This window comes from Mycobacterium colombiense (assembly GCF_001953985.1).
In the GTDB taxonomy this organism is placed as follows: Bacteria; Actinomycetota; Actinomycetes; order Mycobacteriales; family Mycobacteriaceae; genus Mycobacterium; species Mycobacterium colombiense_B.
The window spans coordinates 1-115343 of sequence record NZ_MBEI01000006.1 but is presented as its reverse complement, the minus strand read 5'-3'; the positions used below and the strand labels follow the sequence as shown (position 1 = coordinate 115343).

The 115343-nt window shown below is 65.2% G+C and carries 101 protein-coding genes, 2 tRNA genes and 2 pseudogenes (1 of these 105 running past the window's edge); 56 read left to right on the top strand and 49 right to left on the bottom strand.

The features are described from left to right. Positions 1-1215 carry the 5' portion of an acetyl-CoA carboxylase biotin carboxylase subunit gene (locus tag A5732_RS01580; protein WP_076050997.1) on the bottom strand. 801 nt of this gene lie to the left of the window's left edge, so only the first 1215 of its 2016 coding nucleotides appear in the window; it begins with the start codon at positions 1213-1215; the stop codon falls past the left edge of the window. 5 nt (positions 1216-1220) lie between these two features. Further along, a complete protein-coding gene (locus A5732_RS01575; RefSeq protein ID WP_076051086.1) occupies positions 1221-2807 on the bottom strand; it encodes a carboxyl transferase domain-containing protein in 1587 nt (528 codons plus the stop codon). Positions 2808-3003: 196 nt separating this feature from the next. Here A5732_RS01575 and A5732_RS01570 point away from each other — a divergent pair, with 196 nt between their 5' ends. Together A5732_RS01570 and A5732_RS01565 are read left to right on the top strand one after the other, a co-directional pair. Continuing rightward, on the top strand, positions 3004-3675 hold the full coding sequence (locus A5732_RS01570; RefSeq protein ID WP_076050998.1) for an SACE_7040 family transcriptional regulator: 672 nt from the start codon (positions 3004-3006) through the stop codon (positions 3673-3675). 49 nt (positions 3676-3724) lie between these two features. Further along, the gene (locus tag A5732_RS01565; protein WP_081395967.1) at positions 3725-4504 is read left to right on the top strand and encodes an MmpS family transport accessory protein; all 780 of its coding nucleotides are present in this window, start codon (positions 3725-3727) and stop codon (positions 4502-4504) included. Between the two features lie 17 nt (positions 4505-4521). Here the strand turns inward: A5732_RS01565 and A5732_RS01560 are convergent, their stop codons facing one another. Next, positions 4522-5874, bottom strand: coding sequence for an MFS transporter (locus A5732_RS01560; protein WP_076100220.1), 1353 nt, complete (start codon positions 5872-5874; stop codon positions 4522-4524). A 68-nt stretch (positions 5875-5942) separates the two neighbouring features. On the opposite strand from A5732_RS01560, the gene cmrA reads away from it, so the two are divergent. After that, on the top strand, positions 5943-6749 hold the full coding sequence (gene cmrA / locus A5732_RS01555) for a mycolate reductase (protein ID WP_076100218.1): 807 nt from the start codon (positions 5943-5945) through the stop codon (positions 6747-6749). 2 nt (positions 6750-6751) lie between these two features. On the opposite strand, the gene A5732_RS01550 is transcribed toward cmrA, so the two are convergent. Next, positions 6752-8332 carry a helicase HerA-like domain-containing protein gene (locus tag A5732_RS01550; RefSeq protein WP_076100215.1) on the bottom strand — a complete coding sequence of 527 codons (1581 nt, stop codon included), beginning with the start codon at positions 8330-8332 and terminating at the stop codon, positions 6752-6754. 176 nt (positions 8333-8508) lie between these two features. Between A5732_RS01550 and orn the strand changes: the two genes are divergently transcribed. The 3 genes from orn (at position 8509) to A5732_RS01535 (ending at position 9790) form a co-directional block, all read left to right on the top strand. Beyond that, complete coding sequence (gene orn / locus A5732_RS01545) at positions 8509-9156, top strand: oligoribonuclease (RefSeq protein ID WP_076051002.1); 648 nt, start codon at positions 8509-8511, stop codon at positions 9154-9156. Positions 9157-9211: 55 nt separating this feature from the next. Next, positions 9212-9287: transfer RNA gene (locus A5732_RS01540), tRNA-His, on the top strand. A 119-nt stretch (positions 9288-9406) separates the two neighbouring features. Beyond that, positions 9407-9790 carry a hypothetical protein gene (locus A5732_RS01535; protein ID WP_076051003.1) on the top strand — a complete coding sequence of 128 codons (384 nt, stop codon included), beginning with the start codon at positions 9407-9409 and terminating at the stop codon, positions 9788-9790. 6 nt (positions 9791-9796) lie between these two features. Here A5732_RS01535 and A5732_RS01530 read toward each other — a convergent pair whose 3' ends face one another. The 3 genes from A5732_RS01530 to A5732_RS01520 form a co-directional block, all read right to left on the bottom strand. Next, positions 9797-10993, bottom strand: a complete 1197-nt coding sequence (locus A5732_RS01530; RefSeq protein WP_076051004.1) for a L,D-transpeptidase — start codon at positions 10991-10993, stop codon at positions 9797-9799. A gap of 175 nt (positions 10994-11168) precedes the next feature. Then, positions 11169-12071: a DMT family transporter gene (locus A5732_RS01525; protein ID WP_076100212.1), complete on the bottom strand. Its 903-nt coding sequence runs from the start codon at positions 12069-12071 to the stop codon at positions 11169-11171. Between the two features lie 13 nt (positions 12072-12084). Further along, positions 12085-14472, bottom strand: coding sequence for an MMPL family transporter (locus tag A5732_RS01520; RefSeq protein WP_076100210.1), 2388 nt, complete (start codon positions 14470-14472; stop codon positions 12085-12087). A gap of 198 nt (positions 14473-14670) precedes the next feature. Here A5732_RS01520 and A5732_RS01515 point away from each other — a divergent pair, with 198 nt between their 5' ends. From A5732_RS01515 to A5732_RS01500, 4 genes are all read left to right on the top strand, one after another. Continuing rightward, positions 14671-15909: a GNAT family N-acetyltransferase gene (locus tag A5732_RS01515; RefSeq protein WP_076100208.1), complete on the top strand. Its 1239-nt coding sequence runs from the start codon at positions 14671-14673 to the stop codon at positions 15907-15909. Between the two features lie 209 nt (positions 15910-16118). Further along, positions 16119-16194, top strand: a tRNA-Lys gene (locus A5732_RS01510). Positions 16195-16326: 132 nt separating this feature from the next. Further along, positions 16327-16593 carry a hypothetical protein gene (locus tag A5732_RS01505; RefSeq protein WP_065055636.1) on the top strand — a complete coding sequence of 89 codons (267 nt, stop codon included), beginning with the start codon at positions 16327-16329 and terminating at the stop codon, positions 16591-16593. 157 nt (positions 16594-16750) lie between these two features. Continuing rightward, entirely contained in the window at positions 16751-18490 is a 1740-nt protein-coding gene (locus tag A5732_RS01500) for a DUF3556 domain-containing protein (RefSeq protein WP_076100205.1), read from the top strand. Here the strand turns inward: A5732_RS01500 and A5732_RS01495 are convergent. Beyond that, complete coding sequence (locus A5732_RS01495; RefSeq protein ID WP_065055665.1) at positions 18477-18704, bottom strand: DUF3618 domain-containing protein; 228 nt, start codon at positions 18702-18704, stop codon at positions 18477-18479. The two genes, A5732_RS01500 and A5732_RS01495, sit on opposite strands and share 14 nt — an antisense overlap. 104 nt (positions 18705-18808) lie before the next feature. On the opposite strand from A5732_RS01495, the gene bcp reads away from it, so the two are divergent. Next, positions 18809-19282, top strand: a complete 474-nt coding sequence (bcp, locus tag A5732_RS01490; protein ID WP_076100247.1) for a thioredoxin-dependent thiol peroxidase — start codon at positions 18809-18811, stop codon at positions 19280-19282. A 281-nt stretch (positions 19283-19563) separates the two neighbouring features. Here bcp and fadD4 read toward each other — a convergent pair whose 3' ends face one another. The 3 genes from fadD4 to A5732_RS01475 are packed head-to-tail and all read right to left on the bottom strand — an operon-like array spanning position 19564 to position 22831. Beyond that, positions 19564-21084: a fatty-acid--CoA ligase FadD4 gene (gene fadD4 / locus A5732_RS01485; protein WP_076100245.1), complete on the bottom strand. Its 1521-nt coding sequence runs from the start codon at positions 21082-21084 to the stop codon at positions 19564-19566. An 11-nt stretch (positions 21085-21095) separates the two neighbouring features. Continuing rightward, a complete protein-coding gene (locus A5732_RS01480; protein ID WP_171974936.1) occupies positions 21096-21749 on the bottom strand; it encodes a nitroreductase family protein in 654 nt (217 codons plus the stop codon). Beyond that, positions 21746-22831 (bottom strand): NAD(P)H-dependent amine dehydrogenase family protein, encoded by a 1086-nt coding sequence (locus tag A5732_RS01475; RefSeq protein ID WP_076100201.1) that lies wholly within the window; start codon positions 22829-22831, stop codon positions 21746-21748. The genes A5732_RS01480 and A5732_RS01475 overlap by 4 nt, the downstream gene beginning before the upstream one ends. Positions 22832-22956: 125 nt before the next feature. On the opposite strand from A5732_RS01475, the gene A5732_RS01470 reads away from it, so the two are divergent. Beyond that, on the top strand, positions 22957-23868 hold the full coding sequence (locus A5732_RS01470; protein ID WP_076100198.1) for an enoyl-CoA hydratase: 912 nt from the start codon (positions 22957-22959) through the stop codon (positions 23866-23868). Positions 23869-23872: 4 nt separating this feature from the next. Here the strand turns inward: A5732_RS01470 and A5732_RS01465 are convergent, their stop codons facing one another. Beyond that, on the bottom strand, positions 23873-24892 hold the full coding sequence (locus tag A5732_RS01465; RefSeq protein WP_076100195.1) for an acyl-CoA dehydrogenase: 1020 nt from the start codon (positions 24890-24892) through the stop codon (positions 23873-23875). Positions 24893-24996: 104 nt separating this feature from the next. Between A5732_RS01465 and A5732_RS01460 the strand changes: the two genes are divergently transcribed. After that, positions 24997-26157: an acyl-CoA dehydrogenase family protein gene (locus A5732_RS01460; RefSeq protein ID WP_076100193.1), complete on the top strand. Its 1161-nt coding sequence runs from the start codon at positions 24997-24999 to the stop codon at positions 26155-26157. On the opposite strand, the gene A5732_RS01455 is transcribed toward A5732_RS01460, so the two are convergent. After that, complete coding sequence (locus A5732_RS01455) at positions 26146-26946, bottom strand: TetR/AcrR family transcriptional regulator (RefSeq protein WP_076100190.1); 801 nt, start codon at positions 26944-26946, stop codon at positions 26146-26148. The two genes, A5732_RS01460 and A5732_RS01455, sit on opposite strands and share 12 nt — an antisense overlap. A 191-nt stretch (positions 26947-27137) precedes the next feature. On the opposite strand from A5732_RS01455, the gene A5732_RS01450 reads away from it, so the two are divergent. Further along, a complete protein-coding gene (locus A5732_RS01450) occupies positions 27138-28325 on the top strand; it encodes an amidohydrolase family protein (RefSeq protein WP_076100188.1) in 1188 nt (395 codons plus the stop codon). An 18-nt stretch (positions 28326-28343) separates the two neighbouring features. Here the strand turns inward: A5732_RS01450 and A5732_RS01445 are convergent, their stop codons facing one another. From A5732_RS01445 to A5732_RS01430, 4 genes are read right to left on the bottom strand one after another with little or no spacing between them, the layout of a single operon-like run. Continuing rightward, entirely contained in the window at positions 28344-29138 is a 795-nt protein-coding gene (locus A5732_RS01445) for an enoyl-CoA hydratase/isomerase family protein (protein ID WP_171974939.1), read from the bottom strand. 26 nt (positions 29139-29164) lie between these two features. Then, positions 29165-30256: a hydroxyacid dehydrogenase gene (locus A5732_RS01440; protein WP_076100183.1), complete on the bottom strand. Its 1092-nt coding sequence runs from the start codon at positions 30254-30256 to the stop codon at positions 29165-29167. Then, entirely contained in the window at positions 30253-31368 is a 1116-nt protein-coding gene (locus A5732_RS01435; protein ID WP_076100180.1) for a TauD/TfdA family dioxygenase, read from the bottom strand. The genes A5732_RS01440 and A5732_RS01435 overlap by 4 nt, the downstream gene beginning before the upstream one ends. Before the next feature lie 32 nt (positions 31369-31400). Continuing rightward, positions 31401-32210 (bottom strand): HpcH/HpaI aldolase family protein, encoded by an 810-nt coding sequence (locus A5732_RS01430; RefSeq protein WP_142256527.1) that lies wholly within the window; start codon positions 32208-32210, stop codon positions 31401-31403. A 76-nt stretch (positions 32211-32286) separates the two neighbouring features. Between A5732_RS01430 and A5732_RS01425 the strand changes: the two genes are divergently transcribed. The 3 genes from A5732_RS01425 to A5732_RS01415 are packed head-to-tail and all read left to right on the top strand — an operon-like array spanning position 32287 to position 35167. Continuing rightward, the gene (locus A5732_RS01425; RefSeq protein ID WP_076100174.1) at positions 32287-33432 is read left to right on the top strand and encodes an acetyl-CoA acetyltransferase; all 1146 of its coding nucleotides are present in this window, start codon (positions 32287-32289) and stop codon (positions 33430-33432) included. Further along, positions 33432-33860, top strand: coding sequence for a Zn-ribbon domain-containing OB-fold protein (locus A5732_RS01420; protein WP_076051022.1), 429 nt, complete (start codon positions 33432-33434; stop codon positions 33858-33860). The genes A5732_RS01425 and A5732_RS01420 overlap by 1 nt, the downstream gene beginning before the upstream one ends. A gap of 2 nt (positions 33861-33862) precedes the next feature. Beyond that, positions 33863-35167 (top strand): amidohydrolase family protein, encoded by a 1305-nt coding sequence (locus tag A5732_RS01415; RefSeq protein ID WP_076100171.1) that lies wholly within the window; start codon positions 33863-33865, stop codon positions 35165-35167. A 3-nt stretch (positions 35168-35170) separates the two neighbouring features. Here A5732_RS01415 and A5732_RS01410 read toward each other — a convergent pair whose 3' ends face one another. Then, positions 35171-36739 carry a class I adenylate-forming enzyme family protein gene (locus tag A5732_RS01410; RefSeq protein WP_076100168.1) on the bottom strand — a complete coding sequence of 523 codons (1569 nt, stop codon included), beginning with the start codon at positions 36737-36739 and terminating at the stop codon, positions 35171-35173. A gap of 56 nt (positions 36740-36795) precedes the next feature. Here A5732_RS01410 and A5732_RS01405 point away from each other — a divergent pair, with 56 nt between their 5' ends. Next, a complete protein-coding gene (locus A5732_RS01405) occupies positions 36796-37662 on the top strand; it encodes an SDR family NAD(P)-dependent oxidoreductase (RefSeq protein ID WP_076051025.1) in 867 nt (288 codons plus the stop codon). Between the two features lie 3 nt (positions 37663-37665). On the opposite strand, the gene A5732_RS01400 is transcribed toward A5732_RS01405, so the two are convergent. Next, positions 37666-38403, bottom strand: a complete 738-nt coding sequence (locus A5732_RS01400) for an enoyl-CoA hydratase/isomerase family protein (protein ID WP_249266669.1) — start codon at positions 38401-38403, stop codon at positions 37666-37668. 178 nt (positions 38404-38581) lie between these two features. On the opposite strand from A5732_RS01400, the gene A5732_RS01395 reads away from it, so the two are divergent. From A5732_RS01395 to A5732_RS01355, 9 genes are read left to right on the top strand one after another with little or no spacing between them, the layout of a single operon-like run. Then, positions 38582-39841: a hypothetical protein gene (locus A5732_RS01395; RefSeq protein WP_076051027.1), complete on the top strand. Its 1260-nt coding sequence runs from the start codon at positions 38582-38584 to the stop codon at positions 39839-39841. Between the two features lie 7 nt (positions 39842-39848). Then, complete coding sequence (locus A5732_RS01390; RefSeq protein WP_076051028.1) at positions 39849-40655, top strand: enoyl-CoA hydratase/isomerase family protein; 807 nt, start codon at positions 39849-39851, stop codon at positions 40653-40655. Positions 40656-40662: 7 nt separating this feature from the next. Further along, complete coding sequence (locus A5732_RS01385) at positions 40663-41910, top strand: acyl-CoA dehydrogenase family protein (RefSeq protein ID WP_076100166.1); 1248 nt, start codon at positions 40663-40665, stop codon at positions 41908-41910. Continuing rightward, on the top strand, positions 41907-42719 hold the full coding sequence (locus A5732_RS01380) for an enoyl-CoA hydratase/isomerase family protein (protein ID WP_076100164.1): 813 nt from the start codon (positions 41907-41909) through the stop codon (positions 42717-42719). The genes A5732_RS01385 and A5732_RS01380 overlap by 4 nt, the downstream gene beginning before the upstream one ends. Beyond that, positions 42716-43516 carry an enoyl-CoA hydratase/isomerase family protein gene (locus A5732_RS01375; RefSeq protein WP_076100161.1) on the top strand — a complete coding sequence of 267 codons (801 nt, stop codon included), beginning with the start codon at positions 42716-42718 and terminating at the stop codon, positions 43514-43516. The genes A5732_RS01380 and A5732_RS01375 overlap by 4 nt, the downstream gene beginning before the upstream one ends. Further along, positions 43513-44964 (top strand): class I adenylate-forming enzyme family protein, encoded by a 1452-nt coding sequence (locus A5732_RS01370; protein WP_076100159.1) that lies wholly within the window; start codon positions 43513-43515, stop codon positions 44962-44964. The genes A5732_RS01375 and A5732_RS01370 overlap by 4 nt, the downstream gene beginning before the upstream one ends. Continuing rightward, positions 44961-45452 carry an SDR family oxidoreductase gene (locus tag A5732_RS01365; RefSeq protein ID WP_076100156.1) on the top strand — a complete coding sequence of 164 codons (492 nt, stop codon included), beginning with the start codon at positions 44961-44963 and terminating at the stop codon, positions 45450-45452. The genes A5732_RS01370 and A5732_RS01365 overlap by 4 nt, the downstream gene beginning before the upstream one ends. After that, a complete protein-coding gene (locus A5732_RS01360; protein ID WP_076100154.1) occupies positions 45449-46201 on the top strand; it encodes an SDR family NAD(P)-dependent oxidoreductase in 753 nt (250 codons plus the stop codon). The genes A5732_RS01365 and A5732_RS01360 overlap by 4 nt, the downstream gene beginning before the upstream one ends. A gap of 30 nt (positions 46202-46231) precedes the next feature. Next, positions 46232-47449, top strand: coding sequence for an amidohydrolase family protein (locus A5732_RS01355; protein WP_076100151.1), 1218 nt, complete (start codon positions 46232-46234; stop codon positions 47447-47449). A gap of 40 nt (positions 47450-47489) precedes the next feature. On the opposite strand, the gene A5732_RS01350 is transcribed toward A5732_RS01355, so the two are convergent. From A5732_RS01350 to A5732_RS01330, 5 genes are read right to left on the bottom strand one after another with little or no spacing between them, the layout of a single operon-like run. Then, entirely contained in the window at positions 47490-48041 is a 552-nt protein-coding gene (locus tag A5732_RS01350) for a hypothetical protein (RefSeq protein WP_076051036.1), read from the bottom strand. Between the two features lie 13 nt (positions 48042-48054). Next, the gene (locus A5732_RS01345; protein WP_076051037.1) at positions 48055-49011 is read right to left on the bottom strand and encodes an LLM class flavin-dependent oxidoreductase; all 957 of its coding nucleotides are present in this window, start codon (positions 49009-49011) and stop codon (positions 48055-48057) included. 8 nt (positions 49012-49019) lie between these two features. Then, positions 49020-49853: an SDR family NAD(P)-dependent oxidoreductase gene (locus tag A5732_RS01340; protein ID WP_076100148.1), complete on the bottom strand. Its 834-nt coding sequence runs from the start codon at positions 49851-49853 to the stop codon at positions 49020-49022. Continuing rightward, positions 49850-50251: a nuclear transport factor 2 family protein gene (locus tag A5732_RS01335; protein WP_076100145.1), complete on the bottom strand. Its 402-nt coding sequence runs from the start codon at positions 50249-50251 to the stop codon at positions 49850-49852. Before A5732_RS01335 ends, A5732_RS01340 begins: the two co-directional genes overlap by 4 nt. After that, the gene (locus A5732_RS01330) at positions 50248-51291 is read right to left on the bottom strand and encodes a zinc-binding dehydrogenase (RefSeq protein ID WP_076100142.1); all 1044 of its coding nucleotides are present in this window, start codon (positions 51289-51291) and stop codon (positions 50248-50250) included. Before A5732_RS01330 ends, A5732_RS01335 begins: the two co-directional genes overlap by 4 nt. Positions 51292-51382: 91 nt before the next feature. Between A5732_RS01330 and A5732_RS01325 the strand changes: the two genes are divergently transcribed. Then, entirely contained in the window at positions 51383-52249 is an 867-nt protein-coding gene (locus A5732_RS01325; protein WP_076051041.1) for a helix-turn-helix domain-containing protein, read from the top strand. Here A5732_RS01325 and A5732_RS01320 read toward each other — a convergent pair. The 4 genes from A5732_RS01320 to A5732_RS01305 are packed head-to-tail and all read right to left on the bottom strand — an operon-like array spanning position 52239 to position 57144. After that, positions 52239-53777 carry a class I adenylate-forming enzyme family protein gene (locus tag A5732_RS01320; RefSeq protein ID WP_076051042.1) on the bottom strand — a complete coding sequence of 513 codons (1539 nt, stop codon included), beginning with the start codon at positions 53775-53777 and terminating at the stop codon, positions 52239-52241. The genes A5732_RS01325 and A5732_RS01320 overlap by 11 nt on opposite strands. Further along, positions 53777-54976, bottom strand: coding sequence for an acyl-CoA dehydrogenase family protein (locus A5732_RS01315; protein WP_076100140.1), 1200 nt, complete (start codon positions 54974-54976; stop codon positions 53777-53779). The genes A5732_RS01320 and A5732_RS01315 overlap by 1 nt, the downstream gene beginning before the upstream one ends. Beyond that, entirely contained in the window at positions 54973-55941 is a 969-nt protein-coding gene (locus A5732_RS01310; protein ID WP_076100137.1) for an acyl-CoA dehydrogenase family protein, read from the bottom strand. The genes A5732_RS01315 and A5732_RS01310 overlap by 4 nt, the downstream gene beginning before the upstream one ends. 6 nt (positions 55942-55947) lie before the next feature. After that, a complete protein-coding gene (locus A5732_RS01305) occupies positions 55948-57144 on the bottom strand; it encodes an amidohydrolase family protein (protein ID WP_076051045.1) in 1197 nt (398 codons plus the stop codon). A 116-nt stretch (positions 57145-57260) separates the two neighbouring features. Between A5732_RS01305 and A5732_RS01300 the strand changes: the two genes are divergently transcribed. Beyond that, entirely contained in the window at positions 57261-58364 is a 1104-nt protein-coding gene (locus A5732_RS01300; protein WP_076100134.1) for an acyl-CoA dehydrogenase family protein, read from the top strand. After that, on the top strand, positions 58361-59260 hold the full coding sequence (locus tag A5732_RS01295) for a TIGR03619 family F420-dependent LLM class oxidoreductase (RefSeq protein WP_076100131.1): 900 nt from the start codon (positions 58361-58363) through the stop codon (positions 59258-59260). The genes A5732_RS01300 and A5732_RS01295 overlap by 4 nt, the downstream gene beginning before the upstream one ends. Here A5732_RS01295 and A5732_RS01290 read toward each other — a convergent pair. Further along, on the bottom strand, positions 59250-59687 hold the full coding sequence (locus tag A5732_RS01290; protein WP_076100128.1) for a nuclear transport factor 2 family protein: 438 nt from the start codon (positions 59685-59687) through the stop codon (positions 59250-59252). The genes A5732_RS01295 and A5732_RS01290 overlap by 11 nt on opposite strands. A gap of 61 nt (positions 59688-59748) precedes the next feature. Between A5732_RS01290 and A5732_RS01285 the strand changes: the two genes are divergently transcribed. The 3 genes from A5732_RS01285 to A5732_RS01275 all read left to right on the top strand — a co-directional run bounded on the left by A5732_RS01285 (position 59749) and on the right by A5732_RS01275 (position 62133). Beyond that, positions 59749-60378 carry a cysteine hydrolase gene (locus A5732_RS01285; protein WP_076051049.1) on the top strand — a complete coding sequence of 210 codons (630 nt, stop codon included), beginning with the start codon at positions 59749-59751 and terminating at the stop codon, positions 60376-60378. A gap of 94 nt (positions 60379-60472) precedes the next feature. After that, entirely contained in the window at positions 60473-61666 is a 1194-nt protein-coding gene (locus A5732_RS01280) for an amidohydrolase family protein (RefSeq protein ID WP_076051050.1), read from the top strand. Then, the gene (locus tag A5732_RS01275) at positions 61663-62133 is read left to right on the top strand and encodes a MaoC family dehydratase (protein WP_065056731.1); all 471 of its coding nucleotides are present in this window, start codon (positions 61663-61665) and stop codon (positions 62131-62133) included. The genes A5732_RS01280 and A5732_RS01275 overlap by 4 nt, the downstream gene beginning before the upstream one ends. Positions 62134-62135: 2 nt before the next feature. Here A5732_RS01275 and A5732_RS01270 read toward each other — a convergent pair whose 3' ends face one another. After that, a complete protein-coding gene (locus A5732_RS01270) occupies positions 62136-64499 on the bottom strand; it encodes a CaiB/BaiF CoA transferase family protein (protein ID WP_076100125.1) in 2364 nt (787 codons plus the stop codon). Beyond that, complete coding sequence (locus A5732_RS01265; RefSeq protein ID WP_076100243.1) at positions 64496-65953, bottom strand: aldehyde dehydrogenase family protein; 1458 nt, start codon at positions 65951-65953, stop codon at positions 64496-64498. Before A5732_RS01265 ends, A5732_RS01270 begins: the two co-directional genes overlap by 4 nt. Before the next feature lie 278 nt (positions 65954-66231). Here A5732_RS01265 and A5732_RS01260 point away from each other — a divergent pair, with 278 nt between their 5' ends. The 8 genes from A5732_RS01260 to A5732_RS01225 are packed head-to-tail and all read left to right on the top strand — an operon-like array spanning position 66232 to position 72963. After that, positions 66232-67404: a cytochrome P450 gene (locus A5732_RS01260; protein ID WP_076051052.1), complete on the top strand. Its 1173-nt coding sequence runs from the start codon at positions 66232-66234 to the stop codon at positions 67402-67404. Beyond that, positions 67404-68585 carry an acyl-CoA dehydrogenase family protein gene (locus tag A5732_RS01255; RefSeq protein ID WP_076100122.1) on the top strand — a complete coding sequence of 394 codons (1182 nt, stop codon included), beginning with the start codon at positions 67404-67406 and terminating at the stop codon, positions 68583-68585. Before A5732_RS01260 ends, A5732_RS01255 begins: the two co-directional genes overlap by 1 nt. Positions 68586-68602: 17 nt before the next feature. Then, positions 68603-69154, top strand: coding sequence for an FAS1-like dehydratase domain-containing protein (locus tag A5732_RS01250; RefSeq protein ID WP_065056735.1), 552 nt, complete (start codon positions 68603-68605; stop codon positions 69152-69154). Next, positions 69154-69567, top strand: a complete 414-nt coding sequence (locus A5732_RS01245) for a Zn-ribbon domain-containing OB-fold protein (RefSeq protein WP_065056736.1) — start codon at positions 69154-69156, stop codon at positions 69565-69567. Before A5732_RS01250 ends, A5732_RS01245 begins: the two co-directional genes overlap by 1 nt. A 21-nt stretch (positions 69568-69588) precedes the next feature. Then, positions 69589-70755: an acyl-CoA dehydrogenase family protein gene (locus A5732_RS01240; protein ID WP_081395966.1), complete on the top strand. Its 1167-nt coding sequence runs from the start codon at positions 69589-69591 to the stop codon at positions 70753-70755. Continuing rightward, entirely contained in the window at positions 70697-71149 is a 453-nt protein-coding gene (locus A5732_RS01235) for a MaoC family dehydratase (RefSeq protein WP_065056738.1), read from the top strand. The genes A5732_RS01240 and A5732_RS01235 overlap by 59 nt, the downstream gene beginning before the upstream one ends. Next, entirely contained in the window at positions 71146-72315 is a 1170-nt protein-coding gene (locus A5732_RS01230; protein ID WP_076051055.1) for a lipid-transfer protein, read from the top strand. Before A5732_RS01235 ends, A5732_RS01230 begins: the two co-directional genes overlap by 4 nt. A 45-nt stretch (positions 72316-72360) precedes the next feature. After that, positions 72361-72963 (top strand): TetR/AcrR family transcriptional regulator, encoded by a 603-nt coding sequence (locus A5732_RS01225; protein WP_065056740.1) that lies wholly within the window; start codon positions 72361-72363, stop codon positions 72961-72963. Here A5732_RS01225 and A5732_RS01220 read toward each other — a convergent pair. From A5732_RS01220 to A5732_RS01210, 3 genes are all read right to left on the bottom strand, one after another. After that, complete coding sequence (locus tag A5732_RS01220; protein WP_253188977.1) at positions 72960-74186, bottom strand: cytochrome P450; 1227 nt, start codon at positions 74184-74186, stop codon at positions 72960-72962. The genes A5732_RS01225 and A5732_RS01220 overlap by 4 nt on opposite strands. Further along, entirely contained in the window at positions 74183-75403 is a 1221-nt protein-coding gene (locus A5732_RS01215; RefSeq protein WP_076100117.1) for a CaiB/BaiF CoA transferase family protein, read from the bottom strand. The genes A5732_RS01220 and A5732_RS01215 overlap by 4 nt, the downstream gene beginning before the upstream one ends. Before the next feature lie 75 nt (positions 75404-75478). After that, positions 75479-76009, bottom strand: a complete 531-nt coding sequence (locus tag A5732_RS01210) for a nuclear transport factor 2 family protein (RefSeq protein WP_076100241.1) — start codon at positions 76007-76009, stop codon at positions 75479-75481. A gap of 124 nt (positions 76010-76133) precedes the next feature. On the opposite strand from A5732_RS01210, the gene A5732_RS01205 reads away from it, so the two are divergent. The 5 genes and pseudogenes from A5732_RS01205 (at position 76134) to A5732_RS01190 (ending at position 80185) form a co-directional block, all read left to right on the top strand. After that, the gene (locus A5732_RS01205) at positions 76134-77747 is read left to right on the top strand and encodes a class I adenylate-forming enzyme family protein (RefSeq protein WP_076051059.1); all 1614 of its coding nucleotides are present in this window, start codon (positions 76134-76136) and stop codon (positions 77745-77747) included. A gap of 88 nt (positions 77748-77835) precedes the next feature. Then, the gene (locus A5732_RS01200; protein ID WP_076051060.1) at positions 77836-78612 is read left to right on the top strand and encodes an SDR family oxidoreductase; all 777 of its coding nucleotides are present in this window, start codon (positions 77836-77838) and stop codon (positions 78610-78612) included. Between the two features lie 127 nt (positions 78613-78739). After that, a pseudogene (locus A5732_RS27215) lies at positions 78740-78850 on the top strand (SDR family NAD(P)-dependent oxidoreductase); the annotation flags it as partial. Between the two features lie 5 nt (positions 78851-78855). Continuing rightward, positions 78856-79080, top strand: a pseudogene (locus A5732_RS27210) (SDR family NAD(P)-dependent oxidoreductase); the annotation flags it as partial. Between the two features lie 70 nt (positions 79081-79150). Continuing rightward, positions 79151-80185 carry an NAD(P)H-dependent amine dehydrogenase family protein gene (locus A5732_RS01190; RefSeq protein WP_081395968.1) on the top strand — a complete coding sequence of 345 codons (1035 nt, stop codon included), beginning with the start codon at positions 79151-79153 and terminating at the stop codon, positions 80183-80185. On the opposite strand, the gene A5732_RS01185 is transcribed toward A5732_RS01190, so the two are convergent. Beyond that, entirely contained in the window at positions 80182-80964 is a 783-nt protein-coding gene (locus A5732_RS01185) for an SDR family NAD(P)-dependent oxidoreductase (protein ID WP_076100109.1), read from the bottom strand. The genes A5732_RS01190 and A5732_RS01185 overlap by 4 nt on opposite strands. An 80-nt stretch (positions 80965-81044) precedes the next feature. Between A5732_RS01185 and A5732_RS01180 the strand changes: the two genes are divergently transcribed. Next, complete coding sequence (locus A5732_RS01180) at positions 81045-81866, top strand: mycofactocin-coupled SDR family oxidoreductase (protein WP_076100106.1); 822 nt, start codon at positions 81045-81047, stop codon at positions 81864-81866. On the opposite strand, the gene A5732_RS01175 is transcribed toward A5732_RS01180, so the two are convergent. From A5732_RS01175 to A5732_RS01165, 3 genes are all read right to left on the bottom strand, one after another. After that, positions 81863-82780 carry a dihydrodipicolinate reductase gene (locus A5732_RS01175; protein ID WP_076100239.1) on the bottom strand — a complete coding sequence of 306 codons (918 nt, stop codon included), beginning with the start codon at positions 82778-82780 and terminating at the stop codon, positions 81863-81865. The genes A5732_RS01180 and A5732_RS01175 overlap by 4 nt on opposite strands. 187 nt (positions 82781-82967) lie before the next feature. Further along, positions 82968-83783 carry a spirocyclase AveC family protein gene (locus tag A5732_RS01170; RefSeq protein WP_253188974.1) on the bottom strand — a complete coding sequence of 272 codons (816 nt, stop codon included), beginning with the start codon at positions 83781-83783 and terminating at the stop codon, positions 82968-82970. 262 nt (positions 83784-84045) lie between these two features. Continuing rightward, positions 84046-85242: a cytochrome P450 gene (locus A5732_RS01165; protein WP_076100101.1), complete on the bottom strand. Its 1197-nt coding sequence runs from the start codon at positions 85240-85242 to the stop codon at positions 84046-84048. Between the two features lie 149 nt (positions 85243-85391). Between A5732_RS01165 and A5732_RS01160 the strand changes: the two genes are divergently transcribed. Then, the gene (locus A5732_RS01160; protein WP_076100237.1) at positions 85392-86426 is read left to right on the top strand and encodes an NAD(P)H-dependent amine dehydrogenase family protein; all 1035 of its coding nucleotides are present in this window, start codon (positions 85392-85394) and stop codon (positions 86424-86426) included. On the opposite strand, the gene A5732_RS01155 is transcribed toward A5732_RS01160, so the two are convergent. Both A5732_RS01155 and A5732_RS01150 read right to left on the bottom strand, forming a co-directional pair. Further along, entirely contained in the window at positions 86423-87469 is a 1047-nt protein-coding gene (locus tag A5732_RS01155) for an NAD(P)H-dependent amine dehydrogenase family protein (RefSeq protein WP_076051067.1), read from the bottom strand. The genes A5732_RS01160 and A5732_RS01155 overlap by 4 nt on opposite strands. A 12-nt stretch (positions 87470-87481) precedes the next feature. Continuing rightward, complete coding sequence (locus A5732_RS01150; protein WP_076051068.1) at positions 87482-88717, bottom strand: cytochrome P450; 1236 nt, start codon at positions 88715-88717, stop codon at positions 87482-87484. 139 nt (positions 88718-88856) lie between these two features. Between A5732_RS01150 and A5732_RS01145 the strand changes: the two genes are divergently transcribed. Next, entirely contained in the window at positions 88857-89945 is a 1089-nt protein-coding gene (locus tag A5732_RS01145; RefSeq protein ID WP_076051069.1) for an NAD(P)H-dependent amine dehydrogenase family protein, read from the top strand. Here the strand turns inward: A5732_RS01145 and A5732_RS01140 are convergent. After that, a complete protein-coding gene (locus A5732_RS01140) occupies positions 89907-91061 on the bottom strand; it encodes an ABC transporter substrate-binding protein (protein WP_076100098.1) in 1155 nt (384 codons plus the stop codon). The two genes, A5732_RS01145 and A5732_RS01140, sit on opposite strands and share 39 nt — an antisense overlap. A 99-nt stretch (positions 91062-91160) precedes the next feature. Between A5732_RS01140 and A5732_RS01135 the strand changes: the two genes are divergently transcribed. The 5 genes from A5732_RS01135 (at position 91161) to A5732_RS01115 (ending at position 95495) form a co-directional block, all read left to right on the top strand. Then, complete coding sequence (locus tag A5732_RS01135) at positions 91161-92264, top strand: NAD(P)H-dependent amine dehydrogenase family protein (RefSeq protein WP_076100095.1); 1104 nt, start codon at positions 91161-91163, stop codon at positions 92262-92264. Between the two features lie 40 nt (positions 92265-92304). After that, complete coding sequence (locus tag A5732_RS01130; RefSeq protein ID WP_065056755.1) at positions 92305-92937, top strand: TetR/AcrR family transcriptional regulator; 633 nt, start codon at positions 92305-92307, stop codon at positions 92935-92937. A gap of 119 nt (positions 92938-93056) precedes the next feature. Beyond that, complete coding sequence (locus A5732_RS01125) at positions 93057-93845, top strand: SDR family oxidoreductase (protein WP_076051073.1); 789 nt, start codon at positions 93057-93059, stop codon at positions 93843-93845. A gap of 22 nt (positions 93846-93867) precedes the next feature. After that, a complete protein-coding gene (locus tag A5732_RS01120; protein WP_076100092.1) occupies positions 93868-95031 on the top strand; it encodes an NDMA-dependent alcohol dehydrogenase in 1164 nt (387 codons plus the stop codon). Positions 95032-95078: 47 nt separating this feature from the next. After that, positions 95079-95495, top strand: coding sequence for a hypothetical protein (locus A5732_RS01115; RefSeq protein WP_076051075.1), 417 nt, complete (start codon positions 95079-95081; stop codon positions 95493-95495). 703 nt (positions 95496-96198) lie between these two features. Here A5732_RS01115 and A5732_RS01110 read toward each other — a convergent pair. From A5732_RS01110 to A5732_RS01080, 6 genes are all read right to left on the bottom strand, one after another. Beyond that, entirely contained in the window at positions 96199-97566 is a 1368-nt protein-coding gene (locus A5732_RS01110; RefSeq protein ID WP_076100090.1) for a cytochrome P450, read from the bottom strand. Between the two features lie 65 nt (positions 97567-97631). Further along, positions 97632-98984: a dipeptidase gene (locus A5732_RS01105; protein WP_076100087.1), complete on the bottom strand. Its 1353-nt coding sequence runs from the start codon at positions 98982-98984 to the stop codon at positions 97632-97634. Between the two features lie 10 nt (positions 98985-98994). Then, positions 98995-99393 (bottom strand): holo-ACP synthase AcpS, encoded by a 399-nt coding sequence (acpS, locus tag A5732_RS01100; protein ID WP_007774057.1) that lies wholly within the window; start codon positions 99391-99393, stop codon positions 98995-98997. A gap of 25 nt (positions 99394-99418) precedes the next feature. Beyond that, a complete protein-coding gene (locus A5732_RS01095) occupies positions 99419-108682 on the bottom strand; it encodes a type I polyketide synthase (protein ID WP_076100084.1) in 9264 nt (3087 codons plus the stop codon). A 538-nt stretch (positions 108683-109220) separates the two neighbouring features. Continuing rightward, complete coding sequence (locus A5732_RS01085; protein ID WP_065054112.1) at positions 109221-109943, bottom strand: DUF1906 domain-containing protein; 723 nt, start codon at positions 109941-109943, stop codon at positions 109221-109223. Positions 109944-110003: 60 nt separating this feature from the next. Next, on the bottom strand, positions 110004-110897 hold the full coding sequence (locus A5732_RS01080) for a MerR family transcriptional regulator (RefSeq protein ID WP_076100081.1): 894 nt from the start codon (positions 110895-110897) through the stop codon (positions 110004-110006). A 40-nt stretch (positions 110898-110937) separates the two neighbouring features. Here A5732_RS01080 and A5732_RS01075 point away from each other — a divergent pair, with 40 nt between their 5' ends. Then, entirely contained in the window at positions 110938-112089 is a 1152-nt protein-coding gene (locus A5732_RS01075) for an aromatic ring-hydroxylating oxygenase subunit alpha (RefSeq protein ID WP_076100079.1), read from the top strand. Here the strand turns inward: A5732_RS01075 and A5732_RS01070 are convergent. Continuing rightward, positions 112072-113421: a secreted hydrolase gene (locus A5732_RS01070; protein WP_076100076.1), complete on the bottom strand. Its 1350-nt coding sequence runs from the start codon at positions 113419-113421 to the stop codon at positions 112072-112074. The genes A5732_RS01075 and A5732_RS01070 overlap by 18 nt on opposite strands. A gap of 82 nt (positions 113422-113503) precedes the next feature. Here A5732_RS01070 and A5732_RS01065 point away from each other — a divergent pair, with 82 nt between their 5' ends. Beyond that, on the top strand, positions 113504-114970 hold the full coding sequence (locus tag A5732_RS01065; RefSeq protein WP_076051082.1) for an aldehyde dehydrogenase: 1467 nt from the start codon (positions 113504-113506) through the stop codon (positions 114968-114970). Between the two features lie 73 nt (positions 114971-115043). Here A5732_RS01065 and A5732_RS01060 read toward each other — a convergent pair. Further along, the coding region (locus tag A5732_RS01060) for an HNH endonuclease signature motif containing protein (RefSeq protein ID WP_142256525.1) at positions 115044-115343 on the bottom strand (300 nt) is incomplete at its 5' end.

Here is a 115343-nt window from a genome sequence, read left to right as displayed (position 1 = left end):
GAGTTTCGCCAGCGCCTCGGCGCGGTCGCTCCCGTGGGCGATCACCTTGCTCAGCATCGGGTCGTAGTCGCTGCCGACCAGCGTCCCCGGCAGCAGCGACGAGTCGACCCGCACACCGTCACCGGACGGCTCGGACACGTGCAGCACCCGCCCACCGGTCGGCAGGAAGCCCCGCGCCGGATCCTCGGCGTACACCCGGGCCTCGATGGCGTGGCCGCGCAGTTCGATGTCGTCCTGGGCGAACCCCAGCTTCTCGCCGGCGGCCACCCGCAGCTGCCACTCGACCAGGTCCAGCCCGGTGACCGCCTCGGTGACCGGATGCTCAACCTGGAGGCGGGTGTTCATCTCCATGAAGAAGAATTCGTCGGGCCGGTCCGCGGAGACGATGAACTCGACGGTGCCCGCGCCGACATAGTCGACGCTGCGCGCGGTGTTGCAGGCGGCCGCGCCGATGCGCGCCCGCGTCACCTCGTCGAGCAGCGGCGACGGCGCCTCCTCAATGACCTTCTGGTGACGGCGCTGCAGGCTGCACTCGCGCTCGCCGAGGTGCACGATGTTGCCGTGTGTGTCGGCGAGCACCTGAACCTCGATGTGCCTGGGCCGCAACACGAATCGCTCCAGAAAAAGGGTGTCGTCGCCGAACGACGAGGCCGCCTCGCGCCGCGCGCCCACCAGCGCTTCGCGCAGCTTGCCCGGTTCTTCCACCAACCGCATGCCCTTGCCGCCGCCGCCCGCCGACGGCTTGATCAGCACCGGGTATCCGACCTCCTCCGCGGCCGCGACCAGCTCGTCATCGCGTAGCCCGGGCTTGGCGACACCGGGCACCACGGGGACGTCGAAGGCGGCCACGGCGTTCTTGGCGGTGATCTTGTCGCCCATCACCTGGATCGCCTGGGCCGGCGGGCCCAGGAACACGATCCCGGCACGCTCGCAGGCCACGGCGAAATAGGCGTTCTCGGAAAGGAATCCGTAGCCGGGGTGGATCGCTTGAGCTCCGGTGCGCGTGGCCGCCTGGACAACCTTGTCGATGTTCAGGTAGCTCTCGCGCGCCGCGGCCGGCCCCAGGCGCACCGCTTCGTCGGCCTCGAGCACGTGGCGCGCGCCGTAGTCGGGGTCGCTGTAGACGGCGACCGAGCGGATGCCGAGCCGGCGCAGGGTCCGGATCACGCGCACCGCGATCTCGCCGCGGTTGGCCACTAGTACGGTTTCGAACACTGCACTCACATCCGAAAGACGCCGTAGGAGACGGGTTCCAGTGGTGCTTGGGCGCACACCGAAAGAGCCAGCCCGACAAAGGTTCTGGTGTCAGCGGGGTCGATGATCCCGTCGTCCCACAGCCGGGCCGTGGAATAGTAGGGGTTGCCCTGACTTTCGTACTGGTCGCGAATGGGCGCCTTGAACGCCTCTTCCTCGTCGGCCGACCACGGTTTGCCCGCGCCGGCGAGCTGCTCGCCGCGCACGGTGGCCAGCACCGACGCGGCCTGTTCGCCGCCCATCACCGAGATGCGGGCGTTGGGCCACATCCACAGGAAGCGCGGCGAATACGCCCGGCCGCACATCGAATAGTTGCCCGCCCCATAGGATCCACCGATCACGACGGTCAGCTTCGGCACCCGCGCGCAGGCGACGGCCGTGACCATCTTGGCGCCGTGCTTGGCGATACCGCCGGCCTCGTAGTCGCGGCCGACCATGAAGCCCGCGATGTTCTGCAGGAAAAGCAGCGGGATCTTGCGCTTGTCACACAGCTCGATGAAATGCGCACCCTTCAAAGCGGATTCGCTGAACAGCACGCCGTTGTTGGCCACGATGCCCACCGGGTGGCCGTGAATGTGGGCGAACGCCGTCACCAGCGTCTTGCCGTAATTGGCCTTGAACTCGCTGAATTCGCCGCCGTCGACCAGCCGCACGATCACCTCGTGCACGTCGTAGGGCACCCGTGGGTCGGGCGGCACCACGTCGTAGAGCTCGGTCTGGGCGCAGGTGGGCGCGACCGGAGATCGCACCTCCCACGGGCTGGGCGCGCGCGGGCCGAACGTGGCCGTGATCGCGCGGACGATCCGCAGGGCGTGCTCGTCGTCTTCGGCGAGGTGGTCGGTGACACCCGAGACCCGGGAATGCAGGTCGCCGCCGCCGAGGTCTTCGGCCGACACGATCTCCCCGGTCGCGGCCTTGACCAGGGGCGGGCCTCCCAAAAAGATCGTGCCCTGCTCGCGCACGATGACGGCCTCGTCGCTCATGGCGGGCACGTAGGCGCCGCCGGCCGTGCATGAACCGAGCACGGCGGCCACTTGCGGAATCTCCTTGGCGCTCATGGTCGCCTGGTTGTAGAAGATGCGCCCGAAGTGCTCGCGGTCGGGGAAGACCTCGTCCTGGCGGGGCAGGAACGCACCGCCGGAGTCCACCAGGTAGATGCACGGCAGCCGATTCTGCAGTGCCACCTCTTGGGCGCGCAGATGCTTTTTGACCGTCATCGGGTAGTAGGTGCCGCCCTTGACCGTCGCGTCGTTGGCGACGATTACGCACTCGCGATCCGACACGCGCCCGATGCCGGTGATGATCCCGGCTCCGGGAGATTCGTCGCCGTACATGCCGTCCGCGGCCAGCGGGGAGAGCTCCAGAAACGGGCTGCCCGGGTCGAGCAGGCGGTCCACCCGTTCGCGGGGCAGCAGCTTGCCGCGGCTGACGTGACGTTCCCGTGCGCGTTCGTTTCCGCCCAACGCCGCCGCCGCGAGCTTGGCGTTCAACTCGCCCACCAGCCGGCGGTGCTCATCGGAGAACGACGCCTCGGCCTTGGCGGGTGAGGTCACCACGTTGTCCATCGCCGCAGCAGCCTCCTTGCCGTCGTGCGGTCGGGCTTTTTGAGTTAATGCTCATTAACTCAAGGGCCGAGAATACCATTGCCGTCGTTGCCGGTCCAGGGAGGACCACAGTCGGCGCGAAGCGCGAGTTAATCGCGAATAACTCGTGCTACGTTAGGGCCAGTTGACCAGACGGAGGTCCGTCATGACAGCGTCCGCCTCCGAGGGCCAGGCCGGTCCCGCCGACGCTCCAAATCGCCGGAGCCAGTTGAAGTCCGACCGCCGGCTACAACTGCTGTCCGCCGCCGAGCGGTTGTTCGCCGAGCGCGGGTTCCTCGCGGTGCGGCTGGAGGACATCGGTGCGGCCGCCGGGGTCAGCGGTCCGGCCATCTACCGGCATTTTCCGAACAAGGAGTCGCTGCTGGTCGAGTTGCTGGTGGGCATCAGCACCCGGCTGCTCGCCGGCGCCCGGCAGGTGCAGGCCGACGGCGCCGACGCGGCCGCAACGCTGGACGGGCTGATCGACTTCCATCTGGACTTCGTGTTCAACGAGCCCGACCTGATTCGCATCCAGGACCGCGACCTCGCGTACCTGCCCCCGGCCGCCGAAAAGCAGGTGCGCAAGTCCCAGCGTCAATACGTCGAGGTCTGGGTGGGGGTGCTGCGGGAGCTGAACCCCGAGCTGGCCGAGGCCGATGCCCGGCTGGCCGCGCACGCCGTGTTCGGTCTGCTGAATTCGACACCGCACAGCATGAAGTCCCCCGATACTTCGCGCACCAAGACCGTCCGCGCGGCGAGGTCGCGAGCCGTCATGCGCGCAATGACGGTGGCCGCGCTCGCGGCCGGAAATTCAGTGCCGCTGAGCAGTCCGTCGTAAGGTGACTCAGGGTTTTAACACCGAGCCCAGGTACCCTGCAAGCCATGAGGTGGACATGAACGATTCACGTCCCACCGAGCGGTTTCCTACATCGCGGCCGGGGCCACAGCAACCGAGGTATGCGCCGCCCGCTGATCCCGCGTACGCCGACCAGATGCCGTACGCGCAGAGCTATGGCGGGGCGGCGTCGCCCTGGGCGCCCACCCCGAACGAGGCGAACACCACCAAGGAGCTGCCGGCGTACTGGCAGCAGGACCAGCCCCCGTCGGGCGACCTACCGACGGGCATGGCTCCCCCGCCGCCCGAGGGCCCGAAATCGTCGCGATGGTTGTGGCTCGGCGCCGGCGCGGCGGTATTGCTGGTCGTCGCATTGGTGATTGCCCTGGTGCTGGCGAACGACGCGATCAAGACCCAGACCGCCGTCCCGCCGCTGCCGGCGATGCCGGAGACGACCCCGGAAACGACGACGACAACATCGCCCCACCGGTCGCCGTCGCTCATCCCGGCCCCGATACCGCCGACCAGCGGCCCCGAGCTGCCCCCCGAGACGACCGGGCCGGCCACGATGCAAGATGTCGTCTACACCGTCTCGGGTGAGGGACGCGCGATCAGCATCATGTACATCGACACCGGCGGCCTCGTCCAGACCGAATTCAACGTCGCGCTGCCGTGGAGCAAGGAGGTCAGCCTGTCGAAGTCGGCTAACCACCCGCCCAACGTCACGATCGTCAACATCGGCCACAGCGTCACCTGCACGCTCACCGTCGACGGGGTTCAGGTCAGCAAGCGCGTCGGCGGCGGCCTGACGATCTGCGACGCCCGCGGCTAGCCGCTACCCCCGGCCGGCTAGGACGGCTCGGCCGCCGGTTCGGCCAGCGCGGCGCCGCGCGCCGGAACCCGCACCACCAGCATCGCCAGCAGTCCGGCGATCAGCACGAGCGAAATTCCGCCCAGGCCGGCCCGCACGGCACCGAAGACGTCGACGAACACCGAGAACAGCCACGGCGCCACGAACGCCACCGCCCGCCCGGTCATGGTGTAGAGGCCGAACGCGACGCCTTCCCGGCCGTGCTTGGCCATCTGCAGCAGCAAGGCACGCGACGACGACTGCGACGGCCCGATGAACATGCACAGCAGCAGCCCGCACACCCAGAACGCCACCGGCCCGGACAGCGCCATCAGGGTCAGCCCCAGGACGACGATCGCGAACAGCGACGCCACGATGACGGGCTTCGATCCGACGCGGTGGTCGACGAACCCACCCAGCACCGCACCCACCGCGGCGACCACGCTGGCCGCCACCCCGAAGATCAGCACGTTGGCCTGTGAGATGCCGTACACGTTGACGCCGAGCACCGCGCCGAACGCGAAGATCGCCGCCAGCCCATCCCGGAAGAGCGCGCTGGCGAACAGGAAGTACACCAGGTTGCGGTCGCGCCGCCATTCCGCGGCGACCTCGGTCCACAGCTTGCGGTACCCGCCCAGCATGCTCGTCGGGCGGTAGCCGTCCGACGACTCGGTCAACCGGTGCGCGACGAACAGGAGGGGAAGCGCCAGCACCGCGAACCAGATCGCTGCCACCACCATCGCCTCGCGGACATAAAGCCCGTCCCGCAAGGGAATTCGCAGCAGGCCACGTGTCGCGTCGGGCCCTTTGCCGGATCCGGAGATGAAGCCGGTGTAGATCACCAGTAGGAGCAGAACGCTTCCGACATAACCGGCCGCCCAGCCGAATCCGGATATCCGCCCGGCCGTCTGCGGCGTCGAGAGCTGACGCAGCATGGCGTTGTACGGGACGCTGGCCAAATCGCCGCAGGCCGCCGTCGCCCCGAGCAGCACCAGACCGGCCCACAGGTAGCCGGGGCTGTCGCGGATGAAGAACATCAAGCAGGTCAGCGTCACCGCTGTGGCGGTCAGCACACTCAGCGCCACCCGCCTGCGGTGCGGCGACTCCACCCACACGCCGACGGCGGGCGCGAGCACGGCGACGGTCAGCCCGGCGACGGCCGCGGCGCGGCCCAACCAGCTCGCCGGCGTGGTGGCGCCGGATATCCCCACCCCGACGCTGCTGGTCAGGTAGACGGCGAAGACGAAGGTCGCCACGATCGCGTTCAGACCGGTCGAGCCGCAGTCCCAGAGCGCCCACGCCACCACCCGCGATCGCGCGGGGCTGGCGTAACGCGACTCCGGCTGGCTCATTCCCGGCACTCTATAGGCGCTCGCGATCGGCTGCGGGCGCCATTTCGACCGCTGTCTACGATTGGCGCATGCCGCTACCCGCTCCAAGCCCCGAGGCGCGCGCCGTTGTGACCGGAGCTTCGCAGAACATCGGTGAAGCGCTGGCCACCGAACTCGCCGCACGCGGACACCACCTGATCGTCACCGCGCGCCGCGAAGACCTGCTCAAGGACCTGGCCGCCCGCCTGACCGGCAAGTACGGCGTCATCGTCGACGTCCGCCCCGCCGACCTGGCCGACCCCGGCCAACGCGCGAAGCTGTGCGACGAGCTGGCCGCCCGCCCGATCTCGATCCTGTGCGCCAACGCGGGCACCGCGACCTTCGGTCCGGTCGCCACGCTCGATCCGGCCGGCGAAAAAGCCCAACTACAGCTGAATGTCCTTGGGGTGCACGACCTTACATTGGCGGTGCTGCCGGGAATGGTCGAGCGCAAATCCGGCGGGATCCTGATTTCCGGTTCGGCGGCGGGCAATTCGCCGATTCCCTACAACGCCACCTACGCGGCCACCAAGGCGTTCGCGAACACCTTTAGCGAATCGCTGCGCGGCGAGCTGCGCGGATCCGGTGTCAACGTGACGCTGCTGGCCCCCGGCCCGGTGCGGACCGACCTGCCCGACGACACCGAGGCCTCGATCGTCGAGCGGCTGGTTCCGGACTTCCTGTGGATCTCTACCGAGCACACCGCGCGGGTGTCGCTGGATGCGTTGGCGCGCAACAAGATGCGCGTCGTTCCGGGCCTGACGTCGAAGGCCATGTCGGTGGCCAGCGGGTACGGCCCGCGCGCCATCGTGGCGCCCATCGTCGGCGCGTTCTACAAGAAGCTGGGCGGCGGGTAGGGCTACTTCCGGCGCCGGCCGGTACCGAAGATGCTTTTGACCGCTTCGCGTATCGCGGTGTTGATCCCGCTTTTCACCGTCGGGTTCTGCAGCACTTCCTCCCACATGGCGGGCCCCTTCGGGCCCTTCGGCTCCGCCGGCTGCGGCATCGGCGGTACCGGCTCGTTCGCCGGGACGGGCGGGTAGCCGGACTGGGTCTGCGGCGGCTGCGGCGCGGGTCGGGTCTGCGGCGGCTGCGGCGCGGCCTGGGGCTGCGCGGGCTGGGGAGCCGTCTGGCCATACTTCGCCTGCAGCGGACTCTTTTTCGCCGCCGCCTCGATGTCCCCGGTGCCGATCGACGCCATCAGCGAGCGCGGCACCCGCATCCGGGTCCACGCGACCGGCGTCGGCGCGCCCCTCTCGGACAGCACGGTGACCACCGCCTCGCCGATGCCCAGCGACGTCAACGCCGACTCCAGGTCGTAGACATCGGTTTTCGGGTAGGTGCGGACGGTCTTGCTGAGCGCCTTCTGGTCGTCGGGCGTGAACGCCCGCAACGCGTGCTGAACGCGGGCGCCCAACTGGGAGAGGATGTCGTTGGGGATGTCCGTGGGCAGCTGGGTGCAGAAGAACACCCCGACGCCCTTCGACCGGATCAGCTTGACGGTCTGCTCGACCTGTTCGAGGAAGGCCTTGGACGCGTCGGCGAACAACAGGTGCGCCTCGTCGAAGAAGAAGACCAGCTTCGGCCTGTCCACGTCGCCGACCTCGGGCAGTTGGGTGTACAGGTCGGCGAGCAGCCACATCAGGAAGGTGGAGAAGATGACGGGACGCACGGACTGACCGGTGAACTCCAGCAGCGAGATGATGCCCTGGCCTTGGTCGTTGGCGCGCAGCAGATCGTTCGGGTCGAGCTTGGGCTCACCGAAGAAGGTGTCGCCGCCCTCGGCATCGAGGTTCACCAGCGCGCGCAGGATGACGCCCGCCGTCGTCGCCGACACGCCGCCCAGGGATTTCAGGTCTTCCTTGCCCGCGTCGCTGGTGAGGTAGCCGATGGCACCGCGAAGATCGTCCGTGGTGACCAGCCGGCGGTTTTGATCCTTGGCCCAATGGAAGATTAGCCCCAGCGTCGACTCTTGAGTAGCGTTGAGTCCCAGAACTTTTGACAGCAGCACGGGGCCGAAGCTGTCGACGGTCGCGCGTATCGGCACACCGATTCCCTTGGTGCCCAACGACAAGAACTCGACCGGAAACCCGGTCGGCTGCCAGTCGTCGCCGGTGTCCTTGGCCCGCGCGGCGGTCTTGTCGTTGCCCTCTCCGGGCCGGGCCAGCCCGGACAGGTCGCCCTTCACGTCGGCCATCAGCACGGGAACGCCCGCGGCGCTGAGTTGCTCGGCGATCAGTTGCAGCGTCTTGGTCTTGCCCGTTCCGGTGGCCCCGGCCACCAGGCCGTGCCTGTTGATGGTGGCCAACGGGATACGGATCTGCGCCGTCGGATCGGCCGCGCCGTCGATGACTACCGTGCCCAATTCCAGTGCCTGGCCGTCGACGGCGTAGCCGTCCGCGATCCGCGTCGCGGCCGTGGCCGCTGAATCAGTGCTCATCGTGCTGCGCCCCTCTTCCGGCGATGATTCGGCATGCAGTTCGACAACGCTCACCCTACTTCTCCAGCTCATCCGGGGGCGAGGTCCGGCGCGGGCGTCAGCTGGGCCTAGTCCGATGGTGGCGCCCCGCGGCGCCCGGCTCCGCCGCACTTGCGATCGCCACTAGTCTGAGCGCTGTGCGAGACGAATTGGTGTGGATCGACTGCGAGATGACCGGGCTTGATCTGGGCTCGGACAAGCTGATTGAGATCGCGGCGCTGGTGACCGACGCCGACTTGAACATTCTCGGCGAGGGAGTCGACGTGGTGATCCACGCCGACGATGCCGCGCTCGCCGCGATGGGCGACGTGGTCAGCGAAATGCACTCGCGCTCCGGGCTGACCGACGAGGTGCGGACATCGACCGTCGACCTGGCGACCGCCGAGGCGATGGTGCTGGACTACATCGGCGAACACGTCAAGCAGCCCAAGACGGCGCCGCTGGCCGGCAACTCCATCGCCACCGACCGCGCCTTCCTCATGCGCGACATGCCCGCCCTGGACTCGTTCCTGCACTACCGCATGATCGATGTGAGCTCGATCAAAGAGCTGTGCCGGCGCTGGTATCCGCGGATTTACTTCGGTCAGCCCGTCAAGGGGCTGGCCCACCGGGCCCTGGCCGACATCCACGAATCCATCCGCGAGCTGCAGTTCTACCGGCGAACCGCGTTCGTCGTGCCGCCGGGGCCGTCTACCAGCGAAATCGAGGCCGTAGCCACCGCCCTCGGCGACGGAAAAGACGCACCGGGGCCAAGCGATTCGGCCAGCGCGCCGCCAACCGGCTAGTATCGACGTCGCCGCTCGTTGACCGTCATCGTGCGAGGGTCGGCTTGCGGCCGTGGTGGGTGTAGTTCAGTTGGTAGAGCGTCAGGTTGTGATCCTGAATGTCGCGGGTTCGAGTCCCGTCACTCACCCCACAGGTCAGGGAGCATCACCGCTCCCTGACCTTTTTATGGTGCTAACGTCTCCGCGCAAACGCACCCGTGAGTGGAAAGCAGTGAACAGCCAACGTCCCGCCCTGTCCCAACCCCGGCGCATGCGCCCGGGGGCAGCGGCTGTCGCGGCGGTCGCGCTATCCCTCGCGGGTTGCGGCGGGTCGACTCAGACCACGATGACCGTCACGTCGACGGTGCCGGCCGAGACCAAAACGGTGACGAAGACCGTCGCCCCGCCACCCCCGCCGGGGCCCAAGACCTCGATCGAGAACAACGGCACCTTCATCGTCAACAAGGACATCGCCGCGGGCACCTACCGCACCGATGGCGGCAAGTCGGGGTGCTACTGGGCCAGGCTGCGCAGTTTCAACACCAACGACGTCATCGACAACAACGTCGGCGACGGCCAGCAGGTGGTCCGGATCTTGCCGACCGACGCCGCGTTCATGACGCGCAGTTGCGGGACCTGGCAGAAGATCGACTGACGCGCCTCAGGTGTTGGCGTTACCCGCTTTCCACTGCGACCACGGGATGTTCCAGTCGCCCAGCCCCTCGATACCCGGCAGCGTCGGCCCGACCGTGTGCACCACCTCGACGATGTCGCCACTCTTGCTGTGGTCGTAGAACCACTCGGCGTTGCTCGGGCTCACGTTCAGGCACCCGTGGCTGGTATTGGTGTGGCCCTGGGCGCCCACCGACCACGGCGCGGAGTGCACAAAGACGCCGCTGTAGGACATCTGGGTGGCCCAGTCGACTTCGGTGCGATATCCGTTGGGCGAGTTGACCGGAACACCGTAGGTCGAGGAATCCATGATGATGTGCTTGAACCGCCCACCAATGATGTAGACGCCGTTGGCCGTTGGGGTGCTGTCCTTGCCCATCGACGTCGGCATGGTCTTGACGACATCACCGTTGACCCGCACCGTCACCGTCTTCGTGGTGTCGTCGGCCGTCGAGATCACCTCGTCACCAATGGTGAAGTGCGTCTTGACGTTGTCCTCGCCGAACATCCCGTCGCCCAGGTCCACCCCGTACGTGTTGACCGCCACATCGATCGCTGTTCCCGATTTCCAGAAACGCTCTGGGCGCCAACGCACTTCGCGGTTGTTGAGCCAATAGAACGCGCCCTCGACCGGAGGGTTGGTGGTGATGTTGATGGCCTTCTGGGCGGCCGCGCGGTTCGCGATGTTCTCGTCGAAGCGGATGGCCACCGGCTCACCGATGCCCACCACGTCGCCGTCGGCCGGGCTGATGTAGGGCATGGTCAGGTGCGCCGGTGAACTGGTCTCGAAGGTCATCTGCTTGCTGGCCGCGCCGCCCAGGCCGGTCGCCTTCGCGTTCAGCGTGTAGCGCCGGTTGTAGCCGAGCTGTTCGGTGGTCGACCAGCGCAGCCCGTCGGGACTGAGCTGCCCACTGATCGACTTTCCGTTCTCGTTGACCATGGTGACCGACGCGAGCACGCCGTCGGCGACGGTCACCGTGACCGGCGCGTCCACGGTCACACCGACGGCGCCGTCGGTCACCGAGGCGGCGAGCTTGGGGACCAGCAGGTCGGCCAGCGGGGTGCCCTTGTCGAAGATGACCTTCACCGGTGCAGCCGCGTGGTTGCCATTGCAGGCGGCGGCAAAGACAGCAATCGGAACCATCGCGGCTACCAGCCACGATCGTCGTCTCCGCAAATGCGCCATCCAGTGACCTTCCGTATGAATCTCCAGTTGGTCACCGCTGACCAGCGAGGTAGCTGCAGGCATTCTAATGGCTTTTGCCGACACTCCTACGCGTATGCGAGGCGGGACTGCCGATCGGTGTCACCACCGCAATGAATTCGTCATTCGGACCGCGTCAGGGCCTGCCGCGGCCCGATCAGGCCGGCGAGCCGACCTCGTCGTGCAGCTCTGCGTCGACCATGTCGCGGGTGCTGACGGCCTCGACGCGCGCGAGTTTGACGATGGCCGCCGTCATCACCAACGCGGCCGCCGCCAGGCCGATCATCCCGGCGCGCCCCGTGTTCAGCGTCTCGCCGAGCACGACGACGCCTAGCACCGCCGCCACCACGGGCTGCGACATCTGCAGGGTCGGCATCGACGCGGTCAGCGGACCCGCCCGAAACGCCGACTGGCTCCACGCGACGCCTCCCACCGCGACCAGAATGCACGCGTACAGCTCCGGGGTCCGGGCCACCGCGCCCGCACCGTCGCCCAGCCGGGCGACGACCTCCTTGGCGAGCACCGCGAAGACGCCCCACAGCGACCCCGACGCGAAGGCGAACAGCGCCGCGGCCGCCGAGCCGCCCCAGATCCGGCCGGCCACCACGCAGCCGACGAGCAGCGGCCCGAGGACGACGGCCACGACGGCCCAGGTTCGCAGCGAGGCGCCCGCATGACCGGCCTCCGGGTTGCCCACCACCACGACCACGACCACCGCCGCCGTCAGCAGAGCCGCCCACACCCATTCGCCGCCGGTCACGGTGCGGTGCGAACACCAGGCGTTGATGGGCAGCGCGAACAGCACCGAGGACATCAACAGCGCCTGCACCATCAGCACCGAGCCCTCACCCAGCGCCGCGGCCTGTAGCGCGATGCTCGCCACCAAAAGCAGTGCGCCCCACCACCACCGCGCATTGCGCAGCAGGCCGGCGAACAGTTCGACGGTGCCGACCGACCGGTCGGCGATGCAGTGCGCGGCGCGCTGCTGCAGCACGTCGCCGCTCGCCACGCACAGCGCGGAGCTCAATGCCAGCAGTGCGGCGATATTCGCATGAGCCATCAGGGTTTCCGTATCAACTTCGACCGGGTGCGGCTCTGGTGGGCCACCTTCTGGTCATGGGCACCCTTGGCGCGTCGGCGGCCCAGCGACGCCGGCCCACCGCGACGGCCTCGCCCTCCCCCGTCGCGGACCGGTCCCGCAACAACGCCGACCAACGTGGAGCCCACCACGTCCAGCGGCCAAGCAGGTGAATGAAGGCCGGCACCAACACCATTCGCACCAAGGTGGCGTCGACGAGCACACCGAGCGTGAGGCCCAGACCCAGCATTCGCATGAACGACACGTGCGCGGGGATCAACGCGGCGAAGGAAATCGACATCACCACCGCGGCGGTGGTGACCACCCGGCCGATGCCGGCGATGCCCAGCGCGGTGCTCTCGTCGGTGGCCGCGCGCGCCTCCGCGTCGGTCGGCGTCTTCTCCCGACCGGCTTGCGAGGCCAGCCAGTACTCGTGGATGCGCGAGACCAGGAACACCTCGTAGTCCATGGCAAGCCCAAAAGCGATGCAGAACAACAACACTGGGATGTTGGCGTTCAGTGTTCCGTTGGGCGTGGTACCCAGCGCACCCAGGTTGCCGTCCTGGAAGATCCACACCATCGCCCCGAATGCCGCCGTCAGTGACAGCACGTTGCACACCAGCGCCTGCAGCGGCAGCACCGCGCTGCCGGTGAGCAAGAACAGCAGCGCGAAGGTGATCAGGGCGATCAGGCCGAACACGAGCGGCAGTCGCGTGGTGATCGCATCGACGCTGTCGCGGTTGATCTGGGCCAGGCCGGTCATCTGCACCGACCGTCCCGCCGGCCCGCCGACCTGATGCAGTCGATCCAGCTGGGTGTTCGAGGCCGGCGAATACAGCGGCGCCGTGCTGTCCACGGTGAGGAACGCGCCGCCGTTGGCCATGCCGGTGGCCGCTGCGGGCGGCCCCACCCGGTTTCCGGCCACGAACGTCCCGGTCGGTGCGCTGACCCCGGAGACGTCGGGCACCCGGGACAGCTCGGCGGCGTAGCGCTGCAGGTCACCGGGGGTCACGCCGTGGGCGTCGGGGACGACGACCGACACCGCGTTCCCCAACCCGCTGGCGAAATCGGTGTCCAGCATGTCGGCCACCTGGCGCGCCGACGCCGATCGAGGAAGCACGCGCTCGTCGGGAAAGCCCCACTTCACGCCCAGAAACGGCACCCCCAGCAACAACAGCAGCGCGACGACGCTCAGGCCGGTCGGCAGGGCGCGGCGCAGCACGAACTTGGTCGAGCGGTACCAGAACTGCGCCACGAGCGGCTGGTGCGCGTGATCGCGGAACGGCCGCTGCCCGTGCAGGATGCGGTGCAGCACTCGGCGGGCGTCCATCGTGTCCAAACGCGGCCCCAGCAGCACGATTGCGGCCGGGGTGACGACCACGGTCGCAATCGCGACGATGGCCGCGGTGGCCACGATGGTGTAGGCGGACGACTTCAGAAAATTCGTCGGGAACAGCGCCATCACCGCCATCGACAACCCGACCGTGGTGGCAGAGAACAACACCGTCCTGCCCGCGGTGGCCATGGTCCGCATCAGTGCCTGGTTTCGGGCCATCTGCCGCATCAGCTCCTGGTTGCGGTTGCGGTCCTCGGTGCGGGCCAGTTCCTCGCGGTAGCGGGTGATGATCAGCAGGTTGTAGTCGATCGCCAGGGCGAGGCCCATCGCGATGCTGAGGTCCAGGGCGTACGTCGACACGTCGGTGGCGAAACTGATCAGCCGCAACACCGACATGGTGCACACGATGGCCAATGCGCCCAAGACGATCGGCATTACCGCGGCCACCAAACCACCGAGCACCCACACCAGCACCGCGAAGCTCAGCGGAATCGCGATCGACTCCATCAGCAGCAGGTCACGCTGGTTCTGGTCGTTGATCTGCGCATACGCCACCGCCATCCCGCCGGCGCGCACGGTGACGCCGTCGCGGTCATGCACCAGGTCCTTGGTCAGCGTGCTGGCGTATCGCTGCGCGTCGTTCTCCCCGCCCTTCAGGCCGGCCACGATCATTCCGGACTTGTCGTCCTTGCTGATCAGCTGGGCGGCGGCCGCCGGCGGCGACGTCCACGCCGACGACACGTTCAGCACCCACGGCGAACGTTTCAGCTGGTCGACGATCTCGGTGCCGACCCGGTGGGCCTGCTCGCCGCGGGCGCCCGTCGGGGCGGTGACGACGATCAGCATCTGCTGATCCGTCTGGTTGAACTTGTCCCGAAGGGTGCCGGTCGCCCGCGATGACTCCGACGTCGGGTCCTGAAAACCACCGCCGGAAAGGCCGTTGACCACCGGAAGCCCGAAGATCGCGGCGCCCAAAAACACCAGCACCGCGATCGCGATGAGGCGGCGCGGCGCAGCGATGGCAAGCCGGGTGATTACTTGCAGCATGGCCTACCGCCTACCCGAAACCGCGCCATTTGATCCGTCCGGTATTGAATTGCTCACATCAGCGCCTATTCGTGGCGCGCGCTCCCGATGTTCGGATCGAGGTTTGACGCTCGGGCACTCGGGTATCGAACGTAGAAGCGCACTCGGTACTTGCGCGCAGTGCCGGTTTGCCTGGGCTACAACCAGATTGGATGCGCAATGGACGACACGGACGACGGCACGAATATCCGGCATCCCACCGAAGACGACTGGCAGGCGGTTTTTGAGAACCAGGCCCGGACATTCGGCGACCCCGTGGGGCCCGAAGACTTCGAGGCGTGGAAACGCCGAGTCAGCCTCGAGGACATTCTCATTGCCGAGGACGTCTCCGATCCGGACCATCCCAATCTGGTGGGAACGTCCATCATCTACCGTTCGCGGCTCACCGTGCCGGGTGGTGAAAATCTGCGGGCCGCGTGGCTGACGATGATCGCCGTCGCGTCAACGCATCAGGGCGAGGGACTTTGGGCGCAGCTCAGCGCCAAGGGACTTGGAATACTGCTGGACCGCGGCTATCCGATCGTGTGTGGCGTTCCGACGCAGACCGCGATGTACGACGGCTTCGGTGCCGGCGTCTCGAGCTACAGCCACACCTATGCGATCGACCGCCGCTTCGCGAAGTTGCGCGACAAGCCCAGCCGGATTCGGGCGCGCGAGGTCAACGCAGCCGAGGCACGACGGCATCTGCCCGGGCTCTACGAACGATGGTGTGCCGCAACCAATGGCGCGATATCCCGGGACGACGCGTGGTGGGCGGACTCGCTGGACGACCGACCGACCCAGCGCGGCAACGGATCTGCGCTGCATTACACGATCCACCCCGACGGCTTCTTGACCTACCGGGTCGTCGGCTCGCACCAGCACGCGTTCCGCCCGCCGCTGGGCACCGTGGTCGTCGAGGACTTCTGCCCCATCACCGATGAAGCGCACACCGAGCTGTTGCAGACTCTCCTGGTCTTGGAGATGTTCTATCGCATCGAGATCGACGTGCCCCCCGACGATCCGCTGCCGCTCAAACTCGTCGACCAGCGCGCCGCCGAAACCAAGGGCGTGAGCGACTTCCTATGGGTGCGCATCAACGACGTCCCCGAAGCGCTCGGGGCCCGAACCTACGGCGCCGACGCTGACATCGTGCTGGAAGTCACAGACCCGCTCGAGCTGGCGGGCGGGCGCTTCCAGCTACAGATCCGCGGCGGCGCCGGGAAGTGCACGCCCCACGACGGGTCCCCCCACATCGAGATCGGGCTGGCCGACTTGGCCACCATCTACATGGGGGCTCATCGGGCTTCCCAACTGGCCCGCGCCAACCGCATCACCGAAGTTCGCCAGGGAGCGCTGGGCGAGCTTGACGCGGCCTTCAGCACCGACCGGGCACCGTACACCGGCACGGTGTTGTAGACGTAATTCGTTACACGACAGTGTCTTTCACCACAACAGGGGATTTGGCGGCGACAAGTCGACGGCGGCCGGGGCCACGGCTGGCGAGCGCGAGCCCGGACGTTTCCCGGCTTGCCCACCCCCGGGCAGCTATCCTGGAACGAGGTCGGGATTTCACTCCGTGGCGCAACGCCTGTTATTGTCGCCTACGCGGTCTCGGCCGACCACATGCGCCGTTAGCTCAGTTGGTAGAGCAGCTGACTCTTAATCAGCGGGTCCGGGGTTCGAAACCCTGACGGCGCACCAGCCCACCACATATTGGGGGCTTCTTTACCTCTATCGGGGCTGGCCCGTTGGGTAACAATCTCCGAGAAATCCTTTTCCCAGCTCCCCTGCGAGCCCTACCATCTCTGCGACGGGGTTTTTCAGAGGGGACTTGTGAAAACTGAGTTGAAGTGGGTCGAACCCTACGACGGCCACTTCCATGCCAACATCGACGACCGCAGCGAATATCGAGTCCATGCGGTCTCGACCGGCGGCTTCCGCGCCGAGCGCGTCGACGACGGCTTTGTGCACCACGACCTGGGCCGGGCCATCACCGCCGCCGAGGCGCAGGCGATCTGCCAGGACTTGCACACCCGGACCCTGCGGCGCGCCGCATGGGAGGCCTACATGGCCGAGAACGACCCGCCAGGCTGGGAGTAGGCCGAACCACCGTCGCCACGGCGACGCCGGGCCCCTACCCGTTTGCCGTCGTATCGCATCGCAAAAGCCCCTCCTGCAGGTAATTTCTTGCTGGCACCGATTGGCGCCAGAAGCGCCGATAGGCCCCCTTGAGACACGCTGCGCCGAAGGAGCTGCAATGGGGTTCATCCGGCCCAACCTGCCCGTCGTCGACATGACCGAGTGGAGCGCCCGCCCGCGCGCCGAGCGGATTGTGCCGATGGCGCGCCACATCGCCGAGCACGGCTTCGGCACCCCACTGGTGATGCATGTGATGTACGGCGTGAAGATCGCGCTGTACATCCTCGGCGCATGGCTGTTCGCCTGGTCGACGTCCGGCATCGGCGGCTTCACACAGGTCGGCGCGTGGTGGTCGGAGCCGATCGTGTTTCAGAAGGCCGTGCTCTACACGATGCTGTTCGAAGTCATCGGCCTCGGTTGCTGCTTCGGCCCGTTGGCCGGGCGCTACTTCCCCCCGATGGGGTCGATCCTGTACTGGCTGCGGCCCGGCACTATCCGGTTGCCGCCCTGGCCGACGCGGGTGCCGTTGACCAACGGCAGCAACCGGACTCCGTTGGACGCGTTGCTGTACGGCATGCTGCTGGTGCTGCTCGTGTCCGCGCTGCTGGCCGACGGCAGCGGGCCAATTCCCGCTCTGCACACGGAGATCGGCGTGCTGCCGGGGTGGCGGACCGTTGCGATTCTGGCGGTGCTGGCCGTGCTCAGCCTGCGCGACAAGGTGATCTTTCTGGCCGCGCGGGGCGAGGTCTACGCGCCGCTGGCGCTGACGTTTCTGTTCGCCGGGTCCGACATCGTCGTCGGCGCCAAGGTCGTGTTCATGGTCATCTGGCTGGGCGCGGCGACCTCGAAGCTGAACAAGCACTTCCCGTTCGTGATCTCGACCATGCTGGCGAACAATCCGTTCATCCCCTCGGGCCCGCTCAAGCGGTCGATGTTCAAGCACCATCCGGACGACCTGCGGCCCAGCGCATTGGCGGGCTTCATCGCGCACTTCTCGACCGCGGTGGAGGGTCTGGTACCGCTGGTGCTGCTCTTCTCACACGGCGGGTGGCCGACGACGCTGGCAGCCTTCGTGATGATCGTGTTCCACCTCAACATCCTGCTGGCCTTCCCGATGGGCGTCCCGCTGGAGTGGAACGTGTTCATGATCTTCGGGGTGCTGTGGCTGTTCGTCGCGCACGCGCCCCTGGGGCTGTCGGACATCGCCCACCCGCTGCCGATCGCCGTCCTGTTCGCGGTCATCGCCGGCACCGTCGCCCTCGGCAACCTCTACCCGCGCAAGGTCTCGTTCCTGCCCGGCATGCGGTACTACGCCGGCAACTGGGACACCACACTGTGGTGCGTGCGGCCGTCGGCCGACGAGAAGTTCCGCGTCGGCTCCCGCGCCCTGGGCCCGATGCAGCACCTGCAGCTCGAGCGGTTGTACGGCAGCAAAGAGGAGACCCTGATCCCGCTGCACCTCGCCCTGGCGTTCCGCGGCATGAACACGCACGGACGCGCGCTGCTCACCCTGGCGCACCGGGCCATGGCCGACTACGACGAGGACGATTACAACCTGTGTGAGGGCGAGGTCCTGTGCTCAATGGTTCTCGGCTGGAACTTCGGCGACGGGCACATGCACAACGAGTGCCTGATCGAGGCGCTGCAGCAGCGGTGCGGGTTCGAGCCGGGCGAGGTGCGGGTCGTCATCCTGGACGCCCAGCCCATCCACCACCAGCGGCAGGAATACCGCCTGGTCGACGCGGCGACGGGCGAATTCGAGCGCGGCTACTGCCACGTCAACGACATGGCCACCAATCAGCCCTGGGCCGACGACATTCCGGTGTACGTTCAGGCCGGCCGCGTCACCGATTCCTGACACGGCGCACAACCACCACCACGACGATGGCCCCGACCCCGGCCAGCGACGCCAGCACCGCCGGCTTCTGCACGAATCCGATCACCCGGATCTTGAGGTCGTCGGCGAGCCGCCGAGGATTGGCCCGCTCGGCAAGCGAGTCGACGGTGGCCGCCAGCTGGTCACGGGCGACGTCGATGTCCTGCTTGATGGCTTCGGGATCCCGGTCCGCCACTGTGTCCTCCAAGTCGCCCACTATCCGGCACATGCACCTGCCCGAACTACCCTAGATCAGCTGGCGGTAACCCCAACGCTCCGGTGAACAGAAAGGGACCCACCTTGACCGAGACCACGCGGCTTGCACCGGGCGACAAAGCGCCCCCCTTCAGCCTGCCCGACGCCGACGGCAACAAGGTATCCCTGGCCGACTACAAGGGGCGTCGCGTCGTCGTGTACTTCTACCCGGCCGCGTCGACGCCCGGCTGCACCAAGCAGGCGTGCGACTTTCGGGACAGTCTGGCCGAGCTCAACGGGGCCGGCCTCGCGGTCATCGGGATCTCCCCCGACCAGCCGGAGAAGCTCGCCAAGTTCCGCGACGCCGAGAAACTGACGTTCCCGCTGCTGTCCGACCCCGAGCGCAAGGTCCTGACCAACTATGGCGCGTACGGCGAAAAGCAGATGTACGGCAAGACGGTCACCGGCGTCATCCGTTCGACGTTCGTGGTCGACGAGAAGGGCAAGATCGCCGTCGCGCAGTACAACGTCAAGGCCACCGGCCACGTCGCCAAGCTGCGGCGAGAATTGTCGATCTAACCGCTCCACGTTCTCCCTTGTGCAAATAACAACTGTGTAATTATCTTGGGTAGCACTTACCCATTGCTCACGGGCGGGTCTGCTACAGCCCTCGGCTGAACACCCCAGCGAGCCAACTCGGCAGCGCGCAGCGATAACGAACCACCAATTTCGTTGTCGTTATGGCTGAAAGGCGTTGTGCTACATGCCCAAACATCACTACCCAGGGCGGTGCTAGAGCCGGCCGTCGAACAAATCTGTGACGAGGCCTTTCCGCTCGCCGAAGTCAGGCCAGGCCGAGCTCAGCGCCGCGAGTACTTGCTGATCAGGTTTTGTTTGTACAACTTTCCGGCGTCGCTGCGTGGCAACCGCGGTTCGAAGTACAGCGATCGCGGGCACTTGTAGTGAGCTAGCCGATTTCGCAGCCACCCCACCAACTCGTCGGCGAGCTGCGGCGTGGCCTGCGCCGGATCGACTAGTTGAACTACCGCCGTGACTGACTGCCCCATCACCTCGTCCGATACGCCGAACACCGCGGCGTCGACCACCAGCGGATGGCACACCAGGGCATCCTCGGTCTCCTGCGGATAGATGTTGACGCCTCCCGAGATGATCATGTGATGACGACGGTCAGTGAGGTACAGGTAGCCGTCGTCGTCCAGGTAGCCGACGTCGCCGACGGTCGCCCAGCCTTTTGAATTGCGTGCCGCAGCGGTCTTTTCTGCATCGTTGAGGTATTCGAATGGATAGCCGCCTTCGTAATAGATGTCGCCGACCTGTCCCGCTGCGAGCTCGTTGCCGTCCTCGTCGAGGATGTGCGGCACTCCCAGCATTGGCTTGCCCACCGAACCCGGGTGGCGCAGCCAGTCTTCGGCGCGGATGAATGAGATACCCGCGCCTTCTGAGGAGCCGTAGTACTCATCGACGATCGGACCCCACCACTCGATCATCTGCCGCTTGATCTCGGGTGGACACGGCGCGGCGGCATGAACCACACGCTCAAGCGTCGACAGGTCGAACCGCATTCGCGTCGCCTTGGGAAGCCGGAGCATCCTGACGAACATCGTCGGGACGAACTGCGCATGGGTGATGCCGTACCGCTCGATGCAGTCCAGCGCGCCCTCGGCATCGAACGCTTCCATCATGACGGTGGTGGCGCCAACGGCCTGGGCAGCCATCGTCCACATCGCCGGTGCGGTGTGATACGTCGGCGCTGGACTCATGTACACGGAATCGCTTGTCACACCGAGTGCTTCGAAGACGGGCGTCGACAAACTCGTTCGAACAGAGCTGGCGGCCTCCAATGCGCGGCGAATCCCCTTCGGACGTCCGGTACTTCCGGCCGAGTACTGGAGAAGCCGCCCGTCGCATTCACCCGCAAGGGATGTCGCTGGCATGGCGGCCACGCAGTCCGGATAGCGTCGCCACCCTTCAAGTTCACCGTCGGCGATAAGCGCCACGGATGGCAATCCACGCGGGAGTGATTCCGACAGCTGTTGGCACACAGCGCGCATCGCCACTGACGAAATGATCGCCTTCGCTCCGCTGTCACCCACAATGTAGGAGATTTCGGCGGCGCTCAGTTGCGTATTGATCAACGTGTAGTACAGACCGCTTCTCCTCGCAGCCCACATCACCGCATGGATGTGCTCGTTGTTCTCCATCGCGACGGCAATCGTGTCTCCCGCCGCAAGACCTTGCCGGCGCAAATAATGGGCCAGCCGATTCGCGCTGGCCTCGAGTTCGTCGAAACTCACCGTCACCCCAGAAGGGTGAAGTATTACAGCGGGTTTCGTCGACGCGGCGTGATCGCGGAGGTCCATCCGTGCGTCATTCACCCGGTCTGCCAGGGCGAGTCCCAGCGATCTATCGTCGCCACCTCGGATAGCGGCTTGCGGCGCACGGCGTGGTGCCGGCCGCGCGGCCAGCCCACCGTCAGCAGGGTCGCGATCTTCCAGTCGTCAGGAATTCCGACCATCGACCGCAGCTCGTTCTCGCAGGACCCGTGCCACAGGGTGATCGCCGCGCCAAGTCCTTGCGCGCGGGCGGCCAGAAGGAAGTTCTGCACCGCCGGAAAGATCGAGCCGCCCTGCTGTAGTTCGGTGGTGCCTCGTTGCGGCTGGACGCAGAACAGCACCAGGACGGGCGCCGCGCCACCAACTCTCATGTGTTCGGCCATTGTTCGCAGTACGCGCGATTTGGGGTCGTCAGTGTCGTTGTCAGGCAGCGAGATCGAGTAGAACTCGGTCATCACGTCCCATGTCTTGTGGGCCGCGGCCGTGATCACGTCGCGCAAGTTCGCCGATCGCAGGACCACGAACTTCCATGGCTGCTGATTGCCTCCGGACGGAGCCCAGCTCGCCGCACGGAGACATGTGTCGATGAGCTCGTCGGAGACGGGTTCGTCGCGATACCGCCGCACGCTGGACGCGGTGTGCATGACCTCCCACAGGTCGGCCGATGTCCGGGGGACAGCTTGCTCGCTCATGACTTCGCCGTCGCGGGCAGCACGCCCTGCCAAGTCCCGCCGCGGACCGGGCCGGTGATAAGCGGTAGATCCAGCGTCGACAGGAGACCCGGTGGCGCTGCGATGACTGCCGGAATCGCATTGAGTTCCCGCATCACAGTCGCATACGTCAGCCCCCGCATATTGTTTCCCCGTCCGTGCATTTCAACGTCAACCGTGTATGTGGGTAGGCCGTCGACAATTACGCGGTAACCACCGTGCGGCGACGGATGCCGCGGCCACTCCGGAGCCGACCCTTCGCCCATGCGGGTGATGTGCTCTAGCACCACCCGCTCCTCATCGTCGACCGTTCCTGCGAGCTTGAATCGCATCCCGCCCATCGTGCCTGGCTCGACCCATCCCGACGCCACTTCGTACCGCTCTGTCGCCAGCCACTTTTCGATGGTGGTGTCGACGCGGTCGAGCGGCAAGCCGACGCCGTCGGCTACCAGATGTACGATCGGCGCCCACAACGCGGCGAGGCGCGCGGTGTCGAACAACGGCGCCGGATGGTCTGGCGGGTGGCCGAATCCCATGAAGTCGAACATGATGTCGGGTTGGTTGATGGGGCCGTAATCGAGTATCTCGAGCATGGTGATGGTGTCGACTCGGCTGCTGAATCCCGTCATCGTCAACGCGATAACATCGTTGGCCCAGCCGGGATCAACGCCACTGTTGAAGAAACTCGTGCCGCCCTCCTCGCACGCCGCCGAAATGAGATCGACGGTCTGCTTGTCGGCGGCGGGTGGATAACACATCGGCACCAGCGACGTACATACGACGTTCTTCCCTGCGCGCAGGCAGCGGGCGATGTCCTGCGCAGCCTCGTGATACCGGTAGTCCCCAGACGCAAAGTAGGCGACCACGTCGGCGTCGAGAGCCAGTGCGGCATCGACCTCACGGGTGGCGATGACGCCGGTCACCGGCATTCCGCACAGATCGCCCGCATCCTTGCCCTCTTTGGCCTTGGCGTGCACGACGACGCCCACGAGGTCCAACCCCGGATGGGCGATCAGCGCGCGCAAAGCGCCTACCCCGACTTGACCGGGACCCCAGAGAATCACCCGCGGTCTACGTTGGCAGTCCGTCATCCACGCCCTTCCCGATTGACCCACCCTGATCTGTGAGAACATACCTTCTCAGATATTGATAACACCATTGCCGCATCAGAAGAACCTTGGAGGAGACAATGAGCGATTACGAGTTCTTGAAGTGGGAGACGTTCGACGACGGCCAGATCGTCCGAATCTCGTTGAACCGACCGGAGCAACGCAACGCGCAAAACCGCGGCATGTTGGTCGAACTCGACGATGCCTTCACCCGCGCTGAGGCCGACGACACCGTCCGCGTCGTCATCCTCGCCGGCGAGGGTCCCATGTTCTCCTCTGGCCATGACATCGGCTCCAAGCAGGCCCGCGCCGAGTTCACCCCCGGACCGGGCCAGCACCCGACAGCGGCCATCAACGGCGGGACCCGCGAGGGCGCGGAGAAGATCATGCTGCAGGAGTGGCACTACTTCTTCCAGAACAACCTGCGCTGGCGAAACCTGCGCAAGATCACGATCGCGCAGGTCCACGGAGATGTGTTCTCTGCAGGCCTGATGCTGATCTGGGCATGCGACTTGATCGTGGGAAGTGAAGAGGTGCGCTTCGCCGACGTCGTCGGCACCCGGCTCGGAATGTGTGGCATGGAGTACTTCGGGCACCCATGGGAGTTCGGCCCCCGTCGCACCAAGGAACTGATGCTGACCGGCGATGCGATCGACATCGAGGAGGCTTACCGACTCGGCATGGTCAGCAAGATCTTCAAAAGAGAGGAGTTATCCGACCGCACACTCGAAATGGCGCGGCGCATCGCCACGGTGCCGACGATGGCCGCTCTGCTCATCAAGGAGTCGGTCAACCAGTCCGTGGACAACATGGGTTTCTACAACGCCCTGCAGTCCTGCTTCACCCTGCACCAGCTGAACCACTCACACTGGGTCGGCGTACGGGATGACAAGCGTGCCACCGCCGGCGAGGAGCAGGGAGTGCCGAATTGGCGAGCCGCTCCCCCGATAGTCCTTTCGGTCAAAGACCGAGTGCGTGCCGAGGCGCAATAGCCGTTCAATTCGCCACGGCTCCGTAGCGCGCGTCCGCGAGGCGGTCGAGGGCAACGGCCGATTCGCCATACACCATCGCCCACCCCCGGACCCGGCGGTAGTACAGCTGGATGTCACCTTCCATGGAGAATCCGTAGCCACCATGGATATGCAGGCTGCGCTGTGTCGCGTCGCGCGCCGTCTCGTATGCGAACGCAAATGCCATGGCTGCCAACTCAGTGACGCGCTGGGGCTCGTCGGCGAACGCGCACGCCGCCTCGAACGCCAGCAACAGCGCGCCGTCGGCCGCAGTGGCGCTGTCCGCCAACGGATGAGACACCGCCTGAAAAGATCCGATCGGGTTCCCGAACGCATGTCGTTGCTTGGCGTAGTCCACACCCAGTTCGACGGCCTTCTTCGCCGCGCCCGCGAGAGCCGAAGCGGTCAGCGTGAGCCACAGATCCAGTGCATCGGAGAACATCCGCCTCGCATCGTCTCCCTCGGCAAGAACCACGACGTCGTCGTCGACCGTGATGTCGGCCAGCGGAAGCGACCCGAGATTCTGCACAAGGCGACGGTTCTCGCCGAGCGGCACCGCGATCAGCCGCTCGCCCAACAGCGCCACCACCGCATCCGCCACGGCCCCGGCGGGTACGAGCCCGAGTACGCGGTCACGCGCGACGCGCGGCGCAAAGCTGACGAGCTTGTAACCCGCCATCGCATCGGCCAGCAGACCCGCGCCGGTGTTACCAGACCCGGCGAGCAGCCTGGCTGCGACTTGGGCCTCGATGACGGGGGCGGAGGCGACCGCCCGACCGTACTGCTCAGCGATCAAGGCCAATTCGAGCTCGGTTGCACCCCATCCGTCGGCGGCTTCGCCGACGGCCATCTGCACCACACCGGTCTCCAGCAGTGCCTTCCACAGCCGGGAATCGAAACCCAAGGGCTCCGCGGCCCGCACCCGCTCAGACGTCGACTCGCGCGCATACATCGCGGCAAAGGAGTCGACGAGCTGACCCTGTTCGCCCGAAAGGCTCAAGTCCACACTCAGGTCCTATCACATGCGGATATGGTTACTCTCACAAATGAGAGTAGCATTATCGCGCATGCCGCCCCCGGCCCCGCTGTGAGACAGATTGGTTCTGATCCATGCACTTTCAGCTCGACGCCAACACCGCGGCATACCGCGACGGAGTACGCGGCTACCTTGCGAAAGTGATCACGTCCGAGTCCGAGGAGCGGATCTACCGCAGCGGCGTTTCCCACGACGACGATTTCGCCAAGGGGCTGGTGGACGAAGGTTATTTCGCCCCGAGCTGGCCTACCGAATTCGGCGGCCAGAACCGCGATGCATGGGACGAGCAGGTCCTTCGAGAGGAACTCATGCGAGCGGAAGCGCCCATGTACCTGTCGGAGACCACTCGAATGGTGGCGTCGATCATCCGAGCCGTTGGCACGCCGAAGATGAAGGACCGCATTCTCGGCGGTGCGATGAAAGGCGATATCACCATCGCACTGGGGTTCACCGAACCCGAATGCGGCTCGGATGTCGCGGCGGCGACCACAAGGGCCGTGCGCGAGGGCGACGAATGGGTTATCAACGGCTCCAAAATGTTCACCACAAACGGTCACATCGCCGATTACGTGTTCCTGCTGGCACGCACGAGTCCCGACAAGCCCAAGCACAAGGGACTCACCATGTTCCTCGTCCCGCTCGATTCCGAGGGATTCGAAGCCCAGGCCGTATGGACGCTCTCTGGCGAACGCACCAACATCACGTTCTACAGCGACGTCCGCGTTTCAGACGAGTGGCGCGTCGGCGATGTCGACGCCGGCTGGCAGGTGATGGGGTTGTCGCTGCAAGACGAACACGCATCCGGATGGGGGCCGCATATTTCTCGGCTGCTGCAGCACGTCGAGCATTGGGCCGCGACCACTGAAGCCGACGACGGTTCGCTTCAGCTCGCCAACACAGACGTTCGGCGGCGAATCGCCAGGGTGGCAATGGAAGACGAGGTTTCGAGGCTGCTCCTGCATCGCTGCGTCTGGATGACCGAGACCGGCCAGAACCCGGTAGCGGAGGGACCGATGTCGAAGGTTTTCAGCACCGAAGCACTCGTGCGGGCCAGCCAGGACGTCATGGAACTGGTAGGGCCGGACGCGGCGCGAAGCTACTTCGAGCCGACGGCCCGGGAGCAAGGCCGCTTCGAATATCTCATGCGGTTCGCGTTGGGCACCACGATCTACGCGGGCACAAGCGAAGTTCAGCGCTCCATAATCGCCCAGCGCGGGCTGGGGCTACCCCGTTAGCTTGCGAGGCTTGCGAGCAGTGGTTCGCTTCGCCGGAGTCTTGGCGGCCACCGCCTTGGGCTTGGCCTTGGCCGAATCCACCGGCGGTGTGAGGGCTTGCTTGCACCAGGCCCATAACTGGTCCTCGGCAAGCTCTGCTCCCTTGACCCCCAGGTGGAACACCCCGATTTGGGCGAGGGCAATGAGCGTTGAGTTCAGCAGCGTCGTCAACTGCGCTGGTGTCAAATCTTTTCGAATCAACCCGGCACGCGAGCAGGCGGTGAGGATCTTGGTGAGCAGCTTCTGATGCGGCTCCCAGATCTTGGCGAAGTCGGCAGGCCGCTCAATCTCCAAGCTCAAGTTGTAGATCGTCATCACCCGTCCGCCGATCGCCTCGGATGACTCCGCCCGGGAGAGAAATCCCCGACAGAACGCCTCGAGTTGTTCCATCGGACCATCCGCCATTGCGACCTCGTGGCGGATCGCTTCGATGAACTGACTCGTGGCGTTCTCGTAAAGCGCGAGCAGAAGCTCTTCCTTGCCCGCGAAGTGTTGATAGAACGCGCGCAGGCTCAGGTTCGACCGGTCGATGAGAGTCTGGATGGTGAAATCGGCGCGTCCAGACTCCTCGACCAACTCCAGCGCAGTGGCAAGGAATCTCGAGCTGCGTGCCAGCGCACGGGCCCGCGCGGCGGAAAGACGCCGCTCTATCGTTCGTTCCTGCCAGCTCGTCGGCATCTCGTCGAGGTCGGCGTCAACGATCTCGAGGCTGGCTTCGCTGTCCTGTCCGGGGCGCTTCTTCGCAGTCATGATTGCTTGAGAATACGCGTTACCAGGCGGATTCGCCCAATCAACCTACACCGGTATGTTGGCTGGCCTCCCGAAGCGTGCCGGTGCGGGGCTGGCGAACGCACGGCCATGCGATATTGTGGAAACGGTTATTCTCGTCTGCGGGAATCAGGGTTTCGGAGTTGAAGTCCCTCCCCTCGAAGGAGTCAGCGTTGAGCACAGACATCCGAATCGTCTCGCCGGACGACCATTTGGTAGAGCCTGCCGACCTGTGGACCAGCCGGCTGCCCGAGCGATATCGCGACATCGGACCGCGGATCGTTCGCACCCGCGGGCGGATGGATCCGTCCGTCACTTCCGATGTCGCTTTCGTCGAGGACGACGAAGGCCGCGACGCGGACATCTGGCACTACGAGGATGCGGTCATCCCGATCCCGCTCATCAGCGCGGCGGCCGGCTACGAGTTGGACGAGCTCACCACCGACCCGATCACCTACGACGAGATGCGCCCGGGTTGCTTTCGCCCGGCAGACCGGCTCGCCGACATGGACATCGCGGGCATCGAGGCTTCGGCATGCTTCCCCAACACGCTTGTCCGCTTCTGTGGCCAACGCTTCCTGTATGGCAGGGACAAGGAGCTCGCCAAGCTGTGTGTGGAGGCCTACAACGACTTCCAGATCGATGAGTGGGGCGGCAGCTCGAACGGTCGGCTGATCCCGCTTGGCATCATCCCGCTGTGGGATGTCGAGCTCGCGGCGAAGGAGGTCGACAGGGTCGCCGCCCGTGGCATGCACGCGATCTGCTTCTCCGAGCTGCCTTCACGTCTGGATCTGCCGTCCATTCACAGCGGCTATTGGGACCCGTTTTTCGCGGCGTGCGAGCGAAACCAGGTCGGCATCATGCTGCACATCGGATCGAGTTCATCGCTCACGAAGTCCTCGCCCGACTCTCCGCATGTCGTCACCAGCGCGCTGATGGCGGTCAACTGCACCATCGCGATGGTGGACTGGTTGTTCTCCGGCAAGCTCAGGCAATTCCCGAATCTCAAGCTGGCGTTCGCCGAGGCCCAAGCAGGCTGGATCCCCTACTACCTGCAGCGCGTCGACGAAGTCTGGGAGGACCGGCGGGCGTGGGGCGGAATCCACCCGCTGCTGACCGAACCACCGAGCACCCAAGTGCCCGGCCGCGTGTGGTTCTCCACGTTCGGCGATCCGGTCGCCTTCCGCATCCTCGACCTCGTCGGCGAGGACCAGCTCATGTTCGAGACCGACTACCCGCACAACGACACCAACTGGCCGCACAGCATGGAGGTCGCCAATAAGGCGACGGAGGGCCTGGACGAGGAGACCAAGCGCAAGGTGCTGTCGACCAACGCAAAGACGTTCTTCGGTGTGGCGTAGCGTTCTGGAGTCGTTGCGCTACAGCGCCTTCCACTCCGGTTTACGCTTCTCGAGAAAGGCGCGCGGGCCCTCGATGGCGTCCTTGGTCAGCGCCACCTTCATCCGGTAGTTCTCGGCGAGCAGTTCGGCTTCGTAGATGGGCAGTGTCAGCCCCTTGCGAACGGCCATGCGCGAACCGCGCACCGCCAGTGGCGCATTCGCATTCACGATCTCGGCGATCTCCCACGCCCGATCCATGAGCGTGTCGTGGTCCACCACTTCAGTGAAGACTCCCAAGTCGTATGCCCGCTGGGCGTCGAGTCGCTCGTGCTTGCCCATCAAGATCAGCCGCATCGCCACCGGCAGCGGCAGGATCCGGGCGAGCCGGACCCCTTCGCGTCCGGAGCTCACGCCGATGCTGACATGGGGATCCATCAACGTAGCGCGCTCGGACGCGATCGTGATGTCGGCGGTGGTAACCAAGTCCATTCCGGCGCCACAGGCGATCCCGTTCACCGCACAGATGATCGGCTTGGTCATCTGAAGCCAGGGCGGCGTCGCCTCCTGCGGCGCATCCCACTGCCGCATCGAGCTGAGTATGGGCTCCCCCTGGTTATCGATGCCAGCCGCGTTCTCCATGTCGTGGTCGGCAGCCTTGTTGACGTCAGCCCCGACGCACAGCGCGCGTCCGGCGCCGGTAATGATTACCGTCCAGATCTCCTGGGAGCGTTCGATTTCGGCGTACACCTGGGCGAGCTCCGCGATCATCTCGTCATTGATCGCGTTGAGTACCTCGGGTCGGTTCAGCGTCACGCACGCCGTGTGGCCGCGCATCTCGAATTCGAGGGTGTCGTACTCCGTCACCTGCTGTGGCTCTCTTTCTCCAAAGCCGTTGCGGCGCTGGGACGAAATCCGAAGATCTCGTTGAATCTCTCACAGTAGCTCGGCCATACATCCGGATTCAGCAAGCGGGGCGGCATCCGGCCGCCGAAGATCACCTGCCATTGGGTCGCGGTGGCGACGGCGAGGTCGCGGGCGGCTTCCACGGTGATGCCCGCGACGTGGGGCGTTGCGACCACGTTGTCGAGTGCAAGCAACGGATTTTCGGGCCGCGGCGGCTCTTCGTGGAACACATCAAGGCCCGCTCCGGCGATGTCGCGGGCGACCAGCGCGTCGTAGAGCGCGGCTTCGTCGTGGACGGGACCGCGGGCGGTGGTGATGAAGAACGCCGACGGCTTCATCGCGGTGAATTGTGCGGAACCGAATAGGTCGCGTGTCTCGGCCGTTAGTGGGCAGGTGACCTGAATGAAATCCGACCGCTCGACCAGCTCGCCGAGCTCGACTAGGCTCACACCGCGCTGGGCAGCGCTTGCTTCGTCGACATACGGATCGTGGGCCAGGATTTCCATCCCGAACGGCGCGCACAACTGCACAAGGCGCCTGCCGATGGCGCCGAGACCGACCACCCCCAGCGTTTTGCCGAGCAACTGACTCCCCCGCAAGGCCAGGCGGTCGCCGAGCGGTCCGCTGCGTAGCGCACGGTCGGCGATTGTAATCTTTTTGGCAAGATCGAGCATGAAGCCCAACGCGTGTTCGGCGACGGCCTCCGCGCCCGGACCGGAGTTGTTGCACACGGCGATTCCGGCCCGTGTGCACGCCTCGACGTCGATGACGTCATAGCCGGCACCCGCCGAACAGACGGCCAACAGCTGATCGCAGCGTTGGACCAGCGCAGGCCCCACCAACCACTGTTCGCCGTCGGGGAGCGACGCCACATCGGTGCGCGTGGCGACCTGGTATCCATGGGCAGATTCCATTACCGCCCAACCATCTTCAGCCGGAGCCGTCAGGTCGAGTTTGACGACGTCGATGTCGGCCGCCTCGAGAATGCCCCCCGCGACAGGGTCGGTCCATCGTTCGTAGACGAGCCTCGGGCTCGGGCTTTGGCTCATCGCTTGAGTTTGGGCTTCGCCTGTGCCGCCTTGAACATGTCGGCGAGTTCGGCGTTGACGTTCTTGTAGTCGTTGCGCGCGATCGAGCCGTCCCGGCCCGGGACTATGTCATATCCCAGGCGCAGGTCCTTGTTCTCCATGTGGAAGTACTCACGGCCGATCGGCAGTCGCCGGTCTTCGCGCGGCACCTCCATCCATGCGCGCAGGAAGCAGCGAGCCTTCTTCGGATCGTTGCTGCTGACGAAGTCGGAACGCGAATGGCACATCGCGAAGTTGTTGGCGACGGCCGCCTCGCCCGACTCGAGCCGGAACTCGACCTGCTGCTCGACGAGGATGGTTCGGAGCAACTCGATCGCCTCGGTCTGTTCGGGTGTGAACTCCCGGCCGAGGGTGCGCATCGCCGGCAGGATGCTGCTGTAGGTGAAGTTGATGCAGATCCTGCCATCGATCTGCGAGAACACCGGGACGTCGTACGGCGTCACGTCCGGCTGGTCATCGGGTTGCTCGCTGCGCCGGTGGTGCGGAAACCCCTGGTACAGCACGGGAAGCAGATCGGGCCGATCGTTGAGAATCCGATTGTGCGCCGCCGGCCCGCTCGCGAATTGGCTTTCGCCTCCGGTGGCCGCTGGGTAGACGCACAGCAGCGACAGGATGTCGGCGGCGTCGTTGTGCATGGCCAGCTCCGCGCGCGACTTGGTGCCACGTGCGGGCTGGACGCCGTTCGGCAGTATCTCCTCCTGGACCCGAACCATTCGGTGGCCGAACGAGTTGTTGGATACCAGGTAGCCGAGGTGGGTGCAGAACGCCCAGTAGATGCGCTCGAGCTCGTCGATCGAGTGTTGTTCGACCGGAAATCCGCGCACACACGCCAGGCCTTTACCGAACATCAGGCCCCGGTACAGCCTCGCCAGATCGTCGTCAAGATCGGGGTGGCGGGCATCCTCGGGGGTGATGTCGTCGCGGTCCTTGTTCGACGTCTTGGCCAGGATCGACTCCAGGGCAGCCACATTGCGAGCTGAAAGGTCGAAAGCGAAATCGTCCTTGCTCGAGAAATCGGCGCCGGTCCAGGCCATCGAATCGGCGACTTGCTCGGTGTAGATCGCGGTGGGCATCCGTCCTCCTGTTGTGGCGGCGAGGCTTTCGGCTATCCGGGTAGTCCGTCGGTACTACTTGTGCGGCGGCCGCCGAGCTCTCGCAATGCGTCTGCGCGGGCGATCGCCGCCTCGGTCATCATCCCGATGTCCGTACCTGCCGATATGAAACGCAGACCCAGATCTGTGAAGCGTTTCAGCAGGTCAACGGACTTAATGCCGGCTATTCCCAGCGCCACGCCGTGTGCACGACAAGCCGCCGCGACCGATTCTACTGCATGGCGGAAATGGTCATTCTCATACTCGCCGTGGATGCCCATTTCGGCGGTTAGATCGCTGGGGCCGAGAAGGATCATGTCGATACCCTCGACAGCCGCGATGGCGTCTGCGGCGTCGACCGCTTGCGGCGTCTCGATCATCACCGCGACCACCGTACGACGCTCGAGGACCGCGGTGAGTTCGGCCGGTGACCTTGGCTGGTAACCGCTGACCGCATTGGGCCCGGAAATGGAGCGGTGTCCGATCGGAGGGAACCGCGCGGCATCGACGACAGCTGCTGCTTCTTCTTTCGAATTCACGTGCGGCACAATGACTCCAGTTGCGCCGTTGTCGATGACACGAGCAATGACACTCGGCTCATGAGACGGCACGCGGACCAACGCCGAGATTCCTGCGCCCAATGCGCTCGCGCAAAGCATCGCCGCCGTCTCCAGCGACGTGGAAGTGTGCTCGAGGTCGACGTAGACCGCGTCGTATCCGCAGGCTGCTGCGATCGCGGGGACATCGGGAGTGCGAGCGCTCATCAGCGCCAGACACAGCACCAGCTCGTCGCCGCGCAATGCCTCGCGCAGTGGTTTACGCACACGCTCACGGTAGCCCACTGAGAACGTTCATTCCACCAAGTCGTTAACGGCATTATCAATGTGGTAACCATTACGTATGCCAGCGAACCGGGTGGCTATCGTGGGAGCAGGCCTGTCGGATTGTGGACGGGTGCCGGACAAGACCGCGCTGGCGCTGATGGCCCAGTCCGCACGCCGCGCCATTGCCGACGCCGGTCTGACGAAGGATGACGTCGACGGTTTCGGCGGTCACGGGACCCTGCTGCCACCCGTCGAGGTGAGCGAATACCTCGGCCTGCGACCGTCCTGGGTCGACGCGACCAACGTCGGCGGATCGTCCTGGGAGGTGATGGCGGGGCACGCCGCCGACGCCATCGCCGCCGGCGCGATCGACGTGGCACTGCTGACATACGGATCAACGGCACGCTCGGACGTCAAGCGCCGCGTGCGCGCATCGGCGGCGGCGATGAGCACCGGCGGCGCCATGCAGTACGAGGCGCCATACGGCGCGACCCTGATCGCAAAGTATGCGATGGTCGCCAGGCGTCACATGATCGAATACGCCACCACCGCAGAGCAATTGGCCGAAGTCGCGGTCGCGGCCCACGAGTGGGCGGCGATGAACGACAACGCATTCGAGCGAGACCGGATAACCGCCGCCGAGGTCGCCGCTGCACCGATGCTCGCTGATCCTTTCACCTCCAAGCACGTGTGCCTGCGCACCGACGGCGGCGGCGCGGTGGTGCTGGCCAGCGAGCGAGTGGCCAAGAATTGCGCCAAGGAGCCCATCTGGATTCTCGGTGCAGCCGACTCGACATCGCATGTCAGCATGAGCGAGTGGGCCGACTTCACCACGTCGGCCGCAGCGCTGTCTGGCCCCCGCGCGTTCGCGCAAGCCGGCGTCGCCCCAGCCGACATCGATGTGTGTCAGCTCTATGACTCGTTCACCTCCACCGTGTTGCTCACGGTGGAAGACTTAGGCTTCTGCGCCAAGGGCGAGGGCGGACCGTTCATCGCGTCGGGCGCGCTGCGTCCGGGTGGGGCGTTACCGACCAACACCGACGGCGGCGGTCTGGCCTCCTGCCATCCAGGGATGCGCGGCATGTTCCTCATGGTCGAGGCGACCCGGCAGCTTCGCGGCGAATGCGGGCCCAGACAGGTTGACGACGCGAGTCTGGCATGCGTACATGCGATGGGCGGGTTTTTCACGCACAGCGCCACGATGATCCTCGGGAGGCAGTGATGGACGTGCCGGTGGCCGCGAACCGGCCCACCATCGATTGCGACAGCGAATCGTGGTGGCAGTCCATCCAGGATCGCCGACTGATGATCAACACCTGTTCGGAGTGTGGCAAGAACTCGCTGTACGTACGTCCGTTCTGTCCGCACTGCTGGAGCGAGGACGTCGCCCCGGCACCGGCGTCCGGGCGGGCGCGGCTCTACACGTGGACCGTGGTGCACCAGAATGCGGCACCCTTCGATACGTGCACGCCGTATGTGGTGGCAATGGTGGATCTCGACGAGGGTCCCCGCCTGATGACGGTTCTGGAAGACTGCCCGGCCGAAACCCTTTGTGCCGAGATGGAACTCACCATTGCCTTTCGCGATGACGATGACGGCTTTGTTGTCCCGGTTTTCCGGCCGGTCGCAGCAGATGTTGGGAAGGAATAGGGATGAACAAAGAAGACATGATCCTGGTCAGCGTCGACGACCACATCGTCGAGCCACCCGACATGTTCAACAACCATCTGCCTCAGAAGTATCTAGCCGAGGCGCCGCGGTTGGTGCACAATCCCGATGGCTCAGACACCTGGCGATTCCGCGACGTGGTGATCCCCAACGTGGCGCTCAACGCCGTGGCGGGCAGGCCCAAAGAGGAATACGGAATCGAACCGCAGGGTCTCGATGAGATTCGACCAGGCTGCTGGCAAGTCGACGAGCGCATCAAAGATATGAACGCCGGCGGCATCCTCGGCTCGATCTGCTTCCCGTCGTTCCCCGGATTCGCCGGCCGACTGTTCGTCACCGAGGATCCCGAATTCAGCCTGGCCCTCCTTCAGGCATATAACGACTGGCACGTCGAGGAGTGGTGCGCGGCCTACCCGGCTCGCTTCATTCCGATGACGCTGCCGGTGATTTGGGACGCCGAACTATGCGCCAAAGAGATCCGCCGCAACGCCGAACGCGGCGTGCACGCACTGACATTCACCGAAAACCCGGCGGCCATGGGGTATCCGAGCTTCCACGACGACTACTGGGCACCGATGTGGGAAGCGCTGGTCGACACCGACACCGTGATGAACGTTCACATCGGGTCATCCGGCAAGTTGGCGATCACCGCCCCGGATGCGCCGATGGATGTAATGATCACGTTGCAGCCGATGAACATCGTGCAGGCCGCGGCGGATCTGTTGTGGTCCAAGCCGATCAAGAAGTACAAGGACCTCAAGATCGCGCTCTCGGAGGGCGGAACGGGATGGATCCCGTACTTCCTTGAGCGTGCCGACCGCACCTACGAGATGCACTCCACATGGACCGGTCAAGACTTCGGCAAGCAGAAGCCATCCGAGGTCTTCCGCGATCACTTCCTGACCTGTTTCATCTCCGACCACACCGGAGTGGCGCTGCGCCACGAGATCGGCATCGACAACATCTGCTGGGAAGCCGATTACCCGCATAGCGACAGCATGTGGCCCGGTGCCCCCGAGCAGCTGCACGAGGTGCTCCAGCAGTACAACGTGCCCGATGACGACGTCAACAAGATGACCCACCAGAACGCGATGCGCTGGTATCACTGGGATCCGTTCAGCTCTCACATCGCCAAAGAACAGGCCACCGTCGGCGCGCTGCGTAAGGCCGCCGAGGGGCACGACGTCTCCATCCAGGCGCTGTCCAAGCACGACCACGGCAAGGGCTCCGGTTGGCAGGAGCAACTGAGCAAGCTGACCATGAATACGACTGGCAAATCAGAGGACTGACGCTCAACCAGTTGCGGCGAGGCGGTCAGCAAGCGCCCGCGGCCGCCCCGCCGAGCGCGCAGCGAGCTTGTTGCGCTCTACCTTGCCGTTGTCATTGACAGGCAGCGGCTCGTTCCAGAACACCAGTTCCTCGGGCAACTTGTACTTGGGCAGTCCCGCCGAGATGAGCGCGTCGGTGACCTTCGCGAGCGACATGTCGACGTCGGCGTCCAGCACCATGGCAACGGCCAGTCGTTCGCCGGTCGTGGCGTCGGCCACCGAGTAGGCCGCGCAGTTGCGCACCCCGGCGATCTTGGCGACGGCCTCCTCCACCTCGACAACCGCGATCTTCAGTCCGTTGCGAATGATGATGTCCTTCAGGCGCCCGACGATGCGCACCCGGCCTTGCGACATTTCGGCCACGTCGCCGGTGCGAAACCAGTCCCCATCGAACGCCTGCGCGTCGTCATCGGCGTCGGTGTACCCGAGGAACGTATGCGGCCCTCGTATGCAGCACTCGGTCGGATCCGCTGCGGATCCGACTTTCACCTCGACATCCTCCAATGCGACACCGTCGTCGGCGTGACGTGCCTCCGCGGACTCCGACCGCAGACCTGACGTGCTCACTGGTGCTTCGGACGAACCGTAGGCGCGCATCACAATGATCCCGAAATCGTCTTCGATGCGAGTGACGATGCGCCGGTCCAGCATGGTCCCGCCCAAATAGACCGCTTGCAGCGGCACGTCCAGCCCGCGCGCCACCGCCTCGTCGAGCAGCCTGTCCAGCAAGCGATCTGGTCCGCCGTACCAAGTCGCACCCGCCGAGACCAGCAACTCACAGGTTTCGGCGGCATCCCAGTTGTCCTCGAGGATGACGGGCGCGCAGAGCATCGGCGCAATGACCAACGCCTGCAGCACTCCAGTCACCGACGCGAGCGGACTGATGAGAAAAATCCGGTCTGTCGGTCCGAGTCCGGCCGCCGCGATGTAATTTGACGACGCCTTGATCAGCGTGCTCTGCGAGTGGATGACTCCCTTGGGCGCCGAGGTGGTTCCCGAGGTGTAGAGCACGAGGCAGGGCTCGTCGGCCGCACGCTGGGATCGGTGTGCAGTCTGCGGCACGCAATCGGCGTCCATAGCGATCCATGCCAATTGCGCGGACACCCCTTTCAGCGGGGCCGCAGGCCAATTCGGGGCGACGCCGAACTCAGCTCCAGTGCGCGCGATGATGTCGGCCACCTGTGCCTCGCCGGCGCTGCGTGGGACCAGCAGGACCACGGCATCGAGGCGCAACGTTGCATGGACTGCAACGACTGAATCCACGTCGTTACCCACGACCACAACGGTCGGTATCGACGCTCCGACGCCCGAAGCCGCCAAGGCCCCACAAGCCGCATCGATGCGCGCGTCGAGTTCGGCATAGCTGAGCTCCGCCCCCCTGGCGCACAGAGCCACCTTCTCCGGATGCAGCGCCGCGGCGGCACGAACGACGTCGGCGGGCTGGCCCGACCAGAACCCCGCCTCGCGGTATCGGTCCCGCAATGCCGCGGCGCGCCGCTGCGCACACTGCAACAGCGCCGGCGCGCCCCTCATGGATGCCCTCCGATGCAAATGATGGTTCTCATTAGGAGTAAATGTAACCTCTCACCATGCCGTCAATGAATTTCGATAATCAGGTCGCCATTGTCACCGGTGCAGGCGGTGGCCTCGGCCGCTGTCATGCCCTCGAACTCGCTCGCCGGGGCGCGCGCGTAGTGGTCAACGACCTGGGCAGCGCAGTGGACGGCACCGGTGCATCAATATCGGCCGCGCAGGCAGTAGTTGACGAGATCACGTCGGCGGGCGGCACGGCGATCGCCAACGGCGACTCGGTCGCTACCGAGGAAGGCGGCGCGGCCATTGTGGCGGCGGCCATGGACGCATTCGGACAGGCCGACATTCTCATCAACAACGCGGGAATCCTGCGTGACGCGGCATTCAAGAACATGACCGCCGAACAGGTGGATGCGGTCATTTCGGTTCACCTGTCCGGGGCGTTCCACGTCACCCGCGCCGTATGGCCGGTCATGCGCGAGCGAAACTATGGCCGGATAGTCCAAACGACCTCGGGTACCGGCTTGTTCGGAAACTTCGGGCAGGCCAATTACGGCGCGGCCAAGATGGGGCTCGTCGGCATGATGCACGTGCTCGCCATCGAGGGAGCACGAAACGGCATCGCCATCAACGCGGTCGCCCCCATCGCAAGAACGCGCATGACCGAGACCATCATGGGCGAAGCCGGTAAGGCGATGGACCCTGAGTTGGTGACTCCGGTCGTGGTTTACCTGTCGCATCGCGACTGCGACCGCACTGCCCACATTTATTCGGTGGGAGCGGGCAGGGTGTCACGGGTATTCATCGGCGTGACCAAAGGGATCGAGAACACCTCGCTCACAGCGGAATCCGTCGCTGAGGCGATCGACGAGATCGATGACGCCGCGACGTTCACGATCCGCGGTGGGCCAACCAAAGAATGAGGGTCAACGACCCAGGAATCGCGGTTCGCGGTGCTCCGCGAACGACCGCAGGCCCTCCTGGAGATCGGTGGTGCGCGACACCGCCTCCTGTGCCCACGCCTCCTGCTGGAAGGCTCGATCACGGCCCGACTCCGAGGACACCAAGAGCAGTCGCTTGGTGTGCCCGAGCATCACCGTCGGGCCGGCGGCAAGCCGGCTGACCAGCTTCTCTGCCTCCACGCCCGTAACGTCCGGTGCGGCCACGCGGTTGACCAGGCCCAGCCGCTCACAGGTCGCGGCGTCGACGGGTTCGCCCAGCATCAGCAGCTCGGTGGCCTTACGCAGCCCCACGATCCTCGTCAGCAGATGAATGGCGCCGGAATCAGGCAGCACCCCGCGATGCACGAACGCCGCGACAAGCTTTGCCTCCGTGGACATGACGACGAGATCGCAAGCGAGCACCAGGCTGATTCCTGCACCGGCCGCGGTACCCGTCACCGCAGCGACCACCGGCTTATCGCAGTCGAGGATCGATGCGACCAACCTCTGCCATCCGTTCTGCAGCATGCGAGCAACGTCCCCTGACCGCTTGTCGGCAACCGGTGGCTGGGGCGCTGTTCCGGCGGGCAAGCCGGCCCCCGCGCAGAAGTGCCGCTGCCCAGTCGCGCCTAGTAGCACCGCGCGCACCGCTGGGTCGTCGCCAGCGCGTTGAAAAGCCTCGGTCAGCGCGTCACGAGCCAACGGTGACAACGAATTTCCCACGCGGGGGCGATCGATGGTGATGCGGCAAACACCGTCTGCACCAACGGCCTCCAGGATCCCTGGCTGCTCTTCGCTCAACTCACTCACCCCTGCCGTTAACGGCGTTTCCGGTTTTCGGGTATCTTAATTTCCACAGTTGTCCGGGCCACGATATCTGCCAGAACTGAGGAGGCGCGCCATGACCCGCTCCTCTCAATCGGGCCAAATCACCGATGAGGGGCTGGCCAGGTTGCGGGGCACCATCGGCATCGCCGTTCCGCACACTCAGCCACCGCACTACTTCCGCCCCAACGAGGACACTTTCCGCCACGTCGCCGAAGCCTACGGTGACGCCAATCCCATGTGGACCGATCCGGACTACGCCGCAAAGTCGGTGTGGGGTGAATCGATCGCGCCGCCGGCACTGGTCGGTGGTGACACGTTGATAGGCGAAGACGAAGTCACCGAGCTCTCCGAGAAGGATCGGGCACTGACCAAGGGCGACCCGCTGCGCGGGGTGCATGCGTTTTACGCGTCCTCCGCACGAGAGTGGTGGGCTCCGCTGCGGGCCAACCACCGAGTATTCAGGCGCAACGCACTCGTCGCCGCGCTCGACAAAAGCAGTGAGTTCGCCGGTCGGGCGATTCACGAGTGGTCGGCGCAAGTCTTCCGAGACGACGAGGGCACCATTCTCGGCGGCCAGTACCGCAACATGATCCGCACCGAGCGCAGCAAGGCTCGCGGCCGCAAGAAATACGAATCGATCGAACTCAAGACCTGGACAGCCGAGGAGATCGCCGAGATCGACGAACGCTACGCGCGGGAATCCCCGCGTGGTGCTGAACCGCAGTGGTGGGAAGACGTCAACGAGGGCGATGCAATCGGCACGTTGACCAAAGGGCCGCTCACCGTCACCGACATGGTCTGCTGGCATGTCGGCATGGGCACCGGTATGTACGGGGTGCGTCCCCTGCGGTTGGCGTGGCGCAACCGCCAACGCATTCCCCGCTTCTACACCCGGAACGACCACGGCGTACCCGATGCGCAGCAGCGCGTGCACTGGGAACCGGACGCGGCCCGAAATGCCGGCAACCCCACCACTTTCGATTACGGCCGGATGCGTGAGACGTGGTTGATCCATCTGTGTACGGACTGGATGGGGGACGACGCCTGGTTGTGGAAGCTGGACTGTGAGTTCCGGTTGTTCAACTACGTGGGTGATCTGCACACAATCACCGGCACCGTGACTCGAAAGTACCTTGTCGAAGGCGAGCGCCCCGCGGTCGATGTCGAACTCGCGGCGACCAACCACCGCAACGAGATCACCACACCGGGACACGCGACCATCCTGTTACCCAGCCGGGACCGCGGCCCGGTCCGGCTGCCGGATCCGCCCGGCGGAGCGACGAACCTGACGGATCTGCTCGCCGCCGTATCGGCTGAATTCGCAGAACGGTGACAGTGCCGTGACATATGCGAGCGTTCCCGGGCTTCGGGCCGAACGGCAAGGCCCGGTTTTGTGCCTCACCCTGGACCGCACTGAGCGCCGCAACGCCGTCGATGACACGATGCTCGACGCATTGATCGAATATCTCGCCACCGCAGGCGTCGATGAGGCGGTGCGTGTCATCCGCATCGACGCCGACGGACCGGACTTTTGCGCGGGATCCGATCTCATCGCGAATAACGCGAAGTCGGAGCGAAAGCCGCGGGTGGGCACTACTCAGCGCCGGCTACCGAACAAGGCCAACCGGCTCATCCCGTTGATGCTGGAGACGCAGGTGCCGATCGTCGCGGTGGTCCGGGGCTGGGCGGCCGGCTTGGGGTTCCACATCGCCTTGGCGTCCGACTTCTGCCTGGCCGCAGACGACGCTCGGTTCTGGGAACCATTCATGGCCCGCGGCTTCACGCCGGACAGCGGCGCCGCATGGTTGCTGCCACGCGTAATCGGGATGGTGCGCACCAGACAGCTACTGATGCTCGGCGCCGAGATCTCCGGGGCCACCGCGGCCGACTGGGGCATCATCCACCGCGCTTGCGCACCCGAGCAATTGGCCTCTGCCGCAAAGGAGCTTGTGTCCAAACTCGGTGAGGCGCCCACGGTTGCCCTCGGGCTCACCAAGTGGCTGCTGCACAGCGGCAACGGACTCGATCTCGACCGCCATCTCCAGAACGAGGCCCTGGCGCTGGAATTATCGAGTCGCAGCGACGATTTCAAGGAGGGCCTGGCAGCCTTCCGTGACAAACGCGACGCGAAGTTCCAGGGCCGTTGACGGGATCATGACCCGGTTGCCGATCACCCCCCACTCCTCCGCAGCCGACGCCGTCGACACGGTGCGGCAGTGGATCGCTACGGAGGTGCCCGCGGCGTGGCGCTCGGCCGCCGCCGAGGGGCCCGCAGCCTTGCGGGCTGTCCGCACCGCGGCCGATTACCGGGATTGGTATCCGGCATTCGGCGACTCGGGGCTGGTCGCACCGACCTGGCTCCCGGAGCACGGTGGCCTCGGCGTCGGCAACGACATTGCACGTGCGATTGAGGCGGTTCTCGCCCCGCTCCGGCTCACCCGCCTGAATCCCTTGGGGCTCAACAACGCCGCGGCGGCATTGTTCAGTCACGGCACCGAGGAGCAGCGGCGGCGCTTCCTGCCGCCCATCGTCCGCAACGAAGAGAAGTGGTGTCAGCTCTTCAGCGAACCCGGCGCCGGTTCCGATCTCGCCTCGTTGGCAACCCGGGCCTTACGCGACGGCGATCACTGGGTGATCTCCGGACAGAAGGTGTGGACAACCTGGGCCGACGAGGCGGACTTCGCGATCCTGCTGGCGCGCACCGATCCGGACCAGCCCAAGCACCAGGGCATCACGTACTTCCTGCTCAACATGCACCAACCGGGCGTCGAAGTGCGACCGCTGCGCCAGATCACCGGCGAAGCGGAGTTCAACGAAGTCTTCCTCGATGGCGCGCGGGTGCCCGACGAACATCGGGTCGGGGAGATGAATGACGGCTGGCGAGTGAGCGCGTCGACCCTGTCCAGTGAGCGGCAGATGGTTTCCGGATCGGGATCCGGCGGTATGGGCCGCCTCGGTGGTTCAGGCGCTCAGCGTTTGATCTCGCTGGCCCGAGAAACCGGGCGTTGGGACGACCCCGTGGTGCGAAGCAAAATCATGCGACTGTGGGCGCAGGAGCAGATCCGCGGCTGGACGAATGCGCGTGTGCGTGCCGCACTTTCGGCCGGCCAGTCGCCCGGTGCGGCGTCCTCGATCGGCAAGGTGCATCAGGCCACGCTCAATCAGCAGATCCAGGACCTGATGGTCGATTTGCTGGGCACCGCTGCGGTGGCGTGGCCGACGACCGGCGATCCTGACACGTTGCCCCGGGAGGTGCAGGGCATGCTGCGCAGCCTGGCCAACGCGACCGAGGGCGGCACGACCGACATCAACAAAAACATCCTCGGCGAGCGCGTGCTCGGTCTGCCCAGGGAGCCGGATCCGTGGAAGGGTAAGCCCTGGAAGGAAGTTCCACGCTCGTGACCGGCTACGAGCGGTTGATCGTCGAGAAGTCCGACGGCGTCGGCTGGCTGATCCTGAACCGGCCAGATGCCGGCAACGCGTTCGATGCACTGATGCTCGACGAACTCGAGACCGCGTGGGCCGAGTTGGATGCCGACCGCGACGTGCATGTGATCGTCAACGCCGCCAACGGCAAGGCATTCTGCACCGGTATGGACGTCGTGCAGGTGGCTCGCGACAAGGAGGCCATGCGGCGGCACTCGCGCCGGACAAGGGACGCCGAGTTGAAGATTTCTTCATGGCACTGCGAGGTGTGGAAGCCGGTGATCGCGGCGGTCAATGGGGTGTGCGCGGGCGGGGGTCTGCACTTGGTCGCCGACGCCGACATCGTCGTCGCCGCCGAGGAGGCTACGTTCGTCGACCCGCATGTCTCGGTGGGGCAGGCCGTCGCATACGAGGCAATCACACTGCTGCGTAAGTCTCCGATGGAGGCGATCACCCGAATGACGTTGAGCGGTAGGGGCGAGCGCATCTCGGCGCAACGGGCATACGAATTGGGCATCGTCTCGGATGTCGTGCCAGCGGATCAGCTTCGGGCGACCGCCGGCCGGTTGGCCGCCGCTGTCGCAACCAACTCCCCCACCGCGATGCGCGCCACCAAGAAGGCATTGTGGCATTCCCTCGAAGTCGGCCTGTCCGCAGCCAAACGTGCTGCCAGCGAAGAGATTTGGCGGTTGCGCAATCACCCCGACCATACCGAGGGCGTGCGCGCCTGGCGCGACAAGCGATCCGCGCGTTGGCAGCCGCTTGACCCCGCGGAGGTTTCGTGAGCTATCAAAGGTTGATCGTCGAGCGGCGCGGCCCGGTCGGCTGGATCATCAACAACCGACCAGAAAGACTCAACGCGTACGACGCGACGATGCGCACGGAGTTCCCAAGGGCATGGGCGGAATTGGGCGCGGACCCCGGTGTGCGTGTCATCGTGCATACCGGCAATGGCAGGGCGTTTCAGGTGGGTGCCGACGTCGAGGACCTAGACGGCGAGGCGGTGCAGCAGTTCCAGGAGTCGATGCGCACGCTCGACCTGAAGTTGACGGGCTGGCATTGCAACGTGGGAAAGCCCGTCATCACGGCCGTCAACGGGGTGTGCGCGGGCGGCGGACTGCATTGGGTCGCCGACGCCGACATCGTCATCGCTTCGTCCGACGCGACCTTCGTTGACCCACACGTCTCCATCGGCCAGGTCAGCGCTTTGGAGACGATCGCCCTGATGCGAAAGATGCCCGCCGAGGCGGTGTTGAGGATGGCGCTCGTCGGCAGCCACGAACGTCTGACCGCCCAACGCGCGTACGAGCTCGGCATGATCAGCCAGATCGTCGACCCGCCCGACAAGCTGCGCGAGGTAGCGCAGGAACTCGCCGAGAAGATCGCATTGAACTCGCCCGCCGCGATGCGGGCGACCAAGCGAGCGTTATGGGGCGCGCTCGAATATGGCTTGACGGATGCGTGCCGAGCGGGCGCCAAGCACCTGACGTCGATGTGGGGCCATCCCGACCAGAACGAAGGACCGCAGGCATTCGCCGACAAGCGCACGCCCGTTTGGCAACCGCTGGAGGCGGACTCGTGAGTCTGGGCGAACTGTTGGCCGACCTGCCCGACACCGCCGTGCACACGTTGACCGTCGATGTCTCGCGCGACGACCTCACCGTCAGCGCGGACCGCCTGGCCGCGACACTCGCCGAAACCGGTTTGGTGACCGGACAAGTCGTCGCCTCCATGCTGCCCAATGACGCCACCACCGTGGCCGCCCTATTCGGGACGTGGCGTGCCGGTGGGGTCTACACGCCGCTGAACCCGCGCGCCGCTGATGCGGAGCTGGCGTCACAACTCGCAATATTGCGGCCAGTCGCAATAATCACCACTCCTGATCTCTCCCAACGGTTCTCGGAATACACGCTGCCGGTGGTAGCCGGATCGCACTTGGTGTGGTCGCTCTCGCGAACATCCGTCCAGCCGCACCAACCTCGGCGATACGACTCGGATGTAGCACTGCTGCAGTTCACGTCGGGAACCACCGGGCCACCCAAGCCGGTGCCGCTGCGTCATGCGACCGTGCTCGATCTGATCGACCGGCTGTTGGCCAAGCTCCGCGGCGCAAAACCGGCGGCGGCCCAAGCGAAGCGGACACCGATGCCGAACCTCGTTCCGCTCTCGCTGTCCTTATGGGCCGGCATCTACCAGGTGCTGTTCGCGTTTCGGGCAGGCTCGGGGGTGGTGCTGATGGACAAGTTCTCGCCTGCCGAGTTCGCCGCACTGGTCAAGCGGCACCGGCTGCGCTCCACGGTTTTGCCCCCCGCGGCCTTGACGATGGTCCTGCACGACGAGTCAGTCACCGACCTGGCGCCGCTCAAGATCGTGCGATCGATCACCGCTCCCCTTTCCCCCGTGCAAGCAGGTCGGTTCCGGGACAAGTTCGGCGTGATCGTGCTCAACTCCTACGGCCAAACCGAACTCGGTGGCGAAGTCGTCGGATGGTCGGCCGCCGACGCGCGGGAATGGGGCGAGACCAAGCTCGGCTCGGTCGGACGCCCCCTGCCCGGCATTGATGTCACGATCGCCGACGACGAGGTGATGGTCCGCACGCCGACGACGGCGGCTCGCAAGATCGACCCGGCCTTCCTCGACAGGCTCACCGATGACGGCTGGTTTCACACCGGCGACCTCGGGTGGTTCGACGACGACGGATTCCTGTGGTTGGACGGCCGAGTGTCGGACATGATCAACCGCGGCGGGCTGAAGGTGTTCCCGGGCACGGTGGAGGACGTCCTTCTCGCCGCCGAGGGGGTGCGCGAAGCGGCGGTGGTCGGGATTCCAGACGAGAGGCTCGGCGAGGTGCCGTGGGCGTTCGTCGCGCGTCACACCGACGAGCTATCCGAACCAGATCTCATCGCGTGGTGCCGCGAGCGCCTCACGCCGTACCGCGTCCCGGTCCGAGTGATATTCGTCGACCAGTTGCCACGCAATGACGTCGGCAAGGTCGTCAAAGGCGAACTCGCCGCAATGGCGGGCGCATGACGGTTGTCGTCCTCGCGGCCGGTCAAACGCTGTCGAGGGCACTCGCCGACTCATTCGCTGATGCCGTCGTCATCGACGGCCAAGACGCGGTCGACGACACGATCTGGCAGACACTGGCCGCCCTGCAGACGGCGCACGCGTCGATGGCACGGGGTGGTCGCATCGTTCTAATTCTCCCGACCATTGGTATGACGGGTGCCGCCGGACTGGTGGACTACACCACTGCTGTCGAGGGCATCAGAGCGTTGGCGAAATCAGCTGCGCGGCAATGGGCTTCCGATGGGACCACGGTCAACATGATTGCTGCACCCCTTGCCCTGTTCGCGACCGACGGTGACGCGTCCCATCTCACCGCCGCGGCAGTGCAGCACGACGAAACGCTGATCCACTCCATTCTCGAGACCGCAAAGTTCCTGCTGCGGCACGACGTCGACCATCTGACCGGCGACACGATCGTCATCGACGGAGGTTCGGTGATGCTGCCGTGAGTCTTGACGGTCAGACGGTCATCGTCACCGGATCGGGCGCAGGGGTGGGCCGCGGTATCGCGATGGCCCTCGCGTCCGAAGGTGCACACGTCGTCGTAGCGGCGCGCTCGGACACCGGTGTCGCCACCGAGATCACCGATCGCGGACACCGCGCGACCTGGACTTCGTGCGATGTCACCGCAACTGACCAGGTTGCCCAGGCGGTGGATACGGCCATCGCGGTCACCGGACGGCTCGACGCCGTCGTGCACAACGCCACGAGCAACAGGTCCAGTCAGCCGCATCGGCTGGTGGACGTGGACAGGCAGCTGTTCGACGACCACTACTCGGTCTCCGTTGCCGGAGCCCGGCACTGCGCCACCGCGGCGTTCGAGGCGCTCCGGCAGCGTGGCGGCACGTTCCTGGTGTTCACCTCACCCGCCGGGATGGAGGGCAGCGCGACGCTTCCGCTCTACGCCACGATGAAGGGCGCACTGCGCGGCTTCGCCAAGAGTTTGGCCCGCGACTGGGCGCCCTACCGAATCACGGTCAACGTGGTTTCGCCGCTCGCCTATTCGCCTGCGATGACTGCCGCGATCGAAGCGGACCCGGCGATGGAGGGGCGCCTGTCCAGCAGGATTCCCCTCGGCTGGATCGGCGATCCGGAGCGCGATATCGGTCCGGCCGTCGCGTTCCTGGTCGGCCCGTCCGCTCGGTACGTCACCGGACAGACACTCGGTGTCGACGGCGGGCATTTCACGAATCTGTGACCATGTGCTCGCCGGATACGGCCGTTTGCTATGTTGAGAATCAGCATTCTCAACCTGTTGGAGGCGCACGTGGACGACACCAAAGCATTCGAGGTCTGGGATGCCGACAACCACATGTACGAGACCATCGACGCGTACACACGGTACCTCCCGGAGAAGTACTCCGAAGCCCTCAAGTTCGTCGACATCAATGGGCGCAAGAAGCTGCAGATCCTGGGCACTATCACCGAGTGCATCCCCAACCCGACATATGAGGTGATTCCCACACCGGGTGCGTGGTCCGACTACTTCCGTGGCATAAACCCGGAAGGCAAGACGCTGCGCGAATTGGCGGAGCCGATCCGCTGCCCCGATGAGTTCCGGCGTCCCGATCTGCGCCTTGCATTGATGGACCGCCAAGGCGTCAACGGTGCGGTGATGTTCCCGACGACGGCGGGCATGCTCGAGGAACGGACCAAATCCGACACCGAGCTCACGCACGCCGTCACGCATGCGTTCAATCGCTGGCTGCTCGACGACTGGACCTTCAACTATCAGAACCGGATCCTTCCCGTGCCCGCTATCTCGCTCAACGATCCGGCGCTAGGCGTTCAGGAGCTCGAATGGTGTCTGGAGAACGGGGCCAAGACGGTCCTGATCCGGCCGGCGCCGGTACCGCGTGAGGACGGCACCTCGCGGTCGGCAGCGCTGCCCGAATTCGACGATTTCTGGCGGCTGGTCCAGTCGTCGGGTATTTCGGTGCAGATGCACAACTCGGATTCCGGCTATGAGCGCTACGTCGACGACTGGGAGGACGCTGCGGAGTTCAATGGATTCGCGCTGAGCAAGCTGCGGGGATTCATCTACGAGGAGAGCCGCAACATCTTCGACACGCTCGCAGCGTTCATCGCGCACGGGGTGTTCGAGCGTTTTCCCGGCGTACGGATCGGTGTGGTCGAGAACGGCGGCTCATGGGCGCACCGTCTGCTTGACGTGTTCGACCGCGTGTACCGCAAAAGGCCGTATGACTTCAGTGAGCATCCGAGCGATGTGTTCCGCAGACACGTGTGGATCAATCCGTTCCACGAGGAGGACATGTCTGCGCTCGTCGAGCTCCTCGGTGCGGATCGCGTGATGTTCGGTTCGGATTACCCGCATCCCGAGGGACTGGCCGACCCGGTGGACTTCGTGCAGGAACTCGCCCACCTGCCTGCCGACACCACCGCCCGTGTGATGGGCGGCAACCTCAAAGAGCTCATCGGCATTTAGAAAGAGGCCGTGGCCTACTCCACATCTTCTTCGTTCGTCGTCAGCTTTGTGCGCCGCCCTCTCGCAAGAAATTGATGGTGTATTCCTGGCTCGTCAACCCTTTCGGATCCAGCCCGATGAGTGACAGCAACTGTTCCCACTTATCGGGGTCGACGAACCAGTCCCAACGCGTGACCTTGCCGTGCTCGTTGACCCAAATGTAGTCCCATTCCCGCAGTTCCAACACCGTGCCGTCGGCGAGCGTCCCCGCGTAGGTGTCGCAGGACGAGAAGCCCCAGTCTCCGGCAACACATTCGAACGGACTGATGAGGCGATAGTCCGGCATGTGCTTCCACCACATTCGCCATTCCGCGGTGAGCATATCGCCGTCGGGCGCGTACTTGGCCATGGCCGCCGCCACCTCGTCGGAGAACATTTCGGCCGCCGACTGTGGGACACCATCGTTGAAATGCGGGCTCATCATCACGTAATCGGTTGCGAAGACAAACTTCTCACCAAAATTCACGTGGCGGCCGCGGTCGATGGGTTTCGCATAACCCTCCCATTTCTGGAAGGCAATCTCTTCGTTCAGGGCCACGCGATCGCTGCTCATGTCTTCCTCTCCACTAGCCCAGCTCGGCGAATGTCTTCAGGTACGGCCACGCGATCGCCGGGGGTATTCCTCCGCACAACGGATTGATGTTGAACACCTCGCCTGCGACGACGCGCTTTCGCGCTTCGTCGACTGGCAGGATCACGTGAGACGTTGATTCGTGCCGCAACTCATCGACAGTCTTGGCTGTGGTGATATTCGCCGAGACGGTGTTGCCGGGATTCCATTCCGAGTAGGCCATCGCGTCGTGCAGCAGATACTGGCCGATCTCGTCCCATGCCGCGTCAACATCATCGGCGACAAAGCAATTGGTAGCCGCGTCCTTCTCGGGTATCAGCATGAAACCCGGTTCGAAACCATTCTCCCGGCAAGCTTTCTCGTACGCCTCCTGCATCCCGGGCACCCCTCCGTTGGCAAGGAGCCCAAGACCGTTGCGACCAGCACGTCGGGCGGCGGCGAGGCTGGCACCGCCCCAACTCATCATCGGACCCTCCGGGGTGCGTGGCAGCGGAGTCACCCTCATCCGCCGGCCCGCGTGGATAACCTCTTCTCCCGCCAGCAGGCGCCGAAGCAGCCCCAACTTCTCATCGGCCAGGCGGCCGCGATCCGAAAGCGACAAGCCGAAGTGCGCGTATTCCTCAGCGCGGTAACCGATCCCGAAGACATAGGTCGCTCTGCCCGCGCTGATGTGGTCCAACACGGCGATGTCTTCTGCTAGGCGAGCGGGATCATAGAACGGCAGAATGATGACGAGGTTCAGCATTAGCTGCTTTGTGCGCGCGGCGATCGCGGCACCCAGTAGCAGCGGCGACGGGAGGTAACCGTCGTCGGCGCAATGGTGCTCACACAAGACCGCCGCGACGCAACCCCGCGTCTCAGCCCACGCAGCCATGTCGCTCGCGGCCGCGTACAACTCGGTCGGCGGTGCACCGATCGACGGCGCGCGCATGTCGAAGCGAAGGGTGAACATCGCGATGCCTAGCCTCCCTCGCGTTCGTCGGTACCCATGACTTCGGTGGACATCTGCATGATCAGTCGGACAACCTCGTTGCGTGACATGGACTTAAAGAGCTCAAGGGCCATCCGGACATCATCGCCGGTGGCGATCGTCGGTCCGTTACCGAGGTTGGCGAACGCCTCTTCGACCACGCTCGCGGCGGGGACCGCACCCTCGGGAACCTCATCGACAGACGCCAGGCGCCCGCGCTCGAACTCCAACTTTCGCAACGCCGGGGTGTCTGTCATGCCAAGGACCAGGCCAAGCACATCCACACCTTTGTCGTGCAGCTCCGCCCACAAGCCCTCGGTGAACACCATGTCGAAGGCCTTGGTCCCACCGTAAGCCACCATGTTTCGGCCACCAGCCAACGCGGCCCCCGACGTGAAGTTCACGATGCCACCTCTCTTCCGCTCGACCATTTGGCCGGCGAAATGGTGACACAATCGCATCAATACCAAACAGTTGCGTTGCAACAGGTCTTCCGCTGCCGACACCGGATTGGCAAGGAAGGGTTGATAATTCGGATCACCGCCCGCGCAGTACACGAGCATGCCGACGTCGAGGTCATCAGTCGCCTCGACGATTCGTTGCGAAGCGTCAGGTTCGGTGAGGTCGATGGCAAGTGTCCGCGTCTCGGCACCGCTGTGCTCGCGGATTCCCTTGGCCACCCCGTCGAGCACGGGTTGTCGACGGGCCACGAGCGCGACGTTCACACCCTCGTCAGCAAGGCGCTCAGCGAACAGCGCCCCGACTCCGTCGGACGCGCCGACTACCAGGGCCCACGGCCCATACTTCTCAGCGATGTCTGTCATGGTGCCGGCACCGCGACGAGGCGAACCGAGGTGTAGGAGCGACGTGCAATTCGCCAGCCGTCCGTCGTTCGCACCGCGTAGTCGTCGTAGTAACCAACGGGATTCGCGCCCGATCCGTCCTCGAGCAGGATCAGCGCATCGACGTAGGTACGCATCGTGGCTTTGTCGCCATCGATGTCTACAGCCTGATTGGACATGCGATGCATCGTGTGGGCCGCCACGACGTGAGCCGCCTTCATGAACTCGGCGATCTCGGCGCCGCCGGTCCACTGGCCAACCTCGCCGTAGTCCACCTGCGCGTCGTCGGTGAAGACCTTTTTCAGCAGCGAGTACCGTTCGGTGTCGATCGCGGTCGCATAGCGAATCGTCAGCTCGACGAGGTCGTCTCGGTCACTCATTCAATGTCTCCGTTCGGGTGCACCACAATGCGCGGGGGTCCATCCGATCTGCGAGCCTCGTCGAGCGCCTCAGGCACCTCATCGAGACCGATGATCCTGCCGACGCTCGGCATCGGGTCGAGGCGTCCTTCCACCACCGCGTCGAGCACGCCGTACCAGTCCGCCGGCATCGGGCCGCCGCCGAACCGTAGGGTCAATCCTTGGCGGGTCGCCTCGGTGATGTCCAGCGTGTCCCCCGTGTACCAGCCACCAGCGCAGTAGATGCGGGTGTAGAAATCCGCCTCTTTGACGATCGAGTTGATGCGGCCCGGCGCTCCGACACATTCGAACACCACCGCCGTTCCGGACAATTTGTGTTCTAGGCGCGTTTCGCGGAAGACATCGAACACCGATCCTTCGGCGGGATCGTGCAATACGTGCGCGCCGAAACCCGAGCGCGCGAGTTCGCGGCGCTCCGCCCTGAAGTCGGACACGATGATCGGCTCGATACCGCGGGCAGACAACGCCGCCACAGCGGACAAGCCGATGGCGCCGGCCCCGACGACGATCGGTACCTCACCGGGTTGGAGTTCGGCGACGCGGACGTAATACTCGCCCACTGCGAAGGCGTCGACCACGGCAACCGCATCGCTGGACACCGAACCCTCGACCACCTTCGCGGTCGCCTCAGGCACGACGAGTAGTTCGCCGAAGCTGCCTTGGGCTTCGGGATGCTGACCGATGATGCGCAGCCCGCCGGCGCCCCCATCGACCAGCCGAATCGGCATCGATGTCACCCTTGCGCCAATAGGGAACGCATCGCTGCATCCCGGGCCGTGACCGATCACCTCGCCCACAAACTCATGACCCATGACGATGTCTTTGTCGGCGTCGTAGAGTGAGCGACCCGTCGGATCGTCGATCGCGAGTTCCGGGTGGTCCATGAAATGGACATCCGACGCGCAGATCGCGGTACTCAGTGTCTTCAGCAGCAGTTCGCCTTGACCAGGCAAAGGGTCGGCCGTCTCCCGCACCGTCAGTTCGCCGCCCCTCAACACCACTGCGCGCAAGGCTACCCATTTCTCTAATATTCGAGATATAATTCTCGAGGTCCTGAAATGACGGTAGAAGGCGTACTACTGGGAGTCAAGGTTGCGCGGAGCGAGCTCGGCACCGACTGAACGCGTTCTCGACGTCGTCGAGTTGCTGAGCCGGCCCGACAACCGGCAGACGCGGTTCTCCGACGTCGTGCGCGAACTCGAGCTCTCACAAGGCACCGCACACGCGATCCTCAAAACGCTCACCGACCGCGGATGGGTGAACCGCGATCCCGTCACGAAGACGTTCAGCCTCGGTCCGGCGCTCTCGGTCATCGCAGCCCGTCTCGACATTGCCCGTCCGATGTCTCACCGCGCACGCGATGCGGCCCGACGCCTCGCGACCGTCGTCAACGTACCCGCCTCGGTCATCGAGCGCGCTGGCGACGATCTCGTCATCACGGCGTTCGAACAGCCGAAGGGTGGCGCGATCTCGGCGTCGCCGAACGAACGCATTCCCTACACAGCACCGTTCGGCGTTGCCTTCGCGGCCTGGGATACCCCGGACGCACAGCGGGCGTGGATACAACGGGCGGCAGCCGACGGCTCGGCACTCACCCGTCAGCTGTACGACGTTCTTGCCCAGACACGCGCGCGGGGCTACGACGTCGACTGGATGACGCCGGCGCTCGCACAAGCAGCGCAGGCCATTGGTTCGCTGTCCGACCATGCGCTGCCGGTCAGCATGCGGTCGATCATCGAACAGTTGCGCCTCGAATTCACCTCGGCCGCATTGGCGGCGGACAGAGGCACCCGCACCCGGCGTCCCGTCGCGACGATCTCGGCCCCGGTGCTCGACAGTGCCGGCCATATCCAACTGGTCTTGGGCATCCACCCCGTGCGGCCGATGACCATGTCCGAGATCCGCTCTGTTGCGCGACCCCTGCTAAAAGAGGTACAGCAACTCGCCATCACCGATTGAACCGCGCGCGAAGTTCGTTTTTCAGCACCTTGCCAGTGAGATTCCGTGGCAACGCCTCGATGATTTCGAGCCGCTCCGGGGACTTATGACGGCTCAGACCTTGGGCGTGGCAATGTTCGGCCAACGCGCCGAGCGTGATGTCGCTACCAGGTTGGGCAACCACAACGGCGCAAACCCGTTCGCCTGTGCGGGAATCCGGTACTCCGATGACCGCGACGTCCGCGACGGCCGGGTGGGTCGCCAACACACCCTCGACCTCGAGCGCCGAGATATTCTCGGCATTGCGAATGATCGCGTCCTTGATGCGCCCGGTGACGACGACGTTGCCGTCGCCGTCGATGCGCCCCCGGTCCCCGGTGCGGAACCAGCCGTCGTCGTCGAATGCGTCGGCGTCCAGCGAGCTGTCGACATACCCCAGGAAGCACTGGGGTCCCTTGAGCCGAAGTTCACCTTCTTCGCCGGCGCCGACCTCGCGCTCGCTGTCGTCGACGGCCCGCACAGACACTCCGGCGACCGGGCGCCCCACAGTCCGATCGAGGAGATCCGGGGCGGCCTCCGGCCGCTGCGACGTCGCGACCGGGAACTCGGTCAGGCCCCAGGAGTTGGCGACACCGTTGACCGAAAACGTCTCCCGCACTTGGCGTCCCAACTCGGCAGTGATCGGTGCGCCACCGCCCACACAGCCACGTAGATCGGGATAGAGCGGTTGCGTCCCGTGCGCACGCTGCGCGGCCATGAACGCCACTAGGAACGGCGTCGCGGTGCCCAACAGCGTTGGTCGGTGTGCGGCGATTGCTTGCGGTGAGGTCGCCGGATCGAATGAGTCGAACAGCACCAAGCGCATGCCGGTGCGCAGGCTCGCCGCAAGCATGGCGGCACCACCGATGTGCGAGACCGGGAAGGCGATCGGGTTGACGTCACTGCTCGATGCCCCCACGATACCGACCACCCCGGCGGAACCCGCGATGACCGAACGGTCGCAATGCCGAGCGCCTTTCGGCGCCGCCGTTGTACCCGAGGAGTAGTAGACCCAGCGGGGGTCCTCCGCGGATCCCGGCGGCGCAGGCAGCGCGGCCGGGTCGCCGGCAGGCAGGCGGAGGGCTTCGGTGATCGGCGCGTCGTGATCGATCACGAGGACGGACATGGGCCGTTGCTCCGCCAGTTCGCGGGCGAGCGCAGTGTGGTCGAAACCGCGCCAGTGACCGGGTACGACCAGGACCTCGGTCGCGAGTTGTTCGGTCGCGAAGCGAACTTCGCGTTCGCGCCAAATGGGCAGGATGGGATTCTGCACGGCGCCCAATCGGGTGAGCGCCACCATCACCACCATCGTTTCCAACGTGGTCGGCAATTGCCACGACACCACGGTGCCCTCGCCTACTCCGGAATCCGACAGCGCTGCCGCCGTCCGCAACGCCTCGTCGCAAAGGGCTGCGCAGGTGAGGCTGCGACCGAAGTCATCGGCGAGAACCACTCGGTCCGGATGTTCTTGAGCAACCGCTTCGACGAGACCCCAGTAAGTTTCGGACATCACCGGCTCGGCAATAACAGCCGACGTTTGGCGAGGATGTTGCGCATCATCTCATTGCTTCCGCCGGAAATCGTATAAGCACGCGACCACAGCCAGCATTCTCGCAGACGCTGTTTCGCCAGCTCGACGCTCGGATCCGCGGCCACGGTGCACACGGTGGCGGCGAGTTCGCTGCCGTAGGCCGAAACCCGATGATACGTCTCGGAGAAGCTGAGCTTGGCGATCGAACCGTCGCCCGGTTGATCCGCACCGATGATGAGCCGTTCAACGTGATCGTCGATGAAGGACTTCGCCACCTCGACTTCGACGGCCAGCTCGGCGACCGCCTGCCGGATGTCATCATGTTCGAGGGCCGGGGTGCCTTCAATGATCGCTTTGCGCGCCACCATCACCAGATCATCGATCAGCAGCTCGAGCAAGATGACGTTGCCGCCGATTCCGAAACGCTCGAAGTCCAAGCCCGCCATGATGATTGACCAGCCCTGGCCGACCTCGCCGATCAGGCTTCTCGCGGGCACCGTCGCGGCGTCGAGAAAAACTTCGTTCACTTCGATCGCCTCGTTGATCGTGCGGATCGGACGAATCTCGACGCCGGGTGCCGACATTGGCACGGCGAACACCGAAAGGCCGTGGTGGCGCGATGAAGTCGGGTCGGTGCGGATGAGCGCTAGCCCCATGTCGGCCCAGTGCCCGTCAGTGATCCAGGTCTTCTGGCCGTCGATCACCCACGTGCCATCAGGTTGCTCGACAGCTTTGCTGCGGACGGCGGCGATATCGCTACCGGCATCGGGCTCGCTGAGCAACTGACACCATATGTGCTCGCTGCGGCGTATCGGCGGAAGCAGTTCGGCCCTCTGCTCGTCCGACCCGAAGTGCAGCAGCACATGGGCCGCAAGGTTGACCTGATCGATGGGCCGCGGAGCACGGGCACGCAGGATCTCCTCGCTGAGGATGCGGTCGTGCAGCGGGTGATGATCGGCGCGTCCGCCGTGCTCGACGGGCCAGTCTGCGCCGACGAAACCCGCGTCAAACAACGTGGCGAACCAGCCGCGCAATTGCGCTTCCTGCTCAGGGTTTTCCGGCGCACGGTGCCCTTCCCGCGCGTCGAATGGGGGTGCGTGTTCGGCGATATGCGCCCTGACACGATGTCTGAACTCGGTCAGCTGCACTTCGCTGGGCCGAGTGGGTGCGGCGCTCACCAACCCGACCTTTCCGCGAGAAGCGCACGACTGGAGCGGGCGGTGCCGAGCAGATAGTCGTTCATGAACACCCGGCGCAGCTCGTGGTGCAAGGGGTACTCCCAGGTGAATCCGATACCGCCCGAGAGCTGCATGCACTCGTCGACGGCAGCGGTTGCTTTCGCAGCGACGAATGCGTGCGCCGCGGCGGACAACACGATGGCGTCGTCCGAGATTTCGTCGGCCTCCAGGGCACGGGCGGCCTTCATGATGACCGCGCGTGCCTTCGCCTCGAAGACCAACAGATCCACCAGCCGGTGTTGCACCGCTTGGAAACTCGCGATCGGCACACCGAAGGCGATGCGCTCCTTCAGATAGCAGACCAGCCGCTCGAACGTGGTCGACAAGGCTCCCAGCGAATCCGCGCTGAGCAGAACCCTCGCGACCGCGAGCAACCGATCCGCTTGGTCGGGCCCACCGACCAGGACGCTCGCGGCCCCGGAGAGGTCAACGCGCCATGCCGGGCGGCTGACATCCAACAACTCGTCATCTCGGCTTCTCGGCATTGCGTCCGACATCTCAAACAGATGGATTCCGTTGCGCCCCAGCGTGACCAAGATGTCGATGACATCGCCCCTCGCAACCCGGACCGTGTCGCTTGCCAGCGCGCAGCCTGCCGTCGCGGTCCCGTCGAGCATCGCGTGCAACCATCGATCGCGCAGCTCGCCCGGTGCCGAGGCCAACGCCGCTGCAGACAGAACGCAACCGAACCACGTCGAAGAGTTCAGTGCGCGGCCGAGCTCCTCGGCGATGACGGTCGTCTCCACAGGACGCCATCCGCTGCCGCCAAGGTTCTCCTCGACGAGCAGCCCCGTCCAATCCATGGCCGCGAGCTCTTTGACGGAATCCTGCGCGACCCGTCCGCTCAGAAAATCGCGCGCCGCTTCGCGCAACAGATCGAGGTCGACGCCATCGGCATCACCCATTGAGTCCTAGCTCCGCCCTATCAACTGATCCGCATTGTCGCGCATGATTCGTTTCTTGGCAGCGTCGTCGAGCGGATCGAGCAACTTGATGAAGTCAGCAGGCTCGGCCAGCCCTTCTGCATGCGGGTAGTCGGAGCCCATCACCAGACAGTCGTCGTAGCCCAAGCTGCTGACGATCGCGGGCGTGTCATCCTCGGGGTACGGCACCACCCGAACATGCTGCCGGAAGATGGCGGAAGGCTTTTCCGTCAGTTTCCCGCCGATCCACGGACCATTTCGGCCCATGCCGCGGCTCTTGTCCATGTGTTTCGTGAAGAAGGGCACCCACTCTGCACCGTGCTCGGCGACAAGCACGTTCAACCCGGGAAAGCGGCCGAAGAGGTTGTCGAAGATCAGCGCCGAGAGGGTGTCCTCGATCGGGCGTTGGCCGTAGACGTTCATCCACTGCCATGCCGACATGTGCCACGAGGCAGGATCTGCGCAGTGCCCCCAGGCGGGTGAGATCGTGTCGAAGTACCAGAAGGGCATGATGTGGAATACGAGGACACAGCCGGCTTCCTGAAGTCGAGCGTAAATCGGATCAAAGTAGGGGTCGCCAGGAGATCGGCCGTATGCCGGGCCCGTCGGCAGCAGGACGAACTTCGCACCCTGCGCGATCAATGCGTCGGTTTCGGCGACGGCCGAGTCGAGGTCGCGAAGTGAAAGCAGCCCGGTCGCGTATATGCGGTCCTGGTAGTTGAAACCCCATTCCTCGTCGAACCATCGGTTGAACGACCGTAGATTCGCGTATAGCGCGGGAGTGTCATCAACGTAGTGCTCGGCGGACAGGGCCATGCCGCTCGGATAGATGACCATCCGCTCGACGTTCTGCTTCTCCATCACCGCGAGCCGTGCCGAACGCTCGATGTACTCGGGCTGCATGGGCTGCGGCTCGTAGGACTCCTCCGGGTTGCCGGATCCCATCTGCCTCAGCATCTCTTTCAGCGATCCAGGGCGGTATGCGACGTCCAGACCCAGGCCCCCCTCACTGTTGAAGGTTGCGACGCGATGGCCGGCGAGGATCACCTCGACCCCGTCCGCTCCACGCACGGTGGTGATTGCCCGATCCTGGAACTCCTTGGGCAGGTAACGGGTAAACGCGTCGCGCGTCTCGTAGCAGTGCGTGTCGCAGTCGAAGATCCCGTAGTCGAGTTTCGTCGTCACCGCGCGGCTCCTTCATGCGAGAATGATGATTCTCCTATTTCAGAAAAGATACTATCCTTTCCCGGCAATGCCTATCCCGCGTCGGGCCGGGCAGACCCACACCAAAGGAATCCGCGATGAGTGAAGCCGACGAACTCCGGCAGTCGGTGCGGGAGTTCCTGGCGGTCGCTTCACCGTCCGACCGGGTACGCGCCCTGATGTCCACCGCCCAGGGGTATGACGAATCGGTGTGGCGCCAGATGGCGCGTGAACTGGGGCTGCACGGCATCGCCGTCCCCGAAGAGTTCGGCGGGGCAGGTGCGACCTTGTCCGAACTCGCAATCGTGTTCGAGGAGATGGGCGCCGCGCTGTTGTGTGCGCCGTTCTTCTCCACCGTCGCACTCGCCACGCAAGCGATCCTCTGCAGCGGCGACGCCGCCGCGATGGGTGACTACCTACCGGGCTTTGTCGACGGATCCACGACCGCGACGGTAGTCCTCAACGGCAGCCTCGACGCGTGGGATCCGCTAGCCGTCACCCTGACGGCACGCGCCGACGGCGCCGGCCATCGGCTCTATGGCGATGCCGATCTCGTTCTCGACGGCCATACCGTCGATGTTGTTCTGGCCGCGGCGAATACGAGCGAGGGCACATCGCTGTTCGCGGTCTCGGCGAATGCCGACGGACTCATTCGTGAACCGCTCGCCACGCTCGACCGCACGCGAAAGGTCGCTCACCTACAGTTCCACGACGTACCCGCCCGGTTAATCGGAACCGATGGGGCCGCGGCCGTCGGCCTGGCTCGCACGTGCGACCTGGCGATCGCAGCGCTGGCCGCCGAGCAGGTGGGCGCCGCCCAGCGCTGCCTCGACATGGCCGTGGGCTACGCCAAGGAGCGAATCCAGTTCGGACGGCCCATCGGCAGCTTTCAGGCCATTAAGCATCGTTGTGCCGACATGCTGGTGCTCGTCGAGGGCGCTCGCTCGGCCGCCTTTCACGCTGCGGAATCCGCTGACAGCAGCGACCTGCCGATCGCTGCGTCAGTAGCGAAAATGACCTGCTCGGAAGCTTTTCTGCAAGTCGCCTTGGACAACATGCGAATCCACGGCGGCATCGGGTTTACCTGGGAACACGACGCCCACCTCTACGTTCGGCGCGCCAAGGCCACCGAGCTGATCTTCGGCAGCCCCGACCACCATGCCCAGCGCCTGGCAGCCCTGGCAATGAAAGGACGACCGTGACCATCTCGTACTCCCTCGAACTGCCCACCCAGCGGGTGGACGCCGTTTCCGAATTCGTCACCGCCGAAGCGATCTCCGAAATTTCGCGCGTAGGCGAGGCGAGCGGATTCGCCGCCGTGCACGTCACCGACCACCCCGCCCCCGACGCGAAATGGCTCGACCATGGCGGGCACCACGCCCTGGACCCGTTCGTCGCCCTGTCGTTCGCGGCAGCCGCCACCACGGTCGTCAGGTTGCTCACCAACGTCTACATCGCCGCCTACCGCAACCCATTCCTGGGTGCGAAGTCGATCCAGAGCCTGGACGTCCTCTCCGGTGGCCGACTGATACTCGGCACCGCCGCGGGTTACCTCAAACCCGAATTCAAAGCGCTGGGAATAGATTTCGAAAACCGCGGGGCGTTGCTGGACGAGGCGCTGGACGTGCTCAACAAGGTGCTTACCGGCGAGGATGTCGCTTACGAGGGCAGCTCGTTCGCCGCGCGAGGTGTGCGACTGTATCCGGTACCGACGACTCCACCACCGATCTGGGTTGGCGGCAACAGCAAGCCCGCGGTACGCCGTGCGGTTGCCCGCGCGCAGGGGTGGGCGCCGTTCAACACATTCGGCTACGCGACCGCGTCACGGACCGCTGAGATCTCGACGCTTGAGGAATTAGCGTCGGCGATAGCCTGGGCCAAGAAATACGCGGCCGAGATCGGCCGTACCGAACCGCTGGACATCTGCTTCTCGGCAGGCAATCTGCTCGACGAAAGCAGGTCGACCGACGAACGACACGCGACGATCGCGCAGCTGGAAGCGATGGGCGTGACCTGGCTGACCATCGCACCCCAGGGCGCCACCCGGGCCGAATACATCGACCACGCGCACGGTTTCGCAACGGAGTTCATCGCATGAGGCTGTCGGCTGCAAAGCCGTCCACGTTGATGCTCCGATGCGCGAACAACCACTGCCCGTTCAGCGGCACGAGAACGTCGCGATAGCGTCCCCAATGGTCGAGGCCGATGTCGGTGTGGACGGCGAAATAGCTACTGACCTCAACCCGGTCTCTGTCAACAGAACCAAATCGAATGCTCGAAACGTGATGACGCACATGAGTGGGCGGCTGCCTCGCCGGGTCAGGGTCGTTGGACATGGCAGCGCCGAGTCCCGTCTCGATCTCTGCGGGACCGGTGAGTGGGTGCGCTCCGCCGGTGAACTCGAGGGTGCCGTCCGGTGTGAAGCAAGCGGCGAGACCGCGCAGATCGAACCGATCGGTGGCGGCGGTGTAGTCGGCCAGCGTCTGGCGCACCGACTCGCGAATTTCGAGCTCCCAGGCATCCATCTGCTCTCCCTCGGCCAACTGACTGGAAATTGCGTTCTCGCACACGATAACGTCTATTCTCATGCCGCAACCCAGCCTGCTTGATCTGTTGACCCCCGCCACGACCGCCCTGGTCACCCAGGAATGTCAGGGCGGTGTAATCGGCTCCCAGGCCGGTCTGCCCATGTTGGCCGAGGAAGCCAGCCGGGAGGCGATCCCTAACATTGCCCGGCTTCTCAACGCAGCTCGGGCGGCCGGCGTTTCGGTTGTGCACTGCCTTATGCAGAAGCGCCCAGACAACCGCGGGTCCAATAGCAATGCCAGGCTGTTCATGGCGGGGAAGTCGTTCGCCGCCGATTTGACTCCGGGCAGCCCCGGCGCCTCGGTGCTACCTGAGTTCGGCCCGGATCCAAGCGATCTGGTCCTTACCCGCACGCACGGCGTCGGACCGATGACGGGTACCGACCTTGACTCGGTGCTACGCAACCTCGGAATCCAGACCATTGTAGGCGTGGGTGTCTCGGTCAACATCGCGATTCAGAACTTTGTGATGGACGCCGTCAATCGCAGCTATCAGTTCGTGCTTCCGCGCGATGCGGTATGTGGTTACCCGCGCGAATACGCGGAATCGATCATCGACAACACGTTGGCGCTGCTGAGCACGGTGACCACTACCGAAGCAGTCGTGAAAACGTGGCACGAGCTCGCCTGACCCGGCCCCGGATAGATGTTGTTGCGTGTTGGTGATAACGTCATTTCCAAATAACGTAAACGGCCATATTCGCTGCTCTGGAGGGATCAGTCACGTGTCTACCCGGTCCTTGCCGTATCCGGTCTTCGACATCGACAACCACATGTACGAGACGAGGGACGCGCTCACCAAATACCTGCCCAAAGAGCACCGCGGCAAGGTCGGCTACGTCGACGTCAACGGACGGCCCAAGCTTGTCGTCAAGGACCACATCAGCCACATGATTCCCAACCCGACATTCGAGCGCGTGGCCCGGCCTGGCAGCGCCGAGGACTACTTCTTGGGCAACAATCCAGAGGGCCTCAATTTCCGCGAATTCATCGGTGAAGCAATGGATGTCATCCCCGCCTACCAGGACCCGGCTCCCAGGATGGAGCTGATGGATGAACTCGGCATAGATCAGTGCGTCATGTACCCCACCCTCGCAAGCCTCATCGAGGAGCGCACCACCGACGACGTCGTCCTGACCCACGCAATCATCCATGCACTCAACGAGTGGATGCACGAACACTGGACTTTCAACTACCACGACCGCATCTTCGCGACGCCCGTCGTTTGCCTGCCACTCGTAGACGAGGCCATCCAGGAGCTGCACTGGTGCCTCGAAAGAGGAATGAAAACGTTCTTGGTTCGCCCAGCTCCGGTGCCCAGTCGCTTCGGCGGCTCGCGATCGATGGGTCTGCCCGAGTTCGACCCGTTCTGGGAAGAAGTCGTTAAGACCGGCATTCCGGTGACCATGCACGCCTCGGACAGCGGATACCAGAAGCACCTCATGGAATGGGAGGGCGGCGACGAGTACCTTTCGTTCAAGCCGAGCGCACTGCGCGAGGTGGTCATGGGGCACCGCGCCATCGAGGACACTTTGGCGGCGATGATCTGCCACGGTGCGCTGTCGCGCTTCCCCGACCTGAAGATCTTTTGCGTCGAGAATGGCAGCGGTTGGGTACGCAATCTTCTCGAACAGCTCAACACCGCGTACAAGATCATGCCCAAGGAGTTCGACGAGCATCCTGTCGAGGTGTTCAAACGCAACATCTACATCCACCCGTTCCTCGAGGACGATGTCAAGGGGATCGTCGACATCATGGGCGAGGATCACGTGATGTTCGGCTCCGACTTTCCCCACCCCGAGGGCATCGGCGATCCGTTGAGCTTTGTCGACCGGCTCGACGGCATCTCCGATGCCGCGAAGGCGAAGATCATGGGCGGCAACGCCATTGAGCAGTTGGGGCTCAAGGTCCCGGCATGACGCAGGCCTCCCCCACCGTCTACGAGGGCATCTCCGGCTTCGAATCCCACGTCGGCGAACACCTCGGCTACAGCGGGTGGCACGAGGTCACACAGAAGGAAATCGATCTGTTCGCCGAGGCGACCGGTGACCACCAGTGGATTCATGTCGACGCGGAGCGGGCGGCCAAAGGTCCGTACGGTAGGACGATCGCGCACGGTTATCTCACGTTGTCGCTGGTTCCCATTCTCGTGCAACAGATTTACCGGGTAACCGGGCTGGCGATGCAAGTCAACTACGGTTCCGACAAGCTTCGCTTCCCTGCCCCGGTGCCGGTCGACTCGCGCATCCGCGCCGGCGCCGAACTGGTCAAGGTGGAGCGCAACGACAGGGGTGGCCGGGCCACCGTGCGCGTTACCGTGGAGGTTGAGGGATCCGACCGACCGGCATGCGTGGTCGACACCATCGCGGCCATGGTCGATGACTGAACCTACGCGTTCAGCAGCCGTTCGCCGATAACCTGATCGTCGCGCAGCTTCGTCAGCTCGTCTTCTGACAATCCCACAGCGGCAAGCACCTCAGCGTTGTGCTGACCGAGCGTCGGCGATGGTGCGCGGTGATGCCGAAGCGGTCCCGGCGTGATCCGAAACGGCCAGCCCGGGAACCTCTGTCGCCCAGCGAGCCGATGCTCGAGCTCCTCGTAGAAACCGCGCGCCTCGAGCTGGTCGACGTCATACATGCGGTCCGAAGTGAGGATCCGCTCCGCGGGCACACCACGGCGAAGGAGCGCCTCGGCGATCTCGTCGGGCGGTCGGCCCGTCGTCCATCCGGAAAGAATGTCGTCGAACGCGTCGTGGTTGTGCAGCCGTGCCTGCGGTGAGGCGAACCGCGGGTCGTTAAGCAATTCGGGCCGGCCGATCACATCGACGACGGCGGCCCAATCCGAGTCGTCACGCACCGAGATGGCCACCCACTCATCGTCGTCACTGGCCGCGTAGACGCCTTGCGCGTAGAACCGGTGGCGGTTGCCTTCCCGCTCGTACGCCCGTCCCGTGAGCGAGTATTCGATGACCGGCTCGGCAGTCACCGCGGCACCGACCTCGATCTGTGCGACCTCGATCAGTTGGCCTTCACCGGTTCTGCGCTTGTGCTCGAGCGCGGCCAGCAGTGCGACGGTCGCGTGTACACCGACGATCGGATCGGCAGGCCCTTGTAGGTTGCACGGCGGACCGTCGGGGTAACCGGTGGCCGCCGACATCCCCGATATCTGCTCGAAGTTCAGTGCCCACCCGACGTAGTCGCGCCACGGACCTTCGAGCCCGAGCCCCGGCATGCGGACCATGATGACGTCCGGATTCACCTTCACCAGCGAGGCGTAGTCCAAACCGAACTGCTCCACCACGCGCGGCGAGAAGTTCTCCACCACGACGTCTGCCTCGGCGGCCAGCTTGAGGGCCAATTCGCGGCCGGCTTCGGTGCCGAGATTCAAGGTGATATCGCGCTTGTTGAGGTTGGTGCCCTGCCACATCGGTCCAATCTCGTACCAGTCATCGGTGCTGCGCAGCAGCGAGCCCGAATATCGGTGACCGTCCGGACGTTGGATCGACTCGACCTTGACGACATCGGCGCCGAAAGCACCCAGATAGCAGGTGAGGTAGGCGCCGGACCAGAATGTGCTCAGGTCGAAAACCTTGAGATCTGCGAATGGCAGTGTCACATCGTCAACTGCGGATGCGGCCGGCTTCGTCCGTCGATCGTGCGATGAAGCTGCCGCTCGATCGCCGAGCCGCGGCGCAGGTTTCGGTGGCTCAACCGGCGTGCGGGCCAACCTGAACGGAGCGCCCGGTCGGAGGAAACGTTGGCCTCCCGCTTCGCTTTCGATGAAGAATCCCCGCTCGCGGTACTGGGGACAGTCGAGGATGGAGGCTCCGTCGTTGACCGGCGCCGCGGGGATTCGCATCGCCTGGCTCAACTCGACCAGATCGGCCACGGTCATCGAATCGAGCCAGGGCTGCGCCTTCGCGAAGAACTCCTCGCGTTCGGGCCCGCCCAGCATGATGGCTATCTGATGCTCTCCGAATTCCGGCAGCCCTACCATCGCGCAGACGTCCAGCCAGTGCTGGCCGGTCAAGCAGTTGATCCCGATCCAGCCGTCGGCGGCACGCACGATGCCGAGCATCGGGCCCGCCTTTGAATTCGCCGGAAGACCAAGGCTTTTCAAACGTTCGGCCATCAGCATCGGATACGCCAAGGTTGACAAGAGTGACTCGAACGTCGAGACATCGACCTCGATCACCCGATCAAGACCGGCATCCGCGACCCGCAGGGCCGTCAGGGCCCCGAGCGCGGCGTAGCTGCCGGCGATGTACTCGGGGATACGGACGCCGGCCTGTACCGGCGCCCGGCCGAGTTCGCGAGTGTTGACCCACCCCGCCGCGGCCTGCAGGGTCAGCGACGTCGACGGGCGATTACGGCGTGGGCCCTCCTGGCCGTAGTCGGCGATGCGGACGATAACGAGGTTCGGGTTGACGCGTTGGAGCGCTTTGCGATCGAGTCCCCAGTTCAACCTGTCGGTCGATCCGGCCGGCAGATCCTCGACTACCACATCCGCGTGAGCGATGACGTCAGACAGCGCATCGGGATGTGATTCGAGATCGATTGTCAGCCCGCGCTTTCCGGCGTTCAAATACTCGAAGAGTCCACTCAATGAGCCCCAGCTTCGCAGCGGATCCCCCGCCGGCGACTCGACCTTGTACACGTCGGCGCCGAGATCGAGGAGCAATTTGGTGCAGTACGGTGCCGCAATGTCGGTACCGACTTCGACGACCCGCAGCCCCGACAGGGATCCGGTCACGCGGGCACTCCGATCGCCTTCGGTTCCATGTACGCCCGCAGCCCCATCACGCCACCCTCGCGGCCGATCCCGCTCTGCTTGAAACCGCCGAACGGCGCGTCGCCGGGTATCGTGCCGTTGATCGAGATCTGACCGGTCCTGATCCGTCGCGCAAGTCCGACCGCACGCTCGATGTCGGTGCCCCAGATCGCGCCACCGAGTCCGTAGGCCGAATCGTTTGCGATGCCGACCGCTTCGTCGTCGTTGCGGTAACGAAGCACCGTCAACACCGGGCCGAACACCTCCTCCTGCGCGATAAACGACTCGGCGGTGGCATCGGTCAAAACCGTTGGCGCAAAATAGAAACCGCGATCGAGCCCCTCCGGCCGTCCACCGCCGGCGACAATCTTCGCGCCGTCGCTTTCGGCCTGGCGGACGAAACCTTCGACCCGCTCCAGGTGTTGACGACTGATCAGCGGCCCCATGCCGGTCGCCTCGTCGGTGGGGTCTCCGACGGTGACGTTGCGAGCCAGCTCGGCGAGCCGATCGACGACCTCATCGTGCAGCGTGTCCGGGACCACCAGGCGACTGTTCAGGATGCACGCCTGCCCCGCGTGCATCGTGCACCCTTCGAAGAGGAGGCGCTCGAACAGTTCGTCGGTCAGGTCGACATCGTCGAGCAGAATGCTCGCCGATTTGCCGCCGCACTCGAGCAGGATCCGTTTCATCGAGGTTGCGGCGCCGGCCATCACATCGCGACCGACGGCCGAACTTCCGGTGAAGGTCACCATGTCGACCCGGGGATCGATGGTCAAGATCCTGCTGGCCTCCACACTGCTCGGGGTGACGACGTTGACCACGCCCGGTGGAATGTCGGTCTCCTCGTCGATGAGGCGCGCCAGCGCGAGACCGGCCAGCGGTGTCAGCGGCGAGGGCTTGAGGACAAGCGTATTGCCCGCGGCCAGCGCGGCACCCAGCTTCATCACGTTCAGCGTGTGCGGGAAATTCCACGGCGTCATCGCCGCGACCACACCGAGTGGCTCGTAGCGCAACAGGGTGGTTCCCGCCGCTCCCCACGCGTCCATGGGCGCCTCAGCCGGTTCGACCGCCAGTTCCGCGGCATGGCCGACCATGAACGCGGGCCCCTCCACATGGATCAGCCGCTCGTTTGCTGTACATCCCCACTCGGCCTGCGCCAGCGCATAGATTTCCTCGGCGCGGGCGAGCAGCGCGTCGCTGAGCTGTTGGAGACAACGCGATCTCTCGGCCGGATCGACCATGGGCCACGGCCCGGAATCGAAGGCGGCACGCGCCGCACCGATGGCGTGCTCGACCTGCGCGACGCCGGCGTCCGGCGCCGAGGCAATGACCTGCTCTGTCGCCGGGTTGGTGACGTCATATCGGCCGGTGTCCGGTTCGACCCAGTTGCCATCGATATAGACGCCATAGCTGTCGACCAGGCTCGACTCGGCCATCACATCACTGGACCTTCCCGGTTGGTCGCCGAACTGTACGGTGTCGCCCGATGCCGATGCGAACATGTCCGACAATTCTTCAATTATGTACACCTGAAGATGCACTGGCGTCAACGCTGTTGCCATTTAACTGGGCGAACGATGATTGACATTTGCGCTGCTTGTCTGTAGACACAGCATCACCGGACATTCCTGGATTAACTGTCCGATTTCCCTTGTGCCGAGGAAGGCCCGCAGTGCCCGCTGACTCCACCTCCAGACCAACGTCCACGCTGCCTTTGCACTCTCCGGACTTCTACGCCGGTGACCCGTATCCGGGCTATCGGGAGCTGCGCAACAGCATGCCGGTCGTCTGGAACGACGTCACGAACTTTTGGGCCCTGACCAAGTACGAGGACATCCGCCAGGTCTCCGGCCACCCGATGACGTTCACGTCGACGCGGGGCATCTCGATCCCGGATCCCGCCATGCCGAGCCCGGTGCAGGAGGGAAACCTGATCTTCACCGATCCGCCACGGCACCGGCAGCTGCGCAAGCTGATCAACTCGGGGTTCACCCGACGCCAGGTCACGTTGCTGGAACCCAAGGTGCGCGAGATCGTCAAGGGGATTCTCGACGACGTCGACCCGGCACGGGTGTACGAGTTCGCCGAGGAGATTGCCGCGCCGCTTCCGACCCGGATGATCGCGGAGATGCTCGGCGCGCCGGCTGAGGACTGGGAACAGTTCCGGGCATGGTCGGACGCGGCGGTGGGTACCGCCGATCCCGACATCGAACTGGACAACATGGTGGCACTTGGCGAGCTCTACGAGTACTTCACCAAACTGATCGACGCGCGGCGTTCCGGCAAGGTCACCGGGCAAGACGACCTGCTGTCCATCCTCGCGGCCGCCGAGGTCGACGGCGAGCGCCTGACCGATGCGGACCTGCTCAATTTCTCCTTCCTGCTGCTGGTCGCCGGCAACGAGACGACACGCAACCTGATCGCGCTGGGCACGCTGGCGCTGCTGGACAACCCCGATCAATTCGCCTTACTCCGCTCGAAGCCCGAGCTTTTGCCGCTGGCCGTCGAAGAGATGCTGCGGTTCACCAGCCCGGTAACCCACATGGCGCGCGAAGCCACCGAGGACGTCGAGATCCGCGGCCAGCAGATCAAGGCCGGTGAAACGGTGGTCATGCTCTACGGTGCGGCCAACCGCGACGAGGAGATCTTCGGCCCCACCAGCGAGGAGTTCGACATCACCCGAAACCCGAACCCACACATAGCCTTCGGCGCTGGCGAACACGCGTGTCTGGGCGCGCAACTGGCACGGCTGGAGGCCAGGGTGATGTTCGAGGTGCTGCTGGGCACCTATCCGAGCATCGAACTGACCGGCGATGTGACGCGGCTGCGCGCCACGATGGTGCCAGGCGTCAAGCGCATGCCGGTACGGATGGGAGCCGGTGTCTGATGGATTTCGACTACACCCCCGAACAGGAGCAGCTTCGAAAGGACTACCGCCAACGCCTCGAAGCCGTGATGACCCCCGAACGCCGCAAGGCGGTCACAGGCTTGATGGAGGGCGGGGCCGCGGTGACCGAATGTCGGCGGGCGCTCGGCGAGGCCGGGTTGCTTGGCGTCGCATGGCCGGTCGAGTACGGCGGCAGCGGGCTGACTGCGCTCGAGCAGTACATCTTCGGTGAGGAAGCACGCCGAGTCCATGCGCCACTGCCGATGATCACGCTGAACACGGTCGGCCCCACGCTTATTCAGTACGGGACCGAGGAGCAGAAGCAGAAGTTCCTTCCCGCGATCCTCAAGGGCACCGTCGATTTCGCGATCGGTTACTCCGAGCCCGGCGCGGGAAGCGATCTGGCCTCATTGCGGACCAGCGCGGTGCGCGACGGCGACGAATTCGTGATCAACGGCTCAAAAATGTTCACCAGCGGCGCGGAATTCGCCGACTACATCTGGCTGGCGGCCCGCACCGATCCGGAAGCCAAGAAGCACAAGGGCATCACGGTATTCATCGTGCCCACCGACTCCGCCGGATTCTCCTGGAAACCACTGCATACGATGCCCGGTGTCTCGACCTACTACACCTTCTACGACGATGTGCGCGTTCCGGAGAACGCCATCGTCCTCGGCGAGAACCAGGGCTGGAAGCTGGTCACCAACCAGCTGAACCTCGAGCGCGCCGCACTCGGCAATCTCGGTGCGCTGGAGCCGCTCTTCAGCAAGACGCTGGAATGGGCCAAGACCACGGAATTCGACGACGGGTTCGTCATCGACCAGCCCTGGGTCCAACAGGCATTGGCACGGGTGGAGGCACAGGTCGCGGCCTACCGATTGCTCAACCTGCGCGTGAACACGAACATGAGCTCGGGTGGTCTGGGCATGGGCGAGGCTTCCGCCGCAAAGGTTTTCGGCACCGAGCTCACCCAGCAGGTGGCCCGCGAGCTGCTCGACGTGGTGGGCCAAGCCGGCCTGCGCAAGGAAACGTCGGCTCCGCTCCAGGGCGAACTGGAGAGTGCCTACCGATTCGCCGTCATCAACACCTTCGGCGGCGGCGCCAACGAACTGCAACGCGACATCATCGCGATGGCCGGTCTCGGAATGCCACGCGCACCCCGCGACATGCGAGCCTCCTGAAAGGAGTGTCGACATCTATGACCGAAATGACCAAAGACGAACTGCGCCAGCGCCTGGACGCGTTGATCGGCACGCCCACCGACGGGGTCGGCAGACCCGCCCGCGCGCCGGATCCGGTGAACGCCGCGATGATCCGGCACTGGGCGCATGCGTTGGACGACATGAACCCGGCGTATCTCGACGAGGAGTTCGCCAGCAACTCTCGCCACGGCGGTTTGGTCTCGCCGCCGGTGATGCTGCAGAGCTGGACGATGCCCCCACCGAAGCTGGCGGGCATTCGCGAGCGCGGCGGTGTGCCGATCGAGATCAAGAGCAACCCGCTGCAGTTCCTGTCCGACGCCGGCTACACCGGCATCATCGCGACGAACTCCGAGTTCGAAATCGAACGTTATCCCCGGGTCGGTGACCAGATCACCGCCGAGACTGTGTTCGACTCGATCTCAGACGAGAAGAAGACGGCGATGGGCAACGGCTTCTTCGTCACCTGGGTGACCACCTACCGCGATCAGAATGATGAAGTCATCGGCCGCCAGTGGTTCCGCACGCTGCGATTCAAGACGGGAAGCTGATGGCCAGCAGACTCGCACCCTCCATTAGTCCCGACACCGAGTTCTTCTGGTCGGGCCTGAAAGACAACGAACTTCGCATCCAGCGTTGCGCGGACTGTCAGACGTTGCGCGTCCCGCCACGACCGATGTGCGGCACGTGCCAGTCGTTGAAATGGGACTACGTCGTGGCGTCGGGTCGCGGCACGGTGTACAGCTTTGTGATGCCGCAATATCCGCCGCTGCCGTTCCTCCAGTACCCCTACGTCGTCGCGCTCATCGAGCTCGACGAGGGTGTCCGCATCGTGTCGAACCTCTGCGACATCGATCCCGCCGCGATCGAGGTCGGCATGCACGTCGAGGTCTTTTTCGAGACATTCGAAGCGCTGCCGAGTGGCGACGAGTTGGTGCTGCACCAATTCCGGCCCGCCGGCTGAGGAGAAGGTAAAGCGAAAACAATGGATTTCACGTTCACCGAAGAACAAGAGACAGTCGGAAAGGTCGCGCGCCAGCTGTTCGAGCACCGCGCCACGCCCGAGCATCTGACCGAGCTGGAGGCCGGCGACGTGCGCTACGACGCCGGACTGTGGGCCGAACTCGCATCAGCGGACCTGCTCGGCATCGCACTGCCCGAATCCGTGGGCGGCAGCGGCGGCGGATTCCTCGAGTTGGGTGTGCTGCTCAGCGAGGTCGGGTTCAGTGTCGCGCCGGTACCCGTCTACCCGACACTCGTTCTCGGCGCGGACACCCTTGCCCGGCACGGCGATTCCGTGTTGCAGCGACGGTATCTGCCCGGTGTGGTCGACGGCAGCACGATCCTCACCGCGGCGCTCGTCGAGCGGGGCAACTCCGACCCGGCTACACCGCGCACCACCGCAAGATCCGACGGCGACACGTGGCGGCTCGACGGCAGCAAGGAACTCGTTCCCGCGGCGCAACTCGCGGCGGCCATCGTCGTGTCGGCGCAGACCGAGGACGGTCCTGGCCTATTCATCGTCGACACCGGAACCGATGGCGTGAGTATCACACCCGTGCCCACCACCAATGGTGAGCCCCATGCCGATGTGGACTTGACCGGCGTGATCGGCCGCCGGCTAACTGAGCACGACGCCGGGAACATAGTCGGCTCGCTCTACACCCGCGCCCTCGTCGGCTTGTGTGCGCTCCAAATCGGCGTTGTGGAACGGGCTTTGAAACTAGCCGCCAAGTACACCAGCGAGCGCGAACAGTTCGGCCGCCCCATTGGATCCTTCCAGGCTGTCCAGCAGCGTCTCGCCGACGCTTTCATCGACGTCGAAGCCATCCGGTGGACCACGTGGCACGCGGCATGGTTGATCGCCCAAGGACGACCGGCCGATCGAGAGGCCGGCATCGCCAAGTTCTGGGCCGCCGAGGCAGGCGCCCGCGTCGCCTCCTCGGCCCAGCAAGTGCACGGCGGCATGGGAATCGACATCACCTACCCGCTGTCCCGTTATTTCCTGTGGGCCAAGCAGAACGAACTCGCACTCGGGTCGGCATCACAGCAGTTGGCCCGGCTCGGCAACGCATACCGGAAGGAAGCGGCAAATGACCTCCACCATCAAGCGCACCACGACCTTGGCGTGGAACACCGTCAATGTCGGTGACGAGGTCACACCGATGGATGTGCCCGTGACCACCACGCTGATCGTCGCGGGCGCCATCGCCTCACGTGACTACATGCCGGTGCACCACGACCGCGACTTCGCCAATTCCCAAGGCTCCAAGGACATTTTCCTCAACATACTGACCACCAACGGGCTATGCGTGAAGTTTCTGCACGACTGGGCCGGACCCGAGGCGATGGTCAAGAAACTTTCCGTTCGCCTGGGCGTCCCGGCCTACCCGAACGACCCGCTGCGATTCGAAGGCAGCGTCACCGACAAGTCGTCGGCCGACGGCGAGGGCTTGATCGAGGTCACGTTCAAGGGCACCAACAGCCTCGGAGCACATGTCTCCGGCACCGCGGTGCTCAGCCTCCTCGACGGGGTCGATGCGTGAGCGCGGGCATCGGCGGGCAAACCGCTCTCGCCGGTGTCGGCCAGACCGAGTTCTCCAAGGAGTCTGGCCGCACCGAAATGCAGCTTGCCTGCGAGGCGGTCAAGGCGGCCATCGACGATGCGGGCCTGCGTCCCCGCGATATCGACGGGATGGTGACGTTCACCGTCGACGAGAACGAGGAGATCGAAGTCGCCCGCAACGTCGGCATCGAGAACCTCTCGTTCTTCACCAGGGTGCCGCACGGCGGCGGAGCGGCGGCGGGCACCGTGATGCAGGCCGCGATGGCCGTCGCAACCGGTGCCGCAGAGGCCGTGGTGTGTTACCGAGCGTTCAACGAGCGCTCCGGCTTCCGTTTCGGCGGCGCTGGACGCCAACCCGGTGTGACGCCGTTGTGGATGGCCCCGTACGCCCCCTTCGGGTTCATGACACCGGCCGCGTGGGTCGCCCTGCACGCTCAGCGATACATGTCGACCTACGGCGTCACCAACGCCGACTTCGGCAAGATCTCGGTCATCGACCGCAAACATGCCGCCACCAATCCGGACGCCTGGTTCTATGGTAAGCCGATATCCCTTGAGCAGCACCAGGAATCACGCTGGATCATCGAACCGGTGCTGCGTCTACTCGATTGCTGCCAGGAAAGCGACGGCGGCGTCGCGATGGTGGTGACCAGCGTCGAACGGGCACGGGATCTGCCCAACCCGCCCGCCGTCATCACCGCGGCCGCACAAGGCGCGGCCTACGACGGCGAGGTGATGACGAGTTACTACCGCGAAGAAATCACCGGGCTACCAGAAATGGGCGTGGTCGGCAAAAAGCTGTGGCGCGACTCCGGACTGAAACCGGATGACATCTCGACGGCGTTCCTCTACGACCACTTCACACCGTTCGTGTTCACCCAACTCGAAGAACTCGGCTTCTGCGGACGGGGCGAGGCCAAGGATTTCGTGTCGATCGACGAACTGTCGTTGGGCGGACGGATGCCGATCAACACCAACGGCGGCCTGCTCGGCGAAGCCTACATCCACGGGATGAACGGGATCACGGAGGGAGTGCGACAGGTGCGCGGCACGTCCTACAACCAAGTCGACCGCGTCGAACACGTCCTGGTCACGTCGGGCACCGGCGTCCCGACCAGCGGGCTGATCCTCTCGCCCGACCGCTGAGTCGCAGCACCGCTACTCTCATCGGAAGCTAGAAAGGGGTCCTCCATGACGCAAGCGACCGCGACTGACACCCGCGCTGCCATCATCGCGGCGGCCTTCGCCTGCTTTCGGACCCAGAGCCTGGCCAAGACGACCATCGTCGACATTGCGCGGGCTGCCGACGTGTCCCGCAGCACGTTCTACGAATACTTCCGGGACAAGGAGACGATCGTCGAAGCCTGCGCCGAGGCGGCATCGCAGCGGTTCTACCGCAACATGGCCAAGGCGATCGACCGTCGCGGCGGTAGCACCCTGGAGGGCCGGCTCGTGGAGGCCGCCGTCTTCGTGAGCCAGGCACGGCGCGTCGTCGAGCCGGAAGCGTACTTCGACGAGGCGGAAGTCAGCCTGATGATGACCAAGAACGCCGCAATGCTCCTCAAGGAATGCACCGAGTTCCTGGCGCCGTACGTATCGGCTGCCAGGTTGACCGGCGAGGTCCGAAGTGATCTCGACATCCCCACTGCGACCGAGTGGTTTGCTCGAATCCTATTCTCGCTGTTCACGACTCCGTCGCCGACGATCGATATGCGCGACGACGACGCGGTGGCCGACTTCGTGCGGGCCTATGTCGTGAAAGGATTCGTCGACGGCGGCGCGCGCCGGCGCTAAACGGCAGGCCTCAGCCAACCCCGCCGCACGGGAACGTGTGACCAACCGCAGACATTCGCCATTGCCACCCGCTGTAGCCCGTCGCGGTCGACTTCGTACTCGGGAAGCAGGTCCAACAACGCGTCGAGCGCGATGCGACTCTCCATGCGAGCCAGCGCCGCACCGAGGCAACTGTGTATGCCGTAGCCGAACGCAAGGTTGAAACCCATCTTGCGGTCTCGATCGATGTCCAACCGGTCGGGGTCGTCGAACATGCGCTCGTCGCGTGTCGCCGAACCTGTGACGAGTAGCACCGCAGCCCCGGCCGGAATGGTTGTCCCGTAGTACGTTACGTCCCGCGTGGCGGTCCGCACCTGATATTGAGAGGGAGCCTCGTAGCGCAGCAACTCCTCGACCGCGGCCGGGATTTTGCTTCGGTCGTCGCGAAGCTTGCGCCACTGGTCGGGAAAGTCGGCGAACGCGACGATCGCATTGCCCACCAACTTGGTGACCGTTTCGGCACCCGCCCCGCCGAGCATTGTTGCGAAACCCGTAATGTCGACATCGGTGAGCTTTTCCACCACGCCATCACGTTCGATCTCCGTCTCGATCAAACGGCTGATCATGTCATCTTCGGGGTGGGCCCGCCGCTGCTGCACCAGGTCGTAGTAATACAGGCCGGTGCTCACCGACGCCTGGTATCCCCGCTTGGTGGTCGCGATCTCGCCGGGATGGCGCTCCAGGAGCAAATCCAGCCAAACGCGGATCTGATCGCGGTCCGGTTTGGGCACGCCGAGCATCGTGGTGATGACCTCGTTGGGGAACAGGGCCGAGAAGTCGGCGACGACGTCGAAGGACGCCGGATCCAGCGCCTCGATGCGCTCATAAACTTTGTCGCGCACCATGTCTTCCAACGCGGCGATCGCCCGCGGGGTGAACACATTGCTGACAAGCCTGCGCATCTTCTGATGCTCCGGTGGGTCCATGGAGATGATCACCTTCGGCACCGGGATGGCGTCGTCATGGGCCTTGACCATGTCCAGCGTCGCGCCCTTGGCCGACGAGAAGGTTTCGTGGTCTTTGGTCGCGGGTGCTACATCGTCGTACCGGGTGAGCGCCCAGAAGTCCCACTTCGCGTTGTAATAGATGGGTGCCTCGTCGCGCAGCCGTCGGTAGGTGTCGTAGGCCCCATTGAAGAATTCGGTTGAGAACGGGTCGAATTCGATGGAGATCGCTGAGCTCACAGGATCGCTCCGGATTCCTTGTACTTCGTGATCGTGTCCCAGTCGATGCCCGCATCCATCAGGACTTCCTCAGTCTGCTGGCCGTGCTCGGGCGCTCCGGGCGGGACAACCGACCGCCCATCGAATTGAACGGGGTTGGTGGGCAACGAAAATGGCACTCCGCTGACGGTTTGGGTGTGCGCGACGTAGCCGTTCGCGACGACGGCGGGGTCCTGACAAAGCTCGGCCGGTGTCTGCACGATTCCCCATGCCCCTGAGAGTGCCGCCAGAGACTCGCGCCAGTCGGCCAACGTGCGCTTGGCAAATGCCTCGTCCAGCAGGGCGACCAGACTTACTCGGTTCTCGAACCGGGATGCGGGATCGGCGAATCGCGGATCGTCGACCAACTCGGGCAGACCGATCACCCGCATCGCCTCGGCGTAGAACTTGTCGAGTTGCAGCATCATCAGCTGAACGTAGCGGTCGTCTTTCGTGCGGTAGGTGGCCACCAGCGGGTTGGGTGAATCGGCGTGGCCGTACTTGGGAATGGCGCTGCCACCGTGTATCTGGCTCACCGCGACGTCGGGGCTGAGGTTCCACGCGGCCAATCCGAGGAGGGAAACGTCGACCACCGAGCCCTTCCCAGTCGTTGCCTTTCTGTAGAGTGCGGCGGCGATCCCTCCCGCGATCGTCATCCCGCCGAGCAGGTCGCCGAACGCGGGACGCGAACGCACCAGCTCGTCGGAGTCCTCGGTGAGAACGTTAGCGATTCCCCCACGCGCCCAGTAGGACACACCGTCATAGCCAGGCTTGTCGGCATCCGGCCCCTTCGGCCCGTGCCCCGACCCCCGCACATAAACAATGCTCGGGTTGGCCGCTTTGATGTCCTCGACGCCGATGCCGAGCTTCTTGCGGCGCTCCGGCAGGTAACTGGTCAAGAACACGTCGCAGGTCTTGGCCAGCTCGCGCACTACTTCCTGACCGCCAGGAGTGCTCAGGTCCACCCCGATGGATTTCTTACCCCGGTTGGGGATTTCGATCATGTAGTTGACCGACCCGCCGCCCCCGTCGACGATTCCCATCGTGACCAGCCCGCGCTGGGGGTCACCGCCGTCGCGCGGCTCGACCTTGATGACTTCTGCGCCCCACTCCGCGAGTACCGCTCCGGCCGAGGGCACGAACGTCCACGCGGCGACCTCCAGCACACGAACTCCGCTGAGCACCTTGTCGTCGGAAATGACGCCCTCCCAAGCTCGCGATAACTGCTATTTACGTAAATGAGAATGTCACTTTCGCTCTGCGTTGTAAACGGGCTAGGGCCGCCGGGAGAGCCGCCCAGGTTGCTCGGGATCTCCGTTCTCCCAAAACGCTCGCCAACTCGGCATCCGCTGCGGCATGGCCGCGCGAAGCGGAACGTCCGAAGGCCACCGGATGAACTCCGGCCCGGGCCGTTCGGTCACGTCTACGGAGTACCACGGATGCTCACGCCGCTTGACGAAGTACCACCGGCCATCGCGTCGTTCGTAGACGTCGTCGTAGCGCATTGTGATGACGTACCACCCGTCACCCTCCTCGTGCTCCGCGCGACAGTACACCGACCCCGTCGCATGATCGGCGTCGACGAAGTCGAACTCGTGCCCGCAGATCAGGTGGATGCTGCGGTAGAACCGCCGCAGAACCCGGTCATACCAGCGCTGCAACGCCTCCCGGCCGCGGCCCTGCGGGCCGGCGTCGACATCGTCGACGAAAAGCGCCGTTAGTGTCTCCAGGTCGCGGGCGTCCAGCGCCATGGCATAGCGACTCGGCAGCTGACTGATCGCCAAACTGGACTCGATCCGATCCAGACGGTCCGGCGCCATGGTTTGCAGTGTAGTTCGACGACAGTAGTACCGAGAACCGGTGTTCTCGTTTGACGGAAAGCAACTATTCTGTTGAGGCCCAATGAACATGTAGAAGGATGACGACCACATGCCCTTCCCGACGATCATGCCTACGGTCCCCGCCCTGGTGAGATCGTCCGCAGAGCGTTTCGGTGACAACCCATTCCTCATCGCCGACGGACATGTGCTCACCTACGTCGATCTCGACCTGCGTTCATCGCAGTTGGCGATGGCACTGCTCGCCGAGGGCATCGGAAAGGGAGACCACGTCGGGATTCTGATGCCCAACAGCGTGGAATGGGCGCTCGCCTGGTTCGCGGCGACCCGCATCGGCGCCGTCGCTGTTCCGCTCAACACGTTCTACAAGGCGTCCGAACTCGCCTGGACCGCCCGTCACGCTGACCTGAAAGCGGTCCTGGCGTGGTCTGCCTTCCTCAACCACGATTTCGCCGAACGACTTGAGGAGGCATTGTCCGGGCTCGCCGAACAGCGTCAACCGGGCCGCATCGTCCTGCACAAGACGCCGTTTCTGCGCACGATCGGGGTGTGGGGACCGTGTGACCGGGCCTGGGCGACGGCATTCGAGGACAAAGAACTACCGGCAGGCATCGACGCCGACTTCCTTCTCGAAGTCGAGTCCTGTGTGACCCCGGCGGACGAGGCGATGATCATTTACACCTCGGGCAGTACTGGTGACCCGAAGGCGCCGGTACACACACAGGGCACCCTGGTTCGCCACAGCTATAACCTCACCTTCCAGTACGGCATCACCGCCGACAGCGTCTTGTTCACCGCAATGCCGTTTTTCTGGGTGGGCGGGTTGATCACCGGATTGCAGGCCGTGATTCACCACGGCGCAACGCTTGTCACTCAGCCGGCGTTTGATGCGGCAGAGGCGTTGGAATTGATGGAACGGTACCGCGCGACGATCGCGCTCGGTTGGCCACAGCAGGGCAAGTCTTTGTCGGAGCATCCGGATTTCGCCGGGCGCGACCTGAGTTCGGTGCAGCGCACCAGCATGCCCGCGATGGTGCCCCCGGACCGGCGACCCCAGGGGCCGAATGCCCTTGGAATGACGGAACTGTGCGGCAACCACATCGGCGTGGACCCTTATCCGCCACAGCCGCCGGACCGAGCTGAGACCGGAGGGTTTTCGGTCGAGGGTCTCAGCCACATCCTCGTCGATCCCGAGACCGGTGTACCGGTCCCGGTCGGGACGAGCGGTGAGATCTGGGTTCGCGGTTACTCATTGATGCAGCGCCTCTACAAGCGGGAGCGCGAGGATGTGTTCACCGCGAACGGGTACTACCGGACCGGTGATTGCGGCGTCGAGTACGACGACGGCTGGATCAAATTCACCGGTCGGTTGGGAGACCTGATCAAGACGGGCGGCGGAACCAACGTCACACCGAGCGAAGTAGAACTGACACTTGCCGATTGCGACGGCGTGCTCGAAGCGTATGTGGTCGGTGCCGAGAGCCCGGAGGACGGAACGGTGGTCGCGGCGGCGGTGGTGCCGTGCGGCGATTCGACGCTCGACGGCGAGTCATTGCGGGTGCAACTGCGGGGCCGGCTTGCGGCATACAAGGTGCCGAAGTTTATCTGGGTTACCTCAAAGCAGGATCTTCCGTTCACCGCGACCGGAAAGCTCAAGAAGGTAGAGCTGGCGCAGCAGCTCAGCGGACTGCTGGTGCGCCGCTGAACGTCAACCGGCTGCAGCCGACCCTTGCGGAGAATCCTCATTCTCACATGCGAGAATTGCCTTGACTACGGCACGAAGGGAGCGATTCATGAGTGACCGGGACTCCAGCATTGCAGGGACACGGATGTTGATCATCGGCGCATCGTCGGGCATCGGACAGGCATTGGCCGTTGCCGCCCATGCCCGGGGCGCCAACGTGGCGCTCGCTGCGCGGCGGCTGGACCTCCTCGCGAAACTGGCCGATCAACTGCACGGATCGTCGCACGAGCTCGACGTGTCCGACCCCCGCGGCGTCGAATCCGTCGTCGGTGACGTCGTGGGCAAATTCGGCAAGCTCGATGCGGTCGTGTTCACCAGCGCCGTGGTGCCGTTCGCGCTGATCGAAGATACTGAAGTGGAGACTTGGCTGCATGCGTACGCCGTCAATGCCGTCGGCGCCTCCCACGTACTACGCGCGGCACTGCCGCATTTGGCCGACGACGCCGTGGTCATCGTCGCGTCGAGCCACGACGTCGGTCGGCCTCGCGCAGGTGTGGCCGCCTACCACGCGAGCAAGGCGGCACTCGACGAGATCCTGCGGTCCTGGCGAGCCGAGCATCCCGATCTCGCCGTGATCCGGGTCAGTGTCGGCCCCACCTGTGACACCGAGATCCTCCGCGGAGCCGATCGCGACCTGCTGGCGAATTTATACCGGGCATGGGCACACGAAGGCCAGATTCCAGACGAGATGTCTACGGTCGAAGACGTAGCCAGTGCCATGCTTTCCCTCATCGCCATTTCACGCGCCAACCCGACGGTGATCAGCGAGATCGTGCACCTCGCGCCCCGAATCATCAAGCGCCGGCCGGCTCTGACCGGCAGCTGATCGGAGAGGGAGCACCAGTGGACCTAGGTTTCGACGGCGCATGGGTCATGCCGGTACCCCAAGGCGATTCGAAATCTAAATTCTCATTTTTTGGCAAGAATAATTCTCCCTCCGGTAGGTTCCCGGTGTGGCGTTGGAACAGTTCGAATTAACCGGTCAGGTGGCGATCGTGACCGGCGCGGGGCGCGGCGTCGGTGAAGGGATCGCCAAAGTGCTCGCCGAGGCGGGCGCGACGGTGTGCGGGGCGCATTCATGACAACGGGGCTGCAATCGAGTTTCGACCTGCTTCCGGGGTCGGAGGAGATGTTGAAAGAGCGCACTCCGCTGCACCGCATCGGCGATGTCGCCGACCTCGGCCGGCTGACCCTGTATTTGTCGACGCGCGACTGTTACGCCAGCAACTCGGTGTTCGTCGTCGACGGGGGCCTGCAGGGACCCAACTCAGAACTGCCCATCCCCGATCTGTAAGAGGTTGCGACGAGGAGCAATGACAATGAAGGCCAAGCCGTTACGGGTAGCGGTCATCTCCACCGGTTGGATCAGCAGCCTGGCAATACGCGCGATAGTGCGGCGTCCGCACCTCGAGCTGGTCGGGGTCTGGGTGCACAGCGCGGAGAAGACAGGACGCGACGTCGGCGAGATTGTCGGGCTGGGTCCGATCGGAGTGACGACGACCAACGGCCTCGACGACATCATCGCGTTAAAGCCCGATTGCGTCGTCTACGGTGCGGCCAGCGCCGAGATGGATGCCGCCGCGGTCCGCGACTACGTGCGTCTGCTCGGCGGCGGGCTCAACGTGGTCACGACCAACACACCCGGAATGATGTTCCCCGACAGATGGATTCCCGAGCTCGCGAGCCAGGTGCGCGAGGCGGCCTTGTCGGGCGGGGTGACCATCTACACCTCGGGTATCGAGCCGGGCTTCGCCGGTGACCAGTTTGCGGTGTTACTGACAACCCTGTCGAACACGATCCGATCTATTCGCGCGCAGGAGATCTTCGACTACTCGGCGTATCCGAATCAGGACCTGATGGTTACTGCCATGGGATTCGGCAAGCCGCTGGAATTCACTCCGCTGCTTGAACTCGAGGGTGCCCAGCAGTTCGCCTGGGGGCCGCCCATCGGCTTGGTCGCCAAGGCACTCGGCGTTGAGCTCGACGAGGTCACCGAGTCCTACGAGCGCGTGATCACCCCGCGTGATCTCCATGTAGCGTGCGGGACCATTCCCGCCGGGACAGTTGGCGCCGTCCGCGCCGAAACCACCGGCGTGGTCAACGGTCAGCCGGTGATCACTATCGAACACATCAACCGCATGGCTCCCGACCTGGCCCCGGAGTGGGCGACAGCACGCAACGGCACATACCGCCTCATCATCGAGGGCCAACCTCATATGCAGTGCGACCTAAGGCTCGGCACCGAGGACACGCCGGAGTCGGCCAACGACAACGCAATGGAGGCAACGGCCATGCGTGTCGTCAACGCCATTCCCTACGTCGTCGATGCCGCACCGGGGATCGTGACGTCGCTGGATCTGCCGATCACCGCACCGCTCAACGCAATAGACGTCGGCTAGACGGTGAACATCGGTCCGCGGGGTGCTCCGCGGACCTCGTTGCCGCCGTCGATGGCGAAGCTCTGCCCCGTCATCCAGCTGGATTCGGGTCCGGCCAAGTAGCGCACGCCCGGGGCGATGTCGTCCGACACTCCTAGCCGGCCCAGGGGCACACGTTCCAGGAAGCTGCTTGTCAGTTCCTCGAGGTGGATGTACCCCTGGGTGGTTGCGGCTTCGGTCAGCCCCGGTCGCACCGCGTTGACGCGAATACCCCGCGGCCCGAGTTCCGACGCGGCGACGCGGATGAGCATCTCGAGCGCGGCCTTGCCCGCGGAATAGTGTCCGAGGCCTTCCATCGGGATCTTGGACGACGTCGACGAGATGAACACGATCGAGCCGCCATCCGTCATCAGCGGTGCCGAATAGCGCAACGCGAGGAAGTTTGATCGGAGATTACCCATGACGAAGTTGGTGAAGGTCGCAAGATCCTGTTCGACTAGCGGACCGGTACCCCCGCCGGCGACGGTGCCAATGACAATGTTCAGTCGCTTCTTCACGTCGTAAGCCCACTGCGCCGCCCGCCTGACGATGTCCTCGTCTTCCGGATGGCCTTTCTGGATCACGATTTCAGCGTTGGGTGCGACGGCGAGAATCCCGTCCCGGGTAGCTTCCAGCCGGGACTGAGACCTGCCGAGCAGATACAGCGTGGCTCCGTCAACGGCCAACAGCTTCGCGCTCGCCTGGGCGATTCCCGCCGATGCGCCCAGAATGAATGCGGTCTGACCGTCTAGCACGCCCATGGTTCGCACGCTATCACCGTCCGCAATATTGATTCTCTGTAATCGTTAATCATGATTCTCGGCTGGTGTAGCGTACGCGTGTGACTGCGTTGACGGACAGGGTCGCCCTCATCACGGGCGCGGCGCGTGGCCAGGGACGCGCCCACGCGCAACGGCTCAGCGCCGATGGCGCCGATGTGATACTCATCGACCTTGCGGGTCCGCTTCCACCAAGCGTCCCATACGATTCAGCAACCCCAGCGGACCTGGCTGCGACAGCCGACTTGGTCAAAGACAATGGTCGACAAGCCATCACTGCAATTGTTGACACGCGCGACCATGATGGTATGTGCACGGCCGTCGCAGACGCTGTTGCAGAGCTCGGACGACTCGACGTCATCGTCGCCAATGCGGGTGTATGCGTGCCCGCACCGTGGGATGAAGTTACCGCTCGCGACTTCCAAGACGTCATCGACGTGAATCTGGTCGGGACGTGGAATACCGTCATGGCGGGTGCAGGGCACATCATCAATGGCGGCCGGGGCGGGTCGATCATTCTCATCGGTTCCGCCGCGGGGTTGACGATGGAGCCATTCATGATCGCCTACACCGCCAGCAAGCACGCAATCGTCGGCCTTGCGCGCGCGTTCGCAGCCGAACTCGGCAAGCACAACATCCGGGTGAACAGCCTTCACCCCGGATCGGTCGCCACCCCGATGGGTACCGGTCGAATGCTGGAGGCGATGGCCGACGCGGCGAGCTCGAATCCCGCTCTGCAGAGCGGCTTTTCCAAGCAGCTACTTCCCAACGCTGTCACGATGCCGGAGGACGTTGCCGGCGCGGTGGCATGGCTGGCATCCGACGAATCGCGGTACGTCACGGCTGCCGCCATTCCCGTCGACGTCGGCGTGACCGGGACCTAGGTGCGCGACTGCCGGCTCACGATCGAGGGCCCCGACAGCGGATTGGCAATCACGCCGGGCGGGGCATCGACGACGGCTGGAATCGCGTTGACAGCGGCCATCGCCGTGACCGCCACACCTGGGTTCACCCGGTCGGTTGTCGACTGCTTGAGATGCAGCTCCAGGCTCATACTGGGGCTGCCCTCGACACGGAACACCATGCCGCCTTCGCCCGCACGGGCCGGCTTCGGCCAGCGGTCCGGCCAGGGCGTGCTGCTGACTGTCGCGAAGTATTGAACTGCGACAACCGGTCTCGTGCCGACCACTCCGGCGAGTTGCCAACGGTGGGCGCAGATCGTACCCTCCGGGATGACGCCTAGCGCCGTCTCCAGATCTGTGGGCGCAAGCAGCGTCTCCCAATCCAGTTCTATCCCGTCGAGCTCGAAGCCGAGGATGTCGGCGATGTAGCACACCACGGTGTCCCAGTCCTTGTTCACCTTTCCCGAGGCGATGCGAACCGGCACATGACCGTCGGGCTTCCCGAAGCCCATCGACTCGTGCAGGACGTCCCAGATCGGATACGCCTTGTCCAGATCGAGCGCGTACTCGTCCATTCGATACGAGTCGACCCGACCTGCGCCTGCGAGAAGAGCGGTGGGGATGTTTAGGCTGATGAAACCCGGCTCACTGCCGGTGCCGTAGAACGTCGAGTTCCCCTTAGCCGCAGCGCCTTCCAAAGCCTGCCGCCATTCGGCGGGAGCTGCCGCAGGATAGACCAACGGGATCGTCGCGAACGTCACCACGTTGATGCCCGCCTCCAGGTAGCGGGCGATGTCGGCGATGGCATCCTCTTCGCGCCGGACCGCCGTCGCGCAGTAGGCGACACAGTCCGGAGCCAGCGCCAAGACCGCTGATATGTCGTCGGTTGCGCTTATACCGACATCGGCAGTCCCGCAGAGTTGACCCGCATCCACCCCGACTTTCTCCGGTGTCGACACCCTGACGCCCACGAGTTCCAGCACCGGATCGTCGACGATTGCCCGCAACGCCTCGCGGCCAGTCAGTCCAGTACCGACGTGGACTACCCGGTAGCGTCGCTTACCCTCGTACGTCAATGTCTCATTACCCCTTAGCGTTTCGATAGAACGGCCCCGGCTTGCCCGCGTTCCGCAGATGGCCATATGGGTCGTAAACTTTCACGCTCGGATAAGGGTTCTGGTCGTAGGCGGGCCTGGACAATCCCGCCGCCCGCAAGCCCGCGAGCACAGCCAGAGGCACTGCGAACGACACCAGGCCCACCATCACCGAGATCAACAACTGTCGGGTAAGCGTCAGCTTCGGACGGCCTCGCCCCACAGGCAGCCGCCGCGCGATGCGGCCGATCAGCGCCAATTCGCCGTCCTCGTCGCGAACGCACATCACCGCGACCATCGCGAAGATGAACGAGTCGTACACCGCCATGATCAGTGGGAAATAGACGTGCCCCAGGCGCAGCACGGGGCCGACGGCTTCCGTGTAGAAGAAGATGCCGCACCTCATCCAGGTGAATTGAACCAGCCCGTTGATGGGAATTGCGATGACGGCCGCGCCGAGGAACACCGAGACAAGCCGATGGCGCGCAAGCCAACTCGTCCGCGGGATCAGCGGATCGACGATTCGGTCATGCAGTTGGAGGATGGCGAGGCCGGTGAGCAGATAGTAGGCGGCATAGCCGCCCAGGAACGCCAGCGCCGGTTCGAGATTCGGCGATATGTTGACATACGGCCAGGTCAGCGGGAAGTGCAGCATGCGCGGATCGAAGATCGCGAACGTTGCCCAGTTGGCCAGAGGATCGAGCGCGCCGGTGATCAACCCGGCGAAGGCGATCACCACCGCCCAGTGCACCTTGCGTTGTCTATAGGACAGCCATACCAGCGTGGCGACCAGGCCGATCGCCATCGGAACCGAGCTGATGGACACGGCGAGCGGCCAGTTGTCGAAGCCGAGGAACGGTGGATAGGGCGCAGGACCCGGACGCGGATTGGCCCTCGTCGGGTCACCGTGCAGACCGGATTGAATTGTCGCGATGGTGATGATTGCGAAGACGAGGTAGGCGACGATGAACAGCCCCCAGCCCACCCGCGCCGGCCATCGCGAGAACCGAGGCCTGGTCACATCGGTGGCGCGAGAATCTGGGTTGCTGTCAACGGTATTCGTCATGTCAGACATGCACTGGCAGGCTCGCCCAGCCGCGGACGCTGGTGGTGTGAGCGCGCTTGGCGTTGTGGTAGTCGACTTCCCAGTCGGGCCATCTGGTGAGCACTTCCTCAAGCGCAATGCGTGCCTGAACTCGCGCCAGCGCAGCACCCAGGCAGAAGTGAATGCCGTGCCCGAAGGACAGATGTGCCGCCCGCCGGTGGATGTCGAATCGATCGGCGTCGACGAATTGGCGTTCATCGCGGTTCGCGGATCCGTTGAGCAGCAACATCACCGACCCCTCGGGTACCGCCTGCCCATAATGTTCGACGTCACGGGCCACGTGGCGCGCCTGCACCGGTGACGGGGCCTCGTAGCGCAGCACTTCCTCAACCGCCCCGGGAATGAGGCTGAAATCCGCTGCGAGCTCTCGGCGCTGGTCGGGGTGATCGGACAACAGCTGTCCGGCGAAACCGATCAACCGCGTCGTGGTCTCGTTGCCGGCGCCCACGACAGTGCCCGTGTAGGTCAGCACCTCCGCACGGGTCAACCGCCTGCGGCTACCGTCCGGTTCCTCGACCTCGGCGTTGACCAGTTCGGTCATCAGATCATCGGAGGGGTGGTCGTAGCGCCAGTCGATGAACTCCTCCAGCATCGATCCCTGACGCGTCAGCATGTCGTCGGCCACCTGGACGAGCCCGCCGTCTTTCAATTCGAGGAGCCGGTCGGTGTTCCGCCGGATCGCGATCTGCCTGTCCTCAGGTATGCCCAGCAGGTACCCGATCGTGCGCATCGGCATCCACGCGCCGAGGTCGGCGATGAAGTCGAACGTGTCGGCGTCCGCAAGGGGCTCCAGCGCGCGCCGGCAGAACTCCCTGGCCAGCGGTTCGATGGCCGCCATCCGCCGCGGTGTGAACACCCCTGACAGCAATCGCCGGTGCGCATCGTGAATCGGCGGGTCCTCGAACAGGATGATCCCGGGAGGCACCTCGACTCCGTTGAGGATGATGTCGATGGTCGTGCCTTTACCGGACCGGTAGTCATTCCAATTCACCAGCTCGCGCGCGACATCTGCGTGCCTACTCAACGCGTAAAAGCCGTACTTGTCGTTGTGGTAGAGCGGCGCGACATCACGCAGCTGTTTCCACACGGGATACGGGTCGTCGTCGATCTCGAAGTCGAAAGGGTCGTAGTACGGATCAACCTTCACCCTGTAGGTCACACGACGAGAATAGGCGTTATCGGCTGCCGTAGCGAATTTTTGGCCAACTAGGATCATCACTGCCGATCCATCGAAGGGAGCGATGCTTGAAAGCCAGCACCCGTCCGCTACGAGTCATTCAGTGGGCCACCGGCGCCGTGGGCACCGAGATGGTCAGGACCATCCTCGATCACCGGCCAGACCTCCAACTGGTGGGCGCGCGGGTGTATTCCGACGCCAAGAACGGCGTGGACATCGGAGCCTTGGTCGACAGAGCGCCGATCGGCGTGACCGCAACCACCGACGTCGCGCAGATCCTCGCGATCGACGCCGACCTGGTGTTGTACGCACCGTCGTTCACCAACATCGACGACGTCTGTGCGCTGTTGGAGAGTGGAAAGAACGTCGCGACGCCGGCGTTCCTGTTCCACCCGCGAAGGATCCCTGAAGCCGACCGCGTGCGCCTGCAGGCGGCGTGCGACAAGGGTGGCAGCACCATCCACGGCAGCGGCCTGAACCCCGGCAACCTGTCCGGGGTGCTGCCGCTCGCGCTGTCCGGCATGAGCCGCACCATCGATCGGATCACGCTGCAGGAGCGCGCCGACTGGACCCTGTGGGAGAGCACTGCGATCACCTTCGACGGGATGTGGTTCGGTCGGCCAATCGAGGAGGTCACGCCGACAGCCAACGAGTACCTCAGCTTCTTGACGAGACTGTTCGTCGAGCAGACCTGGTTCATCTCCGACACCCTGAACGCAGACATCGACGATGTCTCCGTCACGCTGGAGACCGTCCCCGCAACAAAGGACTTGCAGATTTTCGACCACATTGTCTCGGCCGGCACCACCGCCGGGCAGCGCTGGAACTTCGTCGGCCATCGCAACGGCGAAACCCTGGTCGAGTTCGAGACGCTGTGGACCGTCGGCGGTGAGTACCCGAAGCACTGGCCCAAACCTCTCGACGGCTGGACGCTGACCATCGAGGGCGACCCATCAATGCGCACGCACTTCTTTCCGCTGGCCAGCTTTTCGCGCGAGGCCTCGATCGAGGAGCACGTCAGAGCTGGACTGATCACCGTCGCCATGCAGATCGTCAACGCCATTCCGGCCGTGTGCGCCGCACCGGCAGGGTTCGCGACGATGGCCGACCTCCCACTGATCCGCAGCTACACCGGTTTCGGCAATCGAAGACCGGGTGCGCTTTAGCCGTTTGTCCAGTGCGCGACAAACGGGGCGATCGTGGCAAGGTCATAGAGCCCCGGTTCGGCCGCCATCACCGTCGGTATCGCGTTGATGGCATGCATGGCGGTGGCCAAGCAGCCTTGTTCAGCGTGATCCTCGCCGTGCGAGCCGATCACGAGGTGGCACCTCAGGTTCGGCTCACCGTCGAAGCTCACCTCGTATCCGATCTCCGTCGGCCACTCCGGTGCGAGATCATCGGCCATGCGGGTGAGGTGCTCGACAGCCAATATAGTTGCGCCGCAATCGACCTCGACGCCGAATCGCATGGCGCCGACCGTGCCTGCGGGAATCTCGCCCGCGGCCACAGTCAACGCCCGCGGGGTGGTCCGGACATCGCGGAACCCCTGCACAGAACTGATCTTCAGCCCCAACGACTGCGCCAGCACGGTGGCACTGCCGATCCAGGCGCTCGCCGCGTACTCGGTACTGGTCAGCAGCGGCGTCGTGTCGTCGGGCGTGTGCCCGAAACCCATGGCATTGAAAATCAGATCGTGGCTGGCGTAGGTCGAGTAGTTCAGCACCTCGCGGACGCTGATCCGCCCGGCGCGGGCGGTGAGCCGCGACAGGATGGGCGTGAGTGATTCGCCGAAGAATCCCGGGTATAAACCGACTCCAAGAAACGAGGTTTGCCCTGTGCGACAGGCGTTCTCGATGCCGTCTGCCAACGATGCATGCAACGACCGGGGATGGATGAACCGGCTTCCGGTGGCCACGACGTTCTTGCCCGACGCGAGGAGCTCGCAGACATCGGCAAAACAGCCGGGCGTATCGGTCTCGACCTTGCCCATGTAGAGGACCACGTCCGCGTCAGTGTCGATGATCTCGTTGCGATCGGTGGTGGTGCGGAGTCCGACTTCGCTTGCACCGCAAAGTGTGCCGGCGTCCACATCCGCCTTCGCGGGGTCGTACACGCGCACCCCGACCAGTTCCAGATCCGCCCGTTCGATGACGTGACGAAGCGAAATCATCCCGGTAACGCCGGTCGCCCACTGGATCACCCGTGTCATGGCATACCTCTTTCAGTCCCACACCACGTCAAGGCGGGGCGGGGACCGGAACATCGTTCCTGTGATGTACGGCGGCGCCGCGTCCGGGTCGAGCCGCAGATTGGGGAGTTCATCGAATATCGCATTGAATATTTTGGTCGTCTCGAGCCTGGCCAGGTGCATACCGAGGCACACATGCGCTCCGTGAGCGAAGCCGATGTGCGGCTTGCGTTCCCGGAAGATGTCGAACCTCTCGGGTTCGTCCCACCGCGTTTCGTCGTGATTCGCGCTGCCCAAGCTGAGCATCATGGTCGCGCCCTTGGGAACGTGTACGCCACCAATCTCGGTATCGGAGGTGACCTCCCGCATGAAGTTGAGCAGCGGGGTTTCCCAGCGAATCCCTTCCTCGATGGCCTGAGGTAGCAACGTGCGATCGTCACGGACGGCGTTGAGTTGGTCCGGATGCGTCAAGAGCGCCAGGGCAAGACTGGCCGTCGACCGCGAGGTCGTCTCCGCGCCGGCGGGCAGCAGGTTGCGCATGAAACCGTAGATCTGTTCGTCGGACATCTTTACACCGTTGACTTCGGCACCGGCCAGGATCGAAACCATGTCGTCCTTGGGGGCTTTGCGTCGGTCGGCAAGTATCCCGACGAAGTACTCCTTCATCTCGGCCGAAGCGCGCAACGCGCATTCCATGTTCCCGCGGAAGCCCAGCAGGTCGATGGCGAGTCGGTGAAACTGCAGCACATCGGCATCCGGAAGGCCTAGCAGCGCAGCGATCACCCGCACCGGGATCGGCATAAAAACCGCGTCGACGAGATCGGCGCGCTTGGCGTCCTTGAATTTCGCGATGGTTTTGTGGACCAAGGGACCGACGAGTTCGGCGTCCCAGCGCTTCATCGAAGAGCGGGCAAAGGCGAACTCATGCAGTTTGCGGTAGACCGCGTGTTCGGGTTCCTGCATCTCCAGGATCGTCGGACCCTGGAGTGGCCGGACGACATCTTCGTAGCAGCGCGTGCTGAAGGTGATGTTGTCGGTGAAGATCGCCTTGACGGTGTCGAACGTGTAAGCGGTGAAGGTTGGCGGGCCGTCAGAATTGCCGACCATCCCCATCTCCGGCCAGCCGGCGTGCACCGGACTCTGCGCACGCAGCTTCTTGAGCATCGGATATGGCGATGCGTCGCCGTCGGCACCCATGCCTTGGTTGAATCTGTCCTGTGCGTCTCGGATGCTCTGTTCAAGCTCCTCGACAGTCGCCGGCTCGGCCATGTGACGACTCCTCACTCGTGCATAGGCTCGCACAACATACACCTTGCTGGTTGAAAACCTACATGATGTAGGTTGAGGGCACCAATAACCGTGGATCGCCGAAAGAGCAATCAGGAGCGTTCGATTGGCAACTCGAGTCGTGCAATGGGCCACAGGCGCCGTGGGCCGTGCCGCGCTGCAGGAACTGATTGAGAATCCTGATTACCGGTTGGTGGGTGTGCTGGTGTACGACCCCGCCAAAGCCGGCCAGGACGCCGGAACCTTGTGCGGGCTGCCACCCACCACCGGAGTGCTCGCCACCGCGGATAAGGAGGAGATTTTCGCGCTGGGCGCCGACGTCGTCATCCACGCCGCCAGTAAGGCGCATGCCGTCGAAACCAACGCCGCAGATATCTGCCGACTGCTCGCGTCGGGAACCAGTGTCATCACGACCACCTCCTACAACCATCTGCCCACCTACGGGGCGGAGACCGAGCGCGCCTTCGTCGCAGCCTGTCGCGCAGGCGGGTCCCGCTTCCATGCAGCGGGTGAGAATCCGGGCTTCATGTTCGAACGCCTGGTCGCCACGGTGACGGCGCTGTCCAAGACCATCGACCGGATCGATCTCTACGAGGCCACCGATGTGTCGGCAGTCGACAGCAAACCGATGCTCGTCGACCTGATGGGCATGGGCAGACCGCCCGAAGATGTCAGCGTTAATTCCCCGATCCTCAAAAAGCTTGACCTGGCCTATCGCCAAGCGCTCAACGCCACCGCCGACGTCCTTGGGATCACGCTGTCACATGTCGACGTGTCGGTCGACGCCACGACACTCCCCCACGACCTCGAGGTCCGCGCCGGCACCATCGAAGCGGGAACTGTCGTCGGACAACGATTCTCGTGGGTCGGCCACTGGTCTGACCGCCCGCTTCTCGCCATCCACGAGGAGTGGGTCCTTACCCGCGACCTCCCGCAGTGGGGCCTAAAACCCCTCACCCCCGGCGAAAAGGCACCGCTGATCCGGGCCGTCATCAAGGGAAAGCCCAGTTTTGAGTTGCAGCTGGATGTCGGATGGGACGACGAGCCGCCCACCGGAACGCACGCCGAGCCGGGGCATCTCATGATCGCGATGGGGGCGGTGCGCGCGATTCCCGACGTGCTGGCTGCGCCACCGGGCGTCGTAACCGCCCCGGTGTTCGGTGCGATCCAGCTAGCGGGGACCAGTCAAGGTCAGACCGACCGCGCGTGAGATGTGGTCGCTGGGCGCAGCGTGGAACACGTGCCCCGAACCGTCCGGCAGCACCCGGCGAGCGATCAAATAGTCCGTGCCCATCCAGCCCTGCCGGATGCAGCGGCCGAATCGCAGAAAAGTCCCCGGCGCCCCACTGGCCGCCGGGACGAGCTTGACCTGCTCGATACCCTGCTTGACGCCGTCCCCGGTCAACGGGCGCGCCGCAGCGAGCCCCCGCGCGATCACCGTCGCCACGTCGTGCGTCAGGCCGGGCATCGAATGTGCCGGCCTGCGGCCGAATCGGGCCTCGAAACGATCCAGGAACGCCTGCCCGACGAGGTTGCGTTCGTCGTAGCTGTCCAGCCCGACCCAGCCCGACAGCTGTCGCATCCACTCGGCGTTGATGTGAGCCATCTCAAATGCGGTGGTGGTGTACCGCGGTGGATCCCATCCCACGGCCAACAACGCGTCGGTGAAGCCCCACAGCCCGTGGCCGAACCCAACATGCACCAGGGCGTCTGGCTCGGCATCCCGCAGCTCGTTGACGACCTTGGACTTGTCGGCTTCCACCTGCGGTATCGCGACCGTGCTCACGACCTTCAATCCGGCGGCAGAATAAGCCTTTTCGGCGAACGCCAGGTACTCCTTGCCGATCAGAGAGGCTTCGTAGGCGATGGCTATCCGCGACCGGCCGTCCCCGAGCATCACGGCGGCCAGCATCACCGGCTCTTCGGGCATCGATCCGTTGTTGAGCGCAAACGTCCACTCCCCGAGCGCCCCCTCGGAGCCCGACAGGACGATGTTGGGAACCTTGGCCACTCGATCGGCGTGCGCGGCCAATGGCACCGCGTTGTCGGAGACATACGGACCGTAGATCGCGAGGCACCCCTCGGAGACCAGCTCGTCGTAGGCGGTCTCCACGGCGTGGTACGTGCCGTTGGGCAGGCCGATCACATGGCGTTGCACCAGTTCTATCGGCCGGTCGACCAGACGGGCGGCGACCGCCTCGTCGAAGACCAACCGCAGTGTGTCGAGAGTGTCGTTCTCGGAGCTGGCTTGGGTCGGATAATCGTTCAGCAAGCCCACTTTCAACGGCGCAACCGACCCGTACGCGCGAACCTCTTCGTCTGCCATTAGGGCAACATACAATACGAAGGTTGTCCGGCAGTCTACGGAAATGGACGTTTACGGAAACGCATATACGGATTACCGGGTATTGGTAGCGTCGCCGCCATGTCCGTCGAATCGACCACCGGCAAGAAGTACCGTGTCATCCAGTGGGGCATGGGCAATGTCGGGACGCTCGCGCTGCGCCACATGGCCCACAACCCGGTCTTCGAAGTCGTCGGGGTGCTGTGCAATCGCCCGGAGAAGGTGGGCAAAGACGCCGGCGAGCTCGTCGGGGTTCCAGCCATCGGCGTTTTGGCCACCACCGACAAGGACGCGCTCGAGGCGTTAGACGCGGACTGCGTGTTCTATGCGCCGCTGTGGTCAGACATCGACGAGATCTGCCGACTGCTGCGCGCCGGCAAGAACGTCGTCGCCTCGGGTGGCGCGTGGTGGCATCGAACCGAGGCCAACGCGGTTGACGTAGACAAGATAGAGGCCGCATGCGCCGAGGGTGCGACGTCGTTCCACGCCGGCGGAATCCATCCCGGCTACGCCGCGGACCTGCTAGTGCTCACCTTGGCCCGGATCGTCGGCAAGACCGACCACATCCACATCTACGAGGCAGTCAACTTCAACAAAGACACCTTGAAGTATCTAGACGAGATGGGATTTGGGAAGACGCCCGACGAATTCGCCAAGGGCAATCTCTTCGCGGACGCCTGGTCGTTGTTCGCGCAGTCGCTGACCATGGTGGTGGAAGGACTGGGCAAAACCGTGGAGCAGTTTACGACGGAGGTCAAGCTCGGCATCGCAACCCGCGACATCCCGTACGAGGGCACCGCAGATATGGACATGCCCGGGCTCAAGGGCGTGATCAAAAAGGGAACCGTTGCCGCCCAGCATCATCTCTGGACGGCATGGGTAGACAGCACGCCGTTCATCACGCTGCACGAGCTGTACTCGTTCATCGAACACGACGCCATAGAACCCAAACCTGACTGGGAGCCTTATTACCACTACAGGATCGTGATCGAGGGCGACCCGGGCACCGAATTAATTCTGCGCGGTGACCAGAAAGCTCGCGACACTGCCAAACCCGGCTACGTCGGCTATGCGTGGACGGCGATGGAGCCGGTTAACACCATTCCCGCCATCTGTGACGCACCCCCGGGATTCAAGTCGCACAGCGACCTCGGGCTGATGCGGGTGATCGGCATCGTGCGCTGAGCAGCTCAACATACAAGCTGAATGTTGCTACGATGCTTGAATGGCCAAGCGTGGTGGCACCGACGTCGAGCGCCGGGCGAGGGGGGATCGGACTCGGCGCGATTTAGTCGACGCCGGTCGCGCGCTGTTTGTCGAGAAAGGATATTTCGAGACCAGTATTTCGGACCTGGTGGCGAGGTCCGGTGTAGGCACTCGCGGTGCTTTTTACCACCACTTCAAGGACAAGGCCGAACTCTTTCGCGCGGTCTTCGAAGAGGTCGAACGCGATCTGACACTGCGATCGCTCGCCTCACCCCCGCAAGGCGCGGACGCATGGGAAAAGTTGTCCGTCGGGATGCGCGGATTCCTCGAATCCGCTCTCGAACCCGAAGTGCAGCGCGTCATGCTCATCGACGGGCCGGTGGTGCTGGGTTGGCGGACACTGCGGTCCATCCAGGAGAGCAACAGCATTGCCCTGATCAACGAGATGGTGGACGAAGCAATCGCCGAGGGCATCATCGACGACCACCCGGTCGGCGAGCTGACCCATCTACTCGTAGCGGCAGTCGAGGAGGCAGCCCTCCTCGTAGCGCACGCCGACCGCCCAGCCAAGGCGCGGGCCAGGGCGGCCAGGGTTCTCGACCGGCTCCTGCTGAGCTTCGCCGTCGAGCCTCGAAACGTCTTGCGACGATAGCCTTCTGCCCGAAATGCGGAGCTCTGTCGCACCTATATGGAAATGATTGTTTTCGATGTCTGAATATCGCGCTTCTACCGAAATGATAATGTTCCTCTCAACTGCTTCGAGGAGAGCCGATGCCTGACACACCACCGCTGAGAGTTGCCGTGGTCGGAGCATCTGCGGGTCTGGGCCGATGCATCGGAATGGGTTTGGCCGAAAGGGGTGCCAGGGTCGCCTTCCTCGCCCGGCGTCGTGACCGCCTGGAGACCGCGGCCAAAGAGGCGGGCAACGGCGCGGTCGCGGTCGCCTGTGATGTCACCGATGATGCGGCGTGTGGGCAGGCGATCGCCGAAGTCGTCGACGCTTTCGGCGGCCTGGACGCGCTCGTGTATACCACCGGCGTCGGCGTGCTAGCACCGCTCACCGAAGTCAGCGCCGAGCAGTGGGGGAAGCTCTTCGGCACCAACGTTACCGGCGCGTCCCTGGTCACCGCCGCGGCCGCACCTCACCTGGCCGCCTCGGCCGGATCCGCGGTCTACCTATCGTCCTTGAGCGCCTCCTATTCCGCGCCGTGGCCGCTGCTTGGCGCGTATGCGGTCTCCAAAGCCGCCCTCGACAAGCTCGTCGAGGCATGGCGCATCGAACATCCGAACATCGGCTTCACCCGACTTGCGGTCGGAGACTGCTTTGGCGGTGAGGGCGACTCACAGACCGAGTTCAACAAGGCCTGGGACCCCCAGGCGCTGGAGAGTGCCATCCACTACTGGATGGACCACGGCTACATGCAGGGCGGCCTTGTCGAGGCCGAACACCTTGTCGACATCGTCTACTCCGTGCTTCGTTGCGGCAGCAGCAGTTTCATCCCTTACCTGACCTTGGCTCCTCGGCCGTCCGGCGCCGTGGCCGAACTCCGACAGTGGTGAAGGACATCTGAAGGAAACCACGATGAAATCAAAAGCGGCCGTGTTACGCGGTGTAGGTGTGGAATGGGAAGTCGCCGAGGTCGAACTCGACCCACCACACGCCGGCGAGGTCCTGGTCAAGATGGCGTACGCCGGCATCTGTCACTCCGACGAGCACTTCTACACCGGCGACAGCGTGCCCACTAAGGAAATGGAGGAGATGATGCGGGCGTCGGGGCTCCCGGTGCCTGAGTGGTTTCCTATGCTGGGCGGACACGAGGGCTCCGGTGTTGTGGAAGCGGTCGGCCCCGGGGTGAAGATGTTGCAGCCCGGTGACCACGTGGCCATCTCGTTTCTCCCCGCCTGCGGCAGCTGCCGATGGTGCACGACCGGCTACACGTATCTGTGTGACGTGGGCGCCGACATCTACGACAAGGCGATGACCACCGACGGCACCCGACGTCGCCATCTGGGAGGCGATGACCTCATGGCGATGATGCAGGTCGGCACCTTCTCGGAGTACGTAGTGGCATCCGAGCGCTCACTGGTCAAAGTCCATGACTGGATTCCCTTGGAGGCCGCCTCCCTGGTGTCCTGCGGCGTGACAACGGGATTCGGGTCTGGTTCGGTCGCGGCGGGCACCCAACCGGGTGACACGGTCGTCGTCGTCGGTGTTGGCGGAATTGGCATGAACGCCGTGCAAGGCGCGAAAGTGGCGGGCGCCAAGCACATCGTCGCCGTCGACCCCAACGAGTTCAAACGTGAGGTTGCACCGACGTTCGGTGCCACCCACACCGCTATCGACATCGGCGCCGCACTGGAGTTGGTCAAGGAGATCACCTGGGGCGTGATGGCCGACCGGGTCGTTCTCACGCCCGGGGTGGTGCCCGTAGACATGGTGATGATGGCGATGATGTTGTTGCGCAAGGGCGGAACGTGCGTGCTGACCGCAATGCCCAAGATCACCGACCTGATGGTGCCGATGGTCCTTACTGACATGATCAGCTCATGTAAGACATTCAAGGGTGTGCTTTACGGCGAGATGAACCCGCGGGAAGCCATGCCGAAACTACTGTCGATGTACGAGGCGGGCCTGATCAAGCTCGATGAGCTGGTCACGCAGAAATACCAGCTCGACGAAATCAACGAGGCCATGAAAGACCTTCGGGCCGGCAGGAATATCCGCGGTGTCATCGCTTTCGATTGACGAAAGTATGCGATGAAACGAAATCCGCGCAAAAGGGGAACGACGCGATGAGCATGCCTGACATGGAGACTCAAGGACCCTTCCATATGGATCCGGCCGTTGTCGTATGGACGCTCGTACGCGAGTTGCTCGAACAACAGCGGTCACTCGTCCAATTAGAGCAAACGCTCGATGCTGTCAAAGCCCAGCATGCCAACAACTATGACGAAGTAGTAAGCCTCACCTATGACCTCAAGAACCTCAGTGATCTAGTTGCCCTGAGAAGGCTTTGGTACTCGAAAGGCCTACCCAGCATGCTCGCAAAGCTCTCAGTAGCACTCGAGGCGCACGAAACGTTCGGCGACCAGGAGTTGTCCATCGACGACCCTGTCGACGCAGAGCTATGGAGAAGCAAATACTTCGTCGCCGTCAACGATTTGAGCGTCACCCCACCTCGAAACCCACCAAGGATTAGCGAAGCCTAGGTCGTTGCCGACGCCATGATGGCGCCGAGTCGCCTCAGCTCCTACTTCAAAACAGCTCCCCACCCGCCGGCCGGCAAGTAGCGACCGAACGCCCGCGTCTGATTGTGTTCTCCTGTGCAGCCTCGATTGACACAGAGCTGAGTTGTGTAAGGACGGTGTTGATCTCGGCGTCCAGGGCGGCGGACCGATTCACGGCAACCATCTCACCTGGTGCGACGACGGGCCGGTGGGGAGAGTGAGCCAATCGGGGGTGTAGACCAAACGACCGTTTCGTGCCTGCCGACAGGCAACTCGCGACGTCCATAGCCGGTAGATCGCACAAATCCGTCCCACCCTGCACCGAAACTGCCCTATGCCATCCTGGAAAACAAGCTGGGCTGGGCACCCGGCAGCATCGACACCATCCTCGCCGGCGGAGAACCCAAAGAACTTGTGGTCAAGCTGCGCCGCGACGGCCCCGCCCCCGAACCCACACCTACGCCACGGACGCGGCTTCCGACCCCATCATCGACGCTCTCTCCCGCGCCTCCACCGAGGAACTGCTGTCAGAGCTGAGACGGCGGATAATCCGCCCCCGCAACAGACGCTACGAGACCTGGGACGAATGGGGCGACGGCCTTGATGCGCAAGGCAGTTGGCCCGAGGAGCGCTAGCGATCAGGTCGGAGTCGTCAACCTGCCCGCGCCGACCACTGTCCGTCTAGTCAGTCGCCGATAACGGCTGGCTGGTTGTACTCGGTGATCGGTCGCGCAATCCCCTGTTCGTCGCAGACCCGCTGCAGCTTCTCCAGCGTCTCGTCGATCCCCGGCCCAAGCGGGTTGCCCGGGGTGAAGGTGGCCGGCAGGTGCTGCATGCCCTGGATCACGCCGATCGTCGGATAGTGCACGGTGCCCTCGGGGTCGCAGCGGTAGTCGGGCATCCGGTCGAGCACCGCCATCAGCATCGACTTGAACACGACGCGCGCGACGTTGGAGCCGATGCAGCGGTGGATGCCGAGCCCGAAGCTGAAGTGCCGGTTGTTCTTTCGGCTCAGGTCCAACCGGTTCGGATCGGGAAACACTGAGGGGTCGCGGTTGGCCATCGCCCAGGACAGCCACAGGCGATCGCCCTCCTTGAACCGGGTGCCCGCTATTTCGAGGTCGGCGGCGATCGTGCGACCGTCGCCGGGGGCGGGCGTGAAGTAACGCAGGAATTCCTCGGTCGCCGAGTCGAGCAGTGTTTCCGATTCCCGCCTCAGCAGTTCGCGCTGCTCGGGATTTTCGCCCAGCCATTCGAGTGAATGCGCGGTCAGCGCCGTCGTCGTGTCGAAACCTCCGCCGATGATCAAGCCGAGCATTCCGAGCAGTTCGGCGTCGGGAGCGGGTTCGCCGTCGATCTCAAGTCGTGCCAACGCGTCCACAATGCCGGGGCGCGGGTTCTCGCGGATCTCGAGCAGGTGGTTGAACAGGTCCGCCCCCATCGCCAGCGTCTGCTCCAAAACCCTTGGGGCGTCCGGGGAATCGGCGGGAGTGTAGACGCTGGCGTGGGCCGGCTCGCAATAGAGCTGCCACTTCTTCAGCGGCACGCCCATGATCGCCAGAGTCAGGACGGCGGGCACGACGTTCGCGAGATCGTCGACGAAGTCGATTCGCCCGGCTTCGATCTTCTCGTCGATGCTGGCCCGCACGATCTCGTCGACAAATGGCTTCCAGCGCTTGACGGCCGCCGGCGACAGGTAGGGGTTGAGGATGCCGCGGTAGACGGAGTGCTCGGGTTCGTCCATCTCGAGCATGCCGCCCCGGACGCCGGTGCCCTGCGGCAGCGTGGGAATCGTGATTCCCTTGTAGCCGGTGCCGTCACCGGTGACGTCGTGGTCGTTGGACACGTGCGGGCAGCGCGCGAGCTCGAAGACTTCCCGATTGCCCGCGGCCACCCAATGCCCGTCGTAGGTGTCGGTCCACGCCACCGGGCACCTGGCGTGCATGTCCTCCGTGATCTCGGTGAACCGCTCGCGGTACTCCCGGGTGTGGCGATCAAAGTGGTAACGGTTGGTCTTGCCGGCGTCTCCGGTCAGGGTGTTTTCCGTACTCACGGTGGCGTCTCCTGCGGACCAGTGGCTGCGTGTAGAAGCAGTATGCGACGAGACTGCCGGTCTCGTTAAGCATTTTGGCGGTCGAGTTTCCCCTCAGCGAGGTTGGCCAGCAGCAGCGCCTCGCTGATCGCCGCGCGTTCCAGCACGCCCAGGTGCAGGCTCTCGTTGATGCTGTGGGCCTGTGTTGCGGGGTCCTCCACGCCGGTGACGAGGATCTTCGCCTCCGGAAAGGCCTCGGCGAATTCGGCGATGAATGGAATCGACCCGCCCATGCCCATGTCGATCGCGTCGACGCCCCACGCCTGACGGAACGCGGCCCGGGCGGCGTCGTACACACTGCCGCTGGCGTCGATGGCGTAGGGCTCACCGATGTCGCCGTGGGTGACGCTGACCTGTGCGCCCCACGGCGCATGCTGTTGCAGGTGCGCGGTCAACGCGTCCAGGTGTGCCGCCGCGTCACCGCCGGGCGCGACGCGCATGCTGATCTTGGCGCGCGCCCGCGGGATCAGCGTGTTGGACGCCTTCTCGATGGGTGTGGTGTCGATGCCGATCACGGTGATCGCGGGTTTGGCCCACAGCCGCTGCGGCGCCGAGCCCGAACCGATTTCGGACACACCGTCGAGTAGTCCGGAGTCGGCACGCACCCGCTCGGGCGGGTAATCGACTGCGGCCGCGGTGCTTTCATGCAGGCCGGCGACGGCCACGTTACCTTCGTCGTCGTGCAAACTGGCCAACAGCCGCACAAGGACGCTCAGCGCGTCGGGTACCACGCCACCCCAGATGCCGGAGTGCAGCCCGTGGTCGAGCGTGGCGACTTCGACGACGCAGTCGACCAGGCCGCGAAGCGTGACCGTCAGCGCCGGGATCTCGGTGCTCCAGTTGTCCGAGTCGGCGATGACGATCACGTCGGCGGCCAGCGCATCGCGGTGGGCGGCCAGCAGCCGGCCCAGCGACGGCGATCCGGATTCCTCTTCGCCCTCGACGAACACCGTCACGCCCACCGGCGGCTGTCCGCCGTGCGCCCGAAACGCCGCCAAATGCGTTGCGATGCCGGCCTTGTCGTCGGCGCTGCCGCGCCCGTAGAGCCGGCCGTCGCGCTCGGTGGGTTCGAAGGGCGGCGACACCCATTGGCTGCGGTCGCCCTCGGGCTGGACGTCGTGGTGGGCGTACAGCAGGACGGTCGGCGCGCCCGGTGGCGCGGGGTGGCGCGCGATGACCGCCGGCGCTCCCCCTTCGCTGACGATCTGTATGTCGCCGAAACCGGCTTGCGACAACAGATCCGCGACGGCCTGCGCGCTGCGGTGTACCTCGTCGCGGCGGCCGGGATCGGCCCACACCGATTCGATGCGCACCAGGTCTTCCAGATCGCGGCGCACCGACGGCAGCAGCTCGCGGACGCGCTCAACCAGATCGCTCATGGGATCGAGGCTAGTCGGCGGTCGTCTCCAGGATCGCCACCGCGGCGGCGGTATCGCCCTCATGCGTCAGCGAGACGTGAATGATCACGTCGGCCAGGTGTTTGGCGATGTCGCCGCTCAGCCGGACCCTTGGGCGGCCCCACATGTCGGTGACCACCTCGATGTCGCGATGGATGTCCTCCGGTAGCACCGGCCGTTGGGCGAACCGCGATCCCGACCACGCCTTGATCACGGCCTCCTTGGCGGCCCAGCGGGCCGCCAGGTGACGCGCCGCCGACGAACTCTTGTCCGACGCGTCGCGGCGCTCCCCGGGGGTGAACGTCTCGGAGAAGACGGTGCCCGGCTGGTCGACCTGCTCGGCGAAATCAGGGATGGAGACGAGATCGATCCCCACACCGACAATTCCCATGGGTCGCCAGGCTAACGGACCGACGTCATCCGGCAGAGACCTGGTAGGCCTCGCCGTCGCCCAGGCGCGAATCCGGGTTCAGCAGCATCGCCGCCTCCTGACGCTTCTCCGACTCGTCATGGTCGAAGCGACGGTTCGGCGGGCGCTCGTACATCGGCGCGCCACCGGCGATCGCCGATGCCAGCCGCCGCTGACCGGCCAGCAGGCGCGCATCCGCGCGCCGCTGGTAGTCCGCGCGCTGCTGCGGGTCGAGCGCGGCGACGAACGCCTGCGGGTGCACCAGCGCCACCAGCCCCGAAACGTGGCCGAACCCAAGGCTGGTCACCAAGCCGGCCTTGAGCGGGAACTTCTCCCCGAGCCGCAGGGTTTCGCGCACCCACACGAAGTGGGCCGAGCCGGCCAGTTCGTCGTCGACGCAATCCAGGCTGCGGTTCGGCGGGATCACCCCGTCGCGCAGGATCTGGCACAGGCCCATCATCTGGAAGACCGCAGCGCCGCCCTTGGCATGCCCGGTGAGGCTCTTCTGCGACACCACGAACAGCGGCGCGCCCTCGGAGCGGCCGAGGGAATCGGCGAGCCGCTCGTGCAGTTCGGTCTCGTTGGGATCGTTGGCCAGGGTCGACGTGTCGTGCTTGGAGATCACCGCGACGTCGTCGGCGCCCACTCCGAGCTTGCCCAGCGACCGCGCCAACGCCGAATCCTTGCCGCCGCGACCGGCGCCCAGCGCGCCCAGTCCCGGTGCCGGGATCGACGTGTGCACACCGTCGGCGAACGACTGCGCGTAGGCCACCACGGCCAGCACCGGCAGACCCATCTTCAGCGCCAGGTCACCGCGCGCCAGCAGGATGGTGCCGCCGCCCTGTGCCTCGAGGAACCCGAGCCGGCGCCGATCGTTGGGCCGGGAGAACTTCGAGTCGTGGATGCCGCGGCCCCGCATCATGGAAGTGTCGGCGGTGGCCGCCATGTCACCGAAGCCGATGATGGCTTCCAGCGTCAGGTCGTCGAATCCGCCGGAGACCACCAGTTCGGCCTTGCCGAGACGGATCTTGTCGACGCCCTCCTCGACCGACACCGCCGCGGTCGCGCACGCACCCACCGGGTGGATCATCGCGCCGTAGCTGCCGACATAGCTCTGAATGACATGGGCGGCAACGACGTTCGGCAGAACTTCCTGCAGGATGTCGTTCGGCTTGTTCCGGCCGAGCAGGTTGCCGTGATACATCGTCTGCATCGACGTCATGCCGCCCATGCCGGTGCCCTGCGTGCTGGCCACCAGGCCCGGGTGCACCCACCGCATCAACTCGGCCGGGGTGAATCCCGAAGACAGGAACGCGTCGACGGTCGCGACGATGTTCCACAGCGCCACCCGGTCGGTCGAGCTGGCCATGTCCTGGCTGATGCCGAACACGGTCGGGTCGAACCCGGTCGGGATCTGCGCGCCGACGGTCCGCGACAGCTTGGTCTTCCTCGGCACCCGAATCTCGGTGCCCGCCTTGCGGATGACCTGCCAGTCGCTGGAGTCCGGCACCGGCCGGATGATCGTGTGTTCCGGATCGAACTCGACGAAGGCGCGCGCGTCGGCCTCCGAAGACACCACGAACGCGAAGTCCTTGTCCAGGAACACCGACACCAGCAGCGGCGAGGCGTGATCGGGGTCGATCGCGCCGTCGTCGACGAACTCGCGGATGCCGCAGCGCTCCACGACGGTGTCATGGTAGCGCTCGACCAGCTCGGACTCGTCGACCAGATCACCGGATTGCGTGTCGTACCAACCGGGTTGGGGGTCATCCTCCCAGCGGATCAGCCCGGTGGTCCAGGCCAGCTCCAGGACGCCGGCCGCCGACAGTTCGTTGTCGACCTCCATCTCGAAGCGGGTCCGCGACGAGCCGTACGGGCCGAGTTCCGCGCCACCGACGATGACCACCAGGTCGGCCGGGTCGACGTCAAGGTCCGCCCATTCCGGCGGTGGTGCCGGCGTGAAGCCGCGCGGCGGCGACGGCAGCGCGGCAATGGTGCCCTCGGCGCCGGCCTCGTCGGCCGCCTCTTCGCCCGAGGTGGTCTGCTCGCGGGCCTTGGCGGCCAACTCGGCCATGTCGAGGTTTGCCTCGCCCAGCCCGCCGGTCAGGTCCGCCTTGATCGGCGCACCGGCCGCGGCCACCTTGGACTCGATGTCGCAGAGGGACAACAACATTGCCGCCATCTCGTCGGTCGAGTACGTGGTGACGCCGGCCTCCTCGACCGCGTCGACGATGGCATCGTTGTGGCCCATCAGCCCGGTGCCGCGGGTCCAACCGATCAGAGCGTGCGCCAGGCTGACCCGGGCCGCCCACGATGACTCAGCGTGCCAGCGGCTCACCAGGGCATCCAGCGCCGACTTGGCTTCACCGTAAGCGCCGTCGCCGCCGAACATTCCGCGGTTCGGCGAGCCCGGCAGCACCACGTGCAGCCGCGACGCGATGTCGCGCTCGGCGCCGATCTTCGACAACCCGCCGATCAGCCGCTGCACGGCCCACAGCAGCACCTTCATCTCCATCTCGGAGCGCGAGCCGGCCTCGGACAGGTCGCCCGCGACCCGCGGTGCGGCGAACGGGAACAGCAGCGTCGGGGTCTGCGCGTCCTTGATGTGAATCGATTGCGGCCCAAGGCTTTCAGACTGCTCGGTGCCCACCCAATCGACCAGTGCGTCGATGTCGGAGTAGGACGCCATGTTGGCCGCGACCACCCACAGCGCCGCGCCGAAGCGGGCGTGGTCGCGGTAGAGCCCGCGGTAGAACGCCAGCCGCTCGTCGTCCAGCTTGGACGTCGTGGCGATGACGGTGGCACCGCCATCGAGCAGCCGCCCGACGACCGATGCGGCGATCGAGCCCTTGGAAGCGCCCGTCACCACCGCGACCTCGTGGCTGTAGGGGCCGGGGTCCGGGTTCTCGGCGCCGGCCGCGATCCGCCCGTACAGCGATGCGTGAATCTGCCGGCCCGCGGACAGGGCCTTGCCTTGCCACCAGGTGGCCTGGGTGGCCACGACATGGCCTGCGCCCTCGAACCTTTCGGACAGCTCCACCCAGCGGGCGTCGATGTCACCCTCGTCGGTCAGCCAGAGCTTGACCAGGTCTTCGCGGGCGCTGGCCCACCGGTCGTCGAACAGCACGGCCTTCTTCGGCTCGAACACCGGGGCCACCAGCCGTGGCCAGTCGGCGCCGAGTTCGGTAGTCACCAGGTCGATGAGCTCGGCATCGGTGGCCGCCGGTGAAGCGCTGACCGGGTCGTCCAGGCCGAGCTGGTTGAGCACCAGGCGCGCCGCCGAGGCCAGCACGCCGTCGCGGCCGGTGATCTGATCGGTGAATTCGCCCAGCGCGGCGGCGTCGATGGTCGCACCGCCGCCGCCACCGCCCGAGGACGGCAGCGCCACCGCGATGCCACGACGCGCGGCGACGGAAGCCACCGCGGCGTCGATCGCCTTGTCGACCGCGGCGGCGTCGGCCAGTGCACCCTCGTGCAGGTGGCCCATGGCGCCGCCCCGGACACTGGTGCCCTCGCGGGTGCCCAGCGCGACCTCGACCGTGACGTGCTTGGCCCAACCCTCGCCAAGCTCCCAGGTCTTCTTGACCCGCTCGGCGATGGCCCCGGGCCGCTTACCCGAGGGCCCCAGGACCGTGCGCAGCTGGTCGTTGATCGCGTCGGAAAGCACTGGGCCGTAAGGCTTGTAGGTGCGCGCCAACTTGGTGACCTGCGCGCGCAGCCCGGCCAGGTCGGCTTCGGCGGCGCCGTCGATGGCGCCCAGGTTCAGCTCCGATCCCAGGTCCACCAGCAGCTGGTTGCGCCGCGACGACGCGCCGTCGGTGATGGATTCGATGGAGTCCAGCTCCTCGATCTGGTCGATGCGCATCTTGGCTGACAGCGCGATCAGCGCCAGCGCGGCGTCGGCGGCGTCGAACCCGATGTCGTCCGGTCGTGCCGCACCCGACGGCGCGGTCGGCGCGGCGGCGGGGGCCGCCGGCGCGGCCGCGGCCGCTTCCGGTGCCGACGCACTGTCGGCGGGCGCCTCCGGCTCGTCCTCGGGCTCCGGCTCGGGGTCGGTGTCGGTCGCGAACAGCACCGCCGCGTCGCGCTCGGCGTTGAGCACTTCCACTGTGCTGTGGGCATATTCGGGCAGCTTGAGGGTGTTGGTGGCCAGGCCCGCGACGGTCGGTGCGGACTTCACACCGATCTCGACGAACCGCTCCACACCCAGGCCGCCGGCGGCCTCTTCGGTGAACAGCAGGTCCTGGGTTTCGATCCAGCGCACCGGGCTGGCGAATTGCCATGCCAGCAGCTCGATCAGGACGATGCGGGCCATCTCGATGCGGCGCTCGGCAAGCCAGGTGTCGTAGTCGGCCAGGATCGGGTCGAGCGGCTCGGCCGGCACCAGGTCGCGAATCTCCTGGATGAAGTCGCGGTCCAGCGTGAACGGACGCGGCACCAGGTTGGGGATGTAGCGCCCGATGATCACGTCGGGGTCCTTGTCGCGCGGCATCACCCGGTCGAGTGATCGCCGGAACTCCGCCACACCGACCCGCAGCACGCGCGAGTGGAACGGCACGTCGATACCGGGCACCAAGATGAACGAGCGCTTGCCGCCGGTGATCTCGCGGCGCCGCTCCACCTCTTCCTCGAGCGCCTCGAGGCCGCGCACCGTGCCGGCGATCGCGTACTGCGACCCGCGCAGGTTGAAGTTGACGATCTCGAGGAATTCACCGGTGCTCTCGGCGATTCCGGCGACAAATTCGGGAACCTCGTCGTCGGGCAGGTCGATCTGCGACGGTCGAATGGCAGCCAGCCGGTAATTGGACCGGCCCAGCTCGTCGCGCGGCACGATGTCGTGCATCTTCGATCCGCGGTGAAACACCGTCTCCAGCAAGGCTTCCAGCTCGTAGATGCCGGTCACGCAGGCCAGCGCGGTGTACTCCCCGACGGAGTGGCCGCAGGCGATCGCATCCTCGACGAAGGCGCCCTGCTCGCGCATCTCGGCGACCTGAGCCGCGGCCACCGTCGCCATCGCGACCTGGGTGAACTGCGTCAGGTACAGCACGCCCTCGGGGTGGTTGTAGTGCACACCGCTGGCGATGATGCTGGTCGGGTTGTCCCGCACCACGTGCAGCACCGAGAAGCCCAGGGTGTCGCGGGTGAACTTGTCCGCTTTGTCCCACACCTTGCGGGCGGCCTTGGACCGGGCCCGGACGTCCATGCCCATGCCCTTGTGCTGGATGCCCTGGCCGGGGAACGCGTAGACGGTGTGCGGGGCCGCCAGGCGGGCCGTCGCCGACATCACCAGATCGGATCCGATCTTGGCGGCGACCTCCAAAACCTCGGCGCCCTGGTCGATTCCGACCCGGTCGACGCGGAACGAGACCTCGTCGCCGGGTCGCACCATGCCAAGGAAGCGCGCGGTCCAGCCGATCAGCCGCGCCGGCGGCCGGGCCTGACCGTCGGTGGCGGTCACCGCGTGCTGAGCGGCGGCAGAGAGCCACATGCCGTGCACGATGGGCGATTCCAGACCGGCCAGCAGCGCGGCGGCCCGGTCGGTGTGGATGGGGTTGTGGTCACCGGAGACCACCGCGAACGGACGCATGTCGACCGGCGCGGTGATGGTGACGTCGCGGCGGCGCCGGCGCGGTGTGTCGGTCGCGTTCTCCGAGACCGCGCCGCCGGCGCGCGTCGGGTCGGTCAGTTCGGCGGCCCCGGTGCGGCCCAGGATGGCGAAACGCTCATCGAGGGTGGCGATCACCTGACCGTCGCTGTCGGTGATGGCGACCGAGACCGGGACGACGCGCCCCATGTCCGTGTCGATGGCCGCCGAAGCCGTTGCGGTGATCGTCAATTGCGACCGCGTCGGCGGCAGCTTGCCGACCATGTGAGCGGCGTGGTCCAGATGCACCAGGCTCAGCAGGCCCTCGACGACCGGGACGCCGGCGTCCGTGACGGCCGAGCCGATCGCAGAGAAGACGGCGGGCCAGCACGGTCCGACGAGCGCGTCGGGCACGGTGGTGAGGCTGGGCGCCAACGGTTCTCCGAAGGTAGCCGTGACGCCGGTGTGATCGGCGACCCGCTCGGGGTCCCAGTCCACCATGACCGTGGCCGTTCCGTCGGTGACCGGGGGCAGGAACTCCGGGCCGTCGACGCCGGCCGCGATGGCCAGCACCGCACGCATGGCCGTGGCGGCATCCTCGGTGGAGACCACCGGAGTGGCGCCGTCAATGGTGTTGGGCGGCAACGTGAATGGGATGTCGATCCAGGTGCCTGACACCGGCACGCTGAGCACCACGCGGTCGTCGTCGACCTGAAGCCGCGCGCCGGTGGACGAATGCGTGGCGCGGCGGCTCTCGGGTCCGTCGTGCACCAGCCAGTCGGAGGGATCGGCGATGCGATGGACCGGGTTGGTCGCGGTGCGGCCGGCCCACTGGACATCGGGGGCGTCCAGCACGACGGCCAGCGGGCCGGTGACGTCGGCGCGGCCGGTCCGGCGGGACGTGACGGCCGTGGGCTCCACTCCGGCGGCGAGCGCCTCGTCGATGGCCGCCTGCTCGAAGCGGTCCAGCAGTTCACCGACGGGCTCGTCCATCCGGGTGATGCCCGCGACGGCGGCGGTGCCCGGGATGATGCACACCTGATCGGCGTCGTAGCGGGCGTCGTGCGCCTGCCAGAGCGAATCGCTGCGCCACCAGCGCCGTACATCCTTATCGATCACCGGCACGAAGTTGACCGGCTTGCCCAGCAGCTTGCACAGCGTGACGAAGAACGGGACGTCGGCCGGGTGCAACTGCACACGTTCGGCCTCGGGGTAGTGCGCCAGCAGGGTGGCGATGGCCTCGGCGGGATTTTCCAGCAGCCGCGCGCCGTCTTCGGTGGTGCCGTCGAACAGCGTCTCGATGGGACCGAAATCCTGTGCGTGCAAACGGGCTTCGGCGCGCTTCAGCATCTGCTCGAAGCGGTCGCGCCAGGTGTCGGCAAGCCACGGGCTGCCCGGCGATGCGGTGTCGGCGGTGGAATCGCCGTCCCCGATGGACAATTCGACGTAGCGCTGCAGCCACTGCAGGTAGGTCATCTCACCGACATCGCCGAAGTACGGTTTGGCGGTGTTGGCCATCGCCGCGATGATCTCGTCGCGACGCTCCGCGACGGCGTCGGCGTCACCGGCGACCTCGTCGAGAAGTCGGCCGCACCGCGAGGCGCTGTTGTCGATCTCGTGGATGTCCGCGCCGAGCTGGCTGCGGCTGGAAGCCATTCCGCCCGAGGCTTTTCCGGCGCCGATCCACTGATCGGTGCCCTGGGTTTCGACCAGCATCCGCTTGACCGCCGGCGACGTGGTGGCCTCCTTGGCCGCCATCGCCGCGGTGCCGACCAGGATGCCGTCGATCGGCATCAGCGGGAAGCCGTATGCCTGCGCCCAGCGTCCGGACAGGTAGTCGGCCGCGCGCTCCGGCGTGCCGATGCCGCCGCCGACGCAGACGGTGATGTTGGAGCGCGACCGCAATTCGGAGTAAGTCGCCAGCAGCAGGTCGTCGAGGTCTTCCCAGGAGTGGTGGCCGCCGGCACGGCCGCCCTCGATGTGCGCGATGACCGGCTTGGTGGATACCTCGGTCGCAATGCGGATGACCGAGCGGATCTGCTCGACGGTGCCGGGCTTGAAGACAACGTGGCTGATGCCGACCTCGCCCAGCTCCTCGATCAGCTCGACGGCCTCCTCCAGGTCCGGGATGCCGGCGCTGACCACCAGACCGTCGATGGCCGCGCCGGACTGACGTGCCTTCTGCACCAGCCGCTTGCCGCCGACCTGCAGCTTCCACAGATACGGGTCCAGGAACAGCGCGTTGAACTGGTAGGTACGCCCGTCCTCGAGCAGCCCGGCCAGCTGCTCGATGCGGTCGGCGAAGATCTCCTCGGTGACCTGGCCGCCGCCGGCCAGCTCGGCCCAGTGCCCGGCGTTGGCCGCGGCGGCCACGATGTGGGCGTCGACGGTGGTCGGGGTCATGCCGGCCAGCAGGATCGGGGACCGCCCGGTCAGCCGGGTGAACTTCGTCGAGAGCTTGACCCTGCCGTCCGGCAGGCGAACCAGCGTCGGGGCGTAGCTGGACCAGGCCCGCGCCACCTCTGGGACGGCGCCGACGGTGAACAGGTTGCGCTGCCCGCCGCGGGTGGCCGCGGGCACAATGCCGACACCGAGGCCACGGATGACCGGCGCGGTCAGCCGGGTCAGGATGTCGCCGGGCCCCAGGTCGAGGATCCAGCGGGCGCCGGCGTCGTTGACCCGGGTGATCTCCTCGACCCAGTCGACCGGACGCACCAGGATCGACTCCGTCAGGTGTCGGGCCAGTTCGACGTCCAGGCCGACCTTCTCGGCCCAGCTGCCGACGATGTCGATGCCGTCGGCGAGGCGGGGAGTGTGGAAGCCCACCTCGACCTGCACCGGGTCGAAGACGGGCGAGAAGACGTCGCCGCCGCGCAGCTTGTTCTTCCGGTCGGCTTCTTCCTTCTCGGAGATCTGCTGGCAGTAGAGCTCGAAGCGCGATAGCTGTTCCGGGGTGCCGGTGATGACGACCGAACGGCGGCCGTTGCGGATAGACAACACGGGCGGCAGCACGGTACGCACGTCCTGCGCGAACTCGTCGAGCAGCCGGCCGATGCGTTCGGGATCGGCGTTGGTGACCGACACCATCGGCGGGCGGTCGCCGAGCACCGAGATGCCGCGCCGACGGGCCACCAGCGTCCCGGCCGCGCCGATCAGCTGGGCCAGCGCCAGCAGCTCGACGTCGCGGGCGCCCCCGGCCTTCAGCGCCTCGACGGCGAGCACACCTTGGGAATGTCCGGCGACGGCCACCGGGGGCGTCGCCTTCAGGTCCATGCCTTGGCGAGCCAGCGCCCGCACGGCCGCAATCTGAGTGAGCAGCACGCCCGGGATCGACACCGCGGCCGAGGTCAGGTGCTTGTCCGAGGGGATGGGGTCCTCGGCGGCCAGCGCACGCACCCACGACAGCGGCTCGAAGCCGATCGGACGCACGACGACGAGCTCTTTGGCCACCGGCTCGAGGAGCAGGTTGACCTCACCGACCAGCGTTGCCAGGTCGGACTCGATGCCGGCCGACGACACCAGTTCTTCGAGGGTCTCCAGCCAGGCGCTGCCCTGGCCGCCGAATGCCACGGCGTAGGGCTCGCCGGCCGTCAGGCGGTCGACGAGGGCGTGGGTGTCCCCGGCGTGTGGGGCCCTGCCTTGGCCGTCGCGGTCAGCGGACACCCGGTCGTGCTCGTGGATCGTCACCTTGTCTGCTCCCCTGTATGCGTCTTTAGGTCTCTTCGTCTGGCGGTCACCACCGCCGGGCGGGGTTCTGTCGATGCGGCGTGGTTCGGCGTCGAATCACAGCCGGGAAAACGGCCGGCCGGTGTGTTGTCGGCGGACCGCCCGGCTGGTGCTGAGCGGCGCGACGGACTTCATCGGCTGCACTAAGAGTGTCATAAGGATCGACCCCCGTTTCGCGTGCTGATCGGTTACTGATGAGTTCTACGCATGGGTAACCGTGTCCTGGGTAACACCCGGTTTGACCCACGACGCGAACCCGATTACCAAACCCGCTGCATGAAGGTGGTTACGGTCGAGTAGCTATAACTGCGCAGATCAAGGCAGTCTTGTTATCGAATCGTTACATAAAAATTTTGGCTCGCGGAGTGCCGTCGGGGCACCGTCGGCGGCCTCGGACGACGATCGGTCGCCGGCGCGCGTCCGGAAAATGAGCGAACGAGTGTTTGCTGGAATTTCTAAGAGTCGGCGCCCCGACCGGGCCGGGCGACGGCATCGGGCATTAGGCCCACTGGCCGAATTGGGGCTTGAGGATCTCGTTGATGTCCACGCCGACCCCTCCGACGCTGCGTTTGTCGATTTCAACCTGGTGCAAGTTGGCCGCCGGGTGGGCATATCCCTTGGGCGAGCCCCAGTTGTGCTGCCAGAAGTAGGAGCCCAATCCGTCGTGCAGCGCCCAGTCGATGGTTTTCGAATTGGCGTACACGCCTGTGCGCTGATGACCGATAACCGACTCCCAGGAACGCAGGTAGGGCGCCACCTGACTCTTGTACTGCTCGTAGGAGGGGTCGTCGTCGATCGAGGCATAAATGGGCGCACTGGCGGGCCCACCGGCCGCGGCGTGCAGCTGCATCCCGCGCTGCGCGTGCTGCAGGCCGGCGTTGGCACCGCCCAGCCAGTCCGCGGTGCTGGCCTTGCCGTACTGATAGCAGGACACGATTTTGAGCCCGTTGCTGTCGAGGTCGCGCGCCTCGGCAACCTGGATCGGCTTGCCGAGCATCCAGTTGCCGCCGGGGCGGCGGTCCGAGACGTACCGAATCGACCCCACAGCGCCCGCGGCCCGGATCTGGCTGGCCGGAATGACGCCGGCCGCGTAATCCAGCAGGGTGCCGAGCGACGCCGATGCGGGCGCCGCGCTCAGCGACGCGGCGGCTGCGCCCAGGCCCAGCAGGGCGGGGGTTGCGGCCGCGAATTTGAGCAGGTCGCGCCGCGAAACGGATGACACAAGCCACAGGGTACGACACAAATCCCATATGACTCATTAATCACGCCGGTCACATGTGCATCACAGTGCCGCATCGTTGGTTTGAACGGGTGGGCGCGCGGGCAGCACGATGACGCTCACGGCTTCCACTCCGCGCCGGGCGGTCTGCTGGGCGATCTCCTCGATGAAGTCGGCGGCCGCTGGGCTGATCGATCCCGCCCAGGCGCGAAATCCCTGCACGATCACCGGCTCGCGCTCCAGCAGCGGTTGCACACCCCGCAGCACGCCGACCACCTCGTCGGGCAGGGGGTCTGCCAGCTGCTGGTCGATCCAGCGGCGAGCGAGTTCCGATGCGGCAGCATCGTCTTGGCCCAGCGCGATCACGTCGGCGGCCAGGCTGCGCAGCCGATCGAACAGCACCTCGTGGCCCGGGGTCTCAGCCAGTTGTGACAACAGAGTGCTGGCCGCGGTCGGAAGGACCATTTGCCCGAACAACGCGGGAACCGGCAGGTCCCATTCGTCGAACAGGTCGGCGTACATCGCGGCGACGGGCGCCGGCAGCGGAGCGCTGAGCCGCCCGATCACCCCGAGGCTGTCGCGGTGCGTGGTCGCCAACCGGTGCAGGATGTCCTCGTTGAGGTCCGCGTCGCCGCACTCGGTGGCGGCGTCGATGGCCCGGATCAGGTGGTCGATCCGCTCCCGCTGCTGTATCAGCAGCGCGCGGTGCTCGTCGAGCAGGCCGGCCAGCGTGCTGTGCCCGCCTTCGATCAACCGCGCAATGTCGTTGATGCCGACGCCGAGGCTTCGCATCAGATCGATGCGCAGCAGGTCGAGGACCTGCTCGACGTCGAAAACCCGGTAGCCGTTGGACAGGTGCTGGGCGTGTAGCAATCCGATTTTCTCGTAATGGCGAATACGCCCGGAAGCGATGCCGGTCAAGGCCGTGACGTCGCCGATCAGCAACTGCTCAGCCACCCCTTGACCTTACAACTGTGACAAGGTCTGTACTGGGCGGATGGAGCACGCCCAGCTCATCGATCTGACGCGGCGCGCGTTGAAGTTGGCGCGGGACAAGACGACCGATCTCGCTCCGGCCCAGCACACGGTCGACGCGCGCGACTACACGGATATCGAGCGGCACCACCGGGATCGGGCCATGCTGCTGGGCAGTCCGCAGCTGGTCGGCTACGTCTCGGAACTTCCCGCCCCGGGTGCGTACTGCACGAAGACGGTGATGGGACGGTCCATCCTGCTGACCCGAACCTCGCAGGGAACGGTCAAGGCGTTCAACAACGTGTGTCTGCACCGCCAGTCGCAGGTGGTGTCGGGTTGCGGCACCTCCAGGTGGTTCACCTGTCCGTTCCACGCCTGGACATACGACAACACGGGGCGCTTGGTGGCCCTTCCGGGGCGCGAGGGGTTCCCGGAAGTGGCCATCAAGTCTGACGGGCTGACCGAGCTCCCGGCCACTGAATTCGCCGGATTCCTCTGGGTAGCACTGGATCCCGGAGCGACGCTGGACGTGCCGGCACACCTGGGGCCGCTCGCCGACGAACTCGACTCGTGGGGCATGGGGCGCTGGTCCCCGCTGGGCGAGAAGGTGCTGGACTCCCCGATCAACTGGAAGCTGGCGATCGACACCTTCGCCGAGAACTATCATTTCGCCACCGTCCATCAGCAGACCTTCGCCACGATCGCGCGCAGCAACTGCACGGTGTTCGATTCCTACGGGCCGCACCACCGGCTGATCTTTCCGCTCAACACCATCCTGGATCTCGATGACATGCCCGAGGATCAGTGGAGTCCGTTCTACAACGTGGTGGTGATCTATGCGCTGTTCCCCAACATCGTGCTTTCGGTGACGATCGCCAACGGTGAGCTGTTCCGGGTGTACCCCGGCGATCGGCCCGGCAGGTCAATCACCGTCCACCAGAACGCAACACCGCAGGACGTCTCCGATGACGCGGTGGCAACCGCCGTCCAAGACGTTTTCGATTATGCGCACGCCACCGTGCGCGACGAGGATTACCGGCTGGCCGAGGGGCTGCAAGCCAATCTAGAGTCGGGAGCCCGCGACCACCTGGTGTTCGGCCGCAACGAGCCGGGGTTGCAGCATCGTCACATCACGTGGGCCCGGGCGCTGTCACAGTCAGCTGGGCTCGGCTGACAGCACCGCGATCAGATCGTCGAGAAGCTTTGCCAGCGTGTCGTTTTCGACGGGCGCGGAGCGGAACAGCAGCTCGACGGCATCCTTGCGCCGGCCGGCCGCCACCAACGGCACGAGCTGATCCACCATGGTCTGCCAAGTGGGCTCCGGCGGTGCCAGGCTCGCCACGGTAGTGGACAGCACGTCGACGAGTTCCCAATCCCGGTAGAGCGCCAGCGAGCGTTCGTTGAACGCGAAGCCGGTCACCGGTTTTCCCCACATGGTTCCGCGGTAGCGGTAGGGACCCTCCATGTACTCGATCGGCAGGCCGTGCGCCGGGGCGGCCACCAACGGCTCGCCGATGAGCTCGAGTTGCAGTGCGGGACAGGTGATCCGATGCCGGTCGGGCAGGTAGCGGGCCGGGGCGAGGGGCCGCACCAGGGGCCGCACGGCCTCCGGCCATCGTACGTAGCTGGTCACCGTGACCTCGAAGTCTTCGGCGCATTCCGGCGCGATCGAAGGATCCGGGTGGCTTGTGGTGATACCGGTAAACGGCTGCAGCGCATTGCCATCGGTGCGGTCGAACTGGCGCCAGATGCTCAGGTCGACACCGTTGTCGAAGTTGATCGTGCGCCATTCGTGCGACCTGGCCCGCGGGTCTCCCCCCGATCCCCCGCCGCCGGCGTACTTGGGGAACCACTGCCGATCGACGTGCCCGCTGGCGCCGGACACCTGTTGGACCACGTCGCCCCAGCGCAGGGTGCCGGTCATCGCCATGCCGGTCTGGAAATAGGAGTAGGTGTCGCTTTGACCGAAGCAGACGATCTTTCCGTTGTACGTCGATGCGCCCACCGGTGTCGGTGCGCGCGTTGGTGTTACGGCCAGATCCAGCCGCATGGGCCGCCCGGATTGGTCCTGTCCGACCAGGCTGACCCGGTAGGTGTAGGGCAGCAGTTCGCCATCGCCGTTGCGGCTGGTCGTCCACGACGCGGTTCCCGCGCTGCTGTGGTAGGTGATGTCGAGATGACCCGATGCCATCGTCATCTTGCGCTCGGCGCCGGGCTCCATATTGGCCGGCGGCATGTCGTAATCGGTGAAGGTGCCGTAGTCGCCGGTGTCGAGGTCGAAAAGCGCCATCGTGTAGAAGTCCGCGACGACGGTCCCCCCGGGCCGGTTCTTGTTGAAGATGGTCAGGAAGGCAAACGATCGATCGGTGTCGGCGGAGTCAAGCTGACCGGCGATGAACCAGGTGTCCGACTCCTGATCGGGGTGTTCGCCTTCGACGGCGGGAAAGTCCAACTGGCTGTCGCCGGGCACCAACTGGAACGGGTAACTGCGCCAATCGCTGGTCATATCGGGCCTCGCTGCTTTTTTCGCTATGTTAGCGTGAATAGCGAAATTGCGGTCGCGTCCAATCCCCTGAGGAAGTGCCCCGATGACAGAGACTTCCGGCCATCGCTCCTATAACGAACTGTTTATCGGGGGCCAGTGGCGCAAGCCCGCCAATCCCCAGCAGCTCGCCGTGATCTCGCCGCACTCTGAAGAGCCGGTCGGGCATGTCCAGGTCGCGGGCCCCGAGGACGTCGACGCCGCCGTCGCCGCCGCACGGCGCGCCTTCGACCACGGCCCGTGGCCGCGGATGAGCCACGCCGACCGGATGGCCAAGGTCGAACAGCTCGCCGGGATCTACGCCGGCCACGCCGACGAGATGGCCGATCTCATCACCGACGAGATGGGGTCGCCGCGCAGCTTCAGCCGGATGGGCCAGGGAGCGGCCGCCGCGGCGCTGATCCACCTCTCGCTGGCCGCCGCCCGCGAGTTCCCGTGGGAGGAACGCCGGCAGGGTGTGCTCGGCGAGGTCCATCTGCGCAGGGCCCCGGTCGGGGTAGTCGGGGCGATTGTGCCGTGGAACGTGCCGCAATTTCTGATCATGCCCAAGCTGATCCCGGCGCTGATCGCGGGCTGCACGGTCATCATCAAGCCCGCACCCGAAACGCCGCTGGACGCTTTGTGGTTGGCGGAGATGATCGAGCAGATCGGGTTACCCGAAGGCGTGGTGTCGGTGCTGCCCGGCGGCCCCGAGATCGGCGAGGCGCTGGTCCGCCATCCGGGCGTGGACAAGGTCGCGTTCACCGGTTCCAGTGCCGTGGGCCGCCGGATCGCCGCCCTGTGCGGCGAGCAGCTGAAACGGGTGAGTCTGGAGCTCGGCGGCAAGTCCGCGGCGATCATCCTCGACGACGCCGACATCGCCAAGACGGTGGCCGGCCTGAAGTCCGCGGGGCTGATGAACAACGGTCAGGCCTGCGTCGCCCAGACCCGGATCCTGGTTAGCGACCGTAAGCACGACGAGGTGGTCGACGCGCTGGCCGACATGATGTCGGCGCTGAATGTGGGCGACCCGGCCGACGAGTCGACGGACATCGGACCGCTTGTGGCCCAACGACAACAGCGCCGCGTCCAGGACTACATCAAGTCGGGCCGCAGCGAAGGCGCGCGCGTCGTGCTCGGTGGTGAACAGAGCCCGTCCGAGCGCGGCTGGTATGTGCAGCCGACGCTGTTCGCCGATGCCACCAACGACATGCGCATCGCCCGGGAGGAGATTTTCGGTCCGGTGCTGACGGTGCTGCGCTACCGCGACGAGGACGACGCGATCCGCATCGCCAACGAGACCGACTACGGCCTGGCTGGTTCGGTGTGGACCGCCGACATCGAACACGGCCTGGACGTCGCGGCGGCCGTCCGCACCGGAACCTACGGCATCAACATGTACACCCTGGACATCGGCGCACCGTTCGGCGGCTTCAAGCAGTCTGGCATCGGGCGTGAATTCGGACCAGAGGGGCTGCACGAGTACGTCGAGCTGCAGACCCTGATTTGCAAGGGTCAGCTGCCGCCGCTATAGGTATGTGCGGATTGTCCGATGCCGCAACATATTTGAGCTCAATGCTTGCCGTGGTGATCGGTGGCGCATCACGCTAGTTGTTTGTCGGTGGTGGTTGGGGTTGGAAGGGTGTATACCACCACCAGTGGGCGCGCTCGCCGGTTGGTCCCGGGCAGGGTGCCACCGCGGGTGGGGGTTGCGTGGGTGGGCGCGCCAGCGATCCCGGGCTCAGTGTTCGGCCCGTGTGGTCGGTGACGAGGAGTGCGTGTGCGGGTCCGGTGATAGTGAGCACGCCGCGATGGTGCAGCCGGTGATGGTAAGGACATAGCAGCACCAGGTTGGCCAACTCGGTGGGGCCGCCGTCTTCCCAGTGCCAGAGGTGATGGGCGTGCAG

Bases quoted from the DNA above. Each gene is read 5' to 3' on its own strand.
- A5732_RS01570 (WP_076050998.1), top strand. From the start codon at position 3,004: ATGACAGCGTCCGCCTCCGAGGGCCAGGCCGGTCCCGCCGACGCTCCA.
- A5732_RS01560 (WP_076100220.1), bottom strand. From the start codon at position 5,874: ATGAGCCAGCCGGAGTCGCGTTACGCCAGCCCCGCGCGATCGCGGGTG.
- cmrA (WP_076100218.1), top strand. From the start codon at position 5,943: ATGCCGCTACCCGCTCCAAGCCCCGAGGCGCGCGCCGTTGTGACCGGA.
- A5732_RS01550 (WP_076100215.1), bottom strand. From the start codon at position 8,332: ATGAGCACTGATTCAGCGGCCACGGCCGCGACGCGGATCGCGGACGGC.
- A5732_RS01535 (WP_076051003.1), top strand. From the start codon at position 9,407: ATGCGCCCGGGGGCAGCGGCTGTCGCGGCGGTCGCGCTATCCCTCGCG.
- A5732_RS01530 (WP_076051004.1), bottom strand. From the start codon at position 10,993: ATGGCGCATTTGCGGAGACGACGATCGTGGCTGGTAGCCGCGATGGTT.
- A5732_RS01525 (WP_076100212.1), bottom strand. From the start codon at position 12,071: ATGGCTCATGCGAATATCGCCGCACTGCTGGCATTGAGCTCCGCGCTG.
- A5732_RS01520 (WP_076100210.1), bottom strand. From the start codon at position 14,472: ATGCTGCAAGTAATCACCCGGCTTGCCATCGCTGCGCCGCGCCGCCTC.
- A5732_RS01515 (WP_076100208.1), top strand. From the start codon at position 14,671: ATGGACGACACGGACGACGGCACGAATATCCGGCATCCCACCGAAGAC.
- A5732_RS01500 (WP_076100205.1), top strand. From the start codon at position 16,751: ATGGGGTTCATCCGGCCCAACCTGCCCGTCGTCGACATGACCGAGTGG.
- fadD4 (WP_076100245.1), bottom strand. From the start codon at position 21,084: ATGGACCTCCGCGATCACGCCGCGTCGACGAAACCCGCTGTAATACTT.
- A5732_RS01480 (WP_171974936.1), bottom strand. From the start codon at position 21,749: ATGAGCGAGCAAGCTGTCCCCCGGACATCGGCCGACCTGTGGGAGGTC.
- A5732_RS01470 (WP_076100198.1), top strand. From the start codon at position 22,957: ATGAGCGATTACGAGTTCTTGAAGTGGGAGACGTTCGACGACGGCCAG.
- A5732_RS01460 (WP_076100193.1), top strand. From the start codon at position 24,997: ATGCACTTTCAGCTCGACGCCAACACCGCGGCATACCGCGACGGAGTA.
- A5732_RS01455 (WP_076100190.1), bottom strand. From the start codon at position 26,946: ATGACTGCGAAGAAGCGCCCCGGACAGGACAGCGAAGCCAGCCTCGAG.
- A5732_RS01445 (WP_171974939.1), bottom strand. From the start codon at position 29,138: ATGCGCGGCCACACGGCGTGCGTGACGCTGAACCGACCCGAGGTACTC.
- A5732_RS01440 (WP_076100183.1), bottom strand. From the start codon at position 30,256: ATGAGCCAAAGCCCGAGCCCGAGGCTCGTCTACGAACGATGGACCGAC.
- A5732_RS01435 (WP_076100180.1), bottom strand. From the start codon at position 31,368: ATGCCCACCGCGATCTACACCGAGCAAGTCGCCGATTCGATGGCCTGG.
- A5732_RS01425 (WP_076100174.1), top strand. From the start codon at position 32,287: ATGCCAGCGAACCGGGTGGCTATCGTGGGAGCAGGCCTGTCGGATTGT.
- A5732_RS01420 (WP_076051022.1), top strand. From the start codon at position 33,432: ATGGACGTGCCGGTGGCCGCGAACCGGCCCACCATCGATTGCGACAGC.
- A5732_RS01415 (WP_076100171.1), top strand. From the start codon at position 33,863: ATGAACAAAGAAGACATGATCCTGGTCAGCGTCGACGACCACATCGTC.
- A5732_RS01410 (WP_076100168.1), bottom strand. From the start codon at position 36,739: ATGAGGGGCGCGCCGGCGCTGTTGCAGTGTGCGCAGCGGCGCGCCGCG.
- A5732_RS01405 (WP_076051025.1), top strand. From the start codon at position 36,796: ATGCCGTCAATGAATTTCGATAATCAGGTCGCCATTGTCACCGGTGCA.
- A5732_RS01395 (WP_076051027.1), top strand. From the start codon at position 38,582: ATGACCCGCTCCTCTCAATCGGGCCAAATCACCGATGAGGGGCTGGCC.
- A5732_RS01385 (WP_076100166.1), top strand. From the start codon at position 40,663: ATGACCCGGTTGCCGATCACCCCCCACTCCTCCGCAGCCGACGCCGTC.
- A5732_RS01365 (WP_076100156.1), top strand. From the start codon at position 44,961: ATGACGGTTGTCGTCCTCGCGGCCGGTCAAACGCTGTCGAGGGCACTC.
- A5732_RS01355 (WP_076100151.1), top strand. From the start codon at position 46,232: ATGTTGAGAATCAGCATTCTCAACCTGTTGGAGGCGCACGTGGACGAC.
- A5732_RS01350 (WP_076051036.1), bottom strand. From the start codon at position 48,041: ATGAGCAGCGATCGCGTGGCCCTGAACGAAGAGATTGCCTTCCAGAAA.
- A5732_RS01345 (WP_076051037.1), bottom strand. From the start codon at position 49,011: ATGTTCACCCTTCGCTTCGACATGCGCGCGCCGTCGATCGGTGCACCG.
- A5732_RS01340 (WP_076100148.1), bottom strand. From the start codon at position 49,853: ATGACAGACATCGCTGAGAAGTATGGGCCGTGGGCCCTGGTAGTCGGC.
- A5732_RS01335 (WP_076100145.1), bottom strand. From the start codon at position 50,251: ATGAGTGACCGAGACGACCTCGTCGAGCTGACGATTCGCTATGCGACC.
- A5732_RS01320 (WP_076051042.1), bottom strand. From the start codon at position 53,777: ATGTCCGAAACTTACTGGGGTCTCGTCGAAGCGGTTGCTCAAGAACAT.
- A5732_RS01310 (WP_076100137.1), bottom strand. From the start codon at position 55,941: ATGGGTGATGCCGATGGCGTCGACCTCGATCTGTTGCGCGAAGCGGCG.
- A5732_RS01300 (WP_076100134.1), top strand. From the start codon at position 57,261: ATGAGTGAAGCCGACGAACTCCGGCAGTCGGTGCGGGAGTTCCTGGCG.
- A5732_RS01290 (WP_076100128.1), bottom strand. From the start codon at position 59,687: ATGGATGCCTGGGAGCTCGAAATTCGCGAGTCGGTGCGCCAGACGCTG.
- A5732_RS01285 (WP_076051049.1), top strand. From the start codon at position 59,749: ATGCCGCAACCCAGCCTGCTTGATCTGTTGACCCCCGCCACGACCGCC.
- A5732_RS01275 (WP_065056731.1), top strand. From the start codon at position 61,663: ATGACGCAGGCCTCCCCCACCGTCTACGAGGGCATCTCCGGCTTCGAA.
- A5732_RS01265 (WP_076100243.1), bottom strand. From the start codon at position 65,953: ATGGCCGAGTCGAGCCTGGTCGACAGCTATGGCGTCTATATCGATGGC.
- A5732_RS01255 (WP_076100122.1), top strand. From the start codon at position 67,404: ATGGATTTCGACTACACCCCCGAACAGGAGCAGCTTCGAAAGGACTAC.
- A5732_RS01250 (WP_065056735.1), top strand. From the start codon at position 68,603: ATGACCGAAATGACCAAAGACGAACTGCGCCAGCGCCTGGACGCGTTG.
- A5732_RS01245 (WP_065056736.1), top strand. From the start codon at position 69,154: ATGGCCAGCAGACTCGCACCCTCCATTAGTCCCGACACCGAGTTCTTC.
- A5732_RS01240 (WP_081395966.1), top strand. From the start codon at position 69,589: ATGGATTTCACGTTCACCGAAGAACAAGAGACAGTCGGAAAGGTCGCG.
- A5732_RS01235 (WP_065056738.1), top strand. From the start codon at position 70,697: ATGACCTCCACCATCAAGCGCACCACGACCTTGGCGTGGAACACCGTC.
- A5732_RS01225 (WP_065056740.1), top strand. From the start codon at position 72,361: ATGACGCAAGCGACCGCGACTGACACCCGCGCTGCCATCATCGCGGCG.
- A5732_RS01205 (WP_076051059.1), top strand. From the start codon at position 76,134: ATGCCCTTCCCGACGATCATGCCTACGGTCCCCGCCCTGGTGAGATCG.
- A5732_RS01200 (WP_076051060.1), top strand. From the start codon at position 77,836: ATGAGTGACCGGGACTCCAGCATTGCAGGGACACGGATGTTGATCATC.
- A5732_RS01185 (WP_076100109.1), bottom strand. From the start codon at position 80,964: ATGGGCGTGCTAGACGGTCAGACCGCATTCATTCTGGGCGCATCGGCG.
- A5732_RS01170 (WP_253188974.1), bottom strand. From the start codon at position 83,783: ATGGCGATCGGCCTGGTCGCCACGCTGGTATGGCTGTCCTATAGACAA.
- A5732_RS01160 (WP_076100237.1), top strand. From the start codon at position 85,392: ATGGTCAGGACCATCCTCGATCACCGGCCAGACCTCCAACTGGTGGGC.
- A5732_RS01155 (WP_076051067.1), bottom strand. From the start codon at position 87,469: ATGACACGGGTGATCCAGTGGGCGACCGGCGTTACCGGGATGATTTCG.
- A5732_RS01150 (WP_076051068.1), bottom strand. From the start codon at position 88,717: ATGGCCGAGCCGGCGACTGTCGAGGAGCTTGAACAGAGCATCCGAGAC.
- A5732_RS01140 (WP_076100098.1), bottom strand. From the start codon at position 91,061: ATGGCAGACGAAGAGGTTCGCGCGTACGGGTCGGTTGCGCCGTTGAAA.
- A5732_RS01135 (WP_076100095.1), top strand. From the start codon at position 91,161: ATGTCCGTCGAATCGACCACCGGCAAGAAGTACCGTGTCATCCAGTGG.
- A5732_RS01130 (WP_065056755.1), top strand. From the start codon at position 92,305: ATGGCCAAGCGTGGTGGCACCGACGTCGAGCGCCGGGCGAGGGGGGAT.
- A5732_RS01125 (WP_076051073.1), top strand. From the start codon at position 93,057: ATGCCTGACACACCACCGCTGAGAGTTGCCGTGGTCGGAGCATCTGCG.
- A5732_RS01120 (WP_076100092.1), top strand. From the start codon at position 93,868: ATGAAATCAAAAGCGGCCGTGTTACGCGGTGTAGGTGTGGAATGGGAA.
- A5732_RS01115 (WP_076051075.1), top strand. From the start codon at position 95,079: ATGAGCATGCCTGACATGGAGACTCAAGGACCCTTCCATATGGATCCG.
- A5732_RS01105 (WP_076100087.1), bottom strand. From the start codon at position 98,984: ATGAGCGATCTGGTTGAGCGCGTCCGCGAGCTGCTGCCGTCGGTGCGC.
- acpS (WP_007774057.1), bottom strand. From the start codon at position 99,393: ATGGGAATTGTCGGTGTGGGGATCGATCTCGTCTCCATCCCTGATTTC.
- A5732_RS01075 (WP_076100079.1), top strand. From the start codon at position 110,938: ATGGAGCACGCCCAGCTCATCGATCTGACGCGGCGCGCGTTGAAGTTG.
- A5732_RS01070 (WP_076100076.1), bottom strand. From the start codon at position 113,421: ATGACCAGCGATTGGCGCAGTTACCCGTTCCAGTTGGTGCCCGGCGAC.
- A5732_RS01065 (WP_076051082.1), top strand. From the start codon at position 113,504: ATGACAGAGACTTCCGGCCATCGCTCCTATAACGAACTGTTTATCGGG.